Origin of the sequence: Xanthomonas nasturtii (assembly GCF_023337365.3) — a bacterium.
Taxonomy (GTDB): Bacteria; Pseudomonadota; Gammaproteobacteria; order Xanthomonadales; family Xanthomonadaceae; genus Xanthomonas; species Xanthomonas nasturtii.
Window position 1 is genome coordinate 2,120,128 of sequence record NZ_CP142084.2, and the last position, 115,343, is coordinate 2,235,470.

General features: G+C 64.6%; 83 protein-coding genes, 3 other RNA genes and 1 pseudogene (2 of these 87 only partly in view). 41 read left to right on the top strand and 46 right to left on the bottom strand.

Features of this window, described 5'->3' with window-relative positions:
* A protein-coding gene (locus M3O59_RS09275) for a Crp/Fnr family transcriptional regulator (RefSeq protein WP_372367779.1) crosses the window boundary here: on the bottom strand, positions 1-708 show its 5' portion. The gene continues 54 nt to the left of window position 1, outside the view; the window shows 708 of its 762 coding nt (coding positions 1-708); the start codon lies at positions 706-708; its stop codon lies beyond the left edge, outside the window.
* Positions 709-816: 108 nt separating this feature from the next.
* Here M3O59_RS09275 and hisS point away from each other — a divergent pair, with 108 nt between their 5' ends.
* The 11 genes from hisS to M3O59_RS09330 all read left to right on the top strand — a co-directional run bounded on the left by hisS (position 817) and on the right by M3O59_RS09330 (position 11,688).
* On the top strand, positions 817-2,253 hold the full coding sequence (gene hisS / locus M3O59_RS09280) for a histidine--tRNA ligase (RefSeq protein ID WP_116905469.1): 1,437 nt from the start codon (positions 817-819) through the stop codon (positions 2,251-2,253).
* A 212-nt stretch (positions 2,254-2,465) separates the two neighbouring features.
* Positions 2,466-2,792 carry a YerC/YecD family TrpR-related protein gene (locus M3O59_RS09285; RefSeq protein WP_249046909.1) on the top strand — a complete coding sequence of 109 codons (327 nt, stop codon included), beginning with the start codon at positions 2,466-2,468 and terminating at the stop codon, positions 2,790-2,792.
* A 9-nt stretch (positions 2,793-2,801) separates the two neighbouring features.
* A complete protein-coding gene (gene hisG / locus M3O59_RS09290) occupies positions 2,802-3,716 on the top strand; it encodes an ATP phosphoribosyltransferase (protein WP_116905470.1) in 915 nt (304 codons plus the stop codon).
* A complete protein-coding gene (gene hisD / locus M3O59_RS09295; protein WP_249046908.1) occupies positions 3,713-5,008 on the top strand; it encodes a histidinol dehydrogenase in 1,296 nt (431 codons plus the stop codon). The genes hisG and hisD overlap by 4 nt, the downstream gene beginning before the upstream one ends.
* Positions 5,005-6,096: a histidinol-phosphate transaminase gene (gene hisC / locus M3O59_RS09300; RefSeq protein ID WP_116905472.1), complete on the top strand. Its 1,092-nt coding sequence runs from the start codon at positions 5,005-5,007 to the stop codon at positions 6,094-6,096. The genes hisD and hisC overlap by 4 nt, the downstream gene beginning before the upstream one ends.
* Positions 6,093-7,220 (top strand): bifunctional histidinol-phosphatase/imidazoleglycerol-phosphate dehydratase HisB, encoded by a 1,128-nt coding sequence (hisB, locus tag M3O59_RS09305; protein WP_116905473.1) that lies wholly within the window; start codon positions 6,093-6,095, stop codon positions 7,218-7,220. Before hisC ends, hisB begins: the two co-directional genes overlap by 4 nt.
* Entirely contained in the window at positions 7,217-7,819 is a 603-nt protein-coding gene (gene hisH / locus M3O59_RS09310; RefSeq protein WP_116905474.1) for an imidazole glycerol phosphate synthase subunit HisH, read from the top strand. The genes hisB and hisH overlap by 4 nt, the downstream gene beginning before the upstream one ends.
* Complete coding sequence (gene hisA / locus M3O59_RS09315; RefSeq protein ID WP_116905475.1) at positions 7,816-8,550, top strand: 1-(5-phosphoribosyl)-5-[(5-phosphoribosylamino)methylideneamino]imidazole-4-carboxamide isomerase; 735 nt, start codon at positions 7,816-7,818, stop codon at positions 8,548-8,550. The genes hisH and hisA overlap by 4 nt, the downstream gene beginning before the upstream one ends.
* Positions 8,544-9,320, top strand: a complete 777-nt coding sequence (hisF, locus tag M3O59_RS09320) for an imidazole glycerol phosphate synthase subunit HisF (RefSeq protein ID WP_116905476.1) — start codon at positions 8,544-8,546, stop codon at positions 9,318-9,320. The genes hisA and hisF overlap by 7 nt, the downstream gene beginning before the upstream one ends.
* Positions 9,310-9,930 carry a bifunctional phosphoribosyl-AMP cyclohydrolase/phosphoribosyl-ATP diphosphatase HisIE gene (gene hisIE, locus M3O59_RS09325; protein WP_064634976.1) on the top strand — a complete coding sequence of 207 codons (621 nt, stop codon included), beginning with the start codon at positions 9,310-9,312 and terminating at the stop codon, positions 9,928-9,930. Before hisF ends, hisIE begins: the two co-directional genes overlap by 11 nt.
* A 171-nt stretch (positions 9,931-10,101) precedes the next feature.
* Positions 10,102-11,688, top strand: coding sequence for a calcineurin-like phosphoesterase C-terminal domain-containing protein (locus M3O59_RS09330; protein ID WP_116905477.1), 1,587 nt, complete (start codon positions 10,102-10,104; stop codon positions 11,686-11,688).
* A gap of 271 nt (positions 11,689-11,959) precedes the next feature.
* On the opposite strand, the gene M3O59_RS09335 is transcribed toward M3O59_RS09330, so the two are convergent.
* The 6 genes from M3O59_RS09335 to M3O59_RS09360 form a co-directional block, all read right to left on the bottom strand.
* Positions 11,960-13,036, bottom strand: a complete 1,077-nt coding sequence (locus M3O59_RS09335) for a C13 family peptidase (RefSeq protein ID WP_116905478.1) — start codon at positions 13,034-13,036, stop codon at positions 11,960-11,962.
* A 184-nt stretch (positions 13,037-13,220) separates the two neighbouring features.
* On the bottom strand, positions 13,221-13,919 hold the full coding sequence (gene mtnC, locus M3O59_RS09340) for an acireductone synthase (protein ID WP_116905479.1): 699 nt from the start codon (positions 13,917-13,919) through the stop codon (positions 13,221-13,223).
* Between the two features lie 2 nt (positions 13,920-13,921).
* Complete coding sequence (locus M3O59_RS09345) at positions 13,922-14,488, bottom strand: 1,2-dihydroxy-3-keto-5-methylthiopentene dioxygenase (protein ID WP_064634973.1); 567 nt, start codon at positions 14,486-14,488, stop codon at positions 13,922-13,924.
* Between the two features lie 35 nt (positions 14,489-14,523).
* Positions 14,524-15,177, bottom strand: coding sequence for a methylthioribulose 1-phosphate dehydratase (locus M3O59_RS09350; protein WP_064634972.1), 654 nt, complete (start codon positions 15,175-15,177; stop codon positions 14,524-14,526).
* A 632-nt stretch (positions 15,178-15,809) separates the two neighbouring features.
* Entirely contained in the window at positions 15,810-17,240 is a 1,431-nt protein-coding gene (locus M3O59_RS09355) for an amino acid permease (protein ID WP_116905481.1), read from the bottom strand.
* Positions 17,241-17,314: 74 nt separating this feature from the next.
* Positions 17,315-18,787, bottom strand: coding sequence for an amino acid permease (locus tag M3O59_RS09360; RefSeq protein ID WP_181920501.1), 1,473 nt, complete (start codon positions 18,785-18,787; stop codon positions 17,315-17,317).
* A 142-nt stretch (positions 18,788-18,929) separates the two neighbouring features.
* On the opposite strand from M3O59_RS09360, the gene M3O59_RS09365 reads away from it, so the two are divergent.
* Complete coding sequence (locus tag M3O59_RS09365; protein WP_064634969.1) at positions 18,930-19,514, top strand: NUDIX hydrolase; 585 nt, start codon at positions 18,930-18,932, stop codon at positions 19,512-19,514.
* A gap of 194 nt (positions 19,515-19,708) precedes the next feature.
* Here the strand turns inward: M3O59_RS09365 and serA are convergent, their stop codons facing one another.
* Positions 19,709-20,950, bottom strand: a complete 1,242-nt coding sequence (gene serA, locus M3O59_RS09370) for a phosphoglycerate dehydrogenase (protein WP_116905483.1) — start codon at positions 20,948-20,950, stop codon at positions 19,709-19,711.
* Positions 20,951-21,157: 207 nt separating this feature from the next.
* Here serA and M3O59_RS09375 point away from each other — a divergent pair, with 207 nt between their 5' ends.
* The 3 genes from M3O59_RS09375 to M3O59_RS09385 are packed head-to-tail and all read left to right on the top strand — an operon-like array spanning position 21,158 to position 24,766.
* Positions 21,158-22,576, top strand: a complete 1,419-nt coding sequence (locus tag M3O59_RS09375; protein ID WP_249046907.1) for an FAD-binding oxidoreductase — start codon at positions 21,158-21,160, stop codon at positions 22,574-22,576.
* Positions 22,577-22,610: 34 nt separating this feature from the next.
* The gene (locus M3O59_RS09380) at positions 22,611-22,910 is read left to right on the top strand and encodes a DUF2388 domain-containing protein (protein ID WP_064634966.1); all 300 of its coding nucleotides are present in this window, start codon (positions 22,611-22,613) and stop codon (positions 22,908-22,910) included.
* The gene (locus M3O59_RS09385) at positions 22,907-24,766 is read left to right on the top strand and encodes a DUF7844 domain-containing protein (protein WP_064634965.1); all 1,860 of its coding nucleotides are present in this window, start codon (positions 22,907-22,909) and stop codon (positions 24,764-24,766) included. The genes M3O59_RS09380 and M3O59_RS09385 overlap by 4 nt, the downstream gene beginning before the upstream one ends.
* Positions 24,767-25,158: 392 nt before the next feature.
* Here M3O59_RS09385 and M3O59_RS09390 read toward each other — a convergent pair whose 3' ends face one another.
* The 5 genes from M3O59_RS09390 to M3O59_RS09410 all read right to left on the bottom strand — a co-directional run bounded on the left by M3O59_RS09390 (position 25,159) and on the right by M3O59_RS09410 (position 28,860).
* Positions 25,159-25,545 (bottom strand): hypothetical protein, encoded by a 387-nt coding sequence (locus M3O59_RS09390; RefSeq protein WP_181920502.1) that lies wholly within the window; start codon positions 25,543-25,545, stop codon positions 25,159-25,161.
* Positions 25,545-26,111 carry an elongation factor P-like protein YeiP gene (yeiP, locus tag M3O59_RS09395; protein WP_064634963.1) on the bottom strand — a complete coding sequence of 189 codons (567 nt, stop codon included), beginning with the start codon at positions 26,109-26,111 and terminating at the stop codon, positions 25,545-25,547. Before yeiP ends, M3O59_RS09390 begins: the two co-directional genes overlap by 1 nt.
* A 100-nt stretch (positions 26,112-26,211) precedes the next feature.
* A complete protein-coding gene (locus M3O59_RS09400; protein ID WP_116905486.1) occupies positions 26,212-26,982 on the bottom strand; it encodes an SDR family NAD(P)-dependent oxidoreductase in 771 nt (256 codons plus the stop codon).
* A 137-nt stretch (positions 26,983-27,119) separates the two neighbouring features.
* On the bottom strand, positions 27,120-28,016 hold the full coding sequence (locus M3O59_RS09405; RefSeq protein ID WP_116905487.1) for a hydroxymethylglutaryl-CoA lyase: 897 nt from the start codon (positions 28,014-28,016) through the stop codon (positions 27,120-27,122).
* 46 nt (positions 28,017-28,062) lie between these two features.
* Entirely contained in the window at positions 28,063-28,860 is a 798-nt protein-coding gene (locus M3O59_RS09410) for an enoyl-CoA hydratase-related protein (RefSeq protein ID WP_116905488.1), read from the bottom strand.
* Positions 28,861-28,976: 116 nt separating this feature from the next.
* Between M3O59_RS09410 and M3O59_RS09415 the strand changes: the two genes are divergently transcribed.
* The 14 genes from M3O59_RS09415 (at position 28,977) to recJ (ending at position 43,291) form a co-directional block, all read left to right on the top strand.
* Entirely contained in the window at positions 28,977-29,225 is a 249-nt protein-coding gene (locus M3O59_RS09415; RefSeq protein WP_064634959.1) for a FeoA family protein, read from the top strand.
* On the top strand, positions 29,222-31,081 hold the full coding sequence (gene feoB, locus M3O59_RS09420; RefSeq protein WP_116905489.1) for a ferrous iron transporter B: 1,860 nt from the start codon (positions 29,222-29,224) through the stop codon (positions 31,079-31,081). The genes M3O59_RS09415 and feoB overlap by 4 nt, the downstream gene beginning before the upstream one ends.
* Position 31,082: 1 nt before the next feature.
* Complete coding sequence (locus M3O59_RS09425; protein ID WP_116905490.1) at positions 31,083-31,337, top strand: DUF6587 family protein; 255 nt, start codon at positions 31,083-31,085, stop codon at positions 31,335-31,337.
* Positions 31,338-31,396: 59 nt separating this feature from the next.
* The gene (locus tag M3O59_RS09430) at positions 31,397-31,897 is read left to right on the top strand and encodes a hypothetical protein (RefSeq protein WP_064634956.1); all 501 of its coding nucleotides are present in this window, start codon (positions 31,397-31,399) and stop codon (positions 31,895-31,897) included.
* Positions 31,898-31,973: 76 nt separating this feature from the next.
* Positions 31,974-32,050, top strand: a non-coding RNA gene (locus tag M3O59_RS09435) — sX9 sRNA.
* A gap of 76 nt (positions 32,051-32,126) precedes the next feature.
* Entirely contained in the window at positions 32,127-33,329 is a 1,203-nt protein-coding gene (locus M3O59_RS09440; protein WP_064634955.1) for an aminotransferase-like domain-containing protein, read from the top strand.
* On the top strand, positions 33,326-34,045 hold the full coding sequence (locus M3O59_RS09445; RefSeq protein WP_116905491.1) for an MOSC domain-containing protein: 720 nt from the start codon (positions 33,326-33,328) through the stop codon (positions 34,043-34,045). The genes M3O59_RS09440 and M3O59_RS09445 overlap by 4 nt, the downstream gene beginning before the upstream one ends.
* A gap of 345 nt (positions 34,046-34,390) precedes the next feature.
* Entirely contained in the window at positions 34,391-35,107 is a 717-nt protein-coding gene (gene dapB, locus M3O59_RS09450; RefSeq protein WP_116905492.1) for a 4-hydroxy-tetrahydrodipicolinate reductase, read from the top strand.
* Between the two features lie 238 nt (positions 35,108-35,345).
* On the top strand, positions 35,346-36,500 hold the full coding sequence (gene carA / locus M3O59_RS09455) for a glutamine-hydrolyzing carbamoyl-phosphate synthase small subunit (protein WP_116905493.1): 1,155 nt from the start codon (positions 35,346-35,348) through the stop codon (positions 36,498-36,500).
* A complete protein-coding gene (locus tag M3O59_RS09460) occupies positions 36,497-36,901 on the top strand; it encodes a four helix bundle protein (protein WP_116905494.1) in 405 nt (134 codons plus the stop codon). The genes carA and M3O59_RS09460 overlap by 4 nt, the downstream gene beginning before the upstream one ends.
* A 1-nt stretch (position 36,902) precedes the next feature.
* Complete coding sequence (carB, locus tag M3O59_RS09465; protein ID WP_116905495.1) at positions 36,903-40,145, top strand: carbamoyl-phosphate synthase large subunit; 3,243 nt, start codon at positions 36,903-36,905, stop codon at positions 40,143-40,145.
* Positions 40,146-40,153: 8 nt separating this feature from the next.
* Positions 40,154-40,618, top strand: coding sequence for a transcription elongation factor GreA (greA, locus tag M3O59_RS09470; protein ID WP_181920506.1), 465 nt, complete (start codon positions 40,154-40,156; stop codon positions 40,616-40,618).
* A 16-nt stretch (positions 40,619-40,634) separates the two neighbouring features.
* Positions 40,635-41,555: a phosphoglycerate mutase gene (locus M3O59_RS09475; RefSeq protein ID WP_116905496.1), complete on the top strand. Its 921-nt coding sequence runs from the start codon at positions 40,635-40,637 to the stop codon at positions 41,553-41,555.
* Positions 41,552-43,291 carry a single-stranded-DNA-specific exonuclease RecJ gene (gene recJ, locus M3O59_RS09480; RefSeq protein ID WP_064634947.1) on the top strand — a complete coding sequence of 580 codons (1,740 nt, stop codon included), beginning with the start codon at positions 41,552-41,554 and terminating at the stop codon, positions 43,289-43,291. The genes M3O59_RS09475 and recJ overlap by 4 nt, the downstream gene beginning before the upstream one ends.
* Before the next feature lie 101 nt (positions 43,292-43,392).
* Here the strand turns inward: recJ and M3O59_RS09485 are convergent, their stop codons facing one another.
* Positions 43,393-44,427, bottom strand: a complete 1,035-nt coding sequence (locus M3O59_RS09485) for a DUF1176 domain-containing protein (protein WP_064634946.1) — start codon at positions 44,425-44,427, stop codon at positions 43,393-43,395.
* Between the two features lie 450 nt (positions 44,428-44,877).
* Between M3O59_RS09485 and prfB the strand changes: the two genes are divergently transcribed.
* The 5 genes from prfB (at position 44,878) to M3O59_RS09510 (ending at position 51,814) form a co-directional block, all read left to right on the top strand.
* Positions 44,878-46,003, top strand: a protein-coding gene (prfB, locus tag M3O59_RS09490) for a peptide chain release factor 2 (protein WP_116905497.1) whose coding sequence is annotated in 2 segments (ribosomal slippage) — positions 44,878-44,952 and positions 44,954-46,003 — 1,125 coding nt in all. Because the reading frame shifts where the segments join, the coding sequence is not laid out codon by codon here.
* A 196-nt stretch (positions 46,004-46,199) separates the two neighbouring features.
* A complete protein-coding gene (lysS, locus tag M3O59_RS09495) occupies positions 46,200-47,717 on the top strand; it encodes a lysine--tRNA ligase (protein WP_116905498.1) in 1,518 nt (505 codons plus the stop codon).
* Positions 47,718-47,855: 138 nt separating this feature from the next.
* On the top strand, positions 47,856-48,992 hold the full coding sequence (locus M3O59_RS09500; protein ID WP_064634944.1) for an HD-GYP domain-containing protein: 1,137 nt from the start codon (positions 47,856-47,858) through the stop codon (positions 48,990-48,992).
* A 1-nt stretch (position 48,993) separates the two neighbouring features.
* Positions 48,994-49,626, top strand: coding sequence for a hypothetical protein (locus M3O59_RS09505; RefSeq protein ID WP_064634943.1), 633 nt, complete (start codon positions 48,994-48,996; stop codon positions 49,624-49,626).
* 7 nt (positions 49,627-49,633) lie between these two features.
* Positions 49,634-51,814 carry an ATP-binding protein gene (locus M3O59_RS09510; RefSeq protein ID WP_064634942.1) on the top strand — a complete coding sequence of 727 codons (2,181 nt, stop codon included), beginning with the start codon at positions 49,634-49,636 and terminating at the stop codon, positions 51,812-51,814.
* A 12-nt stretch (positions 51,815-51,826) separates the two neighbouring features.
* On the opposite strand, the gene M3O59_RS09515 is transcribed toward M3O59_RS09510, so the two are convergent.
* A complete protein-coding gene (locus M3O59_RS09515; protein WP_064634941.1) occupies positions 51,827-52,696 on the bottom strand; it encodes a crotonase/enoyl-CoA hydratase family protein in 870 nt (289 codons plus the stop codon).
* Positions 52,697-52,875: 179 nt separating this feature from the next.
* Complete coding sequence (locus M3O59_RS09520) at positions 52,876-54,558, bottom strand: long-chain fatty acid--CoA ligase (protein WP_064634940.1); 1,683 nt, start codon at positions 54,556-54,558, stop codon at positions 52,876-52,878.
* A 97-nt stretch (positions 54,559-54,655) separates the two neighbouring features.
* Between M3O59_RS09520 and M3O59_RS09525 the strand changes: the two genes are divergently transcribed.
* A complete protein-coding gene (locus M3O59_RS09525; RefSeq protein WP_064634939.1) occupies positions 54,656-55,105 on the top strand; it encodes a Cif family virulence factor in 450 nt (149 codons plus the stop codon).
* A 298-nt stretch (positions 55,106-55,403) separates the two neighbouring features.
* Here the strand turns inward: M3O59_RS09525 and acnA are convergent, their stop codons facing one another.
* On the bottom strand, positions 55,404-58,172 hold the full coding sequence (gene acnA / locus M3O59_RS09530) for an aconitate hydratase AcnA (protein WP_116905499.1): 2,769 nt from the start codon (positions 58,170-58,172) through the stop codon (positions 55,404-55,406).
* 151 nt (positions 58,173-58,323) lie between these two features.
* Between acnA and M3O59_RS09535 the strand changes: the two genes are divergently transcribed.
* The 4 genes from M3O59_RS09535 (at position 58,324) to M3O59_RS09550 (ending at position 62,649) form a co-directional block, all read left to right on the top strand.
* Positions 58,324-58,572, top strand: a complete 249-nt coding sequence (locus tag M3O59_RS09535; RefSeq protein WP_016903180.1) for an AbrB/MazE/SpoVT family DNA-binding domain-containing protein — start codon at positions 58,324-58,326, stop codon at positions 58,570-58,572.
* On the top strand, positions 58,569-58,979 hold the full coding sequence (locus M3O59_RS09540; RefSeq protein WP_116905500.1) for a type II toxin-antitoxin system VapC family toxin: 411 nt from the start codon (positions 58,569-58,571) through the stop codon (positions 58,977-58,979). The genes M3O59_RS09535 and M3O59_RS09540 overlap by 4 nt, the downstream gene beginning before the upstream one ends.
* Before the next feature lie 65 nt (positions 58,980-59,044).
* Entirely contained in the window at positions 59,045-61,636 is a 2,592-nt protein-coding gene (gene acnB, locus M3O59_RS09545) for a bifunctional aconitate hydratase 2/2-methylisocitrate dehydratase (protein ID WP_064634937.1), read from the top strand.
* 197 nt (positions 61,637-61,833) lie between these two features.
* Positions 61,834-62,649, top strand: a complete 816-nt coding sequence (locus tag M3O59_RS09550; protein WP_064634936.1) for an alpha/beta fold hydrolase — start codon at positions 61,834-61,836, stop codon at positions 62,647-62,649.
* 138 nt (positions 62,650-62,787) lie between these two features.
* On the opposite strand, the gene M3O59_RS09555 is transcribed toward M3O59_RS09550, so the two are convergent.
* The 28 genes and pseudogenes from M3O59_RS09555 to M3O59_RS09690 form a co-directional block, all read right to left on the bottom strand.
* Entirely contained in the window at positions 62,788-65,073 is a 2,286-nt protein-coding gene (locus M3O59_RS09555) for a sensor domain-containing protein (protein WP_372367579.1), read from the bottom strand.
* An 81-nt stretch (positions 65,074-65,154) separates the two neighbouring features.
* Positions 65,155-66,231 (bottom strand): protein-glutamate methylesterase/protein-glutamine glutaminase, encoded by a 1,077-nt coding sequence (locus tag M3O59_RS09560; protein ID WP_064634935.1) that lies wholly within the window; start codon positions 66,229-66,231, stop codon positions 65,155-65,157.
* Positions 66,228-66,824, bottom strand: a complete 597-nt coding sequence (gene cheD / locus M3O59_RS09565; protein WP_042822251.1) for a chemoreceptor glutamine deamidase CheD — start codon at positions 66,822-66,824, stop codon at positions 66,228-66,230. Before cheD ends, M3O59_RS09560 begins: the two co-directional genes overlap by 4 nt.
* Positions 66,821-67,687: a CheR family methyltransferase gene (locus M3O59_RS09570; RefSeq protein WP_064634934.1), complete on the bottom strand. Its 867-nt coding sequence runs from the start codon at positions 67,685-67,687 to the stop codon at positions 66,821-66,823. Before M3O59_RS09570 ends, cheD begins: the two co-directional genes overlap by 4 nt.
* A gap of 255 nt (positions 67,688-67,942) precedes the next feature.
* Positions 67,943-70,324 (bottom strand): methyl-accepting chemotaxis protein, encoded by a 2,382-nt coding sequence (locus M3O59_RS09575; RefSeq protein ID WP_181920503.1) that lies wholly within the window; start codon positions 70,322-70,324, stop codon positions 67,943-67,945.
* An 82-nt stretch (positions 70,325-70,406) separates the two neighbouring features.
* Entirely contained in the window at positions 70,407-70,790 is a 384-nt protein-coding gene (locus M3O59_RS09580) for a hypothetical protein (RefSeq protein ID WP_039408161.1), read from the bottom strand.
* A gap of 314 nt (positions 70,791-71,104) precedes the next feature.
* On the bottom strand, positions 71,105-71,587 hold the full coding sequence (locus tag M3O59_RS09585) for a chemotaxis protein CheW (RefSeq protein WP_002806488.1): 483 nt from the start codon (positions 71,585-71,587) through the stop codon (positions 71,105-71,107).
* 135 nt (positions 71,588-71,722) lie between these two features.
* Positions 71,723-72,508 carry a flagellar brake protein gene (locus M3O59_RS09590; protein WP_181920504.1) on the bottom strand — a complete coding sequence of 262 codons (786 nt, stop codon included), beginning with the start codon at positions 72,506-72,508 and terminating at the stop codon, positions 71,723-71,725.
* Between the two features lie 441 nt (positions 72,509-72,949).
* Positions 72,950-75,619: pseudogene (locus M3O59_RS09595) on the bottom strand (Cache 3/Cache 2 fusion domain-containing protein).
* A gap of 507 nt (positions 75,620-76,126) precedes the next feature.
* Positions 76,127-78,379, bottom strand: a complete 2,253-nt coding sequence (locus M3O59_RS09600; RefSeq protein ID WP_116905504.1) for a methyl-accepting chemotaxis protein — start codon at positions 78,377-78,379, stop codon at positions 76,127-76,129.
* A 571-nt stretch (positions 78,380-78,950) separates the two neighbouring features.
* Positions 78,951-81,185, bottom strand: coding sequence for a methyl-accepting chemotaxis protein (locus M3O59_RS09605; RefSeq protein ID WP_116905505.1), 2,235 nt, complete (start codon positions 81,183-81,185; stop codon positions 78,951-78,953).
* A 622-nt stretch (positions 81,186-81,807) separates the two neighbouring features.
* Positions 81,808-84,069, bottom strand: a complete 2,262-nt coding sequence (locus M3O59_RS09610) for a methyl-accepting chemotaxis protein (RefSeq protein ID WP_116905506.1) — start codon at positions 84,067-84,069, stop codon at positions 81,808-81,810.
* Positions 84,070-84,710: 641 nt separating this feature from the next.
* The gene (locus M3O59_RS09615; protein WP_116905507.1) at positions 84,711-87,182 is read right to left on the bottom strand and encodes a methyl-accepting chemotaxis protein; all 2,472 of its coding nucleotides are present in this window, start codon (positions 87,180-87,182) and stop codon (positions 84,711-84,713) included.
* Between the two features lie 103 nt (positions 87,183-87,285).
* The gene (locus M3O59_RS09620) at positions 87,286-89,535 is read right to left on the bottom strand and encodes a methyl-accepting chemotaxis protein (protein WP_116905508.1); all 2,250 of its coding nucleotides are present in this window, start codon (positions 89,533-89,535) and stop codon (positions 87,286-87,288) included.
* A 463-nt stretch (positions 89,536-89,998) separates the two neighbouring features.
* The gene (locus M3O59_RS09625; protein ID WP_116905509.1) at positions 89,999-92,257 is read right to left on the bottom strand and encodes a methyl-accepting chemotaxis protein; all 2,259 of its coding nucleotides are present in this window, start codon (positions 92,255-92,257) and stop codon (positions 89,999-90,001) included.
* Positions 92,258-92,444: 187 nt separating this feature from the next.
* A non-coding RNA gene (locus M3O59_RS09630) (sX9 sRNA) lies at positions 92,445-92,518 on the bottom strand.
* Positions 92,519-92,583: 65 nt separating this feature from the next.
* The gene (locus M3O59_RS09635) at positions 92,584-95,343 is read right to left on the bottom strand and encodes a methyl-accepting chemotaxis protein (protein ID WP_181920505.1); all 2,760 of its coding nucleotides are present in this window, start codon (positions 95,341-95,343) and stop codon (positions 92,584-92,586) included.
* 66 nt (positions 95,344-95,409) lie between these two features.
* A complete protein-coding gene (locus tag M3O59_RS09640) occupies positions 95,410-97,587 on the bottom strand; it encodes a methyl-accepting chemotaxis protein (protein ID WP_147308470.1) in 2,178 nt (725 codons plus the stop codon).
* Between the two features lie 305 nt (positions 97,588-97,892).
* Positions 97,893-97,968, bottom strand: a non-coding RNA gene (locus M3O59_RS09645) — sX9 sRNA.
* Positions 97,969-98,029: 61 nt separating this feature from the next.
* Positions 98,030-98,563: a hypothetical protein gene (locus M3O59_RS09650; RefSeq protein ID WP_116905520.1), complete on the bottom strand. Its 534-nt coding sequence runs from the start codon at positions 98,561-98,563 to the stop codon at positions 98,030-98,032.
* 294 nt (positions 98,564-98,857) lie between these two features.
* Positions 98,858-101,128 (bottom strand): methyl-accepting chemotaxis protein, encoded by a 2,271-nt coding sequence (locus M3O59_RS09655; RefSeq protein WP_116905511.1) that lies wholly within the window; start codon positions 101,126-101,128, stop codon positions 98,858-98,860.
* A gap of 394 nt (positions 101,129-101,522) precedes the next feature.
* Positions 101,523-103,529 carry a chemotaxis protein CheA gene (locus M3O59_RS09660; protein WP_116905512.1) on the bottom strand — a complete coding sequence of 669 codons (2,007 nt, stop codon included), beginning with the start codon at positions 103,527-103,529 and terminating at the stop codon, positions 101,523-101,525.
* A gap of 32 nt (positions 103,530-103,561) precedes the next feature.
* The gene (locus tag M3O59_RS09665; protein WP_002806565.1) at positions 103,562-103,927 is read right to left on the bottom strand and encodes a response regulator; all 366 of its coding nucleotides are present in this window, start codon (positions 103,925-103,927) and stop codon (positions 103,562-103,564) included.
* Positions 103,924-104,232 (bottom strand): STAS domain-containing protein, encoded by a 309-nt coding sequence (locus M3O59_RS09670; RefSeq protein ID WP_010375641.1) that lies wholly within the window; start codon positions 104,230-104,232, stop codon positions 103,924-103,926. The genes M3O59_RS09665 and M3O59_RS09670 overlap by 4 nt, the downstream gene beginning before the upstream one ends.
* Before the next feature lie 97 nt (positions 104,233-104,329).
* A complete protein-coding gene (locus M3O59_RS09675; RefSeq protein ID WP_116905513.1) occupies positions 104,330-105,592 on the bottom strand; it encodes a chemotaxis protein CheW in 1,263 nt (420 codons plus the stop codon).
* Complete coding sequence (locus tag M3O59_RS09680) at positions 105,589-106,371, bottom strand: ParA family protein (RefSeq protein ID WP_064634918.1); 783 nt, start codon at positions 106,369-106,371, stop codon at positions 105,589-105,591. Before M3O59_RS09680 ends, M3O59_RS09675 begins: the two co-directional genes overlap by 4 nt.
* 1 nt (position 106,372) lies before the next feature.
* A complete protein-coding gene (gene motD / locus M3O59_RS09685; RefSeq protein ID WP_116905514.1) occupies positions 106,373-107,347 on the bottom strand; it encodes a flagellar motor protein MotD in 975 nt (324 codons plus the stop codon).
* Between the two features lie 7 nt (positions 107,348-107,354).
* Positions 107,355-108,095, bottom strand: a complete 741-nt coding sequence (locus M3O59_RS09690) for a flagellar motor protein (protein WP_116905515.1) — start codon at positions 108,093-108,095, stop codon at positions 107,355-107,357.
* A gap of 1,491 nt (positions 108,096-109,586) precedes the next feature.
* Between M3O59_RS09690 and M3O59_RS09695 the strand changes: the two genes are divergently transcribed.
* Positions 109,587-112,688, top strand: coding sequence for a TonB-dependent receptor (locus M3O59_RS09695; protein ID WP_181920507.1), 3,102 nt, complete (start codon positions 109,587-109,589; stop codon positions 112,686-112,688).
* A gap of 329 nt (positions 112,689-113,017) precedes the next feature.
* Here M3O59_RS09695 and M3O59_RS09700 read toward each other — a convergent pair whose 3' ends face one another.
* Positions 113,018-113,998, bottom strand: a complete 981-nt coding sequence (locus M3O59_RS09700) for an IS5 family transposase (RefSeq protein WP_116905517.1) — start codon at positions 113,996-113,998, stop codon at positions 113,018-113,020.
* A 260-nt stretch (positions 113,999-114,258) separates the two neighbouring features.
* Between M3O59_RS09700 and M3O59_RS09705 the strand changes: the two genes are divergently transcribed.
* Positions 114,259-115,343, top strand: the 5' portion of a protein-coding gene (locus M3O59_RS09705; protein ID WP_330462269.1) for an IS5 family transposase. 274 nt of this gene lie beyond the right edge of the window; 1,085 of the gene's 1,359 nt are visible here — the first part of the coding sequence; it begins with the start codon at positions 114,259-114,261; its stop codon lies off the right edge, out of view.

The following is a 115,343-nucleotide window of genomic DNA, read 5'->3' on the forward strand; positions in this document are numbered from 1 at the left end:
CAGGTGCAGTTGCGGCAGGGCGATCAGCTGCTGCTGCCGCAGCTTGGTGAAGGTGCGGCTCACCGTTTCCATGGTCAGCCCGAGGTGGTCGGCGATGTCGCTGCGGCTCATCGGCAGCGCCACGCTGTCGCCGCTGGCGCCGGGCAGGGTGGAGCGGGCGGCTAGCCGCAACAGAAAGTGCGACAACCGTTCGCTGGGCTGCAGACGCGCCAGCAGCAGGCAGGTGTCCTGTGCGGCGGCCAGTTCCATGCTGGCGCGCTGCAGCAGCTTGCGCTCCAGCTGCGGGTAGCGCTCGCGCAGCTGGCGCATCTGCGCCATCGGGGTGCGGCACACGTGGCTGTCGACGATGGCTTCGATATCGTGGCGGTGCTGCGCGGTTTCGGTCAGGCCGAGGTAGTCGCCGGGCAGCACGAAGCCGGTGATCTGGCGGCGCCCGTCGGCCAGCGTGCGCACCATGCGCAGCGCGCCGGAGGTCACCGTATAGACGTTGTGCCGGGTCTCGCCGGCACGCACCAAGGTGCTGCCAGGCGCATGGGCCGCCGCGTGGGTCACCTGATCCAGCGCGTCCATTTCCTGCGGCGACAGCGCTGCGCAAATGGCCCGGCCACGTACTGCGCACAGCGCGCAGTCCGACCCTGGCGCGCCGCTGGCAGATGCCGTGCCGGGCGCCGGGCAGGTCACGCTGGGGTCTGAAAGCTGCCGGTACATGGACCACGCACTGCCTGGGACGCATTGAATGATACGCCATGCGGTCAGCACGGCCGGCTGCCGGTAGAATTGTGCGTTCGCCAAATTCGTCCTGCAGGAGTTTCGCTCGTGATCAAGCCCCGTACGCCGCCCGGCATCATGGAATTGCTGCCGCGCGAGCAGATCGCGTTCCAGCGCATGCTGGACGTCATCCGCCGCAACTACGAGCGGTTTGGGTTCCTGCCGGTCGAAACCCCGGTGTTCGAGTTGTCCGATGTATTGCTGACCAAATCCGGCGGCGAGACCGAGCGCCAGGTGTATTTCGTGCAATCCACCGGCGCGCTGGCCAATGCCGCCGCCGCGGCCGACGAGGGTGCCGAGACCGCCGGCCTGCCCGAGCTTGCATTGCGCTTCGACCTGACCGTGCCGCTGGCGCGGTATGTGGCCGAGCACGAACACGACCTGAGCTTCCCGTTCCGCCGCTACCAGATGCAGCGCGTGTATCGCGGCGAGCGTGCGCAGCGCGGGCGCTTCCGCGAGTTTTACCAGTGCGACATCGACGTGATCGGCAAGGACGCGCTGAGCATCCGCTACGACGCCGAAGTGCTGGCGGTGATCCACGCGGTGTTTGCCGAGCTGGGCATCGGCGAGTTCAAGGTGCAGTTGAACAACCGCAAGCTGCTGCGCGGCTTCTTCGAAAGCCTTGGCGTGGCCGAGGGCGAACTGCAGCTGGCGGTGCTGCGCGAGGTCGACAAGATCGACAAGCGCGGTGCCGATTACGTGCGCGACACGCTGGTGGGCGAGGGCTTCTGCATCGCCGCCGAGCAGGTGGCCAAGATTCTTGCGTTCGTGGCGGTGCGTTCGGAAGGGCACGCCGATGCGCTGGCGCAGTTGCAGGCACTGGAAGCCGCGGTCGGCGCCAGTGCGACGCTGGGCGAGGGCATTGCCGAATTGCGCGAGGTGCTCGAGCTGGTCAAGGCGCTGGGCGTGCCGGAAAGCGCGTACTGCCTGAATTTCTCCATCGCGCGCGGGCTGGACTACTACACCGGCACCGTCTACGAGACCACGCTCACCGACCACCCGCAGATCGGCTCGATCTGCTCGGGCGGCCGTTACGAAAGCCTGGCCAGCCACTACACCAAGTCCAAATTGCCCGGCGTGGGCATTTCGATCGGCCTGACCCGCCTGTTCTGGCAGCTGCGCGAAGCCGGCCTGATCCAGGGCATCGCCGAAAGCAGCGTGCAGGCGATGGTCGCGCTGATGGACGAAACCCGTCTGGAGGACGCGCTGGACATCGCGCGCCGGCTGCGCATCGGTGGCATCAACACCGAAGTGCAGATGGAGCCCAAGAAGGTCGGCAAGCAGTTCCAGTACGCCGCCCGCGCGGGCATCCGCTTTGTGGTGCTGGCCGGCGACGACGAGCTGGCGCGCGGCGTGGTGGCAGTGAAGGACCTGGTGCGCGAGCAGCAGTTCGACGTTGCCCGCGACGAGCTGGCGAGCACCTTGCAGGTGGAGCTGGAGCAGGCCAAGGCGATGCTGGTGGCTGGGGGCGCCAAGGGCGGCTGAGCCGACCTGTGTGGACGGCCGGTAGCCGGCCGGCGGTCGAGATCGCGGTAGTCCATGCAGCACAACCGAAAGCCCACTGACGCCCTGGCGTCGGTGGGTTTTCATTTTCGGCATCGTTACGTGCACGGGTTCACTGAACGCTTCGACGGCTCCAGGCTTGTCCAATCGATGCCGTTTGCGTTAATGTACTAACACGCTATTACGTTAACGCAATGAAACAACGACCTGCCCCCAGCGAAAGTACCGATGTCGCCGCCTCGCTCAAGATGCTGGCCGATGCGCTGGCCTGCCTGAGCGAGCCCGGCGCAGTCGAGGCCTTTCTGCGTGATCTGTGCACGCCCGCCGAGCTGGAAGCCATGGCCGACCGCTGGCGGGTGGTGCCCTTGCTGGTCAAAGGCGTGCCGTATCGCGAAATCCACGAGCTGACCCAGGTCAGCGTGACCACCATCGGGCGCGTTGCACGCACGCTGGATCATGGCGCCGGCGGCTATGCCGAGGCCCTGCGCGAGCAGTCGTCGCGCCCTGTCGAATCCCACTGAGAGAACAAGATGAGTGCTTCCACGGCAGCGCCGGCACGTGACCGGTTGCGTATCGCCATCCAGAAAAGCGGCCGTCTGGCCGAACCTGCACGCAGCCTGCTGGCGGCGTGCGGGCTGAGCTGGCGGCAGAGCCGCGACAAGCTGTTCTGCTACGGCGAATCGCTGCCGGTGGACCTGCTGCTGGTGCGCGACGACGATATCCCCGGCCTGATCGCCGATGGCGTCTGCGACTTAGGCATCGTCGGCCAGAACGAACTGGAAGAGCAGGCCGCCGAGCGCCGCCGCAACGGCTTGCCGGCCGCCTACCACGCCGTGCGCGGGGTCGGTTTCGGCCAATGCCGGTTGATGCTGGCAGTGCCGGAAGAATGGGAGTGGCAGGGCGTGGCGCAACTGGCCGGCAAGCGCATCGCCACCAGCTACCCGGCGATCCTGGCCGACTGGCTGGAGCGCCAGGGCATCGATGCGGCGGTGGTGGAGCTCTCCGGCTCCGTGGAAATCGCCCCGCGTCTGGGTACGGCCGATCTGATCTGCGATCTGGTCTCCAGTGGTGCCACCCTGGCCGCCAACCAGCTCAAGCCGGTCGAACTGGTGATGGAAAGCGAAGCGGTACTGGCTGGCGCGGTGCGCGAGCCGGCTGACGCACGCGCAGCGCTGTTGGCGATGCTACTGCGGCGCATGGACGGCGTGCTCAAGTTGCGCGACAGCAAGTTGCTGATGTTCCGCGCCGAGCAGGCGCATGTGGATGCGCTGCGTCGCCTGCTGCCCGATGCCGAGCCGCTGGTGCAGTTGCCCGACGACGGCAACGGCGCACTGCGGCTGCAGACCATGTGCCACGGCGCGGTGACCTGGCAACGCTTGGAAGAACTCGAACGCGCAGGTGCGCAAGGCTTGATGGTGTTGACGGTGGAGCGCTCGCTGGCATGAACATTCTCGATTGGTCCCAACTCGACAGCGCCGCACGCACCGACGCGTTGACGCGCCCGGTGCAGACCGTGGCCACGCAGACGCGCGATGCGGTGGCTGCATTGATTACCGATGTGCGCGCACGTGGCGATGCCGCGTTGCGCGAGATCACCGCACGTTTCGATGGTGTGTCGCTGGAGAGTTTCATTGTCAGCGAGGCCGAATTTGCGGCTGCCGAGGCCGCAGTTGCACCCGAACTGCGCCAGGCCATGCAGGACGCGGTGGCACGCATCGACACCTTTCACCGCGCCGGCATGAGCGCCGGCTACGCCGTAGAAACTGCGCCGGGCGTGGTCTGCGAAAAGATCGTGCGCCCGATCGGGCGGGTCGGGTTATATGTGCCTGCAGGCAGCGCACCGTTGCCGTCGACGGCGCTGATGCTCGGTGTGCCAGCGCGTTTGGCCGGTTGCCGCGAGGTGGTGCTATGCACGCCACCGCGCAAGGACGGCAGCGTGGATCCGGCGGTGCTGGTGGCCGCGCAGCTCACCGGCGTGCGCCGCGTGTTCAAGTTGGGCGGCGCGCAGGCGATTGCGGCGATGGCGTATGGCACCGAGTCGTTGCCGAGCTGCGACAAACTGTTCGGCCCGGGCAACAGCTTTGTGACCGAAGCCAAGCAGCAGGTGGCCCAATCCGGCGCAGCCGCGATCGACATGCCGGCCGGCCCCTCCGAAGTGCTGGTGATTGCCGATGCCGGCGCGCAGCCGGCCTTCGTTGCTGCCGACCTGTTGTCGCAGGCCGAACACGGCCCGGATTCGCAAGTGTTGCTGCTATCGGACAGCGACGCGTTGATTGCCGCTGTCAAAGCGCAGTTGGACGTGCAGTTGGCGCAACTTTCGCGAGCCGACATCGCACGCCAGGCCTTGGCGCAATCGCGGCTGATCAAGGTGCAATCGCTGGACGACGCCTTTGCGATCAGCAACCGCTATGCACCCGAGCATCTGATTCTGGCGTTGCGCGAACCGCGCGCGTGTCTGGCTCAGGTGGAAGCGGCGGGCTCGGTATTTCTTGGCGATTACACGCCCGAAGCGCTCGGCGATTACTGCAGCGGCACCAACCATGTGTTGCCGACCAGCGGCGCGGCGCGCGCGTACAGCGGCGTGAGCGTGGCCAGCTTCCAGAATATGGTGAGCGTGCAGGCCGCCAGCAAGGCCGGTATCGACGGCATCGGCGAATGCGCCTTGATTCTGGCGCGCGCCGAAGGCCTGGATGCGCACGCCAATGCCGTGGCACTGCGGATGGGAGTGGCAGCATGAGCACCGCATCGGTTCTGGAGTTGGTGCGCGAAGATCTGCGCGCATTTGCCGGGTATTCGTCGGCGCGTACCAGCGCGTTGCAGGGGGATGTCTGGCTCAACGCCAACGAGTCCGCGTGGGGAAATCCGGCCGACCCGGGCGCCAGCACGCGGCGCTATCCGGATCCGCAGCCCAAGGGTTTGCGCAGCGCGTTGGCGAGCGTGTACGGCTGCGCGCCAGAGCAGCTGCTGATCGGCCGCGGCAGCGACGAGGCGATCGATCTGCTGGTGCGCGGGCTGTGCGTGCCGGAGCGCGATGCGGTGGTGGTGACGCCGCCGGTGTTCGGCATGTATGCCGTGTGCGCACGCCTGCAGAACGCGCCGTTGCTAGAAGTGCCGCTGGTCGATGGGCCCGACGGTTTCCATGCGGATATCCCGGCAATCGTGGAGGCAGCGTTGGCCTCGCGTGCCAAGTTGGTGTTCCTGTGTTCGCCTTCCAACCCGGCCGGTTCGGCGATCAGCCTCGAAGACATCGAAACCGCCTTGCAGGCCTTGCAAGGCAAGGCGCTGATGGTGGTCGATGAAGCCTACGGCGAGTTCTCCGATGTGCCGTCGGCAGTGAGCTTGCTTGCGCGTTACGACAATCTCGCTGTGCTGCGTACGCTCTCCAAGGCGCACGCGCTGGCGGCTGCGCGTATCGGCACGCTGATCGCCAATGCCGAGTTGATCGCGTTGCTGCGCCGCTGCCAGGCGCCGTATCCGGTGCCGAAGCCATGCGCGGAAATGGCCGAGCAGGCCTTGTCCGCGCCAGCGCTGGAAGTCACCCAGCGCCGCATCGCCGAGATCCGCACCGAACGCGAGCGCATGTACAACGCGCTGGCGCAACTGCCCGGCGTGCGTCAGGTGTATCCCTCGCAGGGCAACTTCCTGCTGGTGCGTTTCAACAATGCCGAAGCCGCGTTCCAGGCGCTGCTGGAGGCCGGAGTGGTGGTGCGCGACCAACGCGCGGTGCCGCAACTATCCGATGCACTGCGCATCACCTTGGGCACGCACGAACAGAACGCGCGCGTGCTGAGCGCGCTGCAGCGCACGCAGGAGGCCGCCGCATGACTCCGATTCTTTTCGTCGACCGCGACGGCACGCTGATCACCGAGCCGGCCGATTACCAGATCGACGCCTACGAAAAACTGCGCTTCGTCGATAACGTGATTCCGGCGATGCTCAAGTTGCGCGATGCCGGCTATCAATTCGTCATCGTCAGTAATCAGGATGGTCTGGGCAGCGAAAGCTATCCACAAGCCTCGTTTGATGGCCCCAACAATTTGATGTTGCAGGTCTTCGCCAGCCAGGGCATCGAATTCCGCGAAGTGCTGATCGATTGCAGCTGGCCGGCCGACAACGCGCCCACGCGCAAACCCGGCGTCGGCCTGATGGTGCCGTATCTGCAGGACCGCACGATCGACTGGGCGCGCTCGGCGATGGTGGGCGACCGTATCACCGACATCCAGTTCGCGCAGAACCTCAATATCCGCGGCTTTCAGCTGCGCACCGATGAGTTCGGTGGCGAGTGGGATTGGCCCGGCATCGCGCACGAACTGGCCGATGCACCGCGCCGCGCGGTGGTCCAGCGCAATACCAAGGAAACCAAAATCCGCGTCGAGCTGGATCTGGATCGCGTGGCCGAACCAAAAACCGCCACCGGGCTGCCGTTCTTCGACCACATGCTGGAACAGATCGGCAAGCACGGCGGCTTTGCGCTGGACATTCGCGCCGAAGGCGATCTGCAGATCGATGAGCACCACACCATCGAAGACACCGGCCTTGCCCTTGGCCAGGCCCTGCGCGAAGCCCTGGGCGACAAGCGCGGCATCGGCCGCTATGGTTTTGATCCCGAAAGCAGCCCGTGGCGCGTGGCTGGCGACACCGCGCAGCACGGCTTTACGCTGCCGATGGACGAAACCATCGCCAGTGCTGCGCTGGATTTCAGCGGCCGGCCGTACTTCGTGTTCGACGGCGAGTTCAAGCGCGAGCGCGTGGGCGACATGCCCACCGAACTGGTGCCGCACTTCTTCCGTTCGATCTGCGATGCATCGGGCTTGAATCTGCACCTGAGCGTGCGCGGCGAAAACGATCACCACAAGGTCGAAGCCTGTTTCAAGGCCTTGGCGCGTGCGCTGCGTCAGGCGATCCGTCGCGAAGGCACCGCCTTGCCAACCACCAAGGGCGCGCTATGACCGATGTTGCGTTGATCGATGCCGGCGGCGCCAATCTGGGCTCGGTGCGCTACGCATTGGAAAGGCTGGGCGTGGAAGCGCGCGTGGTGCGCGATGCAGCAGGGCTGCAAGGCGCGCAGCGAGTGATCCTGCCCGGGGTCGGCGCTGCGCCCGAGGCGATGTCGCGCCTGCGCGCACAGGGCCTGGTCGAATCATTGCGACAACTGCAGGTGCCGTTGATCGGCATCTGCTTGGGCATGCAGTTGCTGTTCGAACATTCCGAAGAAGGCGATGTCGATTGCCTCGGCCTGCTGCCGGGCATCGTGCGCCACATGACGCCCGCGCTTGGGATTCGCGTGCCGCACATGGGCTGGAATCAGCTGGTGCCGATGCGCGAATCCGCGCTGCTGGCCGGCCTACCCGAGCGTGCGAGTGCCTATTTCGTGCATGGCTACGCTGCGCCGGTGACGGCCGACACCGTGGCCGCCTGCGATCACGGCGGGCTGTTTACCGCAGTGGTGCAGCACGGCCTGCGCTGCGGCGCGCAGTTCCACCCCGAGCGTTCGGCCGACACCGGTGCACGCATCCTGCGCAATTTTCTTGAGATGAGCTTCCCATGAGTTTCACCGTTTACCCGGCGCTGGATATCCGCAACAGCCGCGTGGTGCGGTTGCTGCAAGGCGACTACGCACGTGAAACGCAGTACGGCGACGATGTGCTGCCGCGCGCACAGGCATTTGCCGAAGCCGGCGCGCAGTGGATGCATCTGGTCGATCTGGATGCGGCAAAGGCGGGCGGCTACACCCTGGCTGCCACGCTTGGCGAGATCGCGCGTGCCGCCGGTCTGCACGTGCAGACCGGCGGCGGCGTACGCTCACGCGACGATGTGGCGCGCATCCTCGATGCGGGCGCTGCACGCGTGGTGATTGGGTCGCTGGCAGTGCGCGACAGTGAGACGGTGATTGGTTGGCTGCAGGAATTCAGTGCCGATCGCCTGACCATCGCGCTGGACACGCGCCAGGACGCGAATGGCGTATGGCAACTGCCAGTGCACGGATGGACCGAATCCGCCGACGCTACCTTGGATCAGTTGGCCGTGCGTTACGCGCAGGCCGGCCTGCAGCATCTGCTCTGTACCGATATCGCCCGCGACGGCATGTTGTCTGGTCCTAACATGGCGCTGTACGCGCATCTGCGCACATTGACCCCGCAGTTGCAGGTGCAGGTCTCCGGTGGCGCGCGCAATCTGGCCGATGTCGCTGCCGCCAAGGCCGCGGGTTGCGCCGGCATCGTACTCGGCAAGGCCTTGCTGGAAGGACATCTTGCGTTGAAAGAGGCACTGGCATGCTGAGCCGCCGCATCATTCCGTGCCTTGACGTGCGCGATGGTCGCGTGGTCAAGGGCGTCAAGTTCCGCGATCATATCGATATGGGCGACATCGTCGAGCTGGCGTTGCGCTATCGCGCACAAGGTGCCGACGAGCTGGTGTTCTACGATATCGGTGCCAGCCCGGAAGGGCGCTCGGTCGACTACACCTGGGTGGAACGCGTGGCGCGGCTGATCGATATCCCGTTCTGCGTTGCTGGCGGTATTGGCGATGTGGAAACGGCGCGTGCGGTGCTGCACGCCGGTGCCGACAAGATTTCGATCAACTCGCCTGCGTTAGGTCGCCCGCAATTGATTTCCGAGCTGGCCGATGCCTTCGGCGTGCAATGCGTGGTGGTGGGCATCGATTCCATCCGCGAACAAGACGGCCAGTGGCGCGTGCGCCGCTACACCGGCGACCCGAGCAAGACCCAGGCGCTGCCGATGCGCACGCTGGACTGGGTGGCCGAAGTGCAGCGCCTTGGCGCAGGCGAAATCGTGCTTAATTGCATGGACAACGACGGCGTGCGCCGTGGCTACGACATTGCGCAGCTGCGCCAGGTGCGCGCGCTATGCCGGGTGCCGTTGATCGCCTCCGGTGGCGCCGGCGAGATGCAGCATTTTGCCGATGTGTTCGACCAGGCCGATGTGGATGGCGCGCTGGCGGCCAGCGTGTTTCACAGCGGTGCGATTCCAATTCCGCAACTCAAGCAATTCTTGCGCGCGCAACAGATCGAGGTACGCGATGGGCAGTAACGAGGTGGCAGGCGGCGATGCGCTCGCAGCGCTGGACTGGAGCAAGGGCGACGGTCTGTTGCCGGTGATCGTGCAGGACGCCGACAACCTGCGCGTGTTGATGCTGGGCTACATGAATGCCGAAGCGCTGGCGGTCACGCAGCAGCGCGGCGAAGTCACCTTCTTCAGTCGCAGCAAGCAGCGCTTGTGGACCAAGGGCGAGAGCTCGGGGAACGTGCTGCGCGTGGTGTCGATCGAGACCGATTGCGATGCCGACACGCTGCTGGTGCAGGCACGCCCCCATGGCCCGACCTGCCACCTGGGCCGCACCAGCTGCTTCCCCACTGCGCCGGGGCAGTTTTTGGGCAGCCTGGATGCACTGGTGGCCGAGCGCGAGCGCGAACGCCCGCTCGGCAGCTACACCACCAAGCTGTTCGAGGACGGCATCCGCCGCATCGCGCAGAAAGTGGGCGAGGAGGGCGTGGAAACCGCGCTGGCCGGCGTGGTGCAGGGCGACGCGGAGTTGCTCGGCGAATCGGCCGATCTGCTGTATCACCTGATCGTGCTGTTGCACGCACGCGGGCTGGGCCTTGGCGATGCGACGGCCTTGCTGGAATCGCGGCACAAGTAAAGTGGCTTTGTAGGAGCGCCCTGGCGCGCGATGCGGCGTTAGCGGGAATGCCGCATCGCGCCCCAGGGCGCTCCTACAGGATTTGTCGTTGTGTGTCTCTCGGCGCTCGAACCTGCATCGTGTGCTACGCCACCACGGGTACACTTCGCCGATCTTCGCGCGGGAACACCCATGCAGTTTCGCTTTGCTTTATTCGCCCTGGGCCTGCTTGCCGGAACCGCGCAAGCGGCTGACGCCATCGTCGATGGCATCGTCTACGAAGAGCGCGATGGGCGTGCCGGGCGCAGCGCCGATGAGCCGGGCATCGCAGAGGTCACCGTCTCCGATGGTGAGCAGCTGGTGCGCACCGATGCGCAAGGCCGCTACCGCTTGCCGGTGCGCGATGGGCAGACCGTATTCGTGATCAAGCCGGGCGACCGCCGCTTCGTGCCGGCTGCGGACGGCTTGCCCGCGTTCTGGCGCCACTACGCACCGAGCGGCTCTGCCAAGCACAAATACGGGGGTATCGCCGCAACCGGCCGCAACACGCGCAACTGGGATTTCGCGCTGACCCCGCGCGCCAGTGCCGCGGCCGACGGCTTCCAGATGCTGGTGTTTGCCGACAGCCAGACCGCCAGCCTTGCCGACGTTGGCTACTACCAGCGCGACATCGTCGCACCGATCGTCGGCAAGACCGCCGCCAGGCTGGGTACCACGCTGGGCGATATCGTCAGCGACGATCTGAGCCTGTACCCGGCGTTGAACAAGGTCACCACGCAGTTGGGCGTGCCGTGGTTCCATGTGCCGGGCAATCACGATCTCAACTTCGATGCCGGCGGCGATGCGCAGTCGCTGGACAGCTGGCGTGCGGTCTACGGCCCGGACACCTATGCCGTGGAAGAGGCCAACGCCAGCTTCGTGTTTCTGGACGATGTGATCTATACGCCCGGCGCTAAGCCGGCGTATGTGGGCGGACTGCGCGAAGATCAATTCGTGTTCCTGCAGGCATATCTTGCGCAGTTGCCGCGCGAGCGCCTGCTGGTGCTGGGTATGCATATTCCATTGTTCGATGCAGCGCCAGGACAGGAAACCTTCCGGCATGCCGATCGCAGTCGCTTGTTTGCGCTGTTGAAGGAGTTTCCGCATGTACTGGTGCTCAGCGGACACAGCCATACCCAGCGTCAGGTCGATCACGGGGCCGACCAAGGCTGGCAGGGCGCCAAACCGTTGCACGAATACAACGTGGGCGCGGCCTGCGGTGCGTTCTGGTCGGGCGTCAAGGATGCCGACGGCATCCCCGATGCGACCATGAGCGACGGCACCCCCAATGGCTATGCGGTGCTGCAGGTGGCACCCAGCGGCGACTACACGCTGGCCTATCACGCCGCGCGCGCGGCCGACGATGCGCAGTTGCTGCTGCAGGCGCCCAAGGTACTGCGTAAGGGCGCGTATGCGGCGTGGGGCATCTACGCCAATGTGTTCATGGGCCGGGACGACACCGTGGTGGAGATGCGCATCGACAACGGCGCCTGGCAGCCGATGAAGCGGGTAGAGCGCGCCGATCCGCGCGTGCTGGCAGAGAACGTGCGCGACGATGCGGCCGATGCACTACGCGGTTACGACCGCTCGCCGGAGGCCACGCCGTCCACGCATCTCTGGCGCGGCGCATTGCCGACCACGCTGGAGGCGGGCGAACACACGGTCGAGGTCCGCGCAAATCTGCCGACCGGGCAGTACAGCGCCAGCACCGTGTATCGCCTGCAAACTGCCGAACCTTGAAGCAACGGCAGTGACCTGTTGTCTTGTTGATACCCGGCACCCGCGGCTGCGGTATCGCCGTCTTGAGGCGCCGCGTCGGCTGCAAAGCATCATCCTGACTGCCATACACACAAACGCCTCCACATGGGAGGCGTTTTGGGATCCGGGCTGGCAGGCGTTGGCGCGCTGGCGAAGATCGGTGCTGGCTGGCAAGTGCTGGCTGGCCGGGCGAGTGTAGCGATGCCGCGCCGGCGCTGACGAAATGAGAATTAGTCTCAGCAATTCGCTGCGGTTACCGACTGGATGCCGCAGCCCCAAGCGGCGGCTTGGACGATGCATCGGCGGCTGCGGCTGCCTGTGAGCGTGGCGTCTTATCCAACGCTGGGTCGCCGGGACTGGTGGTTGAACCGGCGTCCGGCTGCGTCTGGGCATCCGTCTCCAGCGGGGGATACGGATACGCAACCGCGGGCCCTGCATGCAGGCCGGCGCGCCAACGTGCCAGTACCGGCGCGATGCGTTTGCCCAGCGACTGCTGCGGCAACGACGGCAACTCGCCTTGCTGTTTCTCGCGTGCGGTGATGGCGGCCTTGGCAATGTCGAATGCGGCCAGCGGGTCGTCGCTCTGGTTCATCGCATCGATCAGCCACGCCTGCCCGAAATAGGTGGCACTGGAGGTGTTGCCGCAGCCGAACGAGGGCCGGTCGGCACGCGCAGCGGTGAGGATCAGCGTCTGAGGCGAGCGCAACGCGGGAATGAAGCCTCCCGAATAGCAGGTCGACAACACGATGATGCGATTGTCGATGCCGGCATCGTCCAGTGCCGCGCGCAGGTCCTGCGGGCTGATGAAGTCCTCTTCGTTCTGGTCCACCTGCACGTACAGACTGTGGTCTTCGGTCCCATGCGTGGTGACGAACAACAGCAGCGCGTCTTCCTTGCGATCCATGCGCTTGCCGATCGCGGCAAGCGTGTCGTACAGATTGTCGTAGGTTGCCAGCGGTGCGTACGGGTGGTCGCCCAGATTGTCCGGGTTGTTGACCAGGGTGACCACGTGCCCACGCGCAGCGAAGCGTTGCTCGAACAACTGCTTGAGGTAGAGCGTTTCGTTGCGGAACACATCGTCGCTGGCATCGCCGGCAAAGCCGACCACATACAGATCGGTGACGCCGGGGCGCTGCGGCTGCAGCGCTTTCAATGCTTGCGCAAGCGCGGCCTGATCGACCGGATCTACCTCGTCCTGGCGAGCTGCTGCCTGAGCCGGCAACGCAGCTCCGGCATCCGGATGGCAGCCGGCCACTAGCGCAACCACGACAATCAGTAGCGTGAGGCCTCGCAGCAAGGCATTTGATCCAGGAGGGAAATGCAGCGACATGAAGAATGCCGAGGTCCAGGAGAGACAGTGGCAGAGCAGCGTCCGAGCGCAGCGATCGCAGCACAGACCACCATCCCAGCAGATAGATGCCACGTCCGAGGCGCTAACGTACCAGCGGCTCACGCAGCGCCACAGATCGACCGCGCGCACCCGACGGTGCGCGCGGTCGGTCAACCGAGCGTGCTTAAAACACCAGTTGGCTGAAACTTTCCACACGCTGGTGGCTGCCGACATCGTCGGCCGAACGCGGCGTGGGGTAGTCCTCCAGGCGGTCCAGCAGCGCGGTGCGCATGCCGGCGCGCTTGGCGGCATGGAGCTCTTCGATCACGTCCGACAGGAACAGGATCTCCGGTGCCGGCACGCCGATGCGCTCGGCAATGCGGCGATAGCTGCCGCTTTCGCGCTTGGGGCCGACTTCGGTATCGAACCAGTCGGTCACCAGCCCGCTCAAGTCGCCAGCATCGCTATGCGCGAAAAACAGCTTCTGCGCCGGCACCGAGCCGGAGGAGTACACGTACAGCGGAATGCCCGCCGCGTGCCAGGCCTTGAGCTGGATCGCCGCATCGGCATAGATGTGTGCGGTGAAGTCGGCAGTCTTGTAGCCATCGCCCCAGATCAGGCCCTGCAAGGCCTTGAGCGCGGTGTGCTTGCGGTCCTCGTCGATCCAGGTCTGCAGCGTGGTGATCAGGACCTCGTCCGGCACGTCCTCGCCGATTTCATCGGCCACCTGGTTGAGCCAGTGGCGCACCTGCGGATGATTGCCGTGCTCGCGCACGTAGGCGGGCATGGCGCGGCGCGCATACGGGAACAAGACGTCCTTGACGAACGAAATGCTGCTGGTCGTACCTTCGATATCGGTGAGGATCGCTTGCGGTCGTGTCATCGTCAGCTGGCCTTGTGAGGTGTCTCGGGGGCGTAGCGGGGGAATTGTTTGGCGATTTCGGTGCCGGTGAAATGGCCGACCCAGCCGTCCGGCTCGGTGAAGAAGCGGATTGCCACGAAGTGCGGCTCCGGCCCCATGTCGAACCAATGCAAGGTGCTGTCGGGCACGGCAATCAGGTCGTCCTTGACACACTCGATCTCATAGACCTTGGCGTCCACGTGCAGCGTGAAAAGGCCCGAGCCTGCGACGAAGAAGCGTACTTCGTCTTCCTTGTGGAAATGCTCGTCCAGGAACTTGGCGCGCATTTCTTCGCGCTTGGGGTTGTCCGGGGCGATGCTCACCACGTCCACGGTCTTGAAGCCGCGCTCGGCGCTGATGCGGTCGATATCGGCGCGGTAGGCGGCCATCACCTGTTCGGTAGTTGCGCCCGGTTCGACCGGCTGGCTGGCGTGCCAGCGCTCGAAGGTGACGCCGATCTTGACCAGCTCGGCGGCGATCGCATCGCCGTCGCGGCTGTCGAATTCCGGGGTGGTCGGGTTGGTGTCGGCAAAGATACGCAGTCGGCTCATGGCGGTCTGGCTCACGAATGGGGGACGGGCGGTGCTCAGCGCGTGCCGCGCAATTTCAGCAGTTCGAGTTCGCAATGCAGCAGGAATTCGAACGCTTCCAGATGACGGCGTGCCTCGGCCATGTTGCGGCCCCAGGCATACAGGCCGTGTCCTTCGATGAGATACCCCCACATGCTCTGTTTGTCCAGCAAGGCGTCCACTTGCGCGGCCAGCACCTGCATGTCCTGGGTGTTGGCGAACACCGGCACGTCCACCGCGGTTTCGTGGGTGGTGTTGCCTTCGAAAGCCTTGAGCAGTTCGTAGCCTTCCAGGCGGATCACGCCGGTGCCGGCGTAGAGGCGCGAGGCAATCGTCTGCACCGGCGAGTGCGTATGCAGCACGCAGCCGATCTCCGGAAACCGGCGATACAGCTGGGTGTGCAGCAGGGTTTCGGCAGACGGGCGCAACGGGCGGCCAACGGCCAGGCCATCGAAATCCACCACCATGATGTCTTCTTCGACCAGGCGGCCCTTGTCGCGGCCGGAGACGGTGATGGCGGCGTGCTGTTCGTCCAGACGATGGGAGAAGTTGCTGCTGGTCGCGGGCGTCCAGCCGGCATGCGCCAGCTCGCGGATATTGGCGATCAACAACTGCGCCAGCTCGTGCAGACGTGCGGCGCTATAGGGCAGGGGGGCAGTGGTCGCATTCATGCAGCTATTCTACTGCCCCACCGGATTACGGTCAGGTGCAGCGCCGCAGGGTGTGTTGCTGCCACGCCTGGCCGGGGGCGGCAGGCAAGTCGCTGCGAGCGGCCGGCCAAGTGGTGAGTGCAACATCTTGTTGGTTTCAGTCAAAGCCAGGTTGGTCGAGCGCGCGGTGCCCTCACCGCTTGCATGACACGCCGTGAATCCGTCCCTGGAGGCTCGGTGGCGGCATCCATGCCGCCAACGGTCCCGCAACCGGTGAGGGCACCGCACCAGAGCGTTGGCCGGCGGTTCTATCAAAGCGGCTTGTGATGCGAAGGCGGTGCGGCTTCGCGTCTGGGTGCTACAAGCTGGCCGCGCCCAGTCATACAACCAGCGAACGTCGCCTGTCGCCTGCACTGATACACCGACCATCTCCACCGGTCCTTGCCCGCTCACCGTCGCGGGACCTTGAGCGGCATGGATGCCGCGTCAATGCCTACATGGACGTACTTGCGGCGCGTCCTGCGATGGTGGGCGGGCAAGGGCCCTGCAGCCAGGCAGCAGACCATCCGCCCTACAGCGAAGGCCCGGATCATCCCCTCTGCCACGAACGGCGCGCAATCGTTTTCCCAACCGCTTTCAGCCCACGCGGGTACTCAGCGGCCGTCGCGCAGGCGGCTGTGGCGATAGCCGTAGCCGAAGTAGATCACCAGCCCAACCAGCGTCCACAGGCCCATCAGCATCCAGTTGTGCAGGGTCATCGCCGACAGCAGCGCAAGGCAGCTCAACACGCCGGCGGTGCAGATCAGCCAGGCAGCCGGCATGCGGAACGGACGCGGCAGTTCCGGGTGGGTGCGGCGCAGGATCAGCACGCCGGCGCAGACCGCCGCAAAGGCGATCAGCGTGCCCATCGAGGTCAGCTCGCCCAGCACATCAAGCGGGAACACTGCTGCCAATAGAGCAATGCCGACACCGGTAATCACGGTATTGATGTGCGGGGTGCGGTACTTGGGATGGATGCGGGTAAAGATCGACGGCAGCAAGCCGTCGCGGGCTATGATCATGAAGATGCGCGGCTGCCCGATGATCATCACCAGCACCACCGACGATAGCCCGATCAAGGCGCCCACTTCCACGATCATGCGCAACCAGGCCAGCTGCGGATGCGCCGCCACCGCGGTCACCACCGGCTCGTCGGTGCCGAGCAAGGTGTACGGCACCAGCCCGGTCATTACCGCCGCCATGGCGATGTAGAGCACGGTGCAGATCACCAGCGACAGGATCATGCCGATCGGCAGATCGCGCTGCGGGCGGTGCGATTCCTGCGCCGCCACCGACACCGCTTCGAAGCCGATGTAGGCGAAGAACACCATCGCCGCACCGCGCAGCACGCCTTCCATGCCGTACTTGCCGGGGCCTTCGTTGGCCGGAATGAACGGGTGCCAGTTGGCGGTGTCCACGTATTTCCAGCCCACTGCGATCACCAGCAGGATCAGGCCGGTCTTGAGGATCACCATGGCCATGTTCATGGCCGAGGACTTGCGGATGCCGACATAGCAGAGCCAGGTGAGCAGCAGCACGATGCCGGCTGCCGGCAGGTTGGCGATTGCACCTGTGGGTTGCAGCTTGCCGTCCAGCGGCGCGCTGACGAACGCGGCCGGCAAGTGGATGCCGAAGTGTTCGAGCAGGCTCAAGAAATAGCCGGTCCAGCTGACCGCTACCGCCGAGGCGGACACGCCGTATTCCAGCACCAGCATCCAGCCGATGAACCACGCCGCCAGCTCGCCGAAGGTGGCATAGGTATAGGTGTAGGCGCTGCCGGAGACCGGCACCATCGCGGCGAATTCGGCGTAGGCCATCGCGCAGAACGCGCAGCACACTGCCGCGAGCACGAACGAGAGCATGATCGCTGGGCCGGCATGGTCGGCCGCAGCCTGGCCGGTGATGACGAAGATGCCGCCGCCGATCACTGCGCCGATCCCCAGGGCGGTCAGCCCCCAGGGGCCGAGCGCGCGTTGCAGGCCAAGCCCGTCGGCCGCCTCATGGCTGGCGTGTGGGTGTTTGGTGGCCCAAAGTTGTTTGAACATGAAGCGGTTCCGGCTTGGCGCTACGCGCGATCATTGAACGAGAAGACCGGCGCGGGGCGCCGGTCTTGAGAGGGTCAGGCCTTGCGGGCCAGCCGGCTGTGGCGAATGCCGTAACCGAAATAGATAAACAGACCGATCACGGTCCAACCCACGAACACCTTCCAGTGCTCCTGGAAGGCCTGGAAGAACAGGGCCAGACACGCAAGCGTACCCAAGGGGCAAATTACCATCGCCAGTGGTACCCGGAACGGGCGCTCCAGCTCGGGTTTGGTGAAACGCAGCACCATCACGCCGGCGCACACGGTGGCGAATGCGAGCAGGGTGCCCATCGACACCAGTTCGCCCAACACGCTGAGCGGAATCAACCCGGCGAGTGATGCGGCGACCACGCCGACGATCACAGTGCCGACATACGGCGTATGGAACTTCGGATGTACCTTGCCAAACAGTTTGGGCATCAGCCCATCCTTGGCCATGGTGTAGAAGATGCGTGGCTGGGCCATCAGCATCACCAGCACCACAGAGGACAGGCCAGCGATCGCACCGATCTCCACCGCAGTCTTCAGCCAGGTCAGTTGCGGATGCGCTTCCAGCGCCGTGGCCACCGGCTTGGCGGTGCCCAGCTGGGTGTAGGGCATCAATCCAGTCAACACTGCACAGACGATGATGTAGATGATGGTGCACACCGCCAGCGAGCCGAGGATGCCAATTGGCATGTTGCGCTGCGGATCCTTAGTCTCGCCAGCCGAGGTCGATACCGCATCGAAGCCGATGTAGGCGAAGAACACGATTGAGGCGGCACGGAACACGCCACTCCAGCCAAAGACGCCGGGGGCGGTATTTTCGGGGATGAAAGGATGCCAGTTAGCCGGGTCAACGTATGCCGCGCCGAAGCCGACAAACAGGCAAATGACTGCGATCTTGATCGCAACCACAATCGCGTTGATGAAGGCTGACTGGGTAATGCCGACGTAGCACAGCCCGCTCACTGCAGCCACAATGAGGACCGCAGGCAGGTTGAGGATGTTGCCAGAGGCGACAAATTCACCGTTGATCCAGGCGAGCGGGGCGTTGGTCAGCTCTGTCGGGAATGGAAGGCCCAGCGTTCCGGTGATGAAGCTGATCAGATAGGCCGACCAGGCCACCGCGACGCTTGACCCTGCAAACAGATACTCAAGTACCAGACACCAGCCAATGAACCAGGCGATGCCCTCGCCAAGTGTGGCGTAGGAATACGAGTAAGCGCTTCCAGAGACCGGCATCATCGCCGCGAATTCGGCGTAGCACAGGCCGGCAAACGTACAGGCGATGCCTGCGAAGACGAACGACAGCATCACCGCTGGCCCAGCATGGTTGGCAGCCGCCTGGCCGGTCATCACAAAGATGCCGGCGCCGATCACCGCGCCGATGCCGAGCATGATCAGGTGCTTGGCGGTGAGGGTCCGTTGCAGCGTGGCTTCGCCTTGCAGGCCACCTTCGACCGGTTCGCCGGCATCGACATGGCCAGCGGGCTCGATCGGTTTGACCCTCAACAGAGACTTCAGCATTCGGTACATCCCTAAGTGGCAAAGCTAAGGCGCGCGCGCCTGGGCGAAGGTGGTGCGCCGCATCCCGGTGGGACAGGCAAGCGGCCTACCTTGCCAAAGCTACACGCTCACGACAAGCACGTACGCAGCATGAATGGCGATAATGGCCGCTTGGCCGAAGGGCGACCGGAAACAAAACATGGTGGATGCAACCCTGCGGCAGCAACTGGCTGCCTATCGCGCACGCTGGCCGAACGAGGCCGAAGTAGCCGAGCAGTTCGCGCAACTGCTGGACGATGCCACCGATGCGTTCGTGCGCGAGCGTGTCGAAGGTCATTTCACCGGCTCGGCCTGGGTGGTCAGCGCTGACGGCACACGCACACTGCTGACCCATCACCGAAAGCTGCAGCGCTGGCTGCAGCTGGGTGGGCACGCCGACGGCGACCGCGACCTGGCGCAGGTGGCGTTACGCGAGGCGGAGGAGGAGTCCGGGCTCAGCGGCTTGCGGCTGGCGGATGCGGCGCTGTTCGATCTGGACCGTCACTGGATTCCGGCGCGCGGCGACGTGGCCGGGCATTGGCACTTTGATGCGCGTTACGTGGTGGTGGCCGGTGCGGACGAGGCGTTCGAGGTCAGCGAAGAGTCGCTGGCGCTGGCGTGGCGCCCGGTCGGCGAACTGCTGGCCGAGCCCGACCTCGATCCGTCGCTGCGGCGGATGGCGAAGAAGTGGATGGCGCAGTTGAGTTGATGAAAAGGCCAGATTTTCTGGGCGCTTCGCGCAGCTAAAGTGAGTGCGTTGCTCATAAAGCCCCTCTCCCGTCGGGAGAGGGGTTGGGGTGAGGGTACGGGGCGAAGCCTACGTGTACCTAAACTTCAATACGCTTCGCCCATACCCTCATCCGGCGCTGCGCGGTCCTTCTCCCGACGGAAGAAGGAATCGACTCAATACAAAATCCGCGTGCGCAATGTCCCTTCGATCAACGCCAGGCCTTCCTTCAGTGCGGTGGCCTGCGGCTCGCTGGCGCTGACATCGATCACCACATAGCCCACCTTGGGGTCGGTGCGCAGGAACTGGCCGTCGATGTTGACGTTGTGGCGCGAGAACAGCTCGTTGATCTTGGACAGCACGCCCGGCACGTTGCGGTGAATATGCAGCAGGCGCAGGCTGTCGGGATGCTCGGGCAGGGTGACTTCCGGGAAGTTCACTGCCGACAAGGTGCTGCCGTTGTCGCTGTAGCGCACCAGTTTTGCAGCGACTTCAATGCCGATATTGTCCTGCGCTTCCAGCGTGCTGCCGCCCACGTGCGGGGTGAGGATCACGTTGTCGTGCGCGGTCAGCGGCGATTCGAATGCATCGCCATTGCCCTTGGGCTCGATCGGGAACACGTCCACCGCCGCACCGCCGATGTGGCCGGAGGTGAGCGCTGCATCCAGCGCATCGATATCGATGACGGTGCCGCGCGAAGCGTTGATCAGATGCGCGCCGGGTTTCATGCGGGCGATTTCCGCCGCACCGATCATGTCCTTGGTGGACGGTGTTTCCGGTACGTGCAAGGTCACCACGTCCGCGCGCGCCAGCAGGTCGTCCAGATCGATCGCCGCGCGTGCATTGCCCAGCGACAGCTTGGTTTCGATGTCGTGGAAGATCACCTGCATGCCCAGCGATTCGGCCAGCACGCCGACCTGGGTGCCGATATGCCCGTAGCCGACGATGCCCAGCACCTTGCCGCGCGTTTCGTGGCTGCCGGTGGCCGATTTGGACCAGCCGCCGCGGTGGCATTGCGCATTCTTCTGCGGGATGCCGCGCAGGAGCAGGATCGCCTCGGCAATGACCAGTTCGGCCACGCTGCGGGTGTTGGAGTAGGGCGCATTGAACACCGGGATGCCGGCCAGTTCTGCCGCGTCCAGATCCACCTGGTTGGTGCCGATGCAGAAGCAACCCACCGCGATCAGGCGCTTGGCGTGCGCCAGTACCTCGGCGCTCAACTGGCTGCGCGATCGGATGCCCACGATATGCGCCTCGGCGATGCGCGCCTTGAGTTCGTCTTCCGGCAGCGATTTGGCGTGCAGCTCGATCTGCGAATAACCGGCGGCGCGGAATACATCCACGGCGGTCTGGCTGATGCCTTCCAGCAGCAGGACGCGGATGTCCTGCTTGGGAAACGAGGTTTTCTTCGGCGACATGGGGAGCGCAATGCAGCAATCGGGTCGGCAACTATGCCAGATGGGGTGTGCGATTGGGTGGCCGCAACGCTGTGTTTGCGCCGGCGAAGCCCTTGCGGCGTAACGGTTTCAGCTGAATCCAACGCTACCTCGGCAGCGCGTGCGGCGGCTGGACGGGGCAGGCTGGCGCTGGCACGCTGTGCGGTTCCTACTGCAACGCCGCGTGCCATGACCGATCCCCGCATCCTTTCGTTGCAACAGGCCGTGCCTGCGTTGCGTTTGAAGACCGAGCCGGCCGACCTGGAGCATTACGGCCGCGACTGGACGCGGCGCTGGACGCCGAATCCGCTCGCGATCGCCTTGCCCGGCACGGTGGAGGAAGTGCAGGCGGTCATGCGTTGGGCAAACGCGCAGGGCGTGGCGGTGGTGCCGTCGGGCGGGCGCACCGGCTTGTCCGGCGGCGCAGTGGCCGCCAACGGCGAGCTGGTGCTGAGCCTGGAGCGGTTGAACAAGCCGCTGGCGTTCAACGCGGTGGATCGCACGCTCACCGTGCAGGCCGGCATGCCGCTGGAAGCGGTGCACAACGCCGCGCGCGAGCATGGCTTGGTGTATCCGGTGGATTTCGCGGCACGTGGGTCGTGCTCGATCGGCGGCAATATCGCCACCAACGCCGGCGGCATCCGGGTGATCCGCTACGGCAATACGCGCGAATGGGTGGCCGGGTTGAAGGTGGTCAGCGGCGGCGGCGAGCTGCTCGAACTCAACAATGCGCTGGTGAAAAATTCCAGCGGCTACGACTTCCGTCATCTGATGATCGGCTCCGAGGGCACGCTTGGCATCGTCGTCGAAGCCACGCTGCGGTTGACCGACCCGCCGCCGCCCAGCAATGTGATGCTGCTGGCGCTGCCCTCGTTCGAGGTGTTGATGCAGGTATTCGCCGCGTTTCGCGCGCAGCTGCGCCTGGAAGCGTTCGAATTCTTCACCGATCGCGCGCTGGAACACGTGCTTGCGCATGGCGCGCAGGCGCCATTCGCCGAGGTTCACCCGTATTACGTGGTCACCGAATTTGCCGCAGGCGACCAGGCGCAGGAGGCCGCGGCGATGGCCGCCTTCGAAACCTGCATGGAGCAGGGCTGGGTCAGCGATGGCGTGATCAGCCAGAGCGATGCGCAGGCCGCGCAGCTGTGGCGGTTGCGCGAAGGCATCACCGAAGCGCTGGCGCGCTACACGCCGTACAAGAACGATGTGTCGGTGCGCATTTCGGCGATGCCGGCGTTTCTGGCCGAAACCCAGGCCTTGCTCAGCGCCGCGTATCCACACTTCGATGTGGTGTGGTTCGGGCATATCGGCGACGGCAATCTGCACATCAACGTGCTCAAACCCGACGCCACCAGCCAGGCCGATTTCGTTGCGGCCTGCGATCAGGTCACCAAATTGCTGGCGCAGGCCCTGCAGCGTTTCGACGGCAGTATTTCCGCCGAACACGGCATCGGTCTGGTCAAGAAGGCTTACTTGTGGAGTACGCGCTCTGCCGAGGAAATCGCCTTGATGCGCGGCATCAAACATGTGCTCGATCCTCATCTTTTGCTGAATCCCGGCAAGCTGTTCGAGATGGGAGGCGCGCCTGTTGCCACGCCTGCCGGTTAGTCTTCCATCACCTTCACACGGAATAGATCAACCCATGATGCGCTCCCTCGTGTTTTGCGCCTTGACGCTGCTGCCGCTGGCAGCGTTTGCCTCCAGCCTGGCTGGCACCTCGGCCGGTGCCTCGTCGGCTGGTTCGTCCAATTCCTCCGGCAGCAGTTCCGGCGACGACAAGGTGGTGGCGGACGCGCGCGAAGATGCGGCCGGTTTCGTTGCCAGCGATGGCGTCATCCGCGGCGCGCGCCTGGAAGCGGCATTGCTGCAGTTGCGTAGCCGTAGCGATGCGGCGCGGCTGTCCAGCGACCTGGAATTGGCGCAGTCCATCCTGGCCCAGTGAGTCTGCGCCGGCGGTGCGGTTGGCTGTTGCTGGCCGCCTCGATCGCACCGCAGGCGCAGGCCGAATTGCTGGTCGACCTTGTTCCGTCGGACTTGCCGCCGGCGCAGATGGAAGCAAGCAATGCCCTGGTGCAGCACGTGGCACAGCGGCTGCCGCAGGGCTGGACGCAGCGGCTTGGCGCACCGATCCAGCTGCAATGGCGCAGCGATCTGCCGGCGCAGGTGCATGGCCGTGCCATCGGCAATCGCATCCTGCTCGATCGCGCCTTGCTGCAGGCATGGAGCGCGCAGCCCGAAGAAGCACGTGGCGACAGCAATGCGCCGGCCACGCGTGCGGCGATGGCCGCGCTGATACACGAACTGGCGCATGTGCTCGATCGCAGCGCAAACAGCGCGTTGTCGCGCGATCCACGCCTGCGCGATCTTGCCGGCTGGCAGGTGCGGCCGTGGCGGGTGGGGCGTGGCGCAAATCAGTTCAGCGACCGCAGCCCGGACGACTACGAGCGCCGCAGCCCGGCCGAGTTCGTGGCGGTCAATCTCGAGCATTACGTCCTGGACGCCGACTACGCTTGCCGGCGCCCCGCGCTGGCGGCCTGGTTTGCGCAGCGCATTGGTAAGCCGCACGGTGTTGTGCCGTGCGAAAACACGCTGCCGTATCTGCAAGCCGACAACGATGCCGGTGCGATGTCGTTGTTGCGCCTGGACCCGGCGCGCGTGTACGCGGTGGACTATCTGCTTGCCGAGGGCAATCAGCAGCCGATGAGCCGCTGGGGCCACAGCATGTTGCGGCTGGTGATCTGCGCCCCCGGCCGCGTGCCCGGGCCCGCATGCCGGCTGGATCTGCAGTACCACCGCGTGCTCTCGTTTCGTGCCTTCGTCGGCGATGTGCAGATTTCCAGCTGGCGTGGGCTCACCGGCTCGTACCCGTCGCGCTTGTTCGTGTTGCCGTTGAATCAGGTCGTGGACGAATACACCAAGGTGGAACTGCGCGCCTTGTCGTCGGTGCCGCTGACCCTGACGCCTGACGAGATCGCCGGGCTGCTGACGCGTGCCGCGCAAGTGCACTGGAGTTACGACGGGCGCTATTACTTCATCGGCAACAACTGCGCGGTGGAAACCTACAAGCTGCTGCATGACGGCGTACCACGCCTGGCTGCGGCCAATCTCTCATCGATCACGCCGCGCGGCGTGCGCCAGCGCCTGCAGCGCGCTGGCATCGCCAACACGCAGGTGCTGGACGATCCTGCACAGGCGATCCGGCAGGGCTATTACTTCGAATCGGCCGCTGCGCATTACCAGGCGATGTTCGATGTGCTTCGGCGCGGCGTCCCGGTGCCGCAAACAAGTCTCGCGCAGTGGCTGGATGCTGCGCCTGGCGCACGCGCACAGTGGCTGGAACGTGGTGGTCTGCGCGAAACCGCAGCAGCCTTGTTGCTGGAACAGGCGGCATTGCGCCGTCAGGAGTTACTGGCGCGCGATGCACTCAAACGCCTGCTGCAGGCGGGCATGGCCGGGCGCGAAACAGTGCAGGGGCAGCTGCAGTCGCTGTTCGCGCGCGAAGCGCAACTCAGTCATCCGGCCATCCTGTTGGGGAGCACTGGATACGGCTTGCCGCAGGCAGGTGAGCAGCAGCAATTGAGCGCGCGCGTGGCGCAGGACAGCGAGGTGCTGGTCGGTGGCTGGAAACAGCTGCAGCTGGCTGGACGCCGGCAATTGCCGGCTAACCTGCGCGATGGATTGGAGCAGGGCGAAGCGAACGTGGCACGTTTGCGTGCGCGCCTGCGTGTGCTTGCGCGCGGCGATGCGGCCGTCGACCAAGCGCAGTCGGAGATGGATGCCCCTTTTCAAGTGCAATAGCGAAGTGGGCTACGTGAAGAGGTGCGCAGTACGAGCCCCTCTCCCCGGGGCGGGAAGGCACGGCACGCGCGCCAGTGGCGCGCGTGCCGTGGACCGCCCGCGTCGCAAGCGCGGGCCGGGGCGCGGAGGTGCGTATAGTGCGTGAAGCCGTCGGTGATTCACCTCTGACGATGCGTGGCGACGCGTTTATCATCGCGGCCACTGCCAATTCCCTGCGGCGCCCCTCATCCGGCGCTGCGCGCCACCTTCTCCCCCATAAAGGAGGACAATGTCCCGTGGGGAGAAGGGATGCACCGGCACACCTCAGTAAGCAGTCCGAGCCCCTCATCCGCCCCTGCAGAGCAGCTTCTCTCCCATAAGGAGGACAATGTCCCGAGGGGAGAAAAGATACCTCAGCCGGCTGGTTGCAGATCCGCTTGTGCCGAATACTGGCGCAGCCATTCGCTGATATGCGCGTCGTTGCGGTATTGCTGCATCAACTTGGCAAGCCGTGCCGGCGCCGGTGTGCACAATTGCGCCACGGCGACTTCGATTTCATGGTGGCGGTCGGCGTCGTACGGTTCTTCGCCGGCGAAGTGCTCGCAGGTGTCGTAGTCGTCCACCAGTTTGCGCACATCCTCCGGCATGCCGCACAGGCCTGCCGGATGCTGCAGCCATTCGTCTTCCACCTTGGGATCGGTGCAGGTCACCGGTGCGGCCGTTGCGGCCGGTGTCGGTGCCGGTGGCGCGGTGCAGGCAGCCAGAGCGCCCAAGGTCATGGCAACGGCACACCAACGCATCAGTCGGCGCGGCCGGCAAATTCGCCGGTGGTGGTATTGACCAGCACGCGTTCGCCGTTGGTGATGTACTCGGGCACCATGATTTCCATGCCGGTGTCGAGCTTGGCTGGCTTGGGCCGCTTGGTGGCGGTGCCGCCCTTCAATTCCGGCGGAGTTTCCACCACTTCCAGCGTCACCGTCTGCGGCAGCTGCACGGCCACCGGCTGGTCGTCGATCACCTGCACGTAGATGCCGGTCAGGCCATCGGTGATGTAGCCGGCATCGGTGCCGATCACATCCGCGTCCAGCGTGTACGGGGTGAAGTCCTCGTCGTCCATGAACACGAACGCCTCGCCGTCCTTGTACGAAAACGTGGACAGACGACGCAGCAGCTCCACTTCCGGCAGGTTGTCGTCGGCATCGAAGCTGGCGTCGGTTTTCACTCCGCCCGGCACGCTGTACATGATGAAGCGGAAGCGCACGTTGCCGCCGCGGCCCTGCGGCGAGCTGCGTTCGATGTCGCGGATCTGGTAAATGCCGCCGTTGTATTCGACGACGTTGCCTTTCTTGATGTCGTTAGCTTTCATGGGAATCGGGAGTTGGGAATAGGGAATCGAAAAAGCCGGGGCCGGGGCACTGAGAGTAGGGCGTCGTTACGATTCCCCATTCCCGATCCCCCATTCCCCGCTACTTGGGTGCCAACCGCACGCCACCGTCCAGGCGAATCGTTTCGCCGTTGAGGTAGCGGTTGCGCAGGATGAAGGCGACGGTGTCGGCGTACTCGTCGGGTTGGCCCAGGCGCGAGGGGAACGGAATCGAGGCGGACAGCGATTGCTGCACGGCCTCGGGCATGCCGTCGACCATCGGGGTCCAGAACACGCCCGGTGCGATCGTCATCACGCGTATGCCGAAGCGCGCCAGCTCGCGTGCCATTGGCAAGGTCATGCCGACCACGCCGCCCTTGCTGGCCGCGTAGGCTGCCTGGCCGATCTGGCCCTCGAACGCGGCCACCGAGGCGGTGTTGACGATCACGCCGCGCTCGCCGTCGCCGCCGGCGGCATTGTGTTGCATCACATCGGCCGCGGCCTTGGCGACATTGAAGCTGCCGACCAGATTGACCAGCACGGTGTTGCGGAAGGTTGCCAGCGGCATCGGCGCGTCCTTGCCGAGCACGCGGCCAGCACCCAGGATGCCGGCGCAATTGACCACCAGGTTGAGCCCGCCCAGCGCCTGCGCAGCCTGCGCCACATTGGCGACAACCTGCGCTTCGTCGGTGACATCGGTGGCGAAATAATGTGCGTTGCCGGCGCCGAGCAGCGCCAGCGCCGCCTCGGCCTTGTCGGCATTGACGTCGAACAGCGCGACCTTGCCGCCGTCGGCAACAAGACGCTGCGCCACTGCCAGACCGAGGCCGGACACGCCGCCGGTGACGATGGCAAGGACAGAAGATGGCTGCATACGGTGGTTCCCTGAGTAGCGCTGAAGGCCGGTGCAGACCGGCGAGCGAATGATCGGCGAAGCGGTCGGCAATTCTAGCCGAAGCCCCCGCGTGATCGCGGTGGTGGGTGATGCAGGATTGCTGCGGCAGTGATGCTTCAGCCGGCGGCCGCCAGCGCCTTGCCGACCTTGCTGCCGGTGTCGCGACCGAGCAGCTGCGCCAGCCAGCGCCCGGTGCGGGCGAGGGCGGGCAACTCGATGCCGGTGGACATGCCCAGCCCGTGCAGCAGATACACCACGTCTTCGCTGGCCACGTTGCCGCTGGCGCCCTTGGCGTACGGGCAGCCGCCCGCACCGGACACGGCCGCATCCACCACGCGCACGCCTTGCTCCAGGCACGCCGCGATATTGGCCAGCGCCTGCCCGTAGGTGTCGTGGAAATGCACGGCCAGCGCCTGCATCGGCACTTCTTGCGCCACCGCGGCCAGCATCTGGCGCGCCTTGACCGGCGTGCCAACACCAATGGTGTCGCCCAGCGAGATTTCATAGCAGCCCAGCGCAGACAGTCGCTGTGCGACATCCACCACATCGGCCACTGGCACCTCGCCCTGATACGGGCAACCGAGGACGGTGGACACGTAGCCGCGCACGCGCACGCCATCCAGCGCGGCCTGCTGCAGGATCGGCCGAAACCGCTCGATCGATTCGTCGATGCCGGCGTTGGTGTTGGTGCGATTGAACGCCTCCGACGCCGCGGTGAACACCGCCACTTCCTGCGCGCCGGCGGCGCGCGCGCGCGCGTAGCCCTGCAGATTCGGCACCAGCACCGGATAGGCGATGCCGGGCGCCTGCGCGATGCCGGCAAAGACCTCGGCCGCGTCGGCCAGCTGCGGCACCCAGCGCGGGCTGACGAAGCTGGTCGCCTCGATGGTGCGCAGGCCGGTCGCCGAGAGTTGATCGATCAAGGCGATCTTGTCCGCGGTGGCGATCGGTTGCGCCTCGTTCTGCAGCCCGTCGCGCGGGCCGACCTCGACAATGCGCACGAAGTCGCTCATGTCCGAGCCCCGCTGCCTGCAGCGGTGCGGACAACCGCCAGGGTGCTCATGCCATGCTCTCCGGCACCCAGGCGGCGCTGCGTTTGTCGAGAAACGCGCCCAGGCCTTCCTGGCCTTCGGGCGACACGCGCAACCGTGCGATCAAGGCGGCGTTGGCGGCGTCGATGGCATCGCGGTCGGCTGCCGGCAGCACCGAGCGCACCAGCGACTTGGCGTTGGCGGCAGCCAGCGGGGCGGCAGCCAGCAGCAGACGCACCTGCCGCTCCACGGCGATATCCAACTGGTCGGCGGCCACCAACTGATGCAGCAGCCCCAGCAACTGCGCGGTGCCGGCATCGAAGATTTCGGCGGTGGCGAACCAGCGCCGCGCCTGGCGCGCGCCGATCGCCGCAACCACATACGGCGAAATGACCGCCGGCAGCAGGCCCAGCTTGCTCTCGGTCAGGCCGAAGCGCGCTTCGGTGCAGCCGATGGCGATATCGCAACACGCCACCAAACCGACCCCACCACCGAACGCGGCGCCATTGACGCGCGCAATGGTCGGTTTGGGCAGTTCGTCCAGGGTGCGCATCAGCTGCGCCAGCGCCAGTGCGTCGGCAGCGTTCTCGGCCTCGCTGGCGGTTGCCATGCCGCGCATCCAGTGCAGGTCTGCGCCGGCAGAAAAGGCTGCGCCGGCACCGGTGAGCACGACCACGCGGATCTGGGGCGCTTGCCCAGCCAGGCGCAACGCGTCGGTAAGCGCGGCGATCAAGGTCGCGTCGAACGCGTTGTGTACCGCCGGGCGGTGCAGTCGCACGGTGCGGACCGCTCCCTGGTCCTCCACGATCAAGCCGGTGTCCTGCATTGCGTCAACGTCCATGAATGGGATGCGAACCATGATAGCGGGCCGGGTCGCCGGAGCCATGATGCGGTGCGTCGATGCTAGAATTGAGAACCATTCCTAACACTCAGGCCGTCTTTGTGACGCTGTCCGACATGCCTTTGCATCGCGCCGCCATTGTGGACTCCGTGGAGGATCGCCTCCCCAACGACACGATCGCGCGGCGCCTGCGGGAGTTGGGGTTTGTCGCAGGCGAAGAAGTCACCGTGCTGGCCACCGGGCCGGTCGGTCGCGAGCCATTGCTGGTGCAGGTCGGTTACACGCGGTTTGCGTTGCGCCGTAGCGAGGCCGCGCGCGTACAGGTGCGGCAAGACGGAGCATCGGCATGAATGCGGCGGCCGTGCCGTTGCGTCTGGCATTGGTGGGCAATCCCAACAGCGGCAAGACCGCGTTGTTCAACCAGCTGACCGGCAGCCGCCAGAAGGTGGCCAACTACACCGGCGTTACCGTCGAGCGGAAGGAAGGGCATTTTCGTGCGCCATCCGGCCGCGACTTTGCGGTGCTCGATCTTCCCGGCGCCTACAGCCTGCAACCGGCCAGCCTGGACGAGGCAATCACCCGCGACCTGTGCCGTGGCTTCTACCCGGGCGAGCCGGCACCGGACGTGCTGGTCTACGTGATGGACGCAACCAATCTGCGCCTGCACCTGCGCTTTGCGCTGGAGTTGCGCGAGCTCGGCCGGCCGATGATCGTGGCACTGAACATGATGGACGCCGCGCAACGCCGCGGCATCGTCATCGATCTGCCAGCGCTGGAGCAGGCGCTTGGCGTGCCGGTGGTCGAAACCGTGGCAGTGCGGCGCGGCGGTGCAAAGGTCCTGGTCGAACGCCTGGATGCGCAGGCGGCCAGCCTGGCCGCGCCGGCCACCAGCCCGCCGGCCGACGGCAACTACCACGCGCAGGTGCGGCAGATCCTGAGTGCGGCAGTGACCATGCCCACGCGTACCTCGCGCGTGGACGATGCGCTGGACCGCTGGCTGCTGCATCCGGTCTGGGGTCTGGTCACGCTGGCGGTGGTGATGTTTTTGATCTTCCAGGCGGTGTATGCCTGGGCCACGCCGGTGATGGACCTGATCGATGCCGGCACCGCGATGCTGGGCGAGTGGGTGGGTGCCACGCTGCCGGAAGGACCGCTCAACAGCTTGCTCAAGGACGGCATCATTGCCGGCCTGGGCGGGGTGATCATCTTCCTGCCGCAGATCCTGATCCTGTTCGCCTTCATCCTGGCGCTGGAAGAATCCGGGTATCTGCCGCGCGCGGCATTTTTGCTGGATCGCATGATGGCCGCGGCCGGCTTGTCGGGGCGTTCGTTCATTCCGTTGCTGTCGAGCTTCGCGTGTGCGGTGCCGGGCATCATGTCCACGCGCAGCATCCAGGACCCGCGCGACCGGCTCGCCACCATCATGGTGGCGCCGCTGATGACGTGTTCGGCGCGGCTGCCGGTGTATGCGCTGCTGATCGGTGCCTTCATTCCGCAGAAGACCGTGTGGGGAATCTTCAACCAGCAAGGGCTGATCCTGTTCGCGCTGTATGCCGCGGCCATCGTCAGCGCGCTGCTGGTGTCGTGGACCATGAAGAAGTGGCGTCGCGACAAGAGCGAGCATCCGCTGATGCTGGAGCTGCCGTCCTACCGCGTGCCGCAGGTGCGCGACCTGGCGCTTGGCCTGTGGGAGCGTGCGGTGATCTTCCTCAAGCGCGTGGGCGGCATCATTCTGGCGCTGACCATCCTGCTGTGGTTCCTGCTGTCGTTTCCCGAAGCGCCGGCCAATGCGACCTTGCCGGCGATCGACTACAGCTTCGCCGGCCGCATCGGCCATGCGCTGGCGATATTCTTCGCGCCGCTGGGCTTCAACTGGCAGATCTGCATCGCGCTGATTCCGGGCCTGGCCGCACGCGAAGTGGCGGTGGCCTCGCTGGCAACCGTGTACGCGCTGTCGGCTGCCGACGACGATGCGGCAGCGCAGGCGTTGTCGCCGCTGATCAGCGATGGCTGGTCGCTGGCCACCGCGTTGTCGCTGCTGGTCTGGTACATCTACGCACCGATGTGCATCTCCACGCTGGCCACGATCAAGCGCGAAACCAACTCGTGGAAGCAGATGACCATCAGCGCGGTGTACCTGTTCGCGCTGGCCTACCTGGCCTCGCTGGTGACCTACCAAGTGGCCGTGCTGCTGGGAGCCGGCTGAGGTGACGCTTTCGCTCACGCTGCAATACCTGGTGATCGCCATCGCGGTGCTGGTCAGCCTGTGGGTGGTGATGAACAAACAATTCCCCGGCAGCCTGCGCCACTTACGCGGTGCGCTTGCGCTTGCGCTGCTGCGCACCGGGCGGCCTGCATGGATGCAGGCGCTGGGGCGTCGCGTGGCACCACCGGCGACACAAAACGCATCGGCGTGTGGCGGTTGCGACAGCTGCGGCCCGCCACCGCCGCGTCGCCACTGACCCCGGCAGCGTCGGCTACACTTGCGCGGCCGCAGGACGCGGCTAAACAGGGGGCAGTGATGCGTTTGCTGGTGTTGTTGGCGGTGTTGGCCGCCATTGCGGGTTTCTATAACTACGGTGGCAATGCGCTCGACGAGAAGCAGGTGCGCGACTTCTACGCCGCGCACGACAAGGCGATGCTGGGCCAGGATGGCGATGCGCTCTGCGCGATGACCGCGCCCGACTTCGAAATGGTGGTGCTGTACCGCATGGATTCGCATCAGCAGCGGCAGACCACCACCCGCGAGAACTATTGCAAGTCCAACGGCGAATGGGCGCAGGTGCTGCGGCAGATGCGCCATGTGGCCAATCCGGAAGAGTTGATCGACTACAAGCATTCGATCACCAAGATCGACATTGCCGCAGACGAGCAGTCGGCGATGGTCGAAACACGCGCCACGCTCGGTCTGCCCGGGCTGCGCATGACCTTCCGCACACGCGACAAGGTGATCCGCAAACGCTGGAAGACCTTGATCGAACGCAGCGAAGGCACTGCCTGGGTCGGCCCGGCGTATCAGTAGGCGGGCGTCGCGCCAAGAGCGGTGAACAAAGCGACTGCGCTCACGTCAGGCGGGCGCGGCCGATGCTTGAGGTGGCACGTATCACTCGTACACGCCGCTTCTGAGCGCGCCGTCCACACCCGCCTGGCGGCGGCTCGCTCCATTTTGTTCGCCGCTCTCGGCAAGTGGCGAGGGGTCTGTCGTTGCAGTGCACAGCGCCACCGCCAGTGGCGTTCGCTATGCTTGCGGCATGACGACCTCCTTCCAGATCTCCCGACGTGCGCAGGCGCTGACCAGTTCGGCGATTCGCGAAATCCTCAAGGTGACCGAGCGGCCGGAGGTCATTTCCTTCGCCGGCGGTCTGCCCTCGCCAGCGACCTTTCCGGTGGAGCGCATGCGCGCGGCCAGCGACCAGGTGCTGCGCGACGCGCCACAGGCGGCCCTGCAATACGGCCCCACCGAAGGCTATGCGCCGCTGCGCGACTGGGTGGCCGCGCGCTTGAGCCGCGATGGCGCCAGCATCCGGCCCAGCCAGGTGCTGATCACCACCGGCTCGCAACAGGGCCTGGACCTGCTCGGCAAGGTCTTCATCGACGAAGGCAGCAAGGTGCTGGTGGAAACGCCGAGCTATCTGGGTGCACTCCAGGCGTTTTCGTTATTCCAGCCGGCATTCGTCGGCATGCCGTCGGACGAGGACGGCGTGGTGGTGGACGCGCTGGATCCGTCACTGCTGGCCGATGCGCGGTTTCTGTACTGCCTGCCGAATTTCCAGAACCCCACCGGCCGGCGCCTGCCGTTGGCGCGTCGCCAGGCGTTGGTGGCGCGCGCGGCCGAGGCGGGTGTGCCGATCGTCGAAGACGACCCGTACGGCGAGCTGTACTACAGCGGCCAGCCGCTGCCGAGCCTGCTGTCGATGAACCCGGAAGGCGTCATCTACATGGGCTCGTTTTCCAAGGTGCTCGCACCCGGCCTGCGGCTGGGCTATGTGGTGGCGCCCGAAGCGGTGCTGGGCAAACTGATCCAGGCCAAGCAGGCAGCCGATCTGCACACCCCATCGTTCACCCAGCGCGTGGTGTACCAGACGCTGCAGGACGACTTTCTCGACACCCATATTCCGCAGATCCGCGCTCTGTACGCACGCCAGTGCAGCCTGATGCTGGAGGCACTGGACCTGCATTTCCCAGAACAGGTGCAATGGAACCGTCCTGAAGGCGGGATGTTCCTGTGGGTGAGCCTGCCGCCCGGGCTGGACGGCACCGCGTTGCTGGCGCGGGCCATTGCACGCAATGTCGCGTTCGTGCCGGGTGCGCCGTTCTTTGCCACCTTGCCGCAGACCAATACGCTACGCCTGTCGTTCGTCACCGTGCCCGCAGAGAAGATCGATGCAGGCATCCAGGTCCTGGGCGAGCTGCTGCGCGAGGCGCTGGCCGAGCTGCCGGGGCAGGGCGCGTGACAGTGGCAACGGCGGGACAGGGCGCACCGATTGCGGTAAGGATCGACAGCGTGGCAATCGGCAGCGTGCGCGGTTTCACCCGCCCCGGTAGCCATAGCGCGATCGACAAACGTGCAGTGCAAGGTGCGGTGCAGCTGGGCATGGAAGGCCTGCAAGGTGACGCGCAGGGCGACCGACGCGTGCACGGCGGGCCGGACAAGGCCATCCATCATTACCCGCGCGATCACTATGCAGCCTGGCGCGATGAACTTGGCGCGCATGGGTTGCTGGATGCTGCCGGCGCCTTTGGCGAAAACCTCAGCAGTGTCGGCCTGACCGAAGCCGAGGTCTGTCTGGGCGATCGCTTCGCCCTGGGCACGGCAGTGGTGGAGGTGTCGCAGGTGCGCCAACCGTGCTGGAAACTGTCGGACAGGTTCGGTGTGCGTGAGCTGGCGCGGCGCGTGCAGGAAACCGGCCGCACCGGCTGGTACTACCGGGTGCTGCAGCCGGGCAGCGTTGCGGCCGGCGATCTGCTGACCCTGCAGGCGCGACCGCATCCGCAATGGACGCTGTCGCGCCTGCAACAGCTGTTGTACGCGCGCAAGGTCGATGTTGCAGCAGTCACTGCGGTTTTGCAGCTGCCGCTGGTGCCGTCGTGGCGCACGCTGTTCGAACGCCGCCTGCAGCGCAGCGAAGTGGAAAGCTGGAGCAAGCGCCTGGACGGTATCGGCGATTAAGCGCGGCTGACAAAATTACTGCGCAATGCCAGGCGGATGTGTTCACTGCGTACGTCGGTTGGTACAGCACGTGTCTGCGCTTGCGCCGGGCGCAGCTCACGCTGGCGTGAAGACTGCACGCTGCATTGCGATCGCCACGCGTAGAGCGGCCGATCGCTTCTGCTGCTCTCCGCTCGTCGCTACCTCTTCAAGAACCGTTCGCTACGCCCCGTCGCCAGCCTCGAAAGCGACCAGTCGCATCATTGCGCAACGCGCGCAGTGCGGCACCGCAGTGACGAATCGCCAATCCCAAATCCCAATCCCGGCTATCGTGTACCACCCACATCGCCAAGCCAGCCTGCCGCCATGACAACCTCTGCTATGAAAGTTCTGATCCACGGCGCCTCCGGGCGGATGGGCAAGGCGTTGTTGCGATTGGCTGCCGAAGACGAGGCCGTGCAGGTGGTCGGCGCCGTGGTGGGCCGCTCGCCCTCGCAACGGGTGGTCGAGGGTGTGCCGTTCTTCGCCGCCAGCGAACTCGGCGGTGCGCCCGCGTTCGATGTGGCCATCGACTTCAGCCTGCCGCAGGGCTTTGCACCGATCCTGGCGTTGTGCGCGCAGCGCGGCAAGCCGCTGGTGTCCGGCACCACCGGGCTGGACGAAGCGCAGCGCGTAGCACTGCGCGATGCCGCGCAGCAGATTCCGTTGGTGTGGGCGTCCAACTTCAGTCTCGGCGTTGCGGTGCTGACCGAGCTGGTGGAGCGCGCCGCCGGCACGCTGCCGGGCTGGGATTGCGACATCATCGAAGCGCATCACGTGCACAAGCAGGATGCGCCTTCCGGCACCGCATTGACGCTGGGCGAGGCGGCCACCGGTAGCGGTGCGCAGCCGCGCTATGCCAGCTTGCGTGCCGGCGACATCGTCGGCGAACACACCGTGCAGTTCACCGGGCTGGGCGAGCGGGTCGAGCTGGTGCATCGCGCCACCAATCGCGACATCTTCGCGCGTGGCGCATTGCATGCGGCCAAACGACTGATCGGCAAGCCGGCCGGCAGCTACCGGGTGCGCGATCTGGTGCTGTAAGCCGGCGCGCAGCCGCGCATGAACGGCAGCCGCAGTGGCATGCCTATTCATGCGTGGCGCCGACACCCGTGCTGCTTCGCATGCTCTTCAGGCTGGCATGCCGGGACACTTGCCTTTACAATTCTCGCTTGCCCGAACCAGCGTCGGACCGGTCCCCAGCACCGCGTCCGCGCTTTGTTGCAACCGGAATTTGGCCGGAAGCGCATCGGAGTCCCAGGCAGCCAGAGCGAGACCCCACGTGACCCAACCCGCAATCCTTGTCCTCGAAGACGGCACCGTGTTCGAGGGCGAATCCGTAGGCGCCAACGGGCTTTCCGTCGGTGAAGTGGTGTTCAACACCGCCATGACCGGCTATCAGGAAGTCCTGACCGATCCCTCCTACGCCCGCCAGATGGTCACGCTGACCTATCCGCATATCGGCAACACCGGCTTTACCGACCAGGACGACGAAGCCCGCAAGATCTGGGCCGCCGGCCTGATCGTGCGCGATGTGCCGCGTCGTCCCAGCAACTGGCGCAGCCAGGTGGCCTTGCCGGAATGGCTGCAGGCCCGCGGTGTCGTCGCCATTTCCGGCATCGACACCCGCAAGCTGACCCGCCTGCTGCGCCAGAAGGGCGCTCAGAACGGTGCGCTGATGGCCGGCGAGATCGATGTCGACAAGGCGCTGGAAGCCGCGCGCAACTTCCCCGGCCTGAAGGGCATGGATCTGGCCAAGGTGGTCTCGACCGAGAGCACGTATAACTGGACGGAAGGCTCGCTGGATCTGAACTCAGACACCTTCGTACGCGCCGAGTTGAAGCACAAGGTTGTCGCTTATGACTATGGCGTCAAACTCAACATCCTGCGCATGCTGGCCGATCGTGGTTGCGACGTCACCGTGGTGCCGGCCCGCACGCCGGTGGCCGAGGTGCTGGCGATGAATCCGGACGGCGTGTTCCTGTCCAACGGCCCGGGCGATCCGGAGCCGTGCGATTACGCCATTGACGCGATCAAGGAACTGATCGCGCAGAAGGTGCCGACCTTCGGCATCTGCCTGGGCCATCAGCTGCTGGCGTTGGCCGCCGGTGCCAAGACGGTGAAGATGGCCACCGGCCACCATGGTGCCAACCATCCGGTGCAGGATCTGGACGGCGGGCGGGTGATGATCACTTCGCAAAATCATGGCTTTGCGGTGGACGAAACCACGCTGCCGGCCAATGTGCGGGTGACCCATCGTTCGCTGTTCGATGGCACCAACCAGGGCATCGCACTGACCGACGCACCGGCGTTCTCGTTCCAGGGCCACCCGGAAGCATCGCCGGGCCCGCGCGACGTGGGGCCGTTGTTCGATCGGTTCACCGCATTGATGCGGGACCGGGGACCGGGGACCAGGGACCCGGGTGGCAATGCTTGAGCCCTTCGCATTTCCGCGAACTGGAAGTCTGGCGTCTTGCAATGACGCTGGCGAAGATGGTCTACGAACTGACTGGCGCGTTTCCGCGTGAAGAACGTTATGGACTTTCGTCGCAGCTGCAGCGCGCTGCAGTCTCGGCGCCTTCCAACATCGCCGAAGGAAATGCTCGCGGTTCGACCAAGGACTATGCGCGATTTATTTCGATCGCGCGTGGTTCGGTTGCAGAATTACAAACACAGTTGACACTTGCTTCAGAGCTCGCGCTGGCTGAGCCGCATCAGGTCGAAATCGTCCTGGATGTCGCCGAGCGTGTCAGCAAAATGCTGCACAAGTTGCACTACTCACTCAATCAGAAGTTGGAGTCCGGGTCCCCGTTCCCCGGTCCCCGGTCCCGGAGCTGAAATGCCAAAGCGTACAGACCTTAAAACCATCCTCATCATCGGCGCTGGCCCGATCGTCATCGGCCAGGCCTGCGAGTTCGATTACTCAGGCGCGCAGGCGTGCAAGGCACTGCGCGACGAGGGCTACCGCGTGGTGCTGGTCAACAGCAATCCGGCCACCATCATGACCGACCCGAACATGGCCGACGCCGTGTACATCGAGCCGATCAACTGGCAGACGGTCGAAAAGATCATCGCCAAGGAAAAGCCCGACGCCCTGCTGCCGACCATGGGCGGACAGACCGCGCTGAATTGCGCGCTGGATCTGGCCGACCACGGCGTGCTGGAGAAGTACAACGTCGAGCTGATCGGCGCCAAGCGCGAAGCGATCCGCATGGCCGAAGACCGCGAGCTGTTCCGCGTGGCGATGGGCGAGATCGGCCTGGACTGCCCCCGTGCCGAAGTGGCGCACACGCTGGAAGAAGCGCTGGATATCCAGACCCGCGTCGGCTACCCGACCATCATCCGCCCCAGCTTCACCCTGGGCGGCAGCGGCGGCGGCATCGCCTACAACCGCGAAGAGCTGATCGAGATCGTTGGGCGCGGCCTGGAGCTGTCGCCGACCACCGAAGTGCTGGTGGAAGAGTCGGTGCTGGGCTGGAAGGAATTCGAGATGGAAGTGGTGCGCGACACCGCGGACAACTGCATCATCGTGTGCGCCATCGAAAACCTCGACCCGATGGGCGTGCACACCGGCGACTCGATCACCGTGGCGCCGGCGCAGACGCTCACCGACAAGGAATATCAGCGCCTGCGCGATGCCTCGATCGCGGTGCTGCGCAAGATCGGTGTGGACACCGGCGGCTCCAACGTGCAGTTCGGCATCAGCCCGACCAATGGCCGCGTTGTCGTCATCGAAATGAACCCGCGCGTGTCGCGTTCGTCGGCGCTGGCCTCCAAGGCCACCGGCTTCCCGATCGCCAAGGTCGCCGCCAAGCTGGCGGTGGGCTACACGCTGGACGAATTGAAGAACGAAATCACCGGCGGCCTGACCCCGGCGTCGTTCGAACCGTCGATCGATTATGTGGTCACCAAGATTCCGCGCTTCGCCTTTGAGAAGTTCCCGCAGGCCGACGCACGCCTGACCACGCAGATGAAGTCGGTGGGCGAGGTGATGGCGATGGGCCGCACCTTCCAGGAGTCGCTGCAGAAAGCGCTGCGCGGCCTGGAAACCGGCAAGATCGGCCTGGACCCGACCGGTCTGGATCTGAGCAGCGAAGACGACATCGCCGCGCTCAAGCGCGAGCTCAAGGCGCCGGGCCCGGAGCGTCTGTTCTATGTCGCCGATGCATTCCGCGCCGGCATGACCGTGGACGAGGTGTATGCGCTGTCGTTCATCGACCCCTGGTTCCTGGACCAGATCGAAGAGCTCATCAGCCATGAGCAGCAGCTGGCCGACGATGGCATGGCCGCATTGGATGCGCCGCGTCTGCGCATGCTCAAGCGCGCCGGGTTTTCCGATGCGCGCCTGGCCCAGCTGATCGGCAGCAACGAAGAATCGGTGCGTACGCTGCGCCGCGCGCTCAAAGTTCGCCCGGTCTACAAGCGCGTTGACTCGTGCGCGGCGGAATTCTCCACCAGCACCGCGTACCTGTATTCGACCTACGAGGACGAATGCGAAGCGCTGCCGACCAACCGCGACAAGATCATGATCCTGGGCGGTGGCCCGAACCGCATCGGCCAGGGCATCGAGTTCGATTACTGCTGCGTGCATGCGGCGCTGGCGCTGCGCGACGACGGGTACGAGACCATCATGGTCAACTGCAACCCGGAAACCGTCTCCACCGACTACGACACCTCCGACCGTCTGTACTTCGAGCCGCTGACGCTGGAAGACGTGCTGGAAATCGTCGAGCTGGAACAGCCCAAGGGCGTGATCGTGCAGTACGGCGGGCAGACCCCGCTGAAGCTGGCGCGTGCGCTGGAAGCCAACGGCGTGCCGGTGATCGGCACCTCGCCGGATTCGATCGATCTGGCCGAAGACCGCGAGCGTTTCCAGCAGCTGGTCGACAAGCTGGGCCTGAAGCAGCCGCCGAACCGCATCGCGCGCAATGCCGAAGAAGCCTTGGTGCTGGCGCGCGAAATCGGCTACCCGCTGGTGGTGCGCCCGAGCTATGTGCTGGGCGGCCGCGCGATGGAAATCGTGTACGGCGAATCCGATCTGGCGCGTTACGTGCGCGATGCGGTGAAGGTCTCCAACGATTCGCCGGTGCTGCTGGACCGATTCCTCGACAACGCGGTGGAAGTGGACGTGGACATCATTGCCGACAAGGACGGCAACGTGCTGATTGGCGGCTTGATGGAACACATCGAAGAAGCCGGCGTGCATTCGGGTGATTCGTCGTGCTCGCTGCCGCCGTATTCGCTCTCGCCCAAGACCCAGGCCGAGCTGCGCCGCCAGGTGGTGATGCTGGCCGAAGGCTTGAACGTGGTCGGCCTGATGAACACCCAGTTCGCGGTGCAGGTCGATGAAGCCGGCGACGATGTGGTGTTCCTGCTGGAAGTGAACCCGCGTGCTTCGCGCACCGTGCCGTTTGTGTCCAAGGCCATCGGCACCCCGCTGGCCAAGATCGCCGCACGCTGCATGGCCGGCAAGACGCTGGCCGAGCAGGGCGCCACCAAGGAAATCGTGCCGGACTACTACTCGGTGAAAGAGGCGATCTTCCCGTTCGCCAAGTTCCAGGGCGTGGACCCGATCCTCGGGCCGGAGATGCGTTCCACCGGTGAGGTGATGGGCGTGGGCCGCAGCTTCAGTGCCGCCTTCGCGCGCGCGCAGGAAGCCGGCGGCATCAAGGCGCCGCCGGTGGGCAAGGCCTTCGTGTCGGTGCGCGACCCGGACAAGCAGCGCGTGCTGCCGGTTGCGCAGGCGTTGGTGGAGCGCGGCTATACGCTGGTGGCCACGCGCGGCACCGGTGCCTGGCTGCAGCAGAACGGCCTGACCTGCGAAATCGTCAACAAGGTCGCCGAAGGTCGCCCGCATATCGTCGATTCGATCAAGAACGGCGAGATCGTCTATATCGTCAACACCACCGAAGGTCGCGCCGCCATCTCCGATTCGTTCTCGATCCGGCGTGAAGCGTTGCAGCATCGCGTGACCTATTCGACCACTGTCGCCGGCGCCAGGGCGCTGGTGCATTCGCTGGAATTCCGCGGCACCGGCCCCGTGTGGTCGCTGCAGGAACTGCACAAGGAGCTTCAAGCATGAGAGCACCCATGACATCCAAGGGCGCGCTGCGCCTGCGCGAAGAGCTGGACCAGCTGAAGTCGGTCAAGCGTCCGGAGGTGATCAATGCGATTGCCGAAGCGCGTGCGCACGGCGACCTGAAGGAAAACGCCGAGTATCACGCCGCGCGCGAGCAGCAGAGCTTCATCGAAGGCCGCATCAAGCAGCTGGAAGGCGAGCTCTCGCATGCCGAGATCATCGACATCACCAAGCTGTCGGCCGGCACCAAGATCGTGTTCGGCGCCACGGTGACGCTGGCAGATACCGAGACCGACGAAGAGAAGCGCTACCAGATCGTTGGCGATCTGGAAGCGGACATCAAGATGGGCCTGATCGCGATTTCTTCGCCGTTGGCGCGTGCGCTGATCGGCAAGCTGGAAGGCGATTCGGTCACCATCGACGCGCCGGCCGGCCAGCGCGAGTACGAAGTCGTCAGCGTGGCCTACCTGGATTGACCGGCACCACCGCGCGATGACCACCGCCACGCTGCTGCTGCCGGAAAAACGCCGTCTGCCCGGAACCCTGGGCGACACGGCGGTGGCGCGTGCGCTCGCACGCGCCGACCAGCACCCCGCCGAGGCGGGCGAAGTGGCGCAATTGCAGCGCCATTTCAGCCTGACGCCGACGCACTGGCCGGTGGCCGCGTTGACCCGGCAGCTGGATGCCGGCGATGCCGCTGGCGCGACCTGGGTGCGTGCCGACCCGGCCTATGTGGTGCCGGACATGCAGGGCGCGCGGCTGATGGGCTACGGCGAGGCGCTTGGCCCCACCGCCGAGGATCTGGCGGTACTGCTGCCGATCCTCAAGCCGATGTTCGGCGATGCAGGATTCCTGCTGGATGCGCCCACGCCAGCGCGCTGGTATCTGCGTTTGTCGCCGGATGCGAAGTTGCCGGATTTCGCACCGCCGGATGTCGCCATTGGCGACGATCTGTTCGAGCATTTGCCGGCCGGCGACAGTGGCCGCCGCTGGCGTGCCTTGCTGACCGAAGCGCAGGTGCTGCTGCATCAACATCCCTGGAACGAAGGCCGCGTGGCCAGCGGTAAACCGGCGATCAATTCGGTGTGGTTCTGGGGTGGCGGCGTGTTGCCGCATGCGGTGACATCGCCGCATCGCCAGGTGCGCAGCCGCGAATCGCTGCTGCGTGCGCTGGCGCTGGCGGCAGGTGCCGATGCGCAGGGCGAACAGCGCGTGGATGCGCTGGTGGACCTGCGCCATCTGCGTTCGTTGCAGCAGTTCAGCGACGACGCGGTGGCGCCGTTGCTGGCGGCAATGGCGCGCGGCGAGCTGGATCGGCTGGTGCTGGATTTCCAGGACGGCGACAGCGTGTCGCTCACGCATGCGCAACGCTGGCGTTTCTGGCGCAAGCCACGGGTACAGCTGGCGCAATGAGTTCGCCTCCGCGGATCGTCCGGCGCCCTTCCGGGCAGGCCGGCAGTTGGCCCGATACCATGTTGCCGCTGCTGCGCCGGATCTATGCCGCGCGCGGGGTCACCGATGCGCAAGGCGCGCAACCGCGCCTGGGCCAGTTGTTGTCACCGGAACTGCTGCACAACAGCGGTGTGGCCGCCGAGCTACTGGCCGATGCGATCGCCCAGCAACGGCGCATCCTGGTGGTGGGCGATTTCGACTGCGATGGCGCCACCGCCTGCGCGGTGGGTGTGCGCGGCTTGCGCATGCTCGGCGCGCTGGATGTGCACCACGCCGTGCCCAATCGCATGGTGCATGGCTATGGCCTGTCGCCCGCATTGGTCGACGAACTGGCGGCGTTGCAGCCGGATGTGCTGGTCACCGTCGATCACGGCATCGCCTGCCATGCCGGTGTGGCCGCAGCCAAGGCGCGTGGCTGGACCGTGCTGGTCACCGACCACCACCTGCCGGGCGAGGTGCTGCCGCCGGCCGATGCGATCGTCGACCCGAATCTGGCCCAGGACACGTTCCCCAGCAAGACGCTGGCCGGGGTTGGCGTGATCTTCTACGTGTTGCTGGCGTTGCGTGGCGTGTTGCGCGCACGCGGCGCCTTTGCCGAGCGCGCCGAGCCGGATCTGTCGGTGTTGCTGGATCTGGTTGCGGTCGGCACCGTCGCCGATCTGGTGCCGCTGGATACCAACAACCGTGCGCTGGTGTCGGCCGGCTTGCGCCGCCTGCGTGAGGGCAAGGGCTGTATCGGCTTGCGCGCCCTGATCGATGCCAGCGGCCGCGATGTGGCGCGGCTGAGCGCCAGCGATATCGGGTTTGCGCTCGGGCCACGTCTCAATGCGGCCGGTCGGCTCGAGGACATGGCACTGGGCATCGAGTTGTTGCTCAGCGAAGACTGGAGCCAGGCGCGCGAGATTGCCGGCACGCTGGAAGAGATCAATGCCGAGCGCCGCGCGGTGCAGCAGTTGATGACCGACGATGCCGAGCAAGCCGTCACCAAGGTGGTGCTGGATGCCGATGGCGCCTTGCCGATGGCTGCCTGCCTGTTCGATGCCGAATGGCACCCGGGCGTGATCGGTCTGGTCGCCTCCAAACTCAAGGACCGCCTGCACCGTCCGGTGATCGCGCTGGCGCCCGCGGAGCCGGGTAGCACCCTGTTGCGCGGCTCGGCGCGCTCGATTCCTGGCCTGCATATCCGCGATGTGCTGGCGGCGGTGGACGCACGCCATCCCGGGCTGATCCAGAAGTTCGGTGGGCATGCGATGGCCGCCGGCTTGAGCATCGATCACGCGGCGTTGGCCACGTTCGAGCAGGCCTTCCAGGCGCAGGTGACGGCGATGGTGGACGCCTCGCTGCTGCATGCCGAATTGCACAGCGACGGCGAACTGGCCGCGCACGAACTCGATCACGTGCATGCTGAAGCACTGCGCGTGGCCGGGCCGTGGGGGCAGGGGTTTCCCGAGCCGCTGTTCGATGGTCAGTTCGAAGTGTTGCAATACCGCGTGCTCAAGGAGCGCCATCTCAAGCTGACCTTGCGCTGCGCAGGGCGCGCCGAGCCGCTCAATGCCATCCACTTCAACGGCTGGCACGGCAGCGAGCCCGGGCGGATGGTGCGGTTGGCCTATCGCCTGGTCGCCGACGACTATCGCGGCGGCACGGCGGTGCAGCTGATCGTCGAGCATTGCGAGCCGGCGATGGATGCGGCCTGAGTTGAACGTGCGGCGACCGGCTTGCCGGCGCTGATCCGTTCCGTTGGTGCAAATGGCTGCGGGCGCACAGTGGTGCCCGCAGTTGTCCAGTAATCGCTCTGTTACTTCTTGACTGCCGTCACCAGCGTGGGTAGCTGCCAGGCACCGCCGGCGGCGATCTCGCGGCACAGGCCGGAATTGGACTTGGCGGTCTGCACGAAGCGCTGTCCTGTCCAGCTCCAGCTGGCATCAACCGAGCAATCTCCCAGGCCACGTCCCTTCTGCGACGAGCGGATGGTCGACCCGCTCAACTCGGTGCCCTCCATGGTCACCAGCACAGGTGCGAAGGGCGCGCGCGCGTTGACTACCCAATACCCCATGCCGAGGTTGTAGGCGCCCAGCGTGCAGGCGGCCGAGACCAGCAGCTTGTCGTTGCTGAGGCGCGTGATGTTCAGCGGCTCCTGCGCACCGCCTTGCTCCAGCGCCTGGCACTGCTCATTGGCGGGAAGAGCGGTTTTCAGCGCGGCATACAGCGCCGGCAGACGCGCCAGCTTGGCATCGCCGGGCTGCGCGGCAGCGAGCTTAGCCACCTGTACCTGTGGAGCCGCAAGCGCCGGCAAGACGGCCGATTCATTGCCATTGCCTTTGCGGATCAGAGCGCCGCGGGTGCCCAGGCGACCCTGAAACTCATCCATCTTGAGCAGCACGGCGCTGGCGCCCTGATCGGAGAGCTGCCAACGGCGACCGTCGTTACCGACCGCCGCGATCGCCACGCTCTTACCGGTCAGTGCAGCCAGCAGTGCGCTGGTCTGGGCAGCGCTCAGCGTGGCGCTGCCTGTCGTGCCTTGCAGATTCAGGCGGCCGAGATCGCGCGTGCCGATGGACAATGTCAGGGTGGAGGGAGCAGCAGCCTGTTTGAGCTGACCGAGTTTGAGTTGCGCCGTCACCGGTTGCGCTGCTCCTGCCTTGCGGGTCAGCAGCACCGAAACTGCCGGTTCGGTTTCCTCCGGCTGGTAGCCGGCGGCACGGCAGGTACGGGTGTTGTCGCAGGCGATCGTCCAGTCCTTGTGACTGAACTCGACACCGCCTGCGGAGGCTGCGGCAAGCGCCGCGCCAGGCGAGAGTATCAGTGCGGCGGCGATAAGTTTGATGCGCATTTTTGATCTTCCAGGGGGTATCGAGACGCTATCTTGAGCGTTCGTTTCCAACTCCGTCTACCTGGTTTCGCACTGCTTTCCAGCAGACGTCTGGAGCCGTTCAGTTCGATGCACGGGGCATTTATCGTCGCCGTCCTTGCCTTGCGAAATCATGTCCGTCCAGGCGATCCCGCCGCTGGTGATTCAGGCTGGAGCGGGCTTTACTAAATGACAACAGTGAGCAGAAATGCTGTTGCACCTGATGCTTGCGGTGCGCGGTTGGAAGCATCGGGCTCTGCCCGCGGCCGGGTCTTGGTACAGGGCTTTTCGGAGCCCTGGCTGGATACCGGCCGGTTCCACCGGCAGCGCTGTCGCAGCGCTGGTCATTGCCAGTCCCGGGTCTTCCCCGCGCGCGTTCCGCGCATGCGGCCCGCTTGCTAAACTAGCCAGCTTGTTTGCCGGAAGTCCGTCATGATCGAAACAAATCCGATCCGCCAGCGCATCACCGATCTCAGCGATCGCGTGCTCTCGCTCAGGGGGTATCTTTGACTACGACGTCAAGAGAGAGCGCCTAGAAGAAGTCACCCGGGAGCTTGAAAATCCCGATGTGTGGAACGACGCCGAGCGCGCGCAGGCCCTGGGCCGCGAGCGTTCGATGCTGGAAAAGACCGTCATCGGCATCGCCGATGTGCTGGCCGGCCTGGCCGATGCCGGCGATCTGCTGGAGCTGGCCGAGAGCGAACAGGACGAAGACACCGCGGTGGCGGTGATCGCCGATCTGGACAAGTACCAGGCCCATGTCGAAAAGCTGGAATTCCAGCGCATGTTCTCCGGCCAGATGGACGGCGCCAACGCGTTCGTGGACATCCAGGCAGGCGCCGGCGGCACCGAGGCGCAGGACTGGGCCGAAATCCTGCTGCGCATGTATCTGCGCTGGGCCGAATCGCGCGGCTGGAAAACCGAGTTGATGGAAGTGTCCGGCGGCGAAGTCGCGGGGATCAAGTCGGCCACCATCCGTATCGAAGGCGAGTACGCCTACGGCTGGTTGAAGACCGAGATCGGCGTGCACCGGCTGGTGCGCAAGTCGCCGTTCGACTCGGACAACCGCCGGCATACCAGCTTCACCTCGGTGTTCGTGTCGCCGGAAGTGGACGACAACATCGAGATCGACATCAACCCGGCCGATCTGCGCACCGACGTGTATCGCTCCTCGGGTGCCGGTGGTCAGCACGTCAACAAGACCGAATCGGCGGTGCGTATCACCCACATCCCGACCAACACCGTGGTCGCCTGCCAGACCGGCCGCAGCCAGCACCAGAACCGCGACAACGCGATGAAGATGCTGGCCGCCAAGTTGTACGAGCTGGAAGTGCAGAAGCGCAATGTCGAGCGCGACGCACTGGAAGCCACCAAGTCCGACATCGGCTGGGGCAGCCAGATCCGCAATTACGTGCTCGATCAGAGCCGCATCAAGGATCTGCGCACCGGCATCGAACGCAGCGACACGCAAAAAGTGCTGGATGGCGATCTGGACGAATTCGTCCAGGCCAGCCTGAAGGCGGGTCTGGCGGCAGGCTCCAAACGCCTGGATGCTTGACCGCAGGGCGAGGTCGCAGCGGATGCGACGGCCTCGCACCACGCTAGCCACGCACCGAAGCGCCGGCTCGCGTTGTGGCAGCAGGACGAGCTCGGGCGGCTTACGCGCGACACCGTCAATGTAAGAGAGTCCGGCGCTGCCGGTCTCTCACTCCCTACCGGGCACGCGCCCGACCTATCGCAGACCGATTCCCGCCATGACCGAACAGACCCCCGCGCCGCAGATCCCCGCCGACGAGAACAGCCTCATCGCCGAGCGTCGCGCGAAACTGGGCGCGTTGCGCGGCCAGGGCATCGCCTACCCGAACGACTTCGTACGCGAGCACTTCGCCGGCGATCTGCAGGCCGAATTCGCCGATGCGCAGACCTGGAGCTCCGAAGCGCTGGAGGCCAGCGGGCGCACGGTCAAAATGGCAGGCCGCCTGATGGCCAAGCGGGTGATGGGCAAGGCCAGCTTTGCGCAGATCCAGGACGAATCCGGGCGCGTGCAGCTGTTCCTGCAGGGCAATGTGCTCGGCGATGCCTACACCGCGTTCAAGGGCTGGGATGTCGGCGACATCGTGGCGGTGGAGGGCGGGCTCACCCGCACCAAGACCGGCGAGCTGTCGGTCAAGGCCACCGCGTTGCGCCTGCTGACCAAGTCGCTGCGCCCGCTGCCGGACAAGTGGCACGGCCTGTCGGACGTGGAGCAGCGCTACCGCCAGCGTTACGTCGACCTGATCGTCACCCCGGAAGCGCGCGAGGTCTTCATCAAGCGCTCCAAGATCATCCGCGCCATGCGCGCCTGGCTGGACGCGCGCCGTTTCCTGGAAGTGGAAACGCCGATGATGCATTACATCCCCGGCGGTGCCACCGCCAAGCCGTTTACCACCCACCACAACGCGCTGGATCTGGATCTGTACCTGCGCGTGGCCCCGGAGCTGTATCTCAAGCGCCTGGTGGTCGGTGGCCTGGAGCGCGTCTACGAGATCAACCGCAATTTCCGCAACGAAGGCGTGTCGACCCGGCACAACCCCGAGTTCACCATGCTCGAGCTCTACGAGGCCTATGCCACGTACCACGAGATCATGGACCTGACCGAGCAGGTCATCCGCGACACCGCGCAGACCGTGTTGGGCACCACCCAGGTCAGCTTGGACGGGGCCGACATCGATTTGGCGCCGGCTTTCCGGCGCTGGCGCATGGATGAGGCCGTTCGTCACCACAATCCGGAAATCAGCGCGGCCGATTGCACCGACCGCGCTGCGCTGCTGCGGCACTGCGAGCGCTTGAAGATCCGCGTCAAGCCGTCTTACGGCTGGGGCAAGCTGCTGCTGGAAATTTTCGAAGCCACGGTGGAACACACCCTGGTGCAGCCGACCTTCATTACCGACCATCCGGTCGAGGTGTCGCCGCTAGCGCGTGCCAGCGACACCGACCCGGGTTACACCGATCGCTTCGAGCTTTTCATCAATGGCAAGGAGCTGGCCAACGGCTTCTCCGAGCTCAATGACCCCGAAGACCAGGCCGCACGCTTCCAGGCGCAGGTGCAGGCCAAGGACGGCGGCGACGACGAAGCCATGCATTTCGACGCCGACTACATCCGTGCGTTGGAGTACGGGATGGCGCCGACCGGCGGCCTGGGCATCGGGATCGATCGTCTGGTGATGCTGCTGACCGGCAGCACCTCGATCCGCGACGTCCTGCTGTTCCCGTATATGCGTCCGGAAGCCTGATTTTTTGTGCCGTCGGTGCGCCGACGGCACAGATACTGCATATGCTAGGGCGGAGCCTCGAACAGCGTATCGTTCGGGGGAGTCGGCCAGCGGCCGGCGTCATCGCTTTTCCGTTCTCGAGATAGAGGAGCAACGGCTATGCAGGATGTTTTAGGGAGTCCGGGCGGCATGGTGTCGACGGATACATGGGGTAGCTGGGCGGAAAAGGCGGATCTGGGATTGAACATCGTCATTGTCGATGACCAGATGTCCGCGCGGACGATGCTGCGCCATGTCATCGAAGACATCGCGCCGGAACTGAAGGTCTACGATTTCGGCGATCCGCTCGACGCCCTGGCCTGGTGCGAAGCCGGGCGCGTGGATCTGTTGCTGCTCGATTACCGCATGCCCGGCATGGACGGTCTGGAATTCGCGCGTCGGCTACGCCGGCTGCCCAGTCACCGCGATATTCCGATCATCCTGATCACCATCGTCGGCGACGAACCGATTCGTCAGGCAGCACTGGAAGCCGGGGTGATCGATTTCCTGGTCAAGCCGATCCGCCCGCGCGAATTGCGCGCGCGCTGCTCCAATTTGCTGCAGCTGCGTCAGCAGAGCGAAAGCGTCAAGCAACGCGCGTTGTCGCTGGAACAACGCCTGCTGGCCAGCATGAACGAGGTCGAAGAGCGCGAACGCGAAACCTTGTCGCGGCTGGCGCGCGCCATCGAGTATCGCGATTCGGGCACCAGCGCATTCCTGGAGCGCATGTCGCACGTGGCCGGGCTGATTGCCGAGCAACTGGGCCTCTCGGAAGAAGAGGTGCGCATCATCGAGATGGCCGCACCGCTGCACGACATGGGCAAGATCGCCATTCCCGATGCGGTGCTGCTCAAGCCGGGCAAGCTCACCGACGACGAGATGAGCATCATGAAGCGCCATCCGCGCATCGGCTACGAGCTGCTCAGCGGCAGCCAGAACCGCTTCATCCAGGTCGGCGCGCTGATCGCGCTGCGTCACCACGAACGCTACGACGGCACCGGCTACCCGGACGGACTGGTGGGAGAGGCGATTCCGCTGGAAGCGCGCATCGTGGCGGTGGCCGACGTCTTCGACGCGCTGCTGTCGCAGCGCCCGTACAAGGAAGCCTGGACCATGGACGCTGCGCTGGCCTATCTGTACGCCCAACGTGGCCGCCTGTTCGACCCGCGCTGCGTGGATGCGTTGCTGCGTGGTCGCGCGCAGCTGGATCAGATCTGCGGCGAGTTCTCGACCGCATCGGCACGACCCGGGGTGTGAGGTGAGGTCGTCGCTTGGCCAGCTGCGTGACCGACTCGCTCGGCGTCCCGACAGCGAGCATGGCCAGGCGCTGGTGCGCATCGTGTTGATTCTGCTGATTCTGGTCTATGCGCTGACTTTCGCTCAGCAGTGGCAGGTCTCCAGGTACCAGCTGCAGCAGCTGTTCTGCCTGATCGCAATCGGTCAGGGGATCGCGCTGGTGCTCTTTGGCTGGATTGTTGCAGACCCACGGCGCTCGCATCTGCGTCGCACGCTAGGGATGCTGTCCGATTACGGCTTGATCGGGTTGGCGATGACCTGGATGGGGGCGCCGATGGCATTCTTGTATGTCGTGTTGCTTTGGTTAACGATCGGCAATGGGCTGCGGTTCGGGAGCGAGGCTCTGCACAACGCAGTGGCCATGGCCATGACCACGCTCAGCTTCGGCACAACGCTGGCCAACAGTAGCTATTGGCAGGGTCGGCTTGGCCTGGCGATCGCGCTGCTGGGTGCGTTGATCGTCATTCCTATGTCATTGTTGCGTACGCTGCGCGAGCACGACCAGGCGATCATTGAGACGCCGCCCGCTGCAGGTATCGACGCTGCGACGCAGTACGGAAGGATCCCAACCCCATCGACGCCAACGCGCGTCTGAGGCGTCTATGAAGTTTCCATTGCCATGGTTGAAGCAACGTCTGTCAGGACGGGCGGACACGGAGCACGCGCAAAATCTGGTCCGTATCATCATCACCACCCTGTTCATTTCTTACCTGGGCTGGCGCTACCAACATACGCATGGCGACACGCTGGTGGCCACTTGGTTGATCCTGGTGGGCGAGCTGGTGGTGTCGCTTGGCCTGATGGTGGCGATCCTGCTGCGACCGCAGGTGTCCCACACGCGGCGCCTGATCGGCATGCTGCTGGATTACACCTGCACCGGTGCCATCATGGCGATCCAGGGCGAGCCTGCCTCACCGTTGTATGCAGTGTGCATGTGGGTGACCATCGGCAACGGTCTGCGCTATGGCAGCAACTATCTGCGCGCCGCTACGGCAATGGGTAGCCTGTGTTTCCTCAGCGCCATCCTGATTTCACCCTATTGGAAAGCCAATCCATACCTGAGCTGGGGCTTGTTGCTGGGCCTGATCGCCGTGCCGCTGTACTTCGATTCGCTGCTGCGTGCGATGACACGGGCGGTGCGCGAGGCGCGGCATGCCAATCAGGCCAAGAGCCGTTTCCTGGCCAATATGAGCCACGAGTTCCGCACACCCCTCAACGGGTTGTCGGGCATGACTGAAGTGCTGGCGACCACGCGTCTGGACGCCGAGCAGAAGGAATGCCTCAACACCATCCAGGCGTCGGCGCGCAGCCTGTTGTCGCTGGTGGAAGAGGTGCTGGACATCTCCGCGATCGAGGCCGGCAAGATCCGCATCGATCGCCGCGATTTTTCGCTGCGTGATCTGATCGGCTCGGTCAACATGATCCTGCAGCCGCAGGCGCGGGGCCGCGGACTGGATTACGGCACCGAAGTGGCTACCAATGTGCCGGACCTGCTCAAGGGCGACACCGGTCACTTGCGCCAGGTACTGCTCAACCTGCTCGGCAACGCGGTCAAATTCACCGAGCACGGACATGTGTTGCTGCGGGTGACGCGCATTTCCGGCGCCGGCGAAGATGCGGTGCGGCTGCGCTTCGATGTCGAAGACAGCGGCATTGGCGTGCCGTTGGACATGCGCCCACGCCTGTTCGAAGCCTTCGAACAAGCCGACGTCGGCCTGTCGCGTCGCTACGAGGGCACCGGCCTGGGCACCACGATTGCCAAGGGCCTGGTCGAGGCGATGGGCGGGGCGATTGGCTTCAAGCCGAACCCGTCCGGCGGCAGCGTGTTCTGGTTCGAATTGCCGATGACCATTGGCGAGGTCGTGCAGACTGCGCCGGCCCGGGTGCAGGCCGGTGCGCTGGCGGACACGCCCGACGCGCTGGAAGCCTCCAACGTCATTGCATTCTCCAACCCGTTCCTGCGCCATCGCGCACGCGTGCGCAGCATGCGCATGTTGGTGGCCGACGACCATGAAGCCAATCGCATGGTGTTGCAGCGCCTGTTGGAAAAGGCCGGCCACCGCGCGCTGTGCGTCAACGGCGCCGAGCAGGTGCTGGATGCGATGGCCGAAGAGGATTTCGATGCGGTGATCGTGGATCTGCACATGCCTGGCATGAATGGCCTAGACATGCTCAAGCAGCTGCGCGTGATGCAAGCCAGCGGCACGCGTTACACCCCGGTGGTGGTGCTCAGCGCCGACGTCACGCCCGAGGCCATCCGCAGTTGCGAGCAGGCCGGCGCGCGTGCATTCCTGGCCAAGCCGGTGGTTGCCGCCAAGCTGCTGGACACGCTCGCCGATCTGGCGGTCAGCACACGCCCGCTGGCAATCCCGGCAACCAGCGTGCAGATTCCGGCAAACTTCGAAGGCGTGCTCGATTCCAGCGTGCTCGACGAGCTGGCCGCGCTGGGCATGGGCGAGGAATTCGAGCGTCAGTTCGTGCGCCAGTGTCTGGAAGATGCGCAGAACTGCGTGGGCGCGATCGAACGCGATGGCACGCGTTCGGATTGGGAGCAGCTACGCGAAAGCGCGCATGCGTTACGTGGTGTGGCCAGTAACCTGGGTCTGGCGCAGGTGGCCACCAACGGCGGTGAACTGATGCGCATGGCCGACTGGCAGTTGCAGGCAGAGTGGCGCAAGCGGCTGTCTGCGCTGCACGCACAATTGGCCGCCGGAAAGGATGCACTCGACGCACGCCTGCAAGGCGTCAAGGACGACGAGTGCTCCCCCCGTAGTAGCGAATAGACCACCGGCGCATCAGCCGGCGTCGAGCCCTGAGCGACGCGACTGCGCGCGCACCAGACGGTCCATGGTGCGCAGCGATTTTTCACCCAGCTGCATGGCCGTATCCACCCAGATCTCGGTGATGCGCATCATTTCCTCCAACGGCACGGCGGTGGTCATTTCGCGGACCTGCTGCATGGCCGCCCACGCATGCGGGGTGCGCTTGCTTTCGCGGATTACCTGTTCCACTGCCGCCACGCCCTGACCGCGCGGCACTACGCGATCGATCAGCCCCATGCCGAGCAGTTGTTCGGCCGAATACAGATTGCCTTCGAGCATGATCTTCTGCGCGAGCTGTGCGCTGACACGCTGGCACATGAAAGAGTAGGCGCCCATGCCCGGGAACAGGTCGAACAGCACTTCGGGCAGCCCCATCATCACGCCTTCCTCGGCAATGATGGTGTGGCAGCTCAGTGCTGCTTCGAAGCCGCCGCCGAGCGCGTTGCCCTGCACCAGCGCAATGCTGTGCGCACGCGCGCCCAGGCCGACGTGGAATGCATGCACGCCACGCACGCAGCGCTGCGCGTAATCCAGCAGGCGGGCGCGGTCGCCCTCGCGGATCAGCTGGCAGAACAGCGCCAGGTCGCCGCCGAGATTGAACACGTCGCTGTCCGAGGCCAGTACCACGTGCGGTGCCAGTACCCCGGCGGTGTTCAAGCGTTGCCCCAGGTTGGTCTGGTAGCCGGTGATGTCGTCGACCAGGCGCGTGGAGAAGCACGCACGCCCCGGATTGATGGCCAGGTCGGCATGCATATGGATCCAGTACACGTCACGCTGCGGTTCTTCGATGATGCGGAGGGTCGAGCCGATGTTGGTGCAAATGAAAGGTTGAACTGCAGACATGGTGGTTCTCCGTGAAGACCGTCCGGCCGGCCGCCTTGCGGACGGAGAAAGGGGTGAACGCCTAAGCATGCGCCGACACCGGATTCTATGCGTGCAAAAGCGAACGCCCGCAAGGCCTTGCGGCATTGCGGGCGTCGAGTGACGGCCGGATGGCCGTCGATCTGCGCTGGCGAGGTGGATTACTGCTTGGGCGCATCCCGCAATTCGCGACGCAGGATCTTGCCGACGTTGGTCTTGGGCAGTTCCTTGCGGAATTCGATCACGCGCGGCTGCTTGTAGCCGGTGAGGTTGGCGCGGCAATGCGCCTTCACATCGTCGGCGGTCAGGGCGGGGTCCTTCTTCACGATGACGGCCTTGACGATCTCGCCGGACTTCTCGTCCGGCACGCCCACTGCGGCCACTTCCAGCACGCCGGGCATTTCGGCGATCACGTCCTCGATCTCGTTCGGGTAGACGTTGAAGCCGGAGACCAGAATCATGTCCTTCTTGCGATCCACGATGTAGACGAAGCCGTGTTCGTCCATGCGGGCGATGTCGCCGGTATGTAGCCAGCCCTCGGCGTCCATGACCTTGGCGGTTTCTTCGGGTTTCTTCCAATAGCCCTTCATCACCTGCGGGCCCTGGATGCACAGCTCGCCGATCTCGCCCTGCGGCAGCACGGCGCCGGCGTCGTCCTTGATGCAGGCATCGGTGGACGGAATCGGCAGGCCGATCGAGCCGTTGTAGTCCTTCAGATCCATCGGGTTGATACAGGCAGCCGGCGAGGTCTCGGTCAGGCCGTAGGCCTCGACCAGGGTCAGGCCGGTGACTTTCTTCCAGCGTTCGGCGACCGAGCGTTGCACGGCCATGCCGCCGCCCAGGGTCATCTTGAGCGAGGAAAAATCGATCTGGTCGAAACCGGGCGTGTTGAGCAGGCCATTGAACAGTGTGTTGACGCCGGTAAATGCGGTAAAACGGGTCTTCTTCAACTCCTTGACGAAACCGGGCATGTCGCGCGGATTGCTGATGAGGTGATTGCAGCCGCCGATCTTCATGAAGACCAGCCCGTTGGCCGTCAGTGCGAAGATGTGATACAGCGGCAACGCGGTGATCACCACCTCGTTGCCTTCTTCCAGCTTGCCGGTGCCGGTGAGCCACTGGTGTGCCTGCTGCATGTTGGCGACCAGATTGCGGTGGGTCAGCATCGCGCCCTTGGCCACGCCGGTGGTGCCGCCGGTGTATTGCAGGAACGCGATGTCGTCCGGTTCGATCTGCAGGGTGGGCAGGGTGTGCTTACGGCCCAGCGCCAGCGCCTCGCGGAACCTGATCGCACCATTGATGCGGTATTCCGGCACCAGCTTCTTGACGTATTTGACGACGAAGTTGACCAGCGTCGCTTTCGGGAAGCCGAGCATGTCGCCCAGACCGGTGGTGATCACCTGCTTGACCGGCGTGTCGGCGATGACCTGCTGCACGGTGGTGCCGAAGTTGTCGATGACCACCAGCACGCTGGCGCCGGAGTCGATCAGCTGATGCTTCAACTCGCGCGGGGTGTAGAGCGGATTGACGTTCACCACGGTCAGGCCGGCACGCAGGATGCCGAAGGTGGCGATCGGGTACTGCAGGCAGTTGGGCATCATCAGGGCGACGCGGTCGCCTTTCTTCAACTGCAGCTCGCCCAGCAGGTAGGCGGCGAACTGGTCGACCAGTTCATCGGCTTGCCGGTAGGTGATGGTCTTGCCGAAGCTGTGATACGCAGGACGATCGGCAAAGCGCGCGACGGAGGTGGCGAATACCTCGGCCACCGTGCGGAACTGCTCCAGATCGATCTCGGCAGCTACGCCGGCCGGATAACTTTGCAACCAAGGACGTGCCTGATTCATCTGCCCCCCTCCAGGGTGTTCTTGACGCGCCGCAGTGTGTTCCACGGCGTTACAACAGCTGGCAGCATACCGTCATGACTGGAAAAGGCGAAGCGTGATGCAGAGCAGCATTCAAGTGCGCTGGCGTGAGTGGGGGATGGGGTTTTGCGTGCTGGCCTTGCTTGGGTGTACGCGTGCCGCGCCGGAACAGCGGCTACGCGCAACGCTGGAGCAGATGCACCAGGCGATCGAAGCACGCGAGATCGGCGACGCAATGGCGCCGGTGGCCGACGATTTCGTCGGCGAAAACGGGCTCGACGCGGCCGGCTTGCGGCGCCTGATGCAGCTGCAGATGCTGGGCAACCAACAGATCGGCGTGACCATGGGGCCGGTCGAAGTGGAACTGCGCGGCGAGACCGCCACGCTGCGTTTTACTGCGTTATTGACCGGCGGCAGCGGTCGCTGGGTACCCGATCAGGCGCAAACCTACCAGGTCACCACCGGTTGGCGATTGCGCGACGGCGACTGGCAGCTGTATCACGCGCAGTGGGCGCCGACAGGGGGCTGAACGCGTCTATCGGGAGCGCTGTGCGCATGCAGGGGTTGGCGCTGCCGGTAGCCGCGCCAACGCATGCTTGGCCCAGTCGCGCGTCCGGACGACATCACTCCGCGCCTGCGGCAACGCCGACGCGGTGGGCCTTGCGCGCAAGGAATGCGCATGCAGTGCGGCTCACCGCACGCTGTGCGCGATCGCCCGACGGCTGCCCAACATGTCGGGTCCGCCGCGATGCGCAATGGCCTGAAACGCCACTCCCGCCAAGCGGCGGGAGTGGCGTTGCATCGTGAGAGCGCACTGTGCGCTACGGTCAGGCGGCCTTGCGTGCGGCCAGCTGGCGCAACACGTATTGCAGCAGCCCGCCGTGCTTGAAGTACTCCACTTCCTTGGGCGTCAGCAGCAGCACCTTGACCTGGAACTGCTTGACGCTGCCGTCGGACTTTTTCGCATCCACGGTGGCACGGCGGCTGGCGCCGTCCTGCAGGCCGGTGATGTCGAGCACTTCCGAACCATCCAGGCCAAGCGTCTGGGCGTTCTCGTTTTCCAGGAACTGCAATGGCAGCACGCCCATGCCGACCAGGTTGGAGCGGTGGATGCGCTCGAAGCTCTCGGCGATCACTGCCTTGACCCCGAGCAGGTTGGTGCCCTTGGCCGCCCAGTCGCGCGAGGAGCCGGTGCCGTATTCCTTGCCGGCCAGCACCACCAGCGGCACGCCGTCGGCCTTGTACTTCACTGCCGCATCGTAGATCGCCAGCTTTTCCGGCTGGCCACCATCGGTGGGGTAGTACAGCGTGTTGCCGCCTTCTTCGCCGCCGAACATCAGGTTCTTGATGCGGATATTGGCGAAGGTGCCGCGCACCATCACATCGTCGTTGCCGCGGCGGCTGCCGTAGCTATTGAAGTCGGCCGGCTGCACGCCACGTTCCTGCAGGAAGCGACCCGCCGGCGAATCCTTCTTGATGTTGCCGGCCGGGGAGATGTGGTCGGTGGTGATCGAGTCGCCGAACAGACCCATGATGCGCGCGCCATGCACATCGTCGACGTGGCCCACCTGCATGGTCATGCCGTCGAAGTAGGGCGGGTTCTTGATGTAGGTCGAGGCTTCGTCCCACTCGTACAGTGCGCCGTCGGGTGAAGCGATGGTGTTCCAGCGCGTGTCGCCCTTGAACACGTCGGCGTAGTTCTGCTTGAACATCTCCGGGCCGACGGTGGCAGCGATGGTGTCGCCGATTTCCTTGTTGCTCGGCCAGATGTCGCGCAGATACACCGGCTGCCCGTCCCTGCCGGTGCCCAGCGGCTCGGTGGTGAGATTGATATCGGTGGTGCCGGCGATCGCGTAGGCCACCACCAGCGGCGGCGAGGCCAGGTAATTCATTTTGACTTCGGGATGCACGCGGCCTTCGAAGTTGCGGTTGCCCGACAACACCGAAGCCACCACCAGATCGTCCTTGGCGATCGCGGCTGACACATCTTCCGGCAGCGGGCCGGAGTTGCCGATGCAGGTGGTGCAGCCATAGCCGACCACGTAGAAGCCGAGTGTTTCCAGATCGGCGAGCACGCCGGCCTTGCTCAGATAATCGGTGACCACGCGCGAGCCAGGCCCAAGCGAAGTCTTCACCCACGGCTGTGCCTTCAAGCCCTTGGCTGCTGCGTTACGTGCCAGCAGGCCGGCACCCAGCATCACTGCCGGGTTGGAAGTGTTGGTGCAGGAGGTAATCGCGGCGATGACCACCGAGCCGTCGCGCAGTTGCCAACCGGCGCCGCTGTCGTTGGACGCTTCGGCGTGCGAGGCCTTGGCGCCGACAGCGGTGCCGCCACCGCCTTCGTTCTTCAGGCGGTCTTCCTGCTTGAGATCGGTCAGCTTCTTGCTGCGCGCCTCGGCGAACGGCTTGAGGCTTTCGCGGTAGTTGGCCTGCATGTCTTGCAGCAGCACGCGGTCCTGCGGGCGCTTGGGGCCAGCCAGCGACGGCTTGACCTCGCCCATGTCCAGTTCCAGCGTGGCGCTGTACTGGGCGGGCGGGGTGTTGGCGTCGTGCCACAAGCCTTGCGCCTTGGCATAGGCTTCCACCAGCGCAATCTGCTCCTCGCTGCGGCCGGACAGGCGTAGATAGGTCAGCGATTCATCGTCGACCGGGAAGATGCCGCAGGTGGCGCCGTATTCCGGTGCCATATTGCCGATGGTGGCGCGGTCGGCCAGCGGCAGGTGCTGCAGGCCTTCGCCGTAGAACTCGACAAATTTGCCCACCACCCCGGCCTTGCGCAGCATCTGGGTGACGGTGAGCACCAGGTCGGTGGCGGTGGCGCCTTCGGGCAGCTTGCCGCTGAGCTTGAAGCCAACCACTTGCGGAATCAGCATCGACGACGGCTGGCCCAGCATTGCGGCCTCGGCCTCGATGCCGCCCACGCCCCAGCCCAGCACGCCGATGCCATTGATCATGGTGGTGTGGCTGTCGGTGCCGAACACGGTGTCGGGATAGGCGATCCGGGTGCCGTCCTTGTCCGCGCTCATCACCACACGCGCGAGATTTTCCAGATTGACCTGATGGACGATGCCGGTATTGGGCGGCACCACCTTGAAGTTTTCGAAGGCTTTCTGGCCCCAGCGCAGGAAGCCATAGCGTTCCTGGTTGCGCTGGAATTCGATCTTGCCGTTGAGGTCGAGCGCGTCGGGCTTGCCGAACACGTCCACCTGCACGGAGTGGTCGATGACCAGTTCGGAGGGAATCTGCGGGTTGATCTGGTCGGCGTTGCCGCCCAGCTTGACCACCGCGTCGCGCATTGCGGCCAGGTCGACCACGCAGGGCACGCCGGTGAAGTCCTGCAGCACCACGCGCGCGGGCATGAAGGCGATTTCGATATCGGGTTCCGCCTTGGGGTCCCACTTGGCGACGGCTTCGATATGGTCCTTGCCGACGGTGACACCGCCGTCCTCGTGCCGGAGCAGGTTCTCCAGCAGGATCTTCATCGAATAGGGCAGATGGCCGATATCGAAGCGCTCGCCCAGCTTCGGCAGGCTGTAGTACTCGTAGCGCTTGCCGTGGACCTCAAGCGAGGTGCGGGTGGAAAAGGAATCGCTCATGCATCACTCCTATGGCTGCAGGCTGTAGGTCTGTCTGGAACAGTGTGACCAATTCAGTGTGTACGTTCGGTTGCAGGACAGGGTATGTGGCCTTGAGTACGACAAGTCAAGTATGTAAAATTGGCGCATACTTTCTGCCGGGGTCACCTCCATGGAAGCCACAGTTGCCGAACGCGGACAGATCACGCTGCCCAAGGCCGTGCGCGATGCCCTGGGCCTGACCAAGGGCACCACACTCAAGATCGAGCTCGACGGCGGGCGCATCATCCTGCGCAAGGACGTCAGCGAGGCGCTGCGCAAGGTGCGCGGCAAGTTCAAGCTGGTCGACGGGCTGACCAGCACCGACGAGGCGATGCGCGCCATCCGCGGCCGCGCCCCCGGGGATCCGTTCGACCCATGATCGCCCTGGATTCATCGGTGCTGCTGGACATCCTGGTCGGCGATGCGGTCTACGGCGAAGTGTCGGAGATCTGCATCGGCGATGCGCTGGCGCGCGACGAGGTGGTGGTCTGCGATGCGGTGGTGGCCGAGGTGCTGGCCATGCTCGATACCCAGGTCGACCTGATGGAAACCCTGGCCTCGATCGGGGTGCGTTACGAAGCCACCCAGGAAGCGGCGGCGGTGCGCGCCGGCCACATGAACAAGCGGTTTCGCGCGCGCGGCGGCAAACGCGAGCGGGTGGTGGCGGATTTTTTGATCGGCGCCCACGCGATGCTCCAGTGCGACGGCTTGATTACCCGCGACGAGGGGTTTTTCCGCGATTACTTCAAGGGTTTGAAGATCACCGTGCCCAAACCTGTTGCCTGATCCACGTCTTCTGATTCACGTCTGACGTTTTTACACATTCACTGCTGTCCTTTTGGAGAACTCGCATGTTGGAAGCCTACCGCCACCACGTTGCAGAGCGCGCCGCGCTCGGTATCCCGCCGCTGCCGCTGACCGCGCAGCAGACCGCCGAAGTCATCGAGCTGTTGAAGGCACCGCCGGCGGGCGAAGATGAGTTCCTGGTCGAACTGCTCAGCCAGCGCGTGCCGGCCGGCGTCGACGACGCCGCCAAGGTCAAGGCCTCGTACCTGGCCGCGGTTGCCTTCGGCACCGAAAAAACTGCGCTGATCAGCCCCACGCGCGCCACCGAGCTGCTCGGCACCATGCTGGGCGGCTACAACATCCAGCCGTTGATCGACCTGCTGGACAACGCCGAGCTGGGCGCCACTGCCGCCGAAGCGCTCAAGCACACCTTGCTGGTGTTCGACGCCTTCCACGACGTGCAGGAAAAGGCCGAAGCCGGCAACGCGCACGCCAAGGCCGTGCTGCAAAGCTGGGCCGATGCCGAGTGGTTCACCAGCAAGCCGGAAGTGCCGCAGAGCATGACCGTCACCGTGTTCAAGGTGCCGGGCGAGACCAACACCGACGACCTGTCGCCGGCGCCGGATGCGACCACCCGCCCGGACATCCCGCTGCACGCGCTCGCCATGCTGAAGAATGCGCGCGAAGGCGCGGCGTTCGTGCCAGAAGAAGACGGCAAGCGCGGCCCGATCCAGGCCATTGCCGACCTCAAGGACAAGGGGCACCTGGTGGCCTATGTGGGGGACGTGGTCGGTACCGGTTCTTCGCGCAAGTCGGCGACCAACTCGGTGCTGTGGTGGACCGGCGAGGACATTCCGTTCATTCCGAACAAGCGCTTCGGCGGCGTGTGCCTGGGTAGCAAGATCGCCCCGATCTTCTACAACACCATGGAAGACGCCGGCGCATTGCCGATCGAGCTGGACGTGTCGCAGATGGAGCACGGCGATGTGGTCGAGCTGCGTCCGTATGACGGCAAGGCATTGAAGAACGGCCAGGTGATTGCCGAGTTCGCGATGAAGTCGGACGTGCTGTTCGACGAAGTACGCGCCGGTGGCCGCATTCCGCTGATCGTGGGCCGTGGCCTCACCGCCAAGGCGCGCGAATTCCTGGGCCTGCCGGCGTCGGACCTGTTCCGTCTGCCGATGGACCCGCCGGACACCGGCAAGGGCTTCTCGCTGGCGCAGAAGATGGTCGGCCGCGCCTGTGGCCTGCCGGAAGGCCAGGGCATGCGCCCGGGCACCTATTGCGAACCGAAGATGACCTCGGTGGGCTCGCAGGACACCACCGGCCCGATGACCCGCGACGAGCTGAAGGACCTGGCCTGCCTGGGCTTCTCGGCCGACCTGGTGATGCAGTCGTTCTGCCACACCGCCGCCTACCCGAAGCCGGTGGACGTCAAGACCCACCACACGCTGCCGGAATTCATCTCCACCCGCGGCGGCGTGTCGCTGCGTCCGGGCGACGGCGTGATCCACAGCTGGCTCAACCGCATGCTGCTGCCTGACACCGTCGGCACCGGCGGCGATTCGCATACCCGTTTCCCGATCGGTATTTCGTTCCCGGCCGGCTCCGGCCTGGTGGCGTTTGCCGCCGCCACCGGGGTGATGCCGCTGGACATGCCCGAGAGCGTGCTGGTGCGCTTCAAGGGTGAGATGCAGCCGGGCGTGACCCTGCGCGACCTGGTCAACGCCATCCCGCTGTACGCGATCAAGGACGGTCTGCTGACCGTGGCCAAGCAGGGCAAGAAGAACATCTTCTCCGGCCGCATCCTGGAAATCGAAGGCTTGCCGAACCTGAAGGTGGAGCAGGCATTCGAACTGTCCGATGCCTCGGCCGAGCGTTCGGCGGCCGGTTGCACCGTGCACCTGGACAAGGCGCCGATCATCGAATACCTAACCAGCAACATCACCCTGCTGCGCTGGATGATTGCCGAAGGCTATGCCGATGCGCGCACCCTGGGCCGCCGCATTAAGAAGATGGAAGAGTGGCTGGCCGACCCGCAGCTGCTGCAGCCCGACGCCGATGCCGAATACGCCGCAGTCATCGAGATCGACCTGGCCGATATCCATGAGCCGATCGTGGCGTGCCCGAACGACCCGGACGACGTCAAGACGCTGTCCGAAGTGGCCGGGGCCAAGATCGACGAAGTGTTCATCGGTTCGTGCATGACCAACATCGGTCACTTCCGTGCCGCCGCCAAGTTGCTGGAAGGCAAGCGCGATATCCCGACCCGGTTGTGGGTGGCACCGCCCACCAAGATGGACGCCTCCGAGCTCACCAAGGAAGGCCATTACGGCACCTTCGGCGCGGCCGGCGCACGCATGGAAATGCCCGGCTGCTCGCTGTGCATGGGCAACCAGGCGCAGGCTCGCGAGGGCGCCACGGTGTTCTCCACCTCCACGCGTAACTTCCCCAACCGTCTGGGCCGCAACACCAATGTGTACCTGGGGTCGGCGGAACTGGCGGCGATCTGCTCGCGTCTGGGTCGCATCCCGACCAAGGAGGAGTACATGGCCGATGTGGGCGTGATCAAGACCAGTGGCGACCAGATCTACCGCTACATGAACTTCGATCAGATCCAGGAATATCAGGACGTGGCGGATACCGTCGCGGCCTGATTCCAGTCGCTGGTTTGTGTTGTCCCGAACTGCCCGGCACTGCCGGGCAGTTCGCTTTTCGGGAGATGGCTTCGTATTGCCGTCCCGATCCCAGGGGTTAAAGCAACTATCAGCTGACTGAGTTGCGGCATTGCAACAAAAATCCGAGGCGCGCAGGTCTAGAGTTTCACCGATCCACCACTCCACGTTTAATGCCCATGCCCACTTGCACGATCTCTGGTCAAACGCTGCACTACACACAACACGGCCAAGGTTTTCCCGTCTTGCTTGGCCACAGTTATCTCTGGGACGCTGCGATGTGGGAGCCGCAGATCCAGGCCTTGTCGCAACAGTACCGGGTCATCGTTCCCGAACTCTGGGGGCATGGGCAATCGGGCGCGTTGCCGGCAGGCACGCAGTCGCTGGGCGATCTCGCCGAGCAGATGCTGACGCTGCTGGATGGGTTGGAATTGCCGCAATGCGCAGTGGTCGGCCTGTCGGTGGGTGGCATGTGGGGTGCGGAGCTTGCAATGCGTGCGCCGGAGCGCGTGCGTAGCCTGGTATTGATGGACACGTTTCTGGGTGCCGAACCGCAGGTCACCCGCGCGCGGTACTTCGGGTTGCTCGATGCGATCGATGCGGCAGGGCAGGTGACCCCGGCGTTGGTCGAGGCGATCGTGCCGATCTTTTTCCGTTCCGGTATCGATCTGCATTCGGCGTTGCCGGCAGCGTTCGCGCAGCGTCTGGCGGCGATGTCGGCCGAGCAGCTGCGTGCGTCGATCGTGCCGCTGGGCCGTTTGATCTTCGGGCGCGACGATCGGCTAGAAAACTTGGCTGCGCTCAATCCTGCAAACACGTTTTTGCTCGGCGGCGAATACGACATTCCGCGTCCGCCGGAAGAGTTGTGGATGATGGCCAAGGTGATCGGCTGCGACTACGAACTGGTGCCCGACGCCGGGCATATCGCATCGCTGGAGAATCCGGCGTTCGTCAATGCGCAATTGCTGGGGTGGTTGAAGCGGACGGTGCAGTGATTGAGGGGACGTTGCGGTGATGCTTGAATAATTGACGGTCGCGCGGCTCTTCCTTCTCCCATTGGGAGAAGGTGGCGCGAAGCGCCGGATGAGGGTACGGGTGACTCCAGTACCACCAGCCGCCCGGGCGGCAATCCGCTAAGGCTGCGCGCCCAACCAGGCTTCCAGTGCTGCAGCCGGCAGTGGGCGAGAGAACAGATAGCCCTGCAGCACTTCGCACCCCAGGTCGGCGAGAAACAACCGCTGCGCTTCGTTTTCCACGCCTTCGGCGACCACGTGCTTGCGTAGGTGCTCGCCGATGCGCAGCACCGAGGTGGTGAGCGCGCGCGCGTCTTCGCTGTGTTCGATGTCGCGCACGAAGCTCATGTCCAGTTTGAGTTCGTCGATCGGCAGGCGATGCAGATGGCTCAGGCTGGAATAGCCGGTGCCGAAATCGTCCAGCGACAGCGAAATACCGGCTTCGCGAATGGCGTGCAGGTTTTCGAGCACGCCCGCTTGCCCGGAGAGCATCACGCTCTCGGTCAGTTCCAGGGTCAGGTCGGAGGGTTGCACACCGGTGTCGGCAATCAGTCGCAGCAGGTCGGGCAGCATGCGCGGGCTTTCGAAGCCGCTGGCCGACAGATTCACCGAGACGCGCGCCACCGGTACGCCGCGCTGGCGCCAGTCGGCGATCTGCCGGCAGGCACTGCGCAATACCCAGTCGTTGATCTGCGGCATCATGCCTTGCTCTTCGGCCACAGGCAGAAACCGCGCCGGCGACACCGCGCCGAGTTGCGGGTGATTCCAGCGCAGCAGCGCTTCCACGCCATACAGCGCGTGCGGTGCGGCGCTATGCATCTGCGGTTGATAATGCAGTTGCAACTGATCGCGGCCGATGGCCTGACGCAGCTCCGCTTCCAGCGCAACGCGCTCCTGCGCCATGCGATTCATGTCGGAGCTGAAAAAGCGGAAACGCCCGCCGCCTTCCTGCTTGGCGCGGTTCATTGCCAGATCGGCGTGGCGCAACAGGATGTTGATCTCGCGGCCGTCCTCGGGAAACATCGCCACGCCGATGCTGGCCGACGGATGCACGGTCATGTGGCCGACCGGCAGCGGGCCGGCGATGCTGACCAGCAGACGCTCGGCCGCGGCGCTGGCCTGCTCTGCGCTGCATTGCGGCAGCGCGAGTGCAAATTCGTCGCCGGCCAGGCGCGCCAGCATCGCAGTGGCGGTGAGCTGGTCGTTGATGCGCAATGCGATGTCGCGCAACAGGCCATCGCCTGCAGCGTGACCCTGGCTATCGTTGATGAGCTTGAAGCGGTCGATGTTGATGAACATCAACGCGGCCGGTTCGCCGGCGTATTCGGCCTGCGTCAGTGCTTGCTCGGCACGCGCGCTGAACATGATGCGATTCGGCAGACCGGTGAGCGTGTCGTAGAAGGCCAGTTGATGCACGCGTTGGCGGATCTGTTCGCGTTCCAGCGCCAGCGTGCACAACTGTTGGCACAGATCGGTGAGCCGCACATGCCAGGCATCGGCACGTTGCGGCTTGCGGTAATACAGCGCGAAGGTGCCGAGCACGCGCGAGCTATTGGAGCGGATCGGCGTGCTCCAGCAGGCGTGCAAGCCCATGGGCAGCAGCAGGTCGCGATACGCTGCGAACAGCGGGTCGGTGGTGATGTCTTCCACCATCACCGCGCGACCGCGCCATGCAGCGGTGCCGCAGGCGCCGGCGCCCGGGCCGATCTTCAAGCCGTTGACCGCATCGGCATAGTCGGGCGGCAGGCTGGGCGCTGCCAGCGAGTGCAGGCAGCCTTGATTGTCCGCGCTCATCACCGTGGCCAGCACGTCCGGTGCGATGCGTTCGACCTCGGTGCAGATCAGCGTCATCACTTCGATCAGCGGGCGCTCCTGCACCAGCGCTTCCAGCACGCGATGCTGCAGTACCTCGTGCATCTTGGTGTCGGTGATGTCGGTCAGCACCGCCACGTAATGCGAGGGATTGTGCCTGGCGTCGTAGATCGGATTGAAGTTGAGCGAAATCCAGAGCGGCGTGCCGTCCTTGCGATAGACCAGTAGGTCGGCCCGGGTCTGCTGCAACGCATCGGCGCGGTCGCGGATGCGCGCAACTTCGCTCTGGTCGCTTTGTGCGCGGGTCAGCACGTCGGAGGGACGCTGACCGACCAGCTCGGCTTCGGTGTAGCCGAACATGCGCTGGAAGCCGTCGTTGGCATACAACAGGCGCGATTGCAGATCGCAGATGAGGATGGCGCTGCTGCTGCCATCCAGCGCTTCGGCAAGCAGGCGCGAACGGCGCTGCTCGGGCTGCTCGCCGGCCTTGGCCATGCCGGCGGTGATCGGGCCGTGCCTGATCGCAGCGGTGCCGATGGCGTCGGTGTGTGGCGGCTGTGGGGTCGCCAGCGCGCGGTCTGCCGCCGCATCCAGGGCAACGCCGACTGAGCTACCCGGGGTGCCGGGCTGCTCGGTTGGGTCAGTCGGATGTGGGGGAGGGGCGGTCATGCGGGATCAGCGCGCCTGCGCCGACAGCGCGATCAAGCGCTCGGCCACGCGGTCCAGCGGCACCACTTCCTGCGCGGCACCGAGCTTGTAGGCGGCGCCGGGCATGCCCCAGACCACGCTGCTGGCTTCGTCCTGCACCAGGGTGGGCGCACCGGCCTGCAGCATTTCCAGCAGGCCGCGTGCGCCGTCGTCGCCCATGCCGGTGAGGATGGCGCCGACCGCGTTCGGGCCGGCGTTGGCGGCAACCGAGCGAAACAGCACGTCCACCGCAGGCTTGTGGCGATTGACCGGCGGGCCGTCATCGATACGGCAGCGCCAGCGCGCACCGTCGCGGATGATGCGCAGATGCTGGCCGCCCGGCGGCAGATAGGCGTGGCCGGGCAGGATCGCTTCGCCATCGCTGGCTTCGCGCACCGACATGGCCGAGTGACGATTGAGGCGCTCGGCAAAGGCGGTGCTGAAGCTGGCGGGCAGATGCTGGGTCATCACCACCGCCGGTGCATCGGCGGGCATGTGTTCCAGCACCACGCGCAGCGCTTCGGTGCCGCCGGCCGAGGCGCCGATGGCGATCAGACGGTCGGTGGTGCGAAAGCGCAGTGCGCTGCCCGGCACCGGTGCGGACTGCATGTCCAGGGTGACCTTGGGCGCGCTCGGGCGATTGAGTGCGCTGACCTTGGCCCTGGCAGCCATCTTGACCTTGCTGACGATCTCTTCGGCATAACCTTCCAGCCCACGGGCGACGTCGATCTTGGGCTTGGACACGAAGTCCACCGCGCCCAGCGACAGGGCCTGCAAGGTGGTGTCGGCACCGCGCTCGGTCAGCGATGAAATCATCACCACCGGGGTGGGGCGCAGGCGCATCAGGTTTTCCAGAAACACCAGGCCGTCCATACGCGGCATTTCCACGTCCAGCGTGATCACGTCCGGATTGAGGCGTTTGATCTTTTCGCGCGCCAGGATCGGGTCGGCAGCCGAGCCGATCACTTCGATGCCGGGGTCGCGCGACAGGATTTCGGTGAGCATCTGACGCACCACTGCCGAGTCGTCGACGATGAGTACGCGTACAGGGGTTTCCAGCGTCATTCGAACAACTCCACTCCACCGGTAACCGGTGCTTTGGACAGACGGGCGCGCACGGCCGATTCGGTGGCGGCGACTTCGGCTTCGTGTGCATGCGGCAGACGCTGCACAACGACGCGGCCGGTCGTCGCGAAGAACCACACCTTGCGCGGATGGATGCCGCACAGATCTTCGGCAATGATGGGAATGTGTTCGGCCTGCAGGTACTGGCGCACGAACTCGGCGTTGCGCGTGCCCACCGGGTTGCTGGTGAAGCCCTTGAGCACGTTGGCGCCACCGAACACCTTGGCTTCGATGCGTTTGCGATGCGCGCCGCGCTTGAGCATGTCGTTGATCAGCAACTCCATCGCATAACTGCCGTAGCGTGCGGGTGCGCCGTCGCCGACCTGGCCTTCCGGCAACAGAAAGTGGTTCATGCCGCCGATCTTGAGCACTGGGTCGCGCAGGCAGGCCGCAACGCACGATCCCAAGGTGGTCGTCAACGCGGTGTCGTCGTCCACCACCAGATACTGGGTGGGCAGCAGTTTGGCGGCGATGGTCTGGAACCGCGAATCGCGGTAACGCATGACATCGTCGACTTGCACGGCCGTACTCATGCAGAGGCTCCTGCGCGCGGTGCGCGCCGATACAGCGTGCGCCCGCACGGCTGGATCAGGTCGGCCGCGTGCAGGTAGTTCTCCGAGTGGCCGGTATAGAGCAGGCCGTCGTCGCCCATGTGGCTGACCAGGCGCGAGAGGATGCCGCGCTGGGTGGGCTTGTCGAAATAGATCATCACGTTGCGGCAGAACAGCGCCGCATACGGGCCGCCGACGTCGTAGCGCGGTGTCAGCAGGTTCAACTGCTTGTATTCGATGAGCTGGCGCAGCGCCGGAATGACCCGGCATTTGCCCTCGTTGGGGCCGCTGCCGCGCTGGAAATACTTGCGCTTGATCGCCGCATCCAGCGAGGCGACGCGGTCGATGGCGTAGACGCCGCGCGAGGCGGTTTCCAGCACCTGGGTGTCGACATCGGTGGCAACGATGCTCACCGGTGGGGTCAGCGTGCCGAAGGCTTCGCAGGCAGTGATGGCGATGGAGTAGGGCTCCTCACCGGTGGATGCAGCGCACGACCAGATCTTCAGCGGTGCCTGCGAGGCGCGTTTTTGCAGTTCTTCGCGCAGCTTGTCGAAATGGTGCGGCTCGCGGAAGAACGAGGTCAGGTTGGTGGTCAGCGCGTTGGTGAACGCCTGCCATTCTTCTTCGTCGTTGCCGGCTTCGAGTTGGTCGATGTACTCGCGGAACGAGCGCAGACCGAGCGCGCGCAGACGACGCGACAGGCGGCCATACACCATGTCGCGCTTGGCCGGAGCCAGGGAGATGCCGACACGCTGGTAGATCAAATCGCAGACGCGCTTGAAGTCGCGGTCGCCGAAATCAAATTCGCGTGTGTCTGAAGCGGAAGTCGTGGTCGTCATATCCATACGCGTCGTGAGCTATAACTGGATATCGGCCACGGAGCCGCGCAACTGAAGCGCCAATACGTGGATTGCACGCGGTTGTGCTCGGTAGGCCGTGTGAGTTGGCCGGGCTGCGCGTTTTTCGGGCGCTGCGAGCTGGAAGCCGCAAGCCGCAAGTCGTGCAATCCGCGGCAGCGGGCGCGCAGTGGTCAGCGCAGATGCACACCCCAGATGCACAACGCCCCGGCAGTGCCGGGGCGTTGTGGGTGAGGCGGTGGATCAGAACTCTTGCCAGTTACCGTCGGCCAGCGCGGCCTGGGTTTGGCCGGGCCGCGACCCGCTTGCCGCTGCGCGTGCTGCCGGCTTGGCAGGGCTTTTCACTGCAACCGGGCGCGAGGCGATCGGGCGGATCCGTGCGGTCTGCGCCACATGCGCGGCGGTGTCGTCCAGCTTGAACACCGATACCGCTTCGGCCAGATGCCCGGCCTGCTCTTCCATCGAGCGGGCGGCGGCGGTGGCTTCTTCCACCAGCGCAGCATTCTGCTGGGTGGTTTCGTCCATCTGGGTGATGGTCTGATTGACCTGCTCGATGCCGGCCGACTGCTCCTGCGAAGCGGCAGAAATCTCGCCCATGATGTCGGTGACGCGCTGCACGCTGGCGACGATGTCGGCCATGGTGGCGCCGGCCTTGCGCACCAGCGCCGAGCCTTCGGCCACCTTGTGCACGGAGTCGTCGATCAAACCCTTGATCTCCTTGGCCGCACCGGCCGAACGCTGTGCGAGCGTGCGCACTTCGGAAGCGACCACCGCAAAGCCGCGGCCCTGTTCGCCGGCACGTGCCGCTTCCACTGCGGCGTTCAGCGCCAGGATGTTGGTCTGGAACGCGATGCCGTCGATGACGCTGATGATGTCGGCGATCTTCTTGGACGAGGCTTCGATGCCGGACATGGTGGTGACCACCTGCGAGACCACCTCGCCACCCTGCGAGGCCACACCGGTGGCGCCGATGGCCAGTTGATTGGCCTGACGCGCGCTTTCGGCGTTCTGTTTGACGGTGGAGGTGAGCTCTTCCATCGAGGCAGCGGTTTCTTCCAGGTTGGCGGCCTGCTGTTCGGTGCGGTGCGACAGGTCGCTATTGCCCGAGGCGATTTCGCCAGCCGCCGAGTTGATGGCGGTGGAGGAGACCTTGATGCGCCCGACGATGTCGGCCAGCTGCTCGGCGGTGGCATTGGCATCGTCACGCATCTGCGCAAACACGCCGCTGAACTCGCCATGCATGCGCACGGTCAGGTCACCACGCGAGAGCGCCGAGAGCAGCGAGGAAATCTGCTCCAGGCTGGCGGCGTTGGCATCCAGCAAGCCGTTGAGCTGCTGCGCCAGTTGCAGGAAGAAGCCGTGCTTGCCGTCGGTTTCCACGCGGCCGCTCATGTCGCCGCTGGCAGCGGCGCGCACGATGCGGGCGACTTCTTCTTCGACCTGCACTTCGATGGTGCGATCGCGCCATTCGCAGACTTCGCCGGTGCTCTCGCCCTGCTCGTTCTTGATGACGGTGACGGTCTGCATCATCACGAACTCGCCGTAGCGCTCTTCGAAGTTAGTGATGCCATCGCGTTCCAACGCAGCAATTGCCTTGCGCACGGTCGCCTCGGGCAGGCCGAGATAACTGATGTGCTGGCCGATGATCTGGCCGGCTTCAAAATCCGACGATGCCAGACGGATGCTGCCTTGGTAGTGCGCGACGAGCTTGGTGAACGCTTCGTTGGCGTAGATGATGGTGCGATCGGTATCGGTAATGAAGGTGGCGGTGGAGGACTTGTCCAGCGCGGTGCGGATGCGCAGGTTTTCGTCGGCAATCTTCTGGTCGCGTTCGATGCGCTCCCTCAGATCGCGCTGCATGCGCTGCATGGAGCGCATCAGTTCGCCCACTTCGTCCTGGCCTTGCACATTGATCTGGCCATCCAGCTTGCCGCCGGCGATTTCGGTGGCAGTCGAGACCGCGCCGCGCATGTTCTTGACGATGGAACGGGCGAACAGAAACGCCAGACCCAGGCCACCGACGATGCCGATCAGCAGCACCATCACGGTCAGCGAAACGGAAGTGGCGTGGACTGTCTCTGCCTTGCTCTTTGCAGCCTGCGCCAACAGATTGTCTTCGGCGATCAACGCGGCCAGCGAATCCTGGGCCTTGCTGTGCAGGGTGCGGGTCTCGCCAACGAAGGTGTCGATGGCATCGTCGGGCAGATTCAGCTCGATCATTTCACTGACGCTGGCGTAGGAGGCCGATGCCTTCTTCCAGTCCGCCACGAAGACGTCGAACAACTTCTTCTGCCGCGGGGTTTCGATCAGGCGGGGATAGCCTTTGATCGTCGTTTCGATTTCGCCGTTGAGCTTCTTGGCGTGGACTTTGGCGTCCTGCTTGACCGCATCACTGGCGCGCACCAGATTTTGATAAGACGCATTCCTATATTCGCCCAGCATGCCGCGCAGATCGCCGGCCTCGCGCACGCTGGACATGGTGTTGCCGGCAAGGTCGCGGGTGACGTTATTGAGCGAGGCCAGGCCTGAATACGCGATGATTCCCTGCACCAGCATGATCAGCAGCACGACGGCGAACGCCAGCATCAGACGCGGCATCAGTTTCAGATTATTGATCCATTGCATTGACACGATTCCCCCGTGAAAGTCAGTCCGCATAATCCAGACAGCACATCGCCACGCATGGGCGTGGCGATGTGCGATGCGATTACTTGATGGTGGCGAGCTTCAGGCCGGCCGGGGAGCTGACTTCGATTTCGGCACGCGAACTGTCGCGCTGGATCTTGCCGAGGACGCAGACGTCCTTCCCTTCGAGCGATTCCGGGGCGAAGCTGAACTTGCCGCGATTGGCGCCGTCGATGCGCGCCGAGAAGGTGTGGCGCGGGAACATGCCGCCCATGTACAGGAAGGTGGGTTCGCCTTCCGAGCTCTGCGCGTACTTGGCCTTTTCGACCTTGCCGCACACCATACCGTCCTTGCCGACGAAGCGGGTGGCCATCTCCGGCGGAATCATTTCCTGCGACTGAGCCGACAGCGTGGGAGCGACGATCACGAGAGCAGCGACGGGGAGGAGCGAGAGCAGGAACTTCATAGGGATTCTCCAGAATCAAAAGTCGAACGGTGACCCGCTTGTGTGGATGCGGGCTTCTATTCAGCTATCGGCTAGCTGCCGTTCAACTTGAAGTGGAAAAGCGTGACTGCTGTCTCACTTTAAAATAGTGGTGCGTCGCGTGTCGGGAGTCTCCCGACACGCGATGGTCGTATAACCATTTGCCTGAAACCGCTGCGGCCGTCGGAGCGGTGCGGTGGGTGCCGGCGTTGCCATGTACGTGTCGTACACAGCATTGCTTGCACATCCTCCACACCTCTCCGACGACCGCGGGCGAGGCAGGTCAGCCGTTTGAATCAGGCGGCTTCTTCGACCAGTTGCTGACCCAGCTCGGTGCTGTCCAGCAGGGTTTCGATATCCAGCAGGATCAGCATACGATCGTCCTGGGTACCGATACCGGAGATGAAACGGGTGTCGACCGCAGCGCCGAATTCGGGCGTGGGGCGGATCTGGTCGTCGTTGAGCGGGATCACGTCCGAGACGCTGTCCACCACGATGCCAACCACGCGGTCTTCGACGTTGAGCACGATCATCACGGTGAAGGCGTCGTAGCGCGCTTCTTTCAGTCGCAGCTTCAGGCGCAGGTCGATCACCGGCACGATGGTGCCGCGCAGGTTGATCACACCCTTGATGTAGTCGGGCGCGTCGGGCAGGCGGGTGACCGAGTCGTAGCCGCGGATTTCCTGCACCTTCAGGATGTCCACGCCGTAGTGTTCTTCGCCCAAGGCGAAGCTGAGGAATTCACCACCGGTGCCGGTGGCAGTGCTTTTATCGTTCATGGAAACTCCGGGCGTTGCGGCTAAATGTCAGGTTGCGGCAGGACTGCGGCAGCAGAGACGGATGCGGGTTGCTCTAGCAACATCGGCGGGGTGGGCAGCAACTTTAGGCGCCGGCCCCGCGTGGTGCGGGGGGGTTCAGAAGGCGCCGCTCTTGCGCGCGTTGCGCTGGCGGTCGACGCGGAAAATGTAGCGCTGGATGGTTTCGTCGGCGCCGCGTGGCAGGTCGCTGAATTGCATGCCGACGCGAAGGCCTTCGCTGCCGTTGGGCAGGGTCTGCTTGTACTGGCTGCACACGGTGAGCGGCAGCGTGATGGGGGCGGTGTCGGGCAGTTGCAGGGAGCAATTGCGGTAGGTGTGTTGCGGTTCGAACAAGGGCATGCCGTCGGTGAGCGCTACCGCCAGGCCGCCGCTGCTGATGTCGATGACGCGCAGCTGCAGGTTGAGTACGCCGCCCTGTGCTTCTTCCTGACGGATGGTGCAGATGGGCGAGTCGGTGATCGGGGTTTCCAGCCGGTACGATTCGCGCCGCTGCATGTGGTACATGGCGTTAGGCAGATCGGCGCGGAAGGCGACGTGGATGTCGCGCTCCAGGCGCTCGGCCTTTTCCAGGCGGAAACGGATGTTGACCCGCTCCAGTTGGGCGTAGCACAGCAGGTACTTGGCGCCTTCGATGGCGCGGTTGGAGGCATCGCTATGGCTGCCGTCCAGGATCACGCAGTCGTCGTCTTCGTCGATTTCCAGCACGGCGGTGGGCACGGCCATGTCGCGGCCGGCCACATGCATGGTCACGATGGCGCGTTGGTCGAGCAGCTGGCGCAGCAATCCACGGATCTGCCGCTTGTTGCGCAGCAGATAGCGCTCGTCACCTTCGGCAAGGTGATCGGCGTCGTGGTCCAGCTCTGAGGTATCGCCTTGGGACATGGGCACAAGCACAGTGGAAGCGGGAAGGCGCCGGACGGGTTGTCCCGGCGTCGCCTTGATATCGGCGGCAAAGCGAAATCTTTAAGAGCGGCTGACCAGACGCATATGCCTACTGGTGCTGTGAGGGTGCCGCGCATGGCTGCTGTGCGTTTGCTGCAGGGCCCTTGCTGCGGGGCCCTTGCCCGCCCACCATCGCGGGACACGCCGTGAATCCGTCCATGGAGGCTCTGGCGCGGCATCCATGCCGCTCAAGGTCCCGCGACGGTGGGCGGGCAAGGACCAGTCAAGTTGGTCGGTGTGCAGAGCTTTCAATCAGGCAACTATCAGCGCTCTGATGTGGCGTCCTGGTTCTTCAAAAAACTACCAGCCAGCTATCTGGTGCGGTGAGGGCATCGCGCCCTCGACGCTGTGATTTCCCTGGCAGCAATCGTGGTTGCCGCATCAGTTATAGGCGTGGCGTGCGTTTGCCAGCAGGGTGCTCAGCCGGTCTTGCGGTTCCAGACGGAACACTGCCACCGCATCGACCAGCTGTGCGGCCTGGTCTTCCATCGAGCGCGCTGCGGCAGTGGCTTCTTCCACCAGCGCGGCGTTTTGCTGGGTGGTTTCGTCCATTTGGGTGACGGTCTGGTTGACCTGGGTGATGCCGGCGGCCTGCTCGCGCGATGCACTGGTGATTTCGCCCATGATGTCGGTGACCCGCTGCACCGAGCTCACCACTTGCTGCATGGTGCTGCCGGCTTCGGAGGCCAATGCCGCGCCGTTACCGATGCGGGTCACCGAGTCTTCGATCAGGTGCTTGATCTCTTTTGCCGCACCGGCCTAACGCTGCGCCAGCGTGCGTACTTCGCTGGCGACGACGGCAAAGCCACGGCCCTGTTCGCCGGCACGTGCCGCTTCCACGGCCGCGTTCAACGCCAGGATATTGGTCTGGAAGGCGATGCCGTCGATGACGCTGATGATCTCGGCGATCTTCTTGGACGAGGTGTCGATGTCGGCCATGGTGGTGACCACGCGGCCGACCACATCGCCGCCCTTGACCGCCACGCCGGCGGCATCCAGCACCAGGCGGTTGGCCTGGTCGGCGTTGTCGGCGTTCTGCTTGACGGTGGCGGTGAGTTCTTCCATCGAGGCAGCGGTTTCTTCCAGCGCGGCCGCTTGTTGCTCGGTGCGACGCGACAGGTCGCTGTTGCCGGTGGCGATTTCGCTGGCGGCTGAATTGATCGCCAGGGAAGAGTCCTTGATGCGGCGCACGATGCCGGCCAGCTGGTCGGCGGTGGCATTGGCGTCGTCGCGGATGGTGGCGAACACGCCTTGTAGGTCGCCGTCCATGCGCGCGGTCAGATCGCCTTGCGACAGCGACGAGAGCAACGCGGAGACGCGCGACAGGCCGTCGGCGTTGTTGTCCAGCAACGTGTTGAGTTGTTGGGCCAGCAGCAGCAGGAAGCCGTGCTTGCCCTGGATGTCGATCCGCTCGCTGAGGTCGCCGGCGGCGGCAGCCTGCACGACGTGCGCGACCTCCTGTTCCACCTGCACTTCCTGGGTGCGGTCGCTCCATTCGACCACATAGCCCATGCGCTCGCCGGTGGCAGCCAGCACCGGGCTGACCACTTCCAGCACCACGCGGCCGCCGATCTCGATCTGTGCGGTGTGCGCGCCCTTGAGCTGATCCAGCAGGCGTGCCTGATCCGGGTTGCGATGGAACTGGTCGATGCGGGTGTCGCTCAATGCGTTGGCATCGAAGCCGGGCAGGTCGTGCCGCAGCACGTCCTGCATCGCCGAGAGCATGCGCTGCAGCGGGCGATTGACGTAGATGATGCGGCGGTCGGCGTCGGCGATCATCACGTTGGTGCTGACATCGTCCAGCGCGGTGCGTACGCGCAGCGCTTCGCTGGCGATCAGATGGTCGCGTTCCAGGCGTGCGCGCAGGTCGTCGCGCATGGTGCGTGCGTTGAGCAGCAGGCGGCCGAGTTCGTCGTGCCGGTCGATCTCGATGGGGTTGTCCAGGCGGCCGGCAGCCACATCGCCGAGCACGCGTTCCACTGCCAGCAACGGGCGGGTGACCATCTTGCGCGCGGCAATGAACACCACCGCGATGCACAGCGCCAGCACCACCAGCGAGAACAGCAGCATGCTACCCATCAATGCGTCCAGCGGGCCGTCGATGGCGCTGCGTGGCTGCGCGCCAATCACCGCCCACTGCCACGGCGCGTAGCGCTGTGCGTTGACTTCGAATGCCTGGCTGCTGCCCTTGGCATCGCGCAGCTGCAGGGTGGCGCTGGGCTGCTTGCCGTCCAGCACCGCCTGCAACAGCGCCTGCTGCTCGGCCGGCACCAGCGCCGCCAACGTGGCCGGGGTGCCCGGTGGGGCCGCGATGACCTGGCCTTGATGGTCGCCCGGCGCCATGTCGACGATGACGAAGTAGCCATCCTGGCCCAGTTTGGTGGCGCTGACCTGGGACTTGAGCGCGGCCAGCCCCTGGGTGTAGTTGCGCCCGACGAACAGCGCGCCGATCACTTCGCCGGCGGCGTTGCGCAGCGGCTGGTAGTGGGTCATGTATTGCTCGCCGAACAGCTGCGCCTGGCCGGTGAAGGCATTGCCTTGCGACAGTGCGGCGTAGGCCTTGCCCTTGCGATCGAGCAGGGTGCCGATGACGCGTTCGTTCTGCTTGTTGCGCAGCGAGGTGGTGATACGCACGAAGTCGTCGCCGGTGCGCGCAAAGATGGTGGCGACACCGCCGGCGGCCTGTGCAAAGCGATCCACTGCGTCGAAGTTGAGATTCAGCACCTGCTTGCCGGCGCGCAGTGACGGGGTGTTCTGCTCGCCGATGGTGACGGTGCTGGCGCTATCGAGTTCGCGCGCTCCGGTGGGGAGCATGTCGTCAAACACGCTGCCCAGGCGCTGGGTGCCTTCGGTCAGGGTGACGTCGTACATCGCAACCGACTGCTGCATCAATCGGGTACTTGAGCGCAGCTCGGCCTTGACCTGCGATTCGATGTCGCCAGCGGACTGACGGTAAATGGTCAGAGCCAGCAGGCCCAACGAGATGGCGATGACCAGGGTCAGCAGTGCGGAGAGCCGCGTGCCGACAGAGAGGCGGTTAAAGGAATGCATGAGGAATCGACCTTGCCCGGGGGAGGGCGTTACGGATGCGTGAAGTCCATAGCGGCTGACCATGCTCGAAATTCATCGTTTCTGTCGAAATCAGCACAAATCAGCCATTGCATTCAGCCCTCAGTCGGTGTAAGCGTTTCCAGTGCCTCGGCATTCATCTGTTATTTGTAAATTTTTTGTGAAATTTGAGGGTCGCCGCTTGCGACCAGGGGAGCGGAACGACCGTCAAAACGCCTGCCTGGCTGCTGGTCTCGACTTGGGAGTGGGGACGGCAAACCAAAAAAGGGCCGCTTCCCCTCGCAAGGGAAGCGGCCCATAAGATCGGCGGAGTGCGGATCGAAGGCTCTCGAAGTGTGTGGTGTTGCCTGTGGACCGTGTTACTGGGAACTGCCGTGTCGCTGCCGCGTTGCGCAGCGGTGCCGGCGTGTCATGCCCTCCCTGTGCCGTCTGGCCAGCGCGACGCCTTGCAGTGAGAGGGCGCAGCACGTCCCAGGCGTGGTCAACGGATCAGAACTCCTGCCAGTCGCCGGCAGCGGCGGTTGCGGTGGCATGGGCGCCGCCATTGTTGGCGCGGGGCGAGGCGGAGGCCAGCACCGGCCGCGGTGCGCTGCGTGGCATGGCGCGTGCAGCGCCGAGCGGCGCAGTGCGTGCGGCAACCGGCAGGTGGCTCTCGATCTTGAACACGGCCACCGCTTGGGTGAGCTGCTGGGCCTGTTCTTCCATTGCACGTGCTGCAGCCGTGGCTTCTTCTACCAATGCGGCGTTCTGCTGGGTGGCTTCATCCATGTGAGTGACGGTCTGGTTGACTTGTTCGATTCCGGCCGACTGCTCCTGCGAGGCGGCGGAGATCTCGCTCATGATGTTGGTCACACGCTGCACGCTGGCAACGATCTCGGCCATGGTCTTGCCGGCCTGGTCCACCAGCTGCGAACCGTCGGCCACCCGCTGCACCGAGTCGTCGATCAGGCTCTTGATCTCCTTGGCCGCAGCCGACGAGCGCTGTGCGAGTGTGCGCACTTCCGATGCCACCACCGCAAAGCCACGGCCCTGGTCGCCGGCACGCGCCGCTTCCACGGCGGCATTCAAGGCCAGGATATTGGTCTGGAACGAGATACCGTCGATGACGCTGATGATGTCGGCAATGCGCTTGGAGGAGGTTTCGATGCCACTCATGGTGTCGACCACCTTGCTGACCACCTCGCCGCCCTGCGATGCCACGCTGGCGGCGCCGATGGCGAGCTGATTGGCCTGGCGGGCGCTTTCTGCGTTTTGCCTGACGGTGGAGGTCAGTTCTTCCATGGATGCAGCGGTTTCTTCCAGGTTGGCGGCCTGTTGTTCGGTGCGCTGCGACAGATCCTGGTTGCCGGCGGCGATTTCGCTGGCGGCGGCATTGATCGAGGTGGCCGAGTGCTGAATGTGCCCGACGATGCCGGACAACTGGGTCGCCGTGGCGTTGGCGTCGTCGCGCATCTGTGCGAACACGCCGTGGAACTCACCACTCATGCGTGCGGTGAGGTCGCCGGCAGCGATCGACTGCAACAGGCCCGAGAGCGACTGCAGGTTGCCATCGGCGGTGGCCATCAAGGTGTTGAGGCTTTCCACCATCAAGCGGAAGTCGTACTGAAAGCGCTCGGCATCGCCGCGGGCGCTGAAATCGCCATTGGCCGCCGACTGGGCCAGGTGCTTGATCTGGGTATTCATCGCACCGAGATTGACCTTGACCTGGGCCATGGTCTCGCTGAGCACCGCCTTTTCGCCTGGCAGCTTTTCCATGTCTTCGCTGAGGTCGCCGATCGCGTAGCGGCCCATGATCTGTGCCAGCTTCATCTTCACTGCAATATGCGACGCCACCAGGTTGTTGGTGTCGCCGGCCATGCGGCCATACTCGCCCGGGAATGCCTCGGCGTCGATACGGAAGCTGATCTGGCCATCGTCGTGGCGCTTGGCCATGTCGGTCTGTGCGGCGAGCAGGTTGCGCACCTGCGATTGCATCTTGTCCATCGCCTGCAGCAGACGACCGGTTTCATCGCTGGCCTCGCTGTGCACTGCGTTATCGAGCTTGCCATCGGCAATGGCCTCGGCAGCGCGGGTGGCGCGGTTCAGCGGGCCGGTGAGGCTGCGGGTGATCGTCCAGGCCAGTAGTGCGCTCAGCAGCACCACGGCCAGGCCGCCGCCGATCAGCATGCTGCGGCCACGCGCCATCGAGACATTGGCCTGGTCGTAGGCCAGCTGGCTGCTCTTGCGCTGCGCATCCGAGTAGGTGCGGATCGCATCCTGCCAGCGCTGGGTGGCTGGTGCTGCGCGTTCGAGCAGGATGGGCATGGCCTGGTCGACCTTGCCGGCCGTGCCCAGTTCGCGCACCTGCTGGTTATGCGCCAGCGCCTGCTCGCGGGTTGAATCCAGCGCGTTGCGCAATTGCTGGTCGTGCGCGTCGGCGGGAAACGCGTAGAGCTTCTCGCGCAGGTCCTTGTAGCGGGTGCGCTGCGTGTCGATCACTTCGCCAAACTGGCGATTCTGCTCGGGCGTGGTCGGCAGCACGATGTTGCGCAGGTTCAACGAGATTGTGGCATTGGCGTCCAGCATGTCGGTGGCGTACTGGATCATCGCCATATTGCGTTTGACGATGGTGTCCAGGCGATCGCGCGCCTGACCAAGCGTGTACAGGCCGGCGGCCACCAGCGCGCAGGACAGCAGGATCAGGATGCCGAATGCCAGCGAGAGGCGTTTGCCGACGTTGAAGCGATGCAGAAAAGAAGTCATGGAATGGCCTGAGCAATGGGTGGGCGAAGCAGCAGGAGCTGCACACGTACGCTGGAGCGCTGCGGGGAACTGCTGCCTTCCGTGATCCAGTAACGGCCGGGTCGTGAGAGCATTGATGTGCGCGGTTTGAGCGGGTAAATCCACGGATCAGCTACGTGATGGCCATGTGTAGACCACGTAGGGAATTGGTGGTCGGCTGTCGGGAGAGACCCTTGATTCCCTGTCGGAATTTGTCTTTCCAGGCCAAAACACTGCTCTGATCGCAGCTGGATGTGAAGGAGGATTTCACGCAGGTATGTACTGTCCCGGATGCCCGGATGCCCGGATGCCCGGATGCCCGGATGCCCGGATGCCCGGATGGTTTGGCACGCGCGCGACGCGGCTGCGCCGAGATGGGCTGTTCGGCATAGAGCGTTGCGTTCCGCCGCAGCGCATCGACAGCGCAGACAGCTATCCAATGAAGGAGAGATCGTGCGCGGCGTACTCCGTAAACGCGCACGGCCGACCTGGGAGTGCCGGGCCGGCCGTTTGGGGAGAACAAGACCGAAACCGTTGCTCCGGTGGCACTGGCTCAGAATTCGCGCCAATCCTCGCTGCCTGTGGTGGCGAGGGCGGGCGCTGGCGCTCGCCCGCTGCTGCGCAGATGCCGCAGATGTGACGGCGCCGCAGGTTTGACGGTTTGGCGGGTGATGAGGCGTGCAGCGTGGGTGTCGTCGTCCAGCTTGAACACGGCCACCGCTTCGGTGAGCTGCTGGGCCTGTTCTTCCATTGCGCGTGCTGCGGCGGTGGCTTCTTCCACCAATGCGGCGTTTTGTTGGGTGGCCTCATCCATCTGGGTGACGGTGAGATTGACCTGCTCGATGCCGGCAGATTGTTCCTGCGAGGCGGCGGAAATCTCGCTCATGATGTCGGTGACGCGCTGCACCGAGGAGACGATTTCAGCCATGGTGCGGCCTGCATGGTCTACCAGCTGCGAGCCGTCGGCCACGCGCTGCACCGAGTCGCCGATCAGGTCCTTGATCTCCTTGGCGGCGGCAGACGAACGCTGTGCCAGCGTGCGTACTTCCGAGGCCACCACCGCAAAGCCGCGGCCTTGTTCGCCGGCACGCGCGGCTTCCACAGCGGCGTTCAAGGCCAGGATATTGGTCTGGAAGGCGATGCCGTCGATGACGCTGATGATGTCTGCAATTTTCTTCGAGGACGCCTGGATGCCGGCCATGGTGTCGACCACCTTGCCGACCACTTCGCCGCCTTGCGAAGCCACGCTGGCCGCGCCGATGGCCAGCTGATTGGCCTGCCGTGCGCCCTCGGCATTCTGCTTGACGGTGGAGGTGAGCTCTTCCATCGAGGCGGCAGTCTCCTCCAGGTTGGCGGCCTGTTGTTCGGTGCGCTGCGACAGGTCGTTGTTGCCGGCGGCAATTTCGGTGGCAGCCGTATTGATCGAGACTGCCGAGGTTTGAATGCGCCCGACGATGCCGGCCAGCTGGCTGGCGGTGGCGTTGGCGTCGTCGCGCATCTGTGCAAACACGCCTTTGAAATCGCCGTCCATGCGTGCGGTCAGATCGCCCGCTGCAATGGCCTGCAATATGCCCGACAGCGATTGCAGGCTGCCATCGGCAGTGGCCATCAAGGTGTTGAGGCTTTCGACCATGATGCGGAAGTCGTACTGGAACTGCGCCGCATCGCCGCGTGCGCTGAAGTCGCCAGCTGCTGCGGCCTGGGCCAGCTGCTTGATCTGCTGATTCATCGCTGCCAGATTGCGTTTGACCTGCGCCATGGTCTCGGTGAGTTTGGCTTGTTCGCCGGGCAGGGCGTCCATGTCCTCGCTGAGGTCGCCAATCGCATAGCGGCCCATGATCTGCGCCAGGCGCGCAGTGACCTGGATGTGGCTGTCGACCAGCGCGTTGGTGTCGCCGGCCATGCGGCCGTAATCGCCCGGGAAAGCGCCGGCATCCATGCGGAAGCTCACCTTGCCGGTATCGTGGTGCTTGGTCATGTCCAGCTGGGCGGTGATCAGGTTGCGCACCTGCGACTGCATCTTGTCCATTGCCTGCAGCAGGCGACCGGTTTCGTCGCTGGCCTCGCTGTGCACGGCGTTATCGAGCTTGCCCTCGGCAATCGCTTCGGCGGCGCGGGTGGCACGGCTCAGCGGCCGGGTGAGGCTGCGGGTGATCAGCAAGCCCAAGGTGCCGCTCAACAGCACCACCAGCAGCGAACCGCCGACCAGCAACTTGCGCGAATCGGCCATCGACTGCAGCGCCAGCTCTGCCGCTTCGGCAGCGAGCTTGTCCTGCAGTGTGATGTTCTCGCCGATCTTGTCCTGCCACTGCTGCAGCGCGGGCGCTGCCTGGGTGAGCAGCAGCGGCAATGCCTCGTCGCTGCGGCCTGACGTCACCAGGTCGATGACCTTGTTGTTCAAATCGCGCACTTGCGGAGTGAGGCGGTCGATCTCTTCGCGGATGTCCTGGCCCTGCGACGAAGACGGCATGGCATAGAGCGCGTCGCGTGCCTTGGCATAGTCGATGCGCGCCTGCTTGATGGATGCGACGAATTTCAGGTTGTCTTCGTTGCTGGTTGGCAGCACGACATTGCGCAACTCCGAGGCGATGACGTAATTGGCATTCATCATGTCGTTGGAGAGGCGGATCTTGGTCATGTTCTGACTTACAAGATCCTCGACCAGTGCGCGTGCCGAACTCAGCCCGCGATAGCCGATGATGGCAATGAAGCCGGAGAGCAGGATCAGCACGGTGAAGGCGGCAGCCAATCGCGGCCCGACGTTGAAACGCAGCAAAAGAGAGGTCATGGAATCGCTCGACTCGAAACGGTGGGAGGCGGTTACGCCGACAGGCCAGCCAGGCGCGCTGCGCTCGTGTCGCCTGTCGGCACGCCCACTGATAACGGCGCTGGTTGCGATCAATTAAGTCGGCTCGGCCTGCTTGGTAAAGCCGGGTCTCAGGCAGATGATGGCCGCGTGTGGATGGCTGGTGCATATCCGGTGCCACTGTGCGCAATTCTGCGATCCAGCCGTTGAAATACGTGATTTTTTGTAAATTGGCGTGCTGCGGAAAGTTGCGAGCGTTTGTTGCATTTCACGTGCGCCGCACAGCTCACACGCATACAACGCTGGCCCGATGCCGCGGTGAGACAGCCTTGCAGTGGTGAAACCTATCTGGCGGCGGATGTGGCCGCCGACCGAGGGCCGGCGACGTTTCACCTGCGCCTGCCATCGGACGGCGGAGGCCGGTGATGCGTGTGACAGATACTCTCGTGCACGCTTTTGTTTCGTATCCCATCTGCACCTAGGGACGATGACGTGTAGCGCCAGATGCGGATTCCACCACCGATTTGGCACCGCACGTTGCGTTGTGCATCGACACGACGGCCGTGCGCGACGGCCTGTCGTGCTTTCAACGCTTGAGCTGCGCTTAGAACTCCTGCCAATCGCCCAGATCGGCGGCCGCTGTGGTGGTGCCCGCAGCGCTGCGACGCTGCGAGACGGCTGCCGAGGTAGCGCGTGCCGCCGGACGCGGCGCGAAGCGGGCATTGGCCGTTGCACTGGCAATGGCCGACAACTGACGCGCTACCGGTGCGTGTGCGGCCACCTTGAACACTGCCACGGCTTCGGTGAGTTGCTGCGCCTGTTCTTCCATCGCACGGGCGGCGGCGGTGGCTTCTTCCACCAGTGCGGCGTTTTGCTGGGTGGTTTCGTCCATCTGGGTCACGGTCTGGTTGACCTGTTCGATGCCGGCATATTGCTCCTGCGAGGCGGAAGAAATCTCGCCCATGATGTTGGTGACGCGCTGCACGCTGGCGACGATCTCGGCCATGGTGGTGCCGGCCTGGTCGACCAGGGTGGCCCCCTGGGTAACCTTGCTGACCGAGTCGTCGATCAGGTGCTTGATCTCTTTGGCAGCACTGGCCGACCGCTGCGCCAGGGTGCGCACTTCCGAGGCGACCACGGCGAATCCGCGGCCTTGTTCGCCGGCACGGGCCGCTTCCACCGCAGCATTCAACGCAAGGATATTGGTCTGGAAGGCGATGCCGTCGATGACGCTGATGATCTCGGCAATCTTCTTCGACGAGCCCTGGATGTCGGCCATGGTGGTGACCACATTTGCCACCACAGCGCCGCCTTGCGAAGCCACTGCCGCGGCGCCGATGGCGAGCTGGTTGGCCTGGCTTGCATGTTCGGCATTCTGCTTGACGGTGGAGGTGAGCTCTTCCATCGAGGCGGCGGTTTCTTCGAGATTGGCGGCCTGTTGTTCGGTGCGCTGCGACAGATCCTGATTACCGGTGGCGATTTCGCCGGAGGCCAGGCCGATCGCGCCGGCGGCTTCCTGGATCCGGCCCACGATGTTGGCGAGCTGCTCAGCAGTGGCATTGGCGTCGTCGCGCATCTGGGCAAACACGCCCTGATACTGGCCGGTCATGCGTGCGGTGAGGTCGCCGGCGGCGATCGACTGCAGCAAGCCGGACAACGACTGCAGGTTGCCGTCGGCAGTGGCCATCAGGTGGTTGAGGCTTTCCACCATGATGCGGAAATCGAACTGGAACTGCTCGGCATTGCCACGCGCGGTGAAGTCGCCGTTGGCTGCGGCCTGGGCAAGGTGCTTGATCTCGTGATTCATCGTGGACAGGTTGTGCTTGACCTGGTTCATCGCCGTGGTGATCGCGGCTTTTTCGCCTGGCAATTGCGGCATGTCTTCGCTCAGATCACCGATGGCGTAACGCTCCACCAGGTGGATGGTCTGCATCTCGACCTTGATGTGCGCGGCAACCAGCTCGTTGGTGTCTTCGGCCATGCGACCGAAGTCGCCGGGGAACGCAGCGGCATCCATGCGGAAGCTGATCTGGCCTGCATCGTGGCGCTTGGCCATGTCCAGCTGCGCGCTGATCAGGTTGCGTACCTGGTCCTGCATCTTGTCCATCGCCTGCAGCAGGCGGCCGGTTTCGTCGTTGCTGGTGGTGCGCACGTCGTTGTCGAGATTGCCGCTGGCAATGGCTTCGGCGGCACGGGTGGCCTGCGACAGCGGGCGCACCAGGCTGCGGGTGATGGCCCAACCCAGCAGGCCACTGATGAACACAACCGCCAGGCCGCCACTGATCAACATCACGCGGCCGCGTGCCATCGCCGTGGTGGCTACATCGTTGGCTTCCTGCGCGCGCTGGCTCTGCAGCGCCTTGTATTCCAGCAGCGCACCCTGCCACACCTGCGTGGCCGGCGCCGCACGCTGCAGCAGCAATGGCAGTGCCTCATCGGCTTTGCCTGCAAGCCCTAGATCGATGACCTGGCGGTTGAGCGCACTGGCGATCTTGTTGTTCTGATCGATCTTGTCGCGCATGGCCTGCCCTGTCTGTGTCGCCGGGAAGACGTAAAGCTGCTCGCGCGCTTTGTCGTAGATGCTGCGCTGTTCTTCGATGAAGGTGGCGAAGCGACGATTCTCTTCAGCGGTGGTCGGCAGCACGAGATTGCGTAGCTGCAAGGCGATCACCGAGACGGCGTCATTCATCTCTTGCAGATGCTGGACGATGACCATGTTGCGATTGGTGAGCGTATCCAGGCTCTGACGCGCTTGCGCTAGCGTGTAAAGACCAGCAGCCACCAGTGCGCACGACAGCAGGATCAGCGTGCCGAACGCGAAGGTCAGGCGCTTGCCGACATTGTACCGTTGAAGAAGAGCGATCATGTTGAGTCTCGGAGGCGATGGGCAGGAAGGGGAAATGCGCATCGGCAGGGTCGCGTAATCCATACGCCAAGCGCTGCCGGGGCGGGCATGCATCCGGCCGATCCATCGCTGCGCGTGAGTGGTTGTCACGCTGCGCTCGATTGCAAGGCAGGTCTGCATGCTTGTGTACGGTAACGGCGCGGATGGCAGTGGCTGAACTGGCCTGGCCAGCCGCGTATGGGTGGCCGTCACCAAGATGATGCTGATGTGCACGAACGACCCGAAACCCCCCTCATGGGAGCGCCATCAGCACGCGATGGTGCGGTGCCAATTCACTGCTCGATCACGGGCTGAAGCGTGACGGCAGCATGCAGGCAGGTGGTTTGCCGGGTAAGTGCACCGGCTTTGGGAAGCGAATCGGCGCGATGCCGCGTTCGCTCATGACGCATATCAGGACGCGCGGATGACGGCGCGTCCAAGGTCGGAAGGCGGCATCGCGGTTGCCGCAGTGCCCTCAGGGCAGCAACACCGGTCGTCCTGGCAGGGCAGCGACACAACTGCGGTGGTGGGGGTGTCCCATCGACAGGCGATCAGGTCGCCGGCCCCATCACCGGCCGTCTGCGGCGTGCCGCATGCGGGGCGGTCAGCGCGCCCGGCGGCCCTCAGGCTGCACGATCAAGGCGGGGCGACACCGCAACCTGCAACTGGAACACCGATACCGCATTACGTAACTGCTGCGCGTGTTCTTCCATCGCGCGGGCGGCGGCGGTGGCTTCTTCCACCAGCGCGGCGTTCTGCTGGGTGGCCTGGTCCATCTGCGCGATGGTTTGGCCCACCTGTTCGATGCCTTGCGACTGCTGCTGCGAGGCCTCGCTGATCTCGTGCATGATGGTGGTGACGTCCTGCACCGAATCGACGATGTCCTGCATGGTGCGACCGGCCTGGCCGACCAGTTGGTTGCCATGCTCGACCCGGCTGACCGAATCGTCGATCAGCTGCTTGATCTCTTTCGCCGCACCGGCCGAGCGCTGCGCCAGCGTGCGCACTTCACTGGCCACTACTGCAAAGCCGCGGCCTTGCTCGCCGGCGCGCGCGGCTTCCACTGCCGCGTTCAAGGCCAGGATGTTGGTCTGGAACGCGATGCCATCGATGACGCTGATGATGTCGGCGATCTTCTTTGACGCAGCCTGGATGCCGGCCATGGTGCCCACGACCTCACCGACCACCGCACCGCCTTGCGAGGCCACCGTGGCCGCACCGACCACCAGTTGGTTCGCACGGCGCGCATGCTCGGCGTTGTTGCGCACGGTGGCGGTGAGTTCCTCCATCGAGGCGGCGGTTTCTTCCAGGTTGGCGGCCTGTTGCTCGGTGCGCTGCGACAGATCCTGATTGCCGGTCGCAATCTCGCCGGCGGCATCGTTGATGGCATCGGTGGACTGCTGGATACGCCCGACGATGTCAGCCAGCTGGGTGACGGTGGCATTGGCGTCGTCGCGCATGCGCGCGAACACGCCGTGGAAATCGCCGTGCATGCGGGTGGTGAGATCGCCGGCCGCAATCGCCTGCAACACCGTGGAAAGCGCCTGCAGGTTGGCGTCGGCGGTGGACATCAGCTGATTCAGGCTGTCCACCATCGCGCGGAAGTCGTACTGGAAGCGCTGCGCATCGCCGCGCACGCTGAAATCGCCGTTGGCGGCGGCCTGCGCGAGCAGCTTGATCTCGCTGTTCATCGCCGACAGGTTGGCCTTGACGGTATCCATGGTGTCGGTGAGCACGGCCTTTTCGCCGGGCAGTCGGTCCATGTCCTGGCTCAGGTCGCCGATGGCATAACGCGACATGATCTGTGCGAGTTTCATTTTCACTGCGATGTGCGAGCCGACCAGCGCATTGGTGTCGCGCACCATGATGGCGTAGGCACCGGGAAAGCTGTCTGCCGGCATGCGGTAGCTGAGCTGGCCGGCCTCGTGCCGCTGCGCCATCTCGCTTTGCGCGCTCAGCACCCGCTGCAGTTGTTCCTGCATCCGGCGCATGGTGTCGAGCAATTGCCCGGTCTCGTCGCGGCTGGCGGCGACCACATGATCGTCCAGCTGGCCCAGCGCGATATTGGCTGCCACCGCGGCGGCGCGGCGTACATTACGGGTCAGCCGCGACAAGGTGTACCAACCCAGCGTGGCGATCAGCAGTGCCAGCAGCGACAGGCCGGCGATGGCTTCCCACATCGCGTTGCGTGCATCCACCAGGTGACGTTGGGATTGCCGCTGCAGCGCCTGCAACGAGACGTTGCTGAGCACCTGCAGGGTCTGGCCAAGCGCATCGAGCGCGGCGTTCCATTGCGTGTCTGCCTGGGTATCGCTGCCTTCCAGCGCGGTAGCGAGGGCGGCCAGGGCCGCGCTTGCTTGGGTGGCTTCGGTCCTGGCGGCATCGGCCAGGGCCGGATCGGGCTGTTCCAGCAGGCCCATCGCCTTGTCCAGCTCATGCCGGAAACGTACATGGTTTCGCGCAAGCTGATTGAGTTGCTCGCGCAGCACGGCGCGTCTTTCGCCAGCCTGCGACGGGTCGCTGGCGGCATCCAGGCGGGTCAGCGATTCGGTGGCGTCGGGGCTGTAGATCAGCGTGGACACCACCAGATGGTAGCTCTCGATATATGGGGTGTAGACCAGCTGGCTGTCGTCGCGCAGCGCATCGAGCGCGGCGAACGCCTGTTCGCTCACGGCGGCATAGCCCTCGGCGGCCGCGCCGGCAACATGGCGCTGCTGCAGGGCAAGCAATTCTTTCTGGCTACGTTCGAAGCCGGGCATGCTGGCCGTGGTGGCGAGCAGTTGGGTGAGATCGCGCTCGGCCCGTTGCGCCGCAGCGCTGGCAGTGCTGCCGCTGCCCACATGCGCAGCGTGCAGGTCGGTGATCAGGCCCAGCACCTGCCCAAGCGGTGCATAGCTGCGCAACTCGTTGCTGCTGATGGCGACGCTTTCATTGAGCTTGCCGCTGTAAAGCAGCACCGGGATCACCAGGCCAGCCAATGCAAGCACGCCGATCACACCGAGTTTTTTGACAATGGCCAGATCGTCCCAGCGGCTGGTCCAGCGACGCAGGGAGGATGAAGCGGTGTGCTGCAACAGCGCAGGAGCAATGGTCATCGGTGCCTCTCATAAGCGTACGCAGGCTATCGGCCGATAACTGTTATGCCTTGAGCCGGTCGGCATCGCTGCCGACCGGAACCGTTCAGGCAGTTTAGTTCGCTTAGAACTCCTGCCAGCTGGTGTCGTTGCTGGGCGCGGTGACCACCGCGCGCAGTTGGGCGGCTGCGGTGCCGCCGGCTGCTGGCACCTTGGCCTTGAGCGCTGAACTCACCACCGGTCGCGAGGGCGTGGCGCGCACGGTCGGAGCTGCGTAGGCCGCATCGATCTTGAATACGGCCACCGCCTCGGTCAGGCCCACGGCCTGTTCTTCCAGCGAGCGTGCGGCGGCGGTAGCTTCTTCCACCAGCGCGGCATTTTGCTGGGTGGCTTCATCCATGTGAGTAACGGTCTGGTTGACCTGTTCGATGCCGGAGGACTGCTCCTGCGAGGCGGCGGAGATCTCGCCCATGATGTCGGTGACGCGTTGGACGCTGGAGACGATCTCGCCCATGGTCTTGCCGGCGCTGTGCACCAGCACCGAGCCGTCGGCCACGCGCTGTACGGAGTCGTCGATCAGGCTCTTGATCTCCTTGGCCGCAGCCGACGAGCGCTGGGCGAGTGTGCGCACTTCCGATGCCACCACCGCAAATCCGCGGCCTTGTTCGCCTGCGCGTGCGGCTTCCACCGCAGCGTTCAAGGCCAGGATATTGGTCTGGAACGAGATGCCGTCGATGACGGAAATGATGTCGGCGATCTTCTTGGACGAGGCCTCGATCCCGCTCATGGTCTCGACCACCTTGCTGACGATCTGGCCGCCCTGCGACGCGACGCCGGCCGCGCCGATGGCGAGCTGGTTGGCCTGGCGTGCGCTTTCGGCGTTCTGCTTGACGGTGGATGTGAGTTCTTCCATGGATGCAGCGGTTTCTTCCAGGTTGGCGGCCTGTTGTTCTGTGCGCTGCGACAGATCCTGGTTGCCGGCGGCGATTTCGCTGGCGGCACCCTTGATGGACGTCGCCGAGGCCTTGATGCCACTGACGATTACGGCCAGCTGCGTGGCAGTGGCATTGGCATCGTCGCGCATCTGTGCAAACACGCCGCGGAAGTCACCACTCATGCGCGCGGTGAGGTCGCCGGCGGCGATGGACTGCAACAGCCCGGACAGCGATTGCAGATTACCGTCGGCGGTGGACATCAGCGTATTGAGGCTTTCCACCATTACCCGGAAGTCGTACTGGAAGCGCTCGGCATCGCCGCGTGCGCTGAAGTCGCCGTTGGCGGCCGCTTGCGCCAGCTGCTTGATCTCGCTGTTCATCGCGCCAAGGTTGGCCTTGACCTGCGCCATGGTGTCGCTGATCACGGCCTTTTCGCCGGGGAGTCTTTCCATGTCTTCCGAGAGGTCGCCAATCGCGTAACGTCCCATGATCTGCGACATGCGCATCTTCAGTGCGATGTGCGAACCCACCAGCGTATTTGTGTCGTGCGCCATGCGGCCATAGTCGCCGGGGAATGCGGCCGCATCGATACGGAAGCTGATCTGGCCATCGTCGTGGCGCTTGGCCATGTCGGCCTGCGCGGCGATCAGGTTGCGCAACTGTTCCTGCATTCGGCTCATTGCCTTGAGCAGGCGGCCGCTTTCGTCGGTGGCCTGGGTCTCCACATCGTTGTCCAGCTTGCCGCCGGCAATGGATTCTGCAGCGCGGGTGGCGCGGCTGAGCGGCTGGGTCAGGCTACGGGTGATCAGCAGGCCCAACGCGCCACTGAGCAACACCACCAACACGGTGCCGGCCACCAGGAGCTTGCTTGAATCGTCCATCGACTTCAGCGCGACCGCCGAGGCGTCGGTGGCAACTTTGTCCTGCAGTGCGATGTTCTCGGCGATCTTGTCCTGCCATGCCTGCACGCGTGGCGCAGCCTTGCTCAGCAGTAGTGTCTGCGCCTGCTGCAACTGATTGGCCTTGATCAGCTGCATCACCTCATCGACAGCTGGCCGTGCGACGGCACGCCGTGCGTCGATTTCCTTGCCAAGGGCACGCTCCTGCGGCGAAGAATGCATTGCGTGCAGCCTTTCGCTGACCTTTGTGTAGGTCTCCCGGTTGAGCAGGATGGTCTGTGCAAAGCGCTTGCTCTGCTCGGCGCTGTTAGGCAATACCGAGTTGCGCATCTGCATCGAGATGATGTAATTGGCGTTCAACATATCGTTCGATAATCGGATCTTGATCATCTTCTGGTGCACGATGTCGTCCACCAACGCATGCGCCGAACTCAAGCCGCGATAGCCGATGAAGGCGATGATGCCGGACAGCACGATCAACACCGCGAATGCGGCTGCCAAGCGAGGGCCGACGTTGGAGCGTTGTAGAACTGCGTTCATATCGGTTCCCAGAAGGCTGAGTGGCAGCGCTGCGCTGCGGGTGGGTAGGTAGGTGGTGCCGGTTGAACTGGTTGTGCTAGTGCAATAGCGGCCTCGGAGGGCGGGGCCTGAATACCTCTATGCCAAAAAAACATAACTACGGTCACAGATGTGAGTCGTCAGGACACGCCATGTCCTGCCAAGCCGCCAATCCCGGTCAAGGCGAGCGTTAACGCCCGTTATCACCAAGCAAACCCTGCCGTAATGCCAAATAAAGCAAGAAAATTCGAATGTCTTATGGGTGGCTTGCAGTTGTCTTGACGACCATCGAGATTGCGTTGCGAGGATCGGCGGGACACTGCGTCGCGAATCGTTTCGATCAATCCGCAAGGTGCCAGGTATAAAAAAAGCCACGCCCCGTGAGTGAGGGGCGCGGCTGCATGACGGGGCCTGTTGCAACGCTGCCAGCGTTGCAACCGCTGGCTCAGAACTCGGCCCAATCCGACGCATTGGACGGCGCCAACGCCACTGCCGCACGGCCTGCCGGGCGCGCGACCTGCTGCTTGGCGGCCGGCATGCTGACTGCAACCGGGCGCTTGCCGGTGATGTGGCGCACCACCGGCGTGGCGCGGGTGACCGCTTCCAGTTCGGCCGACAGACGGAACAGCGCCACCGCTTCGGTGAGTTGCTGCGCCTGTTCTTCCATCGAGCGTGCGGCGGCGGTGGCTTCTTCCACCAGTGCGGCATTTTGCTGGGTGGCTTCGTCCATCTGCGTCACGGTCTGGTTGACCTGCTCGATGCCGCTGGATTGTTCCTGCGAGGCGGCAGAAATTTCGCTCATGATGTCGGTGACGCGCTGCACGGAGGAGACGATTTCAGCCATGGTGCTGCCGGCCTGATTCACCAGCGCAGAGCCTTCTGCCACCTTGCTGACCGAGTCGTCGATCAAGCTCTTGATTTCCTTGGCGGCGCCGGCCGAACGCTGGGCCAGCGTGCGCACTTCCGAGGCGACCACCGCAAAACCACGGCCCTGTTCGCCGGCTCGCGCGGCTTCCACCGCCGCGTTCAAGGCCAGGATGTTGGTCTGGAACGCGATGCCGTCGATGACGCTGATGATTTCGGCAATCTTCTTGGACGAGGTTTCGATGCCGGACATGGTGGTGACCACCTGGCCGACGACGCTGCCGCCGTGCGAGGCCACACCCGCAGCGCCGATCGCCAATTGGTTGGCCTGGCGGGCGTGTTCGGCATTCTGTTTGACGGTGGAGGTGAGCTCTTCCATCGAGGCCGCGGTTTCTTCCAGATTGGCTGCTTGCTGTTCTGTGCGCTGCGACAGGTCGTTGTTACCGGCCGCAATCTCTCCAGCGGCCGTGTTGATCGCCAGCGTGGAGTGCTTGATGCGGCCCACGATGTCGGTCAGACGCTGGGTGGTGGCATTGGCGTCGTCGCGCAGACGTGCGAATACACCGTGGAATTCGCCGTCCATGCGTGCGGTCAGGTCGCCTTCGGCCACGGCACCGAGCAACTGCGACAGCTTGCCCAGGTTGCGGTCGCTGACTTCCATCATCGAGTTCAGATCCGACACCATCACCGCGAAGTCGTACTTGAAGCGCGCCGCGTCGCCGCGGGCGCTGAAATCTCCAGCCGCAGCAGCCTGCGCCAGCTGCTTGATCTCGGTGTTGATCGACAACAGGCTTGCCTTGGCCGCGTCCATCGCCTCGTGCAGGTTCGCGCGGCTGGCCGGCAGACGGCGTGCGTCCTGGGTCAGGTCGCCCTGTGCGTACTGGTTGAGAATGCGCACCGAATCAGTGATGGCATCCAGATGCTCGAAGATCATTGTGTTGATGCCGCCGGCCAGGGTGCCGTACACGCCGGGGAAATTTTCCGGCATGCGGTGAGTGATGTCTTCGGCAGCATGCAGGTGCGACATGCGCGCGGTTTCGTCGGTGAAACGACGCAGCATCTGGGTCATGTTGCCGGTGGCGTCGAGCATCTGGCCAATCTCATCCTTGCTGGTCTTGCTCACCTGCACGCTCAGATCGCCGCGCGACACTGCCTGGATGGCGCCCAATGCCCTGGACAGCGGGTTGGTGATGCCGCGCGCGATCAACCAGCCGAAAGTGATCGACAGCGCGGCCATCAATAAGGTGCCCAGTAACAGCACCGCACTGGTGAACTTGAACGAGGTTGCGCTGGCGGCGACCATGTCGCCCAGCGCCTTGGACTGCTGTGCATACATCTTGTCGACCGAGGCGAACAATTCCTTGCGGATCTCGCCAGACTGCTTGCGCGAGAATTCCATCGCCGCAGCGCGGTCAGTGGTTGCGTACAACGTCCGCAGCTTCACGTTGGCGGCGAAGTAGCGCGTGCTGGCATCGGCCAGCTTGGCGTATTCGGCCTTGAGCGCAGAATCCGGCCCGATCTTGGCGTCCAGCGCCTTCTGGGTCTGCGCGTACTTGGCCTGGATCTCGTCCATGCGCTTGAAGAAATACGCATAGCGCTCCGGGTCGTCCAGATTGACGAACTGGCCCACTTCATAGACGCGGAATTCGCCAGCGAAGCCACGTAGTTCCGAAAGCTTGCTCAGCACCGGCACTACATCTTCATTGATGAGGGCGGTCTGCTGCTGCATCTGCTTCATGCGCGAAAAACCCAGGCCACCGAGCAGGGCGGTGAGCACGGCACTGAGGCAGAACGCAAACATCAGCTTGCGGCGAATGGGCCAATCGTTGAACTTGTTCATCATGTAACTCCGGGGTGTCGCTGCGCGATGTTGTCTTGCACGCTAGCGGCTCCTGGCGACGATTCTTTATGTGTCAACAATGAGCCAAATAGTTCTGCGGCTGGGCGCAATGCGTGTATGTCTGCGTAAACCAGCTGATCTGTCGTCATCTATCCAGAACGCCATGGTCCAGCGCCGTGGTTGCGACGGCGCACAGAGCGCCTGGAGCGGTCGTCAGGTGGGTGTGGATGGCGCGGAGGAACCAGCGTCTACGAGTGGTATGTACTCGATTCCGAGCAGCGGCTGCGCCCGACTGGCAGTGAGCACAGTTGTTTTATTGGCTGCTCTCAAAAGTCCTGCCACTGGGCTTCATTACCGGGCGCTCCGGCGGGTGCGCCTGCCGCTGCACGGCGCACGGGTGCTGCCGGTCTGGGCGCGATGGAAGCCGGCCTGGCCGGGCGTGTTAGCGCCGCGACCTGGGGCGCATCGGCAAGCGTAAAGCGCGCGACGGCCTGCGCCAGCTGCCCGGCCTGCTCTTCCATCGAGCGGGCGGCAGCGGTGGCTTCTTCCACCAGCGCAGCATTTTGCTGGGTGGCTTCGTCCATCTGCGTCACGGTGAGGTTGACCTGCTCGATGCTGCTGGATTGTTCCTGCGAGGCGGCAGAAATCTCGCCCATGATGTCGGTGACGCGCTGCACGGAGGAGACGATTTCAGCCATGGTGCTGCCGGCCTGATTCACCAGCGCAGAGCCTTCTGCCACCTTGCTGACCGAGTCGTCGATCAAGCTCTTGATTTCCTTGGCGGCGCCGGCCGAACGCTGGGCCAGCGTGCGCACTTCCGAGGCGACCACCGCAAAACCACGGCCCTGTTCGCCGGCTCGCGCGGCTTCCACCGCCGCATTCAAGGCCAGGATGTTGGTCTGGAACGCGATGCCGTCGATGACGCTGATGATTTCGGCAATCTTCTTGGACGAGGTTTCGATGCCGGACATGGTGGTGACCACCTGCGCCACCACCGCACCGCCATGCGATGCCACGCCGGCCGCACCGATGGCCAGCTGGTTCGCCTGGCGTGCGTGTTCGGCATTCTGTTTGACGGTGGAGGTGAGTTCTTCCATCGAGGCCGCGGTTTCTTCCAGATTGGCCGCCTGCTGTTCGGTGCGCTGCGACAGGTCGTTGTTACCGGCAGCGATTTCGCTGGCGGCCGCATTGATCTGCGTGGCCGAGGTCTGGATGCCGGAGACAATGCCGGTGAGCTGCGCCACGGTGGCATTGGCGTCATCGCGCATGCGGGCGAACACGCCGGCGAACTGCCCATCCATGCGCACGGTGAGGTCGCCTTCGGCCAGCGCGCTGAGCAGGCTGGAAATGCGCTCCAGGCTTTGCGAGGTGGTTTCCAGCAATCCGTTGAGCTGGCGACCGAATTCCAGGTAGAACCCATGCTTGTCTTCCAGCGCCAGACGCTGGCCGAAGTCGCCCATCAACGCCGATTGCACCAGTGCCGCCACTTCCTGTTGCGTGCTGACCTCATCGCTGACATTGCGCCACAGCAGCATGCTGCCGCTGCGACGACCATCGGCTGCGTACAGCGGAGTCATGGTCAGATCCAGCGTTACCGGACCGAAGCTGTAGCGCTCCAGCGTCGTGGACTGCACTTGCCGCACGCGCAGTGCACGCGCCTTGCCCTCGCCGTCGGTGCCGAGTACGTAATCCAGCGGCTTGCCGATTACCGCATCGGCGCTGAAACCGGTTTGGCCTTTGGCATGAAAAGCCGGCTCACCGTGCTTGAGCGATGTATGCAGCGCTTCGGTCATGAAGACTGAGGTGTGTTGTTCGTCGGCGAGCAACACTTCCATGCCGGAGTATTCCAGCGCAGAGCGGATCCGCAGGTTTTCATTGGCGATGGCGGTGTCGCCTTCAATCCGTGCACGTAGGTCGTCCTGCATGCGCTGCATGGCGCCCATCAACCGGCCCACTTCATCCCGACGCTGCACGGTGATGTGGTTATCGAGCTTGCCTGAGGCGATCGCATCGGCCACGACTACTGCAGATTCCAGCGGGCGCACCACCTGGCGACGCAGCAGCAGGAACAACGCACCGCTGAGCACCACCGCCGAGATCAGGCCCACCAACAGGATCGTCCACAGCAGACGATGCGCCTGCTGCATGATCGCCGCAGACGGCACCACCACACCCAGCGCAAAACGCTCCTGCGCCTTGCCGATCTGCAAGGGGACATAGGCACTCACCGTGCCATTGGCATCGGGAATGAAATCCACCGCATCCTTGCCGGCCTTGATCGCGTCGAGCACGGCGCGGTGGCGCGCGTCGGTGAGCGGCTTGCCGATGCGCGTGCTGTCGCGCGATGCCAGCACCACGCCGGAGGGCGAGAGCAATTCGACATAGCCTTTGTCCATCGGGCGCAGTGCGCCCAGCCGTTGCTGCAAGGCGGGCAATGCCACGTCCACCGCCACCGTACCCAGGTACTTGCCGTCCTGCAGGATCGGGGTGGACAAGGTGGTCATCAACACGGTCTTGCCGCCGATCGTGTACTCGTAGGGTTCGGCAACGGTCTGCCGAAGCAGCTCGCGCGGCTTGAGATACCAGTCGCCAAGGCCCGGGGTTTCGTAATTGGTGGCTGGTTCACGCACCAGCGTTTTGCCGTCGCGCCCCCAGTAGGTCATGAAGCGGCCACTGGCATCGTGGCCCTTGGCGTTGGCGAAGTCGCTGTCCTTGCCATCGAAGGCCTGGGCTTCCCACAACGTGCCCATGCCCACCCACTCGGGGTGATCCTGCAACTGATTGTGGATTACCGCAGCGGCGGTATCGCGGCTGATACCGCCGTTGGCGCGCTGCGCCAGCAAGGTGGTGGCCAGCGCCTGACTGGTGGTCATGGCCTGGCCCAGTTCGCTGCCGATCTGCTCGGCCTGGTAGCGCGCGGCATTCTGCATGGTGGCCTGCGCAGACGTGCTCAATGCGCGGCTGCTTTGCCAGTAGGTGATGGCCGCGGTCAAACCGAAACACAGCAGCGCAGCCACCGCGGTGCCGAACATCAGGCGATACGCCAGACTGCCGCCGGAGCGAGTGTGTGTGGAAGACGAAGTCATGAGCAGTAGCCGCGAAAGGGGAAGGGAGAAGAGAGAAGGAGCCCCGCCGAAGCGGGGCAGGTGCGATCAGTAGGCGGCTAGCGCAACCCGCGCCGGTGCGCGTGCGCCGGCATGGCCGAACTGGCTGGAGGTTGCAGCCACGACCCGGAAGCTGGACACCGCATCGTCCAGTTGCTGCGCCTGCTGCTGCATGGCGTTGGCGGCAGCGGTGGCTTCTTCCACCAGCGCGGCGTTCTGCTGGGTGCTCTCATCCATCTGGGTGACGGTGAGATTGACCTGCTCGATGCCTGCCGACTGTTCCTGCGAGGCGGCGGAGATCTCGCTCATGATGTCGGTCACGCGCTGCACCGAGGACACGATATCGGCCATGGTCTTGCCGGCCTGATCCACCAAGGCCGACCCCTGCGCCACCTTGCCGACCGAGTCGTCGATCAGATGCTTGATCTCTTTGGCCGCACCGGCCGAGCGCTGTGCCAGCGTGCGCACTTCCGAGGCCACCACGGCAAACCCGCGGCCCTGTTCGCCGGCGCGCGCCGCTTCCACCGCGGCATTCAGGGCCAGGATGTTGGTCTGGAAGGCGATGCCGTCGATGACGCTGATGATCTCGGCGATCTTCCTGGAGGAGGTCTGGATGCCGGACATGGTGTCCACCACCTGGCTGACCACGTGCCCGCCTTGCGACGCCACCGACGCGGCCCCGATCGCCAACTGGTTGGCCTGACGCGCGCTTTCGGCATTCTGCTTGACGGTGGAGGTGAGCTCTTCCATCGAGGCGGCGGTTTCTTCCAGATTGGCCGCCTGCTGTTCGGTGCGCTGCGACAGGTCGTTATTGCCGGCGGCGATTTCGCTGGCCGAGCCGGTGATGGAACTGGCCGCCTGCTGGATGCGCCCGACGATGCCGGCCAGCTGCGTGGCCGTGGTGTTGGCATCGTCGCGCATGCGGGCGAACACGCCATGGAACTGGCCGTCCATGCGCACGGTGAGGTCGCCTTCGGCCAGGGAGGCCAGCAGCTCGGACAGCTTGCCCAGGTTGCGGTCGCTGACTTCCATCATCGCGTTGAGGTCGTTGATCATGCGCGCCGAATCGTGCTTGAAGCGCGTTGCATCGCCACGCTGGCTGAAGTCGCCATTTGCCGCCGCCTGTGCCAGCCGCTTGATCTCGGTGTTGATCGCCAGCAGGCTGGCCTTGGCCGCGTCCATCGCTTCGTGCAGCACCGCGCGGGTGCCGGGCAAGCGCGTGGCATCGCGTGACAGGTCGCCCTGTGCATATTCGTTGAGGATGTCGATCGCATCGACGATGGCGTCCAGATGCTCGAACACCATGGTATTGACGCCGCTGGCCAGCTCGCCATAGACGCCCGGGAAGTCGGTCGGCATGCGGTGGGTGACGTCGTCGCCGGCATGCATGTGCATCATCACCTTGGTCTGCGCGGAGAAGCGCTCCAGGGTATGCACCATGTCGTCGGTGGCCTTGAGCATCTGGCCGATTTCATCGTTGCCATGCTCGGCGGTGCGCACGCTCAAATCGCCACGTGCCACGCCCTTGATCGCCGCCAATGCGCGCGCCACCGGCTCCAGGATCGAGTTGCCGATCATCCAGCCGGCCAGCAGGTTGATCAGCACCAGCACGCCGCCGGCCAGGGTCACCACGCCGGTAAAAGCCAGTGCCTGCGATTGGGTGTCGTCCAGATACACACCGGTGCCGATCACCCAGCCCCACGGCTTGTACAGCGCCGCGTACGAGGTCTTGGGCACCGGGTCCTTCTGGCCGGGCTTGGCCCAGGTGTAATCGACATAGCCGCCACCGGCCTGCGCGACGGTCACGAACGCCGGGAAGATACGCTTGCCGTCCGGGCTGAGCACGTCGGTCAACGGCTTGCCGTTGAGATCCGGGCGGGTGGGGTGCATCAGCATCACCGGCGCCTGGTCGGTGACGTAGATGTAGTCAACACCACCGCGTGCACGCATGGTGGACAGCGTTGCCAATGCCTTGGACTTTGCGGTCGCCACATCCATCTCGCCCTTGTCGGCGCGCTCGGCGTAGCCATTGACCACCGCGATCGCCATTTCGATCTGGCTCTTGAGCCCATCGCGCCGCGTATCGGTGAGATCGACATACTGCATGCGTGCCGCGACGACGGCCAGGATGATGATCCCCAACGCAACGAGCGCGGTCTGGGCGAAAAATTTGCGTTTGAGCGGTACATTGGCCAACGTCTTTGTGAACGAGCTCTTGAACGTCATGACAGGTATCCAGCAAGAGGATTGTGACCGGGATAAGTCGAATAGCGACCCGGTAGTGGAAATGTTGAGCATTGCGTGGCGCCAGTTGTGCTAGCGCACCGTGCAACCACCGATGTCCGGGCGGCGCGCCACCGCACGGGTCAAGACAGCGCCATCGGCTGATGCTCAGGTCCAGAAACATGCCGGCACGGCGTGGCGCGCACGAACCACCGCCAGGCAAATCATGTGAAGCGTACGGCGTGTTGTGGAGGGTGTAGTGGTGATCGCGCTACGGGTGTGACCGGCACATGCTGCAACGCAAAGAGAGTCAACAGGACGTAGCGAGCCGGCGTCAGGTGGGTGTGGACAGCGCCGAGAAACCGCAGTGTGCGAGCGCTTCATGCCGCACCAGGTACCGGCCGCGCCCGCCTGGCGGTGAACGTAGTCGTCTTGTCAGCTGCTTTTAGCGGCGCTGCGGCGCGCCGGCCTTGGCCACCGATGCCTGCAGGTTCTGCAGCTCGGCCCAGAGCACCTGGTGGGTATCGCCGGGCTGCCCAAGCGACAAGACGTGCGCTTGGTGCAGATCGCCGGCATGCAGCGCGCGATTGGCCAGACGCTGTTGCTCCAGATACTGGCCCAGCTGCTGCTGCACCACTGCAAACTGGCGCGCCTGCTCACCCTGCGGGGCGGTGGCCTGAAAATACCCGGCATGCCGGGCAATGCGTTGCCGCAGGCTGCCCATGCGCTCGTCATAGGCCTGCACGCGGGCCGCATCGTGCGCAGCGGCAAGCTGTGCCCGCTGGTCGTCGCGCAATTGCACCAGGTCGATGGCCAGCGACTGCAACGCGCTTACCGGCACGCTGTCCAGCAGTACCGAGACCGGTGCGGCCGGAGCTGCAAACGAGGGCGGCAGCGACACGCTCGCTGCCAGCATGGCGACGCCGAATACGGCGCCCAGCGTGTAGCGGGCAGAGCGGATGGAATTGGCGGTATGCATGCGGACGTCCTTCGACATGGCGCGGGCGCTTCCGCCCTCATTGCTGTGTGTATCGGCCGCGGAAGCTTGTGCTTGATCACCTTTCGACCAACGGCAAGGCAGGTGCATGAATCGTTGGCTTGGTGAAGCGCTCGGTGATTGTGGCTTTCGGTATGTGGATGGCAGAACGCCCCGGCGGTTGGCCGGGGCGTTCTGGGACGTTGCGTGAGGTGCGAGGACGACTGGCGCAGTGACACCGGGCCATCCTCTCACCCGAATCCATCTCCGTGAGGGAGCTGGGCTAGCGCTGTGCGCTTAAAACTCGCGCCAGTCCGCTTGGCTGTCGGTGGCCGTCGCAAGCGCCGGGCGCGAGACGATCGTGGGTTTGATCGCCGGCTTCGCTTTGGCTGATCCAAGGTGACGGGGCGCATGCGTCGAGACAACACCTGTCAGCCGCTGCGGGGCAGGGCGGGACGTCGTTGCCGGCTGCGTCGTGCCGGGATGGATCTTGAAGATCGCAACTGCATCGGACAGCTGGCCGGCCTGTTCTTCCATTGCACGCGCCGCAGCGGTGGCTTCTTCCACCAGTGCAGCATTCTGCTGGGTGGCTTCGTCCATCTGCGTCACGGTGAGGTTGACCTGCTCGATCCCGGCCGATTGCTCCTGCGAAGCGGCGGAAATCTCGCCCATGATGTCGGTCACGCGCTGCACGCTGGCCACGATATCGGCCATGGTAGTGCCGGCCTGGTCCACCAGCAGCGAGCCTTCGGCGACCTTGCTCACCGAGTCGTCGATGAGGTATTTGATCTCCTTGGCGGCACCGGCCGAGCGCTGCGCCAGCGTGCGCACTTCGCTGGCCACCACCGCAAATCCGCGGCCCTGGTCGCCGGCACGCGCCGCTTCCACGGCCGCATTCAAGGCCAGGATATTGGTCTGGAAGGCGATGCCGTCGATGACGCTGATGATGTCGGCAATCTTCTTCGACGACGCCTGGATGTCGGCCATGGTGGCGACGACCTTGCTGACCACTTCACCACCTTGCGAGGCCACGTTGGCGGCACCGATGGCGAGCTGATTGGCCTGGCGTGCGCCTTCGGCGTTCTGCTTGACGGTGGAGGTGAGTTCCTCCATTGAGGCGGCGGTTTCTTCCAGATTGGCCGCTTGCTGCTCGGTGCGCTGCGACAGGTCGTCATTGCCGGCAGCGATTTCGCCGGCAGCGGTGTCGATCGAACTGGTAGCTAGTTGGATACGCCCGACGATGCCGGACAACTGCTCGGTGGTGGCATTGGCGTTGTCGCGCATCTGCGCGAACACGCCGTGGAACTGGCCGTGCATGCGCTCTGTCAGATCGCCGGCGGCAATGGCTTGCAGCACCTTGGACAACGCACCGAGGTTGCCATCGGCAGTGGCCATCAATCGGTTGAGGCTTTCCACCATCGCCAGAAAATCGTGCTGAAAGCGCTGCGTGTCGCCGCGCACGCTGAAGTCGCCATCGGCGGCCGCCTGCGCGAGCAACTGGATCTGGCTGTTCATCGCCGAGAGGTTGCGCTTGACCGCATCCATGGTGTCGCTGAGCACGGCCTTCTCGCCGGGCAGGCGGTCCATGTCCTGGCTCATGTCACCGATGGCATAGCGCGACATGATCTGCGCCAGCTTCATCTTGACTTCGATATGCGAAGCGACCAGTGCATTGGTATCGCGCACCATGGCGCCGTATTCGCCGGGAAACGCCGCCTGATCCATGCGGAAGCTGATCTGGCCGGCGTCGTGCCGGCGTGCCATGTCCTGCTGCGCGGCGGCCACCGCCTTGAGCTGGTCCTGCATGCCGCGCATGCTGGTCAACAATTGGCCAGGCTCGTCGCCCGGTTGCGGGCCGATCGGGTTATCCAGCTTGCCGTGCGCGATCGCCTCGGCCACCTGCGTGGCCTGCTTCAACGGCCGCACCAGGCTGCGCGAGATCAGCCATGCCAGTGCAGCAGCCAGACCGGCCGACAACAGACCGAAGGCGAACAGGGCGCGATTGGCCAGCGCCACGCTGCTCAGGATGGCGGCTGCACCGGCAGCGTTCTGCTGGTTCTGCAATTCCACTGCAGCGGCAATGGCGTCGGAACGTTGCTCCAGCAGCGGCTTTGCTTCACCGCCCAGTAGCTGCTTGGCGCCGTCCAGATCGCCGTCGCGGATCATGCCGAGCAGATGGTTGTTGGTGGCGCGGGCTGCGTTGAGGCTGTCTTCGATGCTCTGGCGTGCACGCATGCCATCGGCAGTGGTCGGCAGGCGTTTGAGCGCAGTCCACAGCTGGGCGTAGTGCGTGCGGTTGTCCTTGAGCTGCGCATCGATCGTGGGCTGTTGCTGCGGCGCGGCCAGCATCAAGTCGCGGATATAACGTTCGCTCAGCATATTGCTCTCGCGCATCTGGTTGAGCAGCTGTGCCTTGCGATTATTGATTTCGATAATGATCGAAACCTGATGCTTGACCGTCTTGAATTCGTACAACGCCAGGCTGGTCGAGCCGGCAAGCAGGACGATCAATAAGGCGAAAGCCAAGGCCAGGCGTCGCCCGACATTGAGAGAATGCAGAAATTTCATGGTGTTCTCTGGGAGGGAGGGGAGAGGAAAAGAAGTACGACGGTAGCGTCCGCTGGCAGGTTTTCTTGAGCCGATGCGCGTTCGTCGATGCGTCTGCGTTCATCGCCGGTGCGGCATATGAGGCGTTGCGTTGCCTCGTGCAATGCGGACAAGGCAAGGGCGGCAGCGGCGACAGTGCCAGCGTGTGTGGCGAGTGGGTGCGTGGTAACGACAAAGCCCCGGCATCGCTGCCAGGGCTTTGTCGTTACCGCACAACATCGGCGGTTCTTGCGCTTTAAATGATTGCCTGGCTTCGCACGTACCCTCATCTGCTCCTTCGGGGTCCCTTCTCCAGATGGAAGAAGGGGGCTGCGCCTGTTGCGTGGTTTAGTGCTGTTCTTGTGCCGCTTGGTTCTTACGCTGCCTGCGGCACCTTCAACGAACGCACCAGGCCACCGATGTCCACGATCAGCGAGACCCGTCCATCGCCGAGGATGGTGGCGCCGGAAACACCCGGAATGCGGCGGTAGTTGTTCTCGATGTTCTTCACCACCACCTGCTGCTGGCCGAGCAATTCGTCCACTTCCAGCGCGATCTTCTGGCCGTCGCCTTCGACCACCACCACCAGCGATTCCTTGGAGGACTGCTGCCCGCCGAAACCGTAGTAATTGGTGAGCGAGAGAATCGGCAGATATTCGCCACGCACCCGCAGCACCCGGCCGTCGCCCGCCATCGAGCGCACATCTTCCGGCGCCGGCTGCAGTGCTTCTAGCACGTAGGACAGCGGCAGGATCAGCGTTTCGCCGGCAACCGAGACGGTCATGCCGTCCAGGATGGCCAGGGTCAGCGGCAGACGGATCAGCACGCGGGTGCCGCTGCCGGCGTTGCTCTCCAGCTGTACTTCGCCACCCAGGCCCTGGATGTTGCGGCGGACCACGTCCATGCCCACGCCACGACCGGAGAGATCGGTCACCGCATCGGCGGTGGAGAAGCCCGGTGCGAAGATCAAGTCCCACACCTGCGCATCGGTCGGGTTGTCCGGCACCGCAATGCCGCGTTCGGCCGCTTTTTCCAGGATCTTGGCGCGATTGAGGCCGCGGCCGTCGTCGCTGACTTCGATCACGATGTGACCACCCTGGTGCGATGCTGCCAGGGTAATGGTGCCGGTCTCGTCCTTGCCGGAAGCGCGCCGCGCATCGGGCATTTCCAGACCATGGTCGATCGAGTTGCGTACCAGGTGGACCAACGGGTCGGCGATCTTTTCGATCAGCCCCTTGTCCAGCTCGGTGCTTTCGCCAATGGTGCGCAGACGCACCTGCTTGCCGAGACGGCTGGAGAGGTCGCGTACCAGGCGCGGGAAGCGGCGGAACACCGCATCGACGGGCAACATGCGCACGCCGATGACCGCTTCCTGCAGATCGCGGGTATTGCGTTCGAGCAGATCCAGACCGGCGAACAGCTGTTCGGCATGCGCCGGATCCAGACCGGTGGAAACCTGCTTGAGCATGGCCTGCGTAATCACCAGCTCGCCGACCAGGTTGATCAACGCATCGACCTTGTCGACGCTGACGCGGATCGAGCTTTCGGCTTCGGCCGCGGCGGCCTTGGCCGGCGTTGCTGCAGCGGCAGCAGCGGGTTCGGCAGCGGCGCCCGCTGCAGCGGCGGCAACCGGTGCGGCAGCTGCAGCGTCCACCGCCAGGCTCGGCGGCGGGCCGGGCACCGCCATCGGGCGGATGTCCAGTTCGCAATCGTCCACCACCCAGGCGAAGGTGTCTTCGATCTTGCTACGCGGAATCTTGCCGATCAGGCCCAGATCCCACGCCAGATACGCTTCCAGCGGGTCGATGTTTTCAAAGCCGGGCATGCGCTCCAGACGTGCGGCGATCTGCAGCGGGCCCAGGTGTTCGAGCTCGCGGATGATGCGCAGCGGGTCGTTGCCGCTCATGAACAGCGACGGCGCCGGCGTGAAGCCGATATGCCAGGCTTCGGGTTCTTCTTCCTTCGGCTTGGCGACCACCGCAGCTACCGGTGCTTCGCCGGCCAGCACCGCGTTCAAGCGGGTGTGCACGGCCTTGACCGCGGCCGGGTCGGCCGGGGTGCCGTGTTCGGCTTCGCGCAACAGCGCGCGCAATACATCGACCGAGCCCAGCATGGCGTCGACCGCATTGGGTTCGAGCTGGCGCTTGTTGGAGCGCAACTCGTCCAGCAGCGTCTCCAGCACGTGGGTCAGGCCGGCGACCGCATCGAAACCGAAGGTGGCAGCGCCGCCCTTGATCGAGTGCGCGGCGCGGAACACCGAGTTGATGATTTCCGGGTCGCGGTTGCCCTCTTCAAGCGACAGCAGCCCGGCCTCCATCGCGTCGAGCCCTTCACGGCTTTCCTCGAAAAAGGTGGCGTGGAAACGTTGCAGGTCCATGCTCATGGGCGTGAAATCCGAAGGTGAAGCGAGAGGGTTTAACCGAGGACTTTCTGCACGGTGGCGATCAGCTGTTCCGGATTGAACGGCTTGACCAGCCAGCCGGTGGCACCGGCCGCCTTGCCTTCGGACTTCTTGTCGGCCGCCGACTCGGTGGTGAGCATGAGCATCGGGGTGAACTTGTAGTCCGGCAGCTGGCGCAGCTCGCGGATGAGCGAAATGCCGTCCATGTTGGGCATGTTCACGTCGGTCACCACCGCATTGAAGCGTTGGCCCTTCGCGCGGCCCAGCGCAACGGCGCCGTCTTCGGCTTCTTCGACGGCAAAGCCGGCAGAGGTGAGGGCGAAAGAGACCATCTGGCGCATCGACGCCGAATCGTCCACCACCAAGATACGTGCGCTCATGCGGCGTTCTCCACAGATTTCAGGTTGTCATTGGATGCGGGAAGTCCGAGCGCGTCGGTGACGCCGAGCAGACGAGCCGCATCTCTAAAGGTGTCGTTGCAGCCATCGAACTCGGTGTGCAGGCCGGCCTGGCGGCGGGTCTGCACAAAGGCGCAGAGCAACTGCACGCTGGCGGTGTGGATGCGTCGGACTTCACCGGCATCAAGCACCAGGTCGCCGTCCTGGGTGAGGAATCCGGCAAGCTTCTGCTTGAGGTCGGCGCTGGTCTCGATGCCGAGATCCTCACCCAATGTCACTGTGCTCATTGTTGCTCCGAACGGCTGGTTCTATGCGTACTAACGGCGGAAGGCGGAAAAGCTTTAACGGTGAATCGACGACACGCCAGATTGCGCACGGTCTGCATTAATGCAGTAGGTGTGTGGCATCGAGCAGGATCATCGGTTGATGGCCCAAACGGGCGACACCGCGGAACAGGTTGTTGGAAATGCGGCACAGGCGTGCGTTGTCCGGCGGCTCGATCTGGTGATCGGTCAGGCTGGTGACGTCTTCCACGGCCGACACGCGCAGGCCCATGGTTTCGCCGTTTTCTTCCAGCACCACCACACGGGTATGCAGGTCCATGTCCACCGGCGAAGCGCCCAGATGGATGCCCAGATCGATCACCGGCACCACCTGGCCACGCAGATTCATGATGCCGAGCATCGCACTGGCGGTGCCGCGCAATGGCAACAGCGGCACCGGCAAGACCACTTCCTGCACCTTGAGCAGTTCCAGTGCATAGGTCTGTTCGCCACAGCGCAGACGCAACCAACGCGTGCTGCGTTCGCTGGCGCGGCGCTCGGCATGGATCTTGTCGGCCTGGCCAGGTGCCAGCAGTGCCTGCAACCCGGTCGGTGCGATCGGTGCCGGTGCAGCGCGCATCGGCGCAGGTGCTGCACGTGGTGCCGGTGCCGGTGCGGGTGTTGCGACCGGTGCGGCGTCCAGCCCGAAGGCCGGATCGGCGTCCATTTCTGCCAGCAGATCGGCGGTGAGCAGGTCCACGGCGGTAGGCGCAGTGCCGAAGGCCGGGTCCGCGTCCATCTCGGCCATCAGATCGGCCGTGCTCAGGAACGGGCTGGGCGCTTCACTGGCGAACGCCGGGTCGGCATCCATCTCGGCCAGGAAATCGGCGGCGATATCGGCAGCGCTGGGCGCAGCAGCGACAGGCGGGCCGAATGCCGGGTCGGCATCCATTTCGGCCAGGAAATCGGCGGCGATATCGGCAGCGCTGGGCGCAGCAACGACGGGCGGGCCGAATGCCGGGTCGGCATCCATCTCGGCCAGGAAATCGGCGGCGATATCGGCAGCGCTGGGCGCAGCCGCGACAGGCGGGCCGAACGCCGGGTCGGCATCCATTTCAGCCAGGAAATCGGCCGCAATCGCATCGGCGCTCAGCACTGCGGCAATTGCAGTAGAGGTGGCAGCTTCGGAGACAGCGGCGGCTTCGGGAAGCGCGGCGGCCTGCACCGGCGGCTCGGCCAGCGCGAGGTCTGCGTGCGCGAGGGCCGGTGCTTCGGCAGCGGCGGCAGTAGCCACGGCAGGCGGGGCGACACTCTCCACGCCAGCATCGTGCAGCAGGCCTTCCAGATAGTCGTCCAGCTCACCGTTGGCGGTGTGGTTGCTCATGCGGCTTGCTCCATACGCATCGCGTCATCGGCCAGCACCCATTCCAGCGCGCGGCGATAGGCGGACAGGCCGCGGCCCTGATAATCGGCGCCGTTGGCGGGGACGGTGAGTGCGGCGGCGTTGCAAATACGGGTGTCCATCGGAACGGCGTCTTCCCACACCACCGGGCCGTAGGTGGTCTGCATTTCCTTGAGCGTTTCGTTGCCGGCGCGGGTGCGGCGGTCGAACAGGGTCGGCAGAATCGACACCGGCAAGTCGCGGCGACGCGACCGCTGCACCATGTCGGCCGTGCGCACCATGCTGGCCAGGCCGTGCAGCGCGAGCGGCTCGGCCTGGGTGGGCACTACCACGCGGTCGCAGGCGGCCAGTGCATTGATCATCAGCAGGCCGAGCGTGGGCGGGCAGTCGAGCAGGATGTAGTCGTGTTGGCCAGCGTGGCGGGTCATGGCGTTCTGCAGTGCCAGGCCCAGGCCGGGTTGGTTGGCGCTGCGGCGCTCCAGTGTGGCCAGTGCGGCTTGCGCGCACACATACGACAGGCCGGGGATGCTGCTTTCATGCGCCAGGCTGGCCAGATCGCTCGGCGGGGTGCCGAACAGGTCCAGCACCCCGCGCGGCGGCGGGTCCACCGCCACGCCGAACGCGCGGGTGAGCGAGGAGTGCGGATCGAGGTCGATCAACAACACCCGGTGGCCGAGCGCGGCCAGGCCGCGACCCAGTGCCAGCGTCGTGGTGGTCTTGCCGACGCCACCCTTTTGGTTGGCGATTGCCCAGATACGCATCTCACTGCACTCCTTGAATTACGGCGGGGACGGAACTTGTGCCGCTTTCGGTGGTGACGGCCGTTTGGCCGCCATCAGACTTGGGTAGCTTTGGCGCCCCGGCGGCGGTCGCATGCAACTGCGATGGCGGATCGGGTGCGAGTGAGCCAGCTGAGTCAGCGAGGATGATCAACACCACACGCCGGTTCGCATTCCGTCCCGCCTCAGTGCTGTTATCGGCACGTGCGCGGAATTCTCCATAGCCCACCATCGCCAATCGTTGCGGGGCGACGCCGTCGTCGGCGAACAGGTGCACCACGCTGGCCGCACGTGCCGCCGAGAGCTCCCAATTGGAAGGGAACTGCGCGGTGGCGATGGGCTGGTTATCGGTATAGCCCTCCACACGCACGCCGTTGGGCGCATCGCGCAGCACCGAGGCCAGCGTGGACAAGGTGGCACGGGCAGTGCCGGCCAACGCCGCCGAACCGGTGCCGAACAGGATGTCGCTGTTGATCTCCACCTCGATCCACAGGTCGTTGCGGCGGATGGTGATGAGTTTCTTGTCGATCAGCGGTGCCAGCGTCTTGCCCAGCTGCTGGGCCACCGCATCCATCTGCCGCTGCGCGCGCGCCAGTTGCGCCTGGTTGCGCAGCGACACCGGCATGCGCATCTGCGCGGCCATCGACGGCAGCAGGGTCGGGTCGGTGGGGCCGTTGGATGCCGCCATCGGGGCGCCGGCCTTGATCACCGAAGGGCGGTCGTAGTCGGCGCCCAGGGTCTGGGTCTTGCCCAGTTGCACCGGGCTGGCGGCATTGGACGAACCGCCGAAGGCGCTGGTCAACGCCTGCGCCATGACCTTGTATTTGCCCTCGTTGAGCGAGGAGATGGCATACATCACCACGAAGAACGCCAGCAGCAGCGTCATCAGATCGGCATACGGGATCGCCCACGCTTCGTGGTTGCCATGTTCTTCGTGGTGTTTGCGACGGCGGGCCATGACGGGACTAATGCAAGTATCCGGCCAATTTCGACTCGATGTTGCGCGGGTTCTCGCCCTGGGCGATCGCGATCAGGCCTTCGATCGCCATTTCGCGCTCGTTGGTGCTGCAGTGGATGACGCTCTTGAGCTTGGCCGCCACCGGCAGGAACAGCAGGTTGGCAGAGGCGATGCCGTAAATGGTGGCGGTGAACGCCGCGGCGATGCCGTGCCCGAGCATGGCCGGGTCGGCCAGATTCTTCATCACCGCCATCAGCCCCAGCACCGCACCGATGATGCCCAGCGTGGGCGCATAGATGCCCATGCCTTCGAATACCTTGGCCGCGGCAAGATCCTGACGCTCCTGGTTATCGACTTCGATCTCGAGCATGTGGCGCATGGATTCGGGCTCCACGCCATCGACCAGCATCTGCAGGCCCTTGCGCAGGAAGGCATCGTTCTGGCGCGGCAGCTGGTCTTCCAGGCCCAGCAGGCCCTGACGACGTGCGATGTTGCTCCATTCGACGATCCGCGCCAGTAGCTGCGGGCGGTCGCTGGCCGGCGGCTGGATCACCCAACGCAGGATCTTGAACGCGCGCCGGAAAACTGCCGGCGAGGTATGCAGCAGGATCGCCGCCACGGTGCCGACGATCACGATCACGAAGGCAGCCGGCGACCACAGCGACGAAATGCCGGCACCTTTCAACACGCTGCCGCCCACGATCGCCACGATCGCCAACACCAGTCCGATAATGCTGAGTCTGTCCATGCATGCGGTATCGGCCCAAGCGCGGCGGACTTGATAGATGCGCCTGGCCGGGGCGCCAGAAAGTTGTCGTTCTGGGGGATGGGTCTTCGAATTGCCGACTGCGCCGAGAGCTGGAGCGCGGCAGGGGACCGGTTCCTCGGCTCGACAGACATCCTGTCTGACTCGCCGTCGCAGCACATTCCCGTGCCGCTCTCCGCCGATCTCCGGCCACGCTGGCGCCTCGGCACGTTGCTGGTGTGATTTCGAGGAGTCCTGAGTCCGGCGCGGCACTAAAGCCCCTCTCCTGCGGGAGAGGGGTTGGGGTGAGGGTACGTCCAGGCGCGGACTATCAGCTGTCGGCTTCGGTAAGGGGCACCAGCGCGGCAGACATCCTGTCTGACGCGCCGTCGCGGCACATCCGTGTGCCGCTCTCCGCCAATCGCCGGCCACGCTGTCGCCTCGGCACGTTGTTGGTGTGATTTCGAGGAATCCTGAGTCCGGCGCGGCACTAAAGCCCCTCTCCTGCGGGAGAGGGGTTGGGGTGAGGGTACGTCCAGGCGCGGACTATCAGCTGTCGGCTTCGGTAAGGGGCACCAGCGCGGCCGGGACTGGCTTTTCGGCGCGGCAGACATCCTGTCTGACGCGCCGTCGCGGCACATCCGTGTGCCGCTCTCCGCCAATCCCCGGCCACGCTGGTGCCTCGGCACGTTGTTGGTGTGATTTCGAGGAGTCCTGAGTCCGGCGCGGCACTAAAGCCCCTCTCCTGCGGGAGAGGGGTTGGGGTGAGGGTACGTCCAGCCGCGGACTATCAGCTGTCGGCTTCGGTAAGGGGCACCAGCGCAGCATCGTGCACGGCGCGCGCGCGATCACTGCCGATACCGCTCTCGCGCGCCACTTCGGTGGCGACGCTGCATCGTGGCTGGCGCGCAGGCGACCGACGACCTGAAAACCTTGCCCACCCACAGCGAAATCGAAACCAACGTGCAGCCGCGCGTAACGGCGTAGGGTGCCGGCGGTCCTTGGAGCAGCCGACAGAACGCGTGCGCAGCTGTCAGTTGGGTGCTGCTACTCGGAGTCGCCAATTACCACGCGGATGCTGCGGTTCTCTCGCTGAGCTCGGTTGCAAACAATGGGAGTGTGCAAGCGCTTCGGTAAACCGCTTGCGCCCGGTTGCGGGCGAGCGCGTTTTGCTGGCGCGATCGAGCTGCTGCTGCAAGCAGGCTGTGCGGTGTCGCATGCAAGCGTGGCGAGCTCTGCAGGTCGTGGATGTCTTAAAGCGCCGCGGGCCTGTTGCGCAGCAGAATGCGCTGCCGCATGGGCTGTGATACTTAGTTTTCCACTGCATTAGAACGATCTAATCGCATCTGCGCAGAGGGGGGAAGAGGAGAGGAACCGGGTCGCCGCAACGGCGCCGGATCTTTTTGCGTCACTTCGTGCGTCGTTTTTTTTGTCCGATTTTGGGATCGATAGAAATCCGCCGAAGCCGATCACTTTTGGGAGAGCATGATCGAAATGAACCGCATGCCATTCGCACGCAACCGCAGCACGCTGTCTGCCGGTATCGCCATCGCCTTGTTCGCGAGCGCCGCCACCACCACCGCCGCCGCCCAGCAGGCCGACGGTACGCCGGCGCCCACGGGCCAGGCCGCGTTGCAGGCCACGGACCTGGATGCGGTGACGGTGACCGGCTACCGCTACGCGATCGAAAAAAGCCTGGAGCAGAAGCGCAACGCCAACGCCGTGGTCGATGTAATCACGGCCGAGGACGTGGGCAAGTTCCCCGACAAGAACGTGGCCGATGCGCTGCAGCGCGTGCCCGGCGTGGTCATCAGCCGCGACGGCGGCGAAGGCAAGAATGTCAGTGTGCGCGGCCTGTCCTCGGAGCTGGTGCTGACCGAATTGAACGGCAACTACATCGCCACGGCCGAATCCAACGGCGACCCGACGCGCTCGTTCAACTACACGCTGCTGCCCGCGAACCTGCTGGGCAGCGCGGAGCTGTACAAGACCCCGGAAGCGCGCATCGACGAAGGCGGCATCGGCGGCACGGTCATCCTGCAGACGCGGCGCCCGCTGGAACTGGAGCCAAACTCCGGCTTCGTCTCCGCCGAGGGCACCTGGTCCGATACCAGCAAGAACACCGACGGCCAGTTCTCCGGTTCGTACGCGTGGCACGACAAGGACAACCGCTTCGGTGTCTTCGTTGGCTACACGCAGCAAAAGCGCACCGCACGGACGCTCGATGCCAGTACCGAGAGCTGGCAGTGGTACGGCCGCGACGAGGTCGGCCCGGCGGTCGACGTGAACGGAAATCCGTCGGACTTCAATGCCAACTGGTGGGGCGGGACCGGTTTCTGGAACCAGGACGGCAATTACGCCACCGGTTTCATGATGCCGACGGCGGTCAGCCTGGGCGCCAAACGCGAGGAGCGCGAGCGCAAGGGCGCGCAACTGACCTTGCAGTTCAAGCCGACAGACGACCTGACGCTGACCGCGAACTACTTCCGCTTCGACCTGTCGCAGGACTCGCAGACCAATACCATCAAGATTCCCGAGTGGAACATTGCCCGCTATAACGGCGACGGCAACTGGCGCGGCGGCCGTCTGCTCGACGGGCTGCAGTTCGATCCCAGCGGCACCATCGTCACCGGCGCCGCCTACAGCCTGCGTCCGGGCAAGACCTACTATTGCAGCGAGGCGCAGGCCGCCGCGGCGGGCCTGCCGCCGGGCGGCTGGGGCTCGGATGATTGCACCGTGCCGACGCCGCAGATCACCGGCAGCTACAACATCGAGAAATCGCAGTCGCAGACGGTGGACCTGGGCGGCGAATGGCGTGGCGAGCAGGTGGACGTGGCGTTCAAGGTCGGCCGCACCTGGGCCAAGGGCGGGCCGGAGCTGCAGTTCTCCCTGCCGATCAAGCCGCGCCTGCAGAACGCCGACGGCAGCTGGAGCAACGGCAACTTCGCCAGCGCCTGGGACCTGACCGGCACACCGAGCATGACATTCTCGCCGCAGCTGATGCAGAACCTGCGCGACGGCATCCTGCAGGTCGACCTGGGTTCGACCGGCTCGTCCTGGACCCGTAACACCAATCAGCAGCAGTACGCGCAGATCGATACCACCTGGCACTTCGATGGCGAGGTCGTCGACTCGCTGCAGTTCGGCCTCAAGCGTCGCGACGGCGGCATCCACCGCAGTACCGGCAACAACTACTGGGTGTGCCCGGGCACCGATCCAAGCGACTACGACAACCGCTACTGGAACGGACGCTGCAATGCCATCGCCACCCAGTTCTCGCCGGGCCTGCTGTTCGCGCAGGACAATCTGGCCGGTGGCGTCAACGCCAGCGCGTTCCCGGCGATCAACTTCCCGGGCTACATCGGCTACTTGAACCAGACCTACGGTGCGATGCAGACCCGCAGCGAAGACAACTTTGTCTACAACGTCGACGAAGAGATCTATTCCAGCTACCTGCAGCTCAACTTCCACACCGAGCGGCTACGTGGCAACGTCGGCGTGCGGGTGGCGCGCACCGGCCAGCGTGCCGATTCCACCGACAAGGTGACCGCCTACAACGACTACTTCTTCGATGGCGCCGACGGCAACCCGCTGGCCTGCCAGCAGGGCGCCGCCATGCCCAGCGGCGCCCCGGCCGACACCTATTGCGGGACCGAAGGCTACTGGCGTTTGTCCGACAGCGTGCAACGCACCGAGTCGTTCGTGGTCAGTGGGCTGGATCGCAACTACACCGACGTGCTGCCGAGTTTCAACCTGGCCTACGACCTGACCGAGAACCTGCTGCTGCGCGCGGCAGCCGCCAAGGTGATCGCACGCCCCAGCTACAACGACATCGCCGCGCCTGGCAGCCTGGAGTTTTACAGCCCCGAGTACGTGGCCGACCGGCGCCTGACCGGCGGTGCCAGCGAGCAGGGCTGGTACGGCTCGGGCAGCAACAAGAACCTGGAGCCGTACAAGGCCAACCAGTTCGACCTGGGGCTGGAGTGGTATTTCCAGCCGGGCTCGGTGGCGGGCGTGGGACTGTTCCGCAAGAACGTGGAGAATTTTGCCGTCGACGTCATCAGCGACGTCAACATGATGGTCGACGGGCAACCGGTCACCGTGCAGAACTACAGCACCCAGGCCGGCGGCCAGGACGCGGTCTCGCAGGGTGTGGAGCTCTACGCGCAGCACACGCTGCCATTCGGTCTCGGTGTGCAGTTCAACTACACGTACAACGACGCCAGCAAGGCGGCGGTGCGGCTGGAGGACGGCACCGAAGTCGGCAAGACCTCCATGCCCGGCAGCGCCAAGAACCAGACCAACCTCACCGTGTTCTACGAGACCGACAGCCTGCTGCTGCGCGCCTCGTACAACCGTCGCGGCGAGCTGGTGCAAGGCCTGGTCAACGGGCTGAACGTCTTTGAGGAGCCGTACTACCAGATCGATCTGAACGCGGCGTACAACATCACCCCGGCGCTCAGCCTCACCGCCTCGGTGCTGAACCTGACCAAGCAGGAGTCCCGCTCGCACCTGGGCGAGGACACCCGCGCCCGCTTCTACACCGGCGGCTACGCAGGCCGGCTCGCGTACCTCGGGCTGACCTACAAGTTCTAGGTGCCAGCGTGTCGCGCCCATGCCTGCCGCGTGGCGGACAGTATGGGCGCGATGGTAAAGAAGTTAACTTGGAACCGTTATTTCGGAACCGTTGTTTCGTCCAAGCCGACACCGCTTCGCGGCGCGGCTTAACTCAGGTGTTAGCCTTCATGGGGGAGAGGCGCGTGAACCCGGCAACGATCATCACCGGCGCTCTGCTATCGCAAGTGCTACTAGGGATGGTCTGATCAACGAGACCTAAGGACGAGGGATAGGCACTTCTACGAGGAGTCGCGTTCGAATAGGCGGATTCGCACCATTTCCGGTGCAGTCCGGAGGTCATCTCCGGATTACAGGCACACGCCTCCCGCAATAGGCAGTAACTGCTTTCTCTTCATCCACAGGTTCGACAGCGCAAACAACGTCATCACCTGCGCGGTGTTCTTGGCCAAGCCGCGATAGCGCACCTTGGTGTAGCCAAACTGCCGCTTGATCACCCGGAATGGATGCTCCACCTTCGCGCGCACGCTGGCCTTGAAGTGTTCCCAACGCCGCTCCCGAGCACGCTCGCGTTTGTTGCCGGTGGGTTGCACTGTCGAAGGCTTGGCGGCGATGAAGAATGCAGCCTCGCAGCGCTGCAGCTCGTCGCGTTTTTCCGCACCGGTATAGCCGCTATCGCCGAACACGCTGTCTTCCTTGCCATGCAGCAACGAATGCGTCACTGTCACATCGGCCACATTGGCGGCCGTGCAATGGACGTGGTGCACCAGCCCGGAAAACTCATCTACGCCGATGTGCGCCTTCATTCCGAAATACCACTGGTTGCCCTTCTTGGTCTGATGCATCTCAGGGTCGCGCGCATGATCGGCATTCTTGGTCGAGCTGGGCGCAGGGATCAGCGTCGCATCGACGATCGTTCCCGCCCGCAGGCTCTGGCCCTTGCGCGCCAGATGCGCGTTGACCGCTTTCAGCATCCGTGCAGCAAGGTCATGTGTCTCCAGCAGGCGCCGAAAGTTGAGAATCGTGGTCTCGTCGGGAACGTTGTCCAAGCCGCCGAGCTGGGCAAAACGCCGCAGGGTTGGGATCTCGTGCAATGCCTCTTCCATCGCCGGATCGCTCAACGCATACCACTGCTGCAGTAGATGAATCCGCAACATTGTCGCCAGTGCGTACGGCTGCCGACCGGGCCGCCCTGACACCGGATAGTGCGGCTCAATCAGACCAAGCAATTGCTGCCACGGAACGACCCGCTCCATCTCGGCTAGGAAGATCTCGCGGCGGGTTTGCTTACGCTTGCCCAAGCCCTCGGCGTCACCGAACGTCAGTTGCATGCATGCCTCCTCGCTCCCAACCAGTAGTATCGCGCTTTTGTGGCCCGTTGTTCAGAGATTCCCTAATGGAAAAACAGAGGAAACCAACGGACCAGCTCCGCGAGCGCATTATATCCGCAATGCAGCAAGACATCGGCATAAGTCGTCGCCCCTGAAAAACCCCCAAACCACATCCATTGCAGGGCGTCCCCCGCATTTTCGGCGTGCTGGAACTGCCAGTTTTCGTTACTGTACGCGCTGGTTTCTGGCAGTTTTCGCCCATGCGCACACGCCGTCCCGCTGCCGATCACTTACCTGCCGATGAGTTGTTTCGTTCGCGTCTGGAAAACCAGATCGACCTGCGCCATCCACTGGTTCAACTAAGCCATCGGCTGCCGTGGAGTGTGTTGGAGCAGGCGCTATCGCCACGATTGCCGGCCACAACTGCCAGCGGCGGACGGCCCGGCCTGCCGATGCGTCTGATCGCCGGGCTGCTCTACCTCAAGCACGCCTACGACCTGTCCGACGAGGCCGTATGCGCGCGCTGGCTGGAAAATCCGTACTGGCAGTTCTTCACCGGCGAGGTGGTATTCCAGACCTGCTTGCCGTGCGATCCCAGTTCCCTGACACGTTGGCGACAGCGTCTGGGCGAAGCGGGCATGGAAGAGCTATTGGCGCACACGATCAACACCGCGCATGCGATGAAGGCGGTGGATGCACGCGAGTTGTCGCGGGTGATCGTGGACACCACCGTGCAGGAAAAGGCGATCGCCCATCCCACCGACAGCCGGCTGCTGGAGGTGGCGCGCAAGAAGCTGGTGCTGCTGGCCAAGCGCCACGGCATCGCACTACGACAGACCTATGCGCGGCAAGGCCCGGTCTTGAGCCGCAAGGCCGGGCGCTATGCGCATGCGCGCCAGTTCAAGCGCATGCACAAGGTGCTGCGACGCCAACGCACGCTCCTGGGACGCGTATTACGCGATCTGCAACGCAAGCTGGACCCCTTGGTGCGTGAGCGCATCAGTGTCTGGCTGGAACGCGCACAACGGGTGTTGACACAACGCCCCAAGGACAAGCAAAAGCTCTACGCCCTGCATGCGCCGGAAGTGGAATGCATGAGCAAGGGCAAGGCACGGACACCTTACGAATTTGGCGTCAAGGTCGGCATTGCGGTGAGTGCGCGCAAAGGCTTGATCGTGGGCGCGCGCAGTTTTCCCGGCAATCCTTACGACGGCGATACGTTGGCCGAGCAGCTGGAGCAGACGCGTGGGTTGCTGCAGGATGTGAATGTGACCCCGCAGGTAGCGATCGTGGACCTGGGGTATCGCGGACGTGAGGTAGATGGCGTGCAGATCCTGCATCGCGG

What these genes read in the sequence shown, in the direction of transcription:
- M3O59_RS09285 (WP_249046909.1), top strand. Translation starts at nt 2,466, where the DNA reads ATGAAACAACGACCTGCCCCCAGCGAAAGTACCGATGTCGCCGCCTCG.
- hisG (WP_116905470.1), top strand. Translation starts at nt 2,802, where the DNA reads ATGAGTGCTTCCACGGCAGCGCCGGCACGTGACCGGTTGCGTATCGCC.
- hisD (WP_249046908.1), top strand. Translation starts at nt 3,713, where the DNA reads ATGAACATTCTCGATTGGTCCCAACTCGACAGCGCCGCACGCACCGAC.
- hisC (WP_116905472.1), top strand. Translation starts at nt 5,005, where the DNA reads ATGAGCACCGCATCGGTTCTGGAGTTGGTGCGCGAAGATCTGCGCGCA.
- hisB (WP_116905473.1), top strand. Translation starts at nt 6,093, where the DNA reads ATGACTCCGATTCTTTTCGTCGACCGCGACGGCACGCTGATCACCGAG.
- hisH (WP_116905474.1), top strand. Translation starts at nt 7,217, where the DNA reads ATGACCGATGTTGCGTTGATCGATGCCGGCGGCGCCAATCTGGGCTCG.
- hisA (WP_116905475.1), top strand. Translation starts at nt 7,816, where the DNA reads ATGAGTTTCACCGTTTACCCGGCGCTGGATATCCGCAACAGCCGCGTG.
- hisF (WP_116905476.1), top strand. Translation starts at nt 8,544, where the DNA reads ATGCTGAGCCGCCGCATCATTCCGTGCCTTGACGTGCGCGATGGTCGC.
- hisIE (WP_064634976.1), top strand. Translation starts at nt 9,310, where the DNA reads ATGGGCAGTAACGAGGTGGCAGGCGGCGATGCGCTCGCAGCGCTGGAC.
- M3O59_RS09330 (WP_116905477.1), top strand. Translation starts at nt 10,102, where the DNA reads ATGCAGTTTCGCTTTGCTTTATTCGCCCTGGGCCTGCTTGCCGGAACC.
- M3O59_RS09335 (WP_116905478.1), bottom strand. Translation starts at nt 13,036, where the DNA reads ATGTCGCTGCATTTCCCTCCTGGATCAAATGCCTTGCTGCGAGGCCTC.
- mtnC (WP_116905479.1), bottom strand. Translation starts at nt 13,919, where the DNA reads ATGACACGACCGCAAGCGATCCTCACCGATATCGAAGGTACGACCAGC.
- M3O59_RS09345 (WP_064634973.1), bottom strand. Translation starts at nt 14,488, where the DNA reads ATGAGCCGACTGCGTATCTTTGCCGACACCAACCCGACCACCCCGGAA.
- M3O59_RS09350 (WP_064634972.1), bottom strand. Translation starts at nt 15,177, where the DNA reads ATGAATGCGACCACTGCCCCCCTGCCCTATAGCGCCGCACGTCTGCAC.
- M3O59_RS09355 (WP_116905481.1), bottom strand. Translation starts at nt 17,240, where the DNA reads ATGTTCAAACAACTTTGGGCCACCAAACACCCACACGCCAGCCATGAG.
- M3O59_RS09360 (WP_181920501.1), bottom strand. Translation starts at nt 18,787, where the DNA reads ATGCTGAAGTCTCTGTTGAGGGTCAAACCGATCGAGCCCGCTGGCCAT.
- M3O59_RS09365 (WP_064634969.1), top strand. Translation starts at nt 18,930, where the DNA reads ATGGCCGCTTGGCCGAAGGGCGACCGGAAACAAAACATGGTGGATGCA.
- serA (WP_116905483.1), bottom strand. Translation starts at nt 20,950, where the DNA reads ATGTCGCCGAAGAAAACCTCGTTTCCCAAGCAGGACATCCGCGTCCTG.
- M3O59_RS09375 (WP_249046907.1), top strand. Translation starts at nt 21,158, where the DNA reads ATGACCGATCCCCGCATCCTTTCGTTGCAACAGGCCGTGCCTGCGTTG.
- M3O59_RS09380 (WP_064634966.1), top strand. Translation starts at nt 22,611, where the DNA reads ATGATGCGCTCCCTCGTGTTTTGCGCCTTGACGCTGCTGCCGCTGGCA.
- M3O59_RS09390 (WP_181920502.1), bottom strand. Translation starts at nt 25,545, where the DNA reads ATGCGTTGGTGTGCCGTTGCCATGACCTTGGGCGCTCTGGCTGCCTGC.
- yeiP (WP_064634963.1), bottom strand. Translation starts at nt 26,111, where the DNA reads ATGAAAGCTAACGACATCAAGAAAGGCAACGTCGTCGAATACAACGGC.
- M3O59_RS09400 (WP_116905486.1), bottom strand. Translation starts at nt 26,982, where the DNA reads ATGCAGCCATCTTCTGTCCTTGCCATCGTCACCGGCGGCGTGTCCGGC.
- M3O59_RS09405 (WP_116905487.1), bottom strand. Translation starts at nt 28,016, where the DNA reads ATGAGCGACTTCGTGCGCATTGTCGAGGTCGGCCCGCGCGACGGGCTG.
- M3O59_RS09410 (WP_116905488.1), bottom strand. Translation starts at nt 28,860, where the DNA reads ATGCAGGACACCGGCTTGATCGTGGAGGACCAGGGAGCGGTCCGCACC.
- feoB (WP_116905489.1), top strand. Translation starts at nt 29,222, where the DNA reads ATGAATGCGGCGGCCGTGCCGTTGCGTCTGGCATTGGTGGGCAATCCC.
- M3O59_RS09430 (WP_064634956.1), top strand. Translation starts at nt 31,397, where the DNA reads ATGCGTTTGCTGGTGTTGTTGGCGGTGTTGGCCGCCATTGCGGGTTTC.
- M3O59_RS09440 (WP_064634955.1), top strand. Translation starts at nt 32,127, where the DNA reads ATGACGACCTCCTTCCAGATCTCCCGACGTGCGCAGGCGCTGACCAGT.
- dapB (WP_116905492.1), top strand. Translation starts at nt 34,391, where the DNA reads ATGACAACCTCTGCTATGAAAGTTCTGATCCACGGCGCCTCCGGGCGG.
- carB (WP_116905495.1), top strand. Translation starts at nt 36,903, where the DNA reads ATGCCAAAGCGTACAGACCTTAAAACCATCCTCATCATCGGCGCTGGC.
- greA (WP_181920506.1), top strand. Translation starts at nt 40,154, where the DNA reads ATGACATCCAAGGGCGCGCTGCGCCTGCGCGAAGAGCTGGACCAGCTG.
- M3O59_RS09475 (WP_116905496.1), top strand. Translation starts at nt 40,635, where the DNA reads ATGACCACCGCCACGCTGCTGCTGCCGGAAAAACGCCGTCTGCCCGGA.
- recJ (WP_064634947.1), top strand. Translation starts at nt 41,552, where the DNA reads ATGAGTTCGCCTCCGCGGATCGTCCGGCGCCCTTCCGGGCAGGCCGGC.
- M3O59_RS09485 (WP_064634946.1), bottom strand. Translation starts at nt 44,427, where the DNA reads ATGCGCATCAAACTTATCGCCGCCGCACTGATACTCTCGCCTGGCGCG.
- lysS (WP_116905498.1), top strand. Translation starts at nt 46,200, where the DNA reads ATGACCGAACAGACCCCCGCGCCGCAGATCCCCGCCGACGAGAACAGC.
- M3O59_RS09500 (WP_064634944.1), top strand. Translation starts at nt 47,856, where the DNA reads ATGCAGGATGTTTTAGGGAGTCCGGGCGGCATGGTGTCGACGGATACA.
- M3O59_RS09510 (WP_064634942.1), top strand. Translation starts at nt 49,634, where the DNA reads ATGAAGTTTCCATTGCCATGGTTGAAGCAACGTCTGTCAGGACGGGCG.
- M3O59_RS09515 (WP_064634941.1), bottom strand. Translation starts at nt 52,696, where the DNA reads ATGTCTGCAGTTCAACCTTTCATTTGCACCAACATCGGCTCGACCCTC.
- M3O59_RS09520 (WP_064634940.1), bottom strand. Translation starts at nt 54,558, where the DNA reads ATGAATCAGGCACGTCCTTGGTTGCAAAGTTATCCGGCCGGCGTAGCT.
- M3O59_RS09525 (WP_064634939.1), top strand. Translation starts at nt 54,656, where the DNA reads ATGCAGAGCAGCATTCAAGTGCGCTGGCGTGAGTGGGGGATGGGGTTT.
- acnA (WP_116905499.1), bottom strand. Translation starts at nt 58,172, where the DNA reads ATGAGCGATTCCTTTTCCACCCGCACCTCGCTTGAGGTCCACGGCAAG.
- M3O59_RS09535 (WP_016903180.1), top strand. Translation starts at nt 58,324, where the DNA reads ATGGAAGCCACAGTTGCCGAACGCGGACAGATCACGCTGCCCAAGGCC.
- M3O59_RS09540 (WP_116905500.1), top strand. Translation starts at nt 58,569, where the DNA reads ATGATCGCCCTGGATTCATCGGTGCTGCTGGACATCCTGGTCGGCGAT.
- acnB (WP_064634937.1), top strand. Translation starts at nt 59,045, where the DNA reads ATGTTGGAAGCCTACCGCCACCACGTTGCAGAGCGCGCCGCGCTCGGT.
- M3O59_RS09550 (WP_064634936.1), top strand. Translation starts at nt 61,834, where the DNA reads ATGCCCACTTGCACGATCTCTGGTCAAACGCTGCACTACACACAACAC.
- M3O59_RS09560 (WP_064634935.1), bottom strand. Translation starts at nt 66,231, where the DNA reads ATGACGCTGGAAACCCCTGTACGCGTACTCATCGTCGACGACTCGGCA.
- cheD (WP_042822251.1), bottom strand. Translation starts at nt 66,824, where the DNA reads ATGAGTACGGCCGTGCAAGTCGACGATGTCATGCGTTACCGCGATTCG.
- M3O59_RS09570 (WP_064634934.1), bottom strand. Translation starts at nt 67,687, where the DNA reads ATGGATATGACGACCACGACTTCCGCTTCAGACACACGCGAATTTGAT.
- M3O59_RS09575 (WP_181920503.1), bottom strand. Translation starts at nt 70,324, where the DNA reads ATGCAATGGATCAATAATCTGAAACTGATGCCGCGTCTGATGCTGGCG.
- M3O59_RS09580 (WP_039408161.1), bottom strand. Translation starts at nt 70,790, where the DNA reads ATGAAGTTCCTGCTCTCGCTCCTCCCCGTCGCTGCTCTCGTGATCGTC.
- M3O59_RS09585 (WP_002806488.1), bottom strand. Translation starts at nt 71,587, where the DNA reads ATGAACGATAAAAGCACTGCCACCGGCACCGGTGGTGAATTCCTCAGC.
- M3O59_RS09590 (WP_181920504.1), bottom strand. Translation starts at nt 72,508, where the DNA reads ATGTCCCAAGGCGATACCTCAGAGCTGGACCACGACGCCGATCACCTT.
- M3O59_RS09600 (WP_116905504.1), bottom strand. Translation starts at nt 78,379, where the DNA reads ATGACTTCTTTTCTGCATCGCTTCAACGTCGGCAAACGCCTCTCGCTG.
- M3O59_RS09605 (WP_116905505.1), bottom strand. Translation starts at nt 81,185, where the DNA reads ATGACCTCTCTTTTGCTGCGTTTCAACGTCGGGCCGCGATTGGCTGCC.
- M3O59_RS09610 (WP_116905506.1), bottom strand. Translation starts at nt 84,069, where the DNA reads ATGATCGCTCTTCTTCAACGGTACAATGTCGGCAAGCGCCTGACCTTC.
- M3O59_RS09615 (WP_116905507.1), bottom strand. Translation starts at nt 87,182, where the DNA reads ATGACCATTGCTCCTGCGCTGTTGCAGCACACCGCTTCATCCTCCCTG.
- M3O59_RS09620 (WP_116905508.1), bottom strand. Translation starts at nt 89,535, where the DNA reads ATGAACGCAGTTCTACAACGCTCCAACGTCGGCCCTCGCTTGGCAGCC.
- M3O59_RS09625 (WP_116905509.1), bottom strand. Translation starts at nt 92,257, where the DNA reads ATGAACAAGTTCAACGATTGGCCCATTCGCCGCAAGCTGATGTTTGCG.
- M3O59_RS09635 (WP_181920505.1), bottom strand. Translation starts at nt 95,343, where the DNA reads ATGACTTCGTCTTCCACACACACTCGCTCCGGCGGCAGTCTGGCGTAT.
- M3O59_RS09640 (WP_147308470.1), bottom strand. Translation starts at nt 97,587, where the DNA reads ATGACGTTCAAGAGCTCGTTCACAAAGACGTTGGCCAATGTACCGCTC.
- M3O59_RS09650 (WP_116905520.1), bottom strand. Translation starts at nt 98,563, where the DNA reads ATGCATACCGCCAATTCCATCCGCTCTGCCCGCTACACGCTGGGCGCC.
- M3O59_RS09655 (WP_116905511.1), bottom strand. Translation starts at nt 101,128, where the DNA reads ATGAAATTTCTGCATTCTCTCAATGTCGGGCGACGCCTGGCCTTGGCT.
- M3O59_RS09660 (WP_116905512.1), bottom strand. Translation starts at nt 103,529, where the DNA reads ATGAGCATGGACCTGCAACGTTTCCACGCCACCTTTTTCGAGGAAAGC.
- M3O59_RS09665 (WP_002806565.1), bottom strand. Translation starts at nt 103,927, where the DNA reads ATGAGCGCACGTATCTTGGTGGTGGACGATTCGGCGTCGATGCGCCAG.
- M3O59_RS09670 (WP_010375641.1), bottom strand. Translation starts at nt 104,232, where the DNA reads ATGAGCACAGTGACATTGGGTGAGGATCTCGGCATCGAGACCAGCGCC.
- M3O59_RS09675 (WP_116905513.1), bottom strand. Translation starts at nt 105,592, where the DNA reads ATGAGCAACCACACCGCCAACGGTGAGCTGGACGACTATCTGGAAGGC.
- M3O59_RS09680 (WP_064634918.1), bottom strand. Translation starts at nt 106,371, where the DNA reads ATGCGTATCTGGGCAATCGCCAACCAAAAGGGTGGCGTCGGCAAGACC.
- motD (WP_116905514.1), bottom strand. Translation starts at nt 107,347, where the DNA reads ATGGCCCGCCGTCGCAAACACCACGAAGAACATGGCAACCACGAAGCG.
- M3O59_RS09690 (WP_116905515.1), bottom strand. Translation starts at nt 108,095, where the DNA reads ATGGACAGACTCAGCATTATCGGACTGGTGTTGGCGATCGTGGCGATC.
- M3O59_RS09695 (WP_181920507.1), top strand. Translation starts at nt 109,587, where the DNA reads ATGAACCGCATGCCATTCGCACGCAACCGCAGCACGCTGTCTGCCGGT.
- M3O59_RS09700 (WP_116905517.1), bottom strand. Translation starts at nt 113,998, where the DNA reads ATGCAACTGACGTTCGGTGACGCCGAGGGCTTGGGCAAGCGTAAGCAA.